This is a genomic window from Micromonospora polyrhachis, from assembly GCF_014203835.1.
GTDB classification, from domain to species: Bacteria; Actinomycetota; Actinomycetes; order Mycobacteriales; family Micromonosporaceae; genus Micromonospora_H; species Micromonospora_H polyrhachis.
Map to the genome: position 1 here is coordinate 2,247,483 of NZ_JACHJW010000001.1, position 114,131 is coordinate 2,361,613.

Sequence of the window (114,131 nt, forward strand, 5' to 3'; positions counted from 1 at the left end):
CACGACGCGCCGGGCGCTGCCGAGCATCTCCAGGGTGACCGCGTCGAGCTTGTAGCCCAACTCGGGTGCGATCAGCTCACCGCCGGTGAGGATCGCCATGTCCTGGAGCATCGCCTTGCGCCGGTCACCGAAGCCGGGGGCCTTCACCGCGCAGACCTTGATGGTCTTGCGGATCGAGTTGACCGTCAACGTGGACAGCGCCTGACCCTCGACGTCCTCCGCCACGATGAGCAGCGGCTTGCTGGTCTTGAGCACCTTCTCCAGCAGCGGCAGCAGTTCCTCGATGGAGGAGATCTTCTGCGTGGTGATCAGGATGTACGGCTCGTCGAGCACCGCCTCCTGGGCCTCGCTGTCGGTCACGAAGTGCGGCGAGATGAAGCCCTTGTCGAACTGGAGGCCCTCGGTGACCTCCAGCTCGGTGGCCAGGGTGGAGCCTTCCTCGACGGTGATCACACCGTCGCGGCCGACCCGCTCCATCGCCTCGGCGATCAGGTCGCCGATGGTGGCATCCTGCGCCGATACCGTCGCCACCTGGGCGATCGACTCGCGCTTGCCCACCTTGGCGGCCTTGTCGAGCAGCGCCGCGGAGACCTTCGCGGCCGCCGCGTCGATGCCCCGCTTGAGGCTGGTCGGGTTGGCACCGGCCGTCACGTTGCGCAGGCCCTCGCGGACCATGGCCTGGGCGAGCACGGTGGCGGTGGTGGTCCCGTCGCCGGCGACGTCGTTGGTCTTCGTCGCCACCTCCTTGACCAACTGCGCGCCAAGGTTCTCGTACGGGTTGCTGAGCTCGATCTCCTTGGCGATGGTCACGCCGTCGTTGGTGATCGTGGGGGCGCCGAACTTCTTGTCCAGTACGACGTTGCGCCCGCGCGGGCCGAGGGTGACCTTGACCGTGTCGGCGAGCGTGTTGACACCGTGTTCGAGCAGGTGCCGGGCGTCGTCCGAGAAGCTCAGGATCTTCGCCATGAATATCCCTTCAAACAGTCGATGCCCCGGCCCGGCGAGCCGGTCCGGGGCATCGTCACTGATCAGTTGATTACTTCTCGATGACCGCGAGGACGTCGCGGGCGGAGAGCACCAGGTACTCCTCGCCGGCGTACTTGACCTCGGTGCCGCCGTACTTCGAGTAGATGACCGTGTCGCCGACCTTCACGTCAACCGGGATCCGGTTGCCGTTGTCGTCGACGCGGCCCGGGCCGACAGCGAGGACGGTGCCCTCCTGCGGCTTCTCCTTCGCGGTGTCGGGAATCACGATGCCCGACGCCGTGGTCGTCTCAGCCTCATTCGCCTGGACCAGGATCCGGTCCTCAAGCGGCTTGATCGCAACCTTGGTCGCGGTAGTCACGGGCATACCCTCCTGGGGTACTTGGTTTCTATGCGCCGGCCGTACGTGCCGGACGGCGTCATCTGCCTCATGCCACCGGGCGGGTCCGTCGTCGCGGGTGCCGGTCCGCCTGGCGTTTAAGCCTCGGACCGGAGCCCGAAGCTGGCACCCTCGGTTCGAGAGTGCTAACGGCAGGTTAGGCCGATGGCTGGCACTCCGTCAAGGAGAGTGCCAACTCTCCCGCCGGCGAGTCGCGCCGATTCACCCGTCGGCAGCACCGACCCAAACCCCCCGCTACCTGCCCCGATCGTCCCCGACGGGTGCGCCGCCGGTCCGCCCCGTGCTGCCAGCCACAATCGCAGGCGTGGACCTCGACCAACTAGCCGCACTGCGTACCCCCGATGGTGCGCGTGCCCTGACCGCGGCGGCCGAACTGGCCGGCGGCGACCCGCTCACCGCCGCCAGCGCCCTGCGCGCGGCCGGCGTCCCCGCCGACCTCGCCGCCGGCGCGCTCACCCAGGCCGAGTTACGCCGCCGGGCGGCCGCCAAGTTCGGCCCGATGGCCGCCGGGATGTTCTTCACCCGAGCCGGCCTGGAGCAGGCCACCCGGGCCGTGGTCGCCGACCGGCGGGCGGCGCGGCTGCGGGCCGCCGGCGTGACGAGCCTCGCCGACCTCGGCTGCGGGCTGGGTGCGGACGCGCTCGCCGCCGCCCGGGCCGGCATCCGCGTGTACGGTGTGGAAGCCGACCCGGTCACCGCCGCGATGGCTGCCGCGAACGCCGAGGCGGCCGGGGTGGCCGACCGATTCACCGTGGAGTGTGGCGACGCCACCGCCTTCGAGGTGGGTCGGGTCGACGCGGTCTTCTGCGATCCGGCCCGGCGGCGGGCCGGCACCGGACGCCGGATATTCGACCCGAACGCGTACTCCCCACCGTGGGACTTCATCACCGGACTCATCGCGCGGGTCCCCCGTACGGTGCTCAAGGTCGCCCCCGGCATCGAGCATGCCCTGATCCCGCCGGGCGCCGAGGCCGAGTGGGTCAGCGTCGACGGTGACCTGGTGGAGGCTGCCCTCTGGTGCGGCCCGCTCGCCGGATCCCCCCGCCGTGCCACCCTGCTGAGCGGTAAGGGCGGTCCCCTGCCCAGCGAGCCGGGCAGCGCGGCGGGCAGCGAGCCGGGCAGCGAACCGAGCCAGCTCACCGGCACCGGCACCGTCGACGCGCCGGTCGGGCCGGTCCGCCGCTACCTGTACGACCCGGACCCGGCGGTGGTCCGCGCCCACCTGGTCGCGGAGTTCGCCGAGACCGTGCATGGTGGGTTGGGCGACCCGAGCATCGCCTATGTCTACGCCGACGAGCCGGTGCCGACCCCGTACGCGCGCTGCCTGGAGATCACCGACGTGCTGCCGTTCTCCCTCAAGCGACTCCGGGCGCTGCTCCGCGAACGCGGTGTCGGCCGGGTGGAGATTCTCAAACGCGGCTCGGCGCTGGAGCCGGAACAGCTACGTCGGGATCTTCGGTTGTCCGGGGCCGCCCCCGCCACCGTCGTGCTGACCCGGGTGGCCGGAGCGCCGACGGTGCTGCTGGGCCACCCCGTCACACCCGCATTTCGGTAGGTCGTCGGCGGGCGCGGGGATAGGGTCCGATCATGGCAGGGCAGGGAACGCCGGCGACGGCGTTGCTGACGAAACAGAAGGTCCCGCACAGCACCCACCCGTACGACGTACCACCTGACGCACCGCACTACGGCGCGGAGGTGGCGGCGGCGCTCGGCGTACCGCCGGAGCGGGTGTTCAAGTCGCTGGTGACCGAGGTGGACGGGGCGCTGACGGTGGCGGTCGTTCCGGTGACCGGTGAGTTGGACCTGAAGGCGCTGGCCGCCTCGGTGGGGGGCAAACGTGCGGTGCTGGCCGACCGTACGGTGGCGGAGCGGGCCACCGGCTATGTCCGGGGCGGGATCAGTCCGCTGGGTCAACGTAAACGGCTGCCGACCGTGGTCGACTCGTCCGCCGAGGGCTTTCCGGCCGTCTACGTCTCGGCCGGTCGGCGCGGGTTGCAACTCCAACTCGCGCCAGCGGACCTGATCCGGCTGACCAACGCGATCACCGCCCCCATCGCCATCCGCTGACCGTGCGGACGGACAGCCACGGGGCGGACGGGCAGCCACGGGGCGGACGGTCAGCGGCACCTCCCGGGTACGGCATCGGGACGCGACGACCAGTGGACGCTTCATCCGCCCAGCCCCTTCACTGCTCTGGCACCACACCGACGAGTCCCTCGATCCGTTCGATGCGCTGGATGAGGGGCTGGAGTTCCTGACGTACGACGGCACCGATGGCCTTGGCGGGGTCCGCCCCGGCCGCCCCGGTGCCCGGTTGCTGTGTCTGGGTGCGCAGGTGGACGTAGCCGGCGAGCCACGCTGCCACGGCGCGACGGGTCAGTCGGGGCTCCACGCCCCGAGCGCGCAGCATCTGGCCGGCGGTCCCGTCGGGCTCGGTGAGCAGGCCGAGCAGCAGGTGCTCGCAGCCGACGTAGTTGTGCCCGAGGGCGGTGGCCTCGGTGACGGTCAACTCCAACGCGTTGGCTGCCGGCCCGCTGAACCGGCTCGCGGGCGGCTTCCCGGAGGCTGCCGAACTGGTTGCCGCAGGCCGGTCCCCGCTGACCGCTACGGACTGCTCCCCGGCGATCTCCGGCGTCGCCGCTACCGCGAGTTGGTCGAGGTCACGCTCCAGTTGCTCCGGTTCGAGTTCCACCGCACGCAGGACGTGCAGGGCGACGTTGCCACCCTCGGCCAGGATGCCCCCGAGCAGGTGCTCGGTCCCGACGGTCGGCACTCCCTCCGCCTGGGCTCGTTCCCGGGCCAGCCGGAGTACGGCTTGGGCCCGAGCCGTGAAGTGTGGCAGCCGCGCGGCCAGGTCATCCAGATCCAGGTGGCCCAGGGTGGTCTCCCGGATCGCGGTTACTCGGCGCACCGCCTGCTCCAGGGCCCGCTGGCAGATCGCCGAGACCGGCACGCCGGATTCCCTGACCGCTTCCGCCAACTCATCGGGTAGATACACGTTGATCTTTGGCATGGCCGACATCCTCCCTACCACCGAGAACATAAAGGTAACCCCTATGTAACCCCACTGGGGTTACTTTGACAATACATCCGAGAGAACCGATCAGTTGGCAGCTGGAGCATCGATGACCAGCGCGCATCCACCGTGTTGCGAAATTGTTATCGCCAACAACAAACTCAGCCGCTGATATGCCTTGTGCCGCAGCCGCGACCCCTAATACGTTGCCGGACACAACAAACGTACGAAGACCGGTCTCAATCCGTTGTCGTGCCGGCATCCGGAGCCGGACGGCCACCGCAGTCTCTCCCCCGTACCGAGACCCGCACTTCACCCCCGAAAGGACCCGTGCAGATGCGCAAAGGGATCCTCACCATCGCTGCCGCCGGGCTACTGGTAACCGGCAGCCTCGCCGCCTGCGGCGAGACGTCCGACAACGCCGGCAGCGCCAGGACGCCGAAGATCGGCGTGATCCTGCCGGACAGCGCCACCTCGGCCCGGTGGGAGACCGCCGACCGCAAGTACCTCAAGGAGGCATTCGAAGCCGCCGGCGTCCAATACGACATCCAGAACGCCCAGGGCGACAAGGCCCAGTTCCAGACCATCGCCGACCAGATGATGACCAGCGGGGTCACCGTACTGATGATCGTCAACCTGGACTCCGGCACCGGCAAGGCCGTACTGGACAAGGCCAGGTCCCAGGGCGTGGCCACCATCGACTACGACCGGCTCACCCTCGGCGGCTCGGCGAGCTACTACGTCAGCTTCGACAACGTCGCGGTCGGCAAGCTCCAGGGCGAGGGCCTGGTCAAGTGCCTCGCCGACAAGGGCGTCAAGGACCCGGTGGTGGCGGAACTCAACGGCTCGCCCACCGACAACAACGCCACCCTGTTCAAGACCGGTTACGACTCGGTCCTCAACCTGAAGTACGAGGCCAAGGAGTTCGTCAAGGGTCCGGACGTCTCCGTACCGGAGTGGGACAACACCCAGGCCGGCACCATCTTCGAGCAGATGCTGACCCAGCAGCGCGGAAAGATCGACGGAGTGTTGGCCGCCAACGACGGCCTGGGCAACGCGGTCATCTCGGTGCTGAAGAAGAACAAGCTCAACGGTCGGGTCCCGGTCACCGGTCAGGACGCCGACGTACAGGGCCTACAGAACATCCTCGCCGGTGACCAGTGCATGACCGTCTACAAGGCGATCAAGCAGGAGGCCGATGCCGCTGCCGACCTGGCGATCGCACTGGCCAAGGGCGAGAAGAAGGACACCGGGCAGTCGGTGAAGGACCCGGAGGGCGGTCGTGACGTCCCCGCCGTCCTGCTCGCCCCGAAGCCGATCTACCTGGAGAACGTCAAGGACGTGGTCGCCGACGGCTTCGTCACCAAGGCCGCCCTGTGCGCCAACGAGTTCGCCGCGCTCTGCACCAAGGCCGGCGTGAGCTAAGCCGAGCCGAGCTGAGCCGAGCTGAGCCGAGCCGCGCTAAGCCGAGCCGAGCCGAGCCGAGCCGAGCCGCGCTAAGCCGAGCCGAGCCGAGCTGGGCCACCGCCGCGCTCCCGACGTTAGGAAGGGCCCCTTCCTATACCGAAAACGATAGGAAGGGGCCCTTCCTAACCCGCAGCCCGCGACTAAGGAGACCCCGTGTCCGCGCCCCCTGTGTCCGCGACCCCCCTGTTGGAACTGCGCGGGATCGACAAGAGTTTCGGTCCGGTCCAGGTCCTACGTGACGTCGCCTTCACCGTCCAGCCAGGCGAGGTGACCGCGCTCGTCGGTGACAATGGTGCCGGCAAGTCGACCCTCGTCAAGTGCATCAGCGGCATCTATCCCACCGACAGCGGCGAGTTCTGGTTCGAGGGCCGAGCGGTCAACGTCAACAGCCCCCGGGACGCCGCCGCGCTCGGCATCGAGGTGGTCTACCAGGACCTCGCCCTCTGCGACAACCTCGACATCGTCCAGAACATGTTCCTCGGCCGGGAGAAGCGCACCGGACTGGTGCTCGACGAGGCGACCATGGAACAACTGGCCGCCGAAACCCTCGCTGGCCTGTCGGTACGCACCGTCAAGTCGCTACGGCAACACGTCTCCAGCCTCTCCGGCGGTCAGCGGCAGACCGTGGCGATCGCCAAGGCGGTGCTGTGGAACAGCAAACTGGTCATCCTCGACGAACCCACCGCCGCGCTGGGCGTCGCGCAGACCGCCCAGGTGCTCGAACTGGTCCGCCGGTTGGCCGACAACGGCTTGGCCGTCGTGCTCATCTCACACAACATGAACGACGTCTTCGCCGTCTCCGACCGGATCGCCGCCCTCTATCTCGGCCAGATGGTCGCCCAGGTGAAGACCACCGACATCACCCACGCCCAGGTGGTCGAGCTGATCACCGCCGGACGTACCGGCGGGCTCGACCTGACCGCCGCCGACACCGACCCTGACCCTGACCCCGACTCCACCGCCGGCACCGACGCCGCCGACATCCCCGGAACTGTCGGCACCCCCGGCGTCGAAACCGCTGACACAGACACCGCCGACTCCGACGCCGACCCCACAGGAGCCACCCGATGACCACCATGACCCCGGTACGCGGGGAGTCGGCCGTGGACACGGCACCGACCGTCGGCTCACACCTACGGGACTACCTCGGTCGGGTACGCGGCGGCGACATCGGCGTGCTGCCGGCCGTACTCGGGCTGGTCGTGCTCTGCGCGGTCTTCGCGATCCTGCGACCGTCCTTCCTGTCCGCGTTCAACTTCGCCAACCTGCTCACCCAGGGGGCGGCGGTGACGCTGATCGCGATGGGACTGGTCTTCGTCCTGCTGCTCGGCGAGATCGACCTCTCCGCCGGGTACGCCAGTGGGGTCTGCGCGGCGGTGCTGGCCAACCTGGTCACCCTCCAGGGCTACCCCTGGTACGTCGCCGTCGCGGCGGCCCTCGGCACCGGTGTGCTGATCGGGTGCGTGCTCGGCTTCCTGGTCGCGAAGGTCGGCATTCCGTCGTTCGTGGTGACCCTCGCCGGTTTTCTCGCCTTCCAGGGCATCGTGCTGATGCTGGTCAAGGAGGGCACCAACGTCTCGGTACGGGACAGCGTGCTGGTGGCGATCGCCAATCGCAACCTGCCGCCCTGGCTCGGCTGGCTGTTGGCTGCCGTCGCGGTCGCCAGCTACGCCGTAGTGCAGTTGCTACGTCACCGCAACCGGATGGCCCGGGGCCTGACCACCGCCCCGGTGACGGTGCTACTGATCCGGGTCGGCGCCCTGGCGGTGCTCCTCGGTGCCGCCGTCTACATCCTCAACCTGGAACGCAGCATCAACACCCTGATCGTCTCGCTCAAGGGGGTGCCGATCGTCGTACCCATCATCGCCGTACTACTGATCGGCTGGACGTTCGTGCTGCAACGCACCGCGTACGGGCGGCACGTCTACGCGGTCGGCGGTAATCGGGAGGCGGCCCGGCGGGCCGGCATCAACGTCGACCGGATCCGCATCTCGGTCTTCGTCATCTGCTCGTTCATGGCAGCGATCGGCGGCATCGTGGCTGCCAGTCGGGCCAACTCGGTCGACGCCAAGACCGGGGGCAGTAATGTGCTGCTCTACGCGGTCGGTGCCGCGGTCATCGGTGGTGCCAGCCTCTTCGGCGGCAAGGGCCGGGTGATCGACGCTGTGCTGGGCGGCGCGGTGGTCGCGGTCATCGACAACGGGATGGGCCTGATGGGCTACAGCGCGGGAGTCAAGTACGTGGTGACCGGGCTGGTCCTGCTGCTGGCCGCCGGGGTCGACGCCCTGTCCCGACGACGGGCGGCGGCAACCGGAAACCGTTGACCGTCCACCGACACGGGGAAGTGGAGTGACCGTACCGATGCGCGCAGGGCCGAGCCAGGAGGAGATCCGCCGGCAGAATCTCGGTGCGCTGCTGCGCTACGTACACATCCACGGGGCGACCTCCCGGGCGGAGCTGACCACCGAACTGGGACTCAACCGCAGCACCATCGGCGCGCTGACCGCCGATCTCACCGCCGCCGGGCTGGTCAGTGAGGGTGCGCCCCGGGAGACCGGTCGGGCCGGCCGGCCGTCGCTGGTCGTCCGACCCCGGTCCGACCTCGTGTACGCCTACGCGTACAGCGTCGAGGTGGATCGGCTCAGGGCCGCCCGAGTCGGGTTGGGCGGGGCGATCCTCGACCGGCGGGAGGCTCTGCGCCCGCCCGGGATATTGGCGGAGGAGACCGTGCCGCAGCTCGCCGCCTTCGTCAAGGAAATGCACCAGTCGGTCCCGGCCGGATCGGTCTACGTGGGCGGCGGCGTCGCGGTCTGCGGCATCCTGCGCGGGGAGGACGGCCCGGTGCACGTACGACCGCAGACCGGCTGGGTCGACGAACCGCTCGGTACCGCGCTCGCCGCTGCCCTGGCCACCGAACTCGAATCCGACCGGCCCGTCCTGATCGGCAACGCCGCCGACGTCTCGGCGCTGGCCGAGCACGCCCGGGGGGCCGGGGCCGGCTGCGACAACCTGATCTACCTGCACCGGGACGTCGGGGTCGATGCCGGGATCATCGTCGGAGGGCGACGGCTGACCGGACATGGCGGCTACGGCGGCGAGGTCGGTCACATGGTGGTCCGGCCCGGCGGGCGGCTCTGCGGCTGCGGCTCGCGTGGCTGTTGGGAGACCGAGATCGGCGAGCACGCCATGCTGGCCCCGGCCGCCGGAGTGGCTCGGCAGCCAGCCACCACCGACGGCCGGGGGGCGGCGCTCGCCGTCGTCGACGCGGCGTCGCGGGGGGACGCCAGCGCCCAGGCCGCCGTACGACAGGTCGGCGACTGGCTCGGCTTCGGTGTGGCGAACCTGGTCAACATCTTCAACCCGGAGGTGGTCATCTTCGGCGGCACCCTGCGGGACGTCTACCTCGCCGCCGCCGCCCGGGTACGCAGTCGACTCAACTCGATGGCGCTGCCCGCCGCAAGGGAGCAGGTACGACTGCGTACGCCACAGCTGGGCGAGGACGCCGCCCTGATCGGGGCCGCCGAGCTAGCCTTCGCTCACCTGCTCACCGACCCGCTCGACGCCACGAACTGAGTCCCGGAGTCGGTCCATGGTCCGCCAGACCGGGCTGACCAGCGGAAGCAGGGTCACCACCAGGTAGGCGAGGCCGAACAGCAGGCTCGCGGCCGGCAGCCGGAGCCCCTGCACGGCCAGCCCGGCGAGCAGGCTGCCCAGCGGGATGCCCGCCCAGGAGACGGCGTGCGTCAGTCCGAGCACCCGGGCCTGAAGATGCTCGGGAATCCGCTCGTACGAGAGTGCACCGAGGATCGGATTGACCGCCGCGATCGACAGCCCGGCGATGAACGCGACCAGGTAGATGACCCACAACTGCTCGACGAGGGCGAGTACGACGAAGCGGGGTGCCCCGGCGATCAGGAAGCCCACCGTGAAGACCGCGAACCTCGGTACCTTCGGCGCGATGGTGGTGAAAACGATGTTGCCCAGCACCGCCCCGACGGCGAAGGATGCGGAGAAGAAGCCGAGCGCGGTCGGGGATCCGATGATCTCCTTCGCCCAGATCGGCGCGAGCACGCTGTTGTAGGCCGCGTCGGCGAGGTTGGTGACGAAAAGCATCACGACCAGGCCGCGGATGAGCCGATCCTGGCGTAGGAAGCGAAACCCGGTGCGCAACGCCATTAGGTACGGTTCCCGGTCGGTTGTCTTCCGCTCCTCGTCCGACGGTCCGGGCAACACCACTGGTACGAGCAACGCCACGACCACCGCGCCCACGACGAAGGTCGCCGCGTCGATCAGGAGCACCGTCGGTGCGTCCAGCGCGGCGATGAGCAGGCCGGCCAGTGGCGCGCCAAGGAGCGTGGAGAGCCGGCTCAACCCGTCGTGCAGGCTTGTTGCCCGGGTCAGTGACATGCCGGAGGCGGCGACGGTCTTCGGAAAGACCACCCGTTTGGCCGTGTCGCCGAGCCCGCGCAGCCACCCGACCCCGGCGACGACCGCCAGCAGGACACTGAAGGCCAGCAGGTCGGCCCGGTACAGCAGGGGTATCGCGGCCAGCGCCAGACCGCTGCCGAGGTCGGTGACGACGCTCATCCGACGGGCACCGATCCGGTCGATCAGCGGCCCGCCGAGGGCGCAGGCCACGACGTACGGCAGCATCTCGGCGAACGCCACCAGGCCGGTCTTCGTGGCACTGCCGGTGGTCGCCAGGGTGAACCAGGGCAGCGCGACCAGGCTCATCCGGCTGCCCACCAGCGAGATCGTCTCGGCGATCAGCAGACCGACCAGACCACGGCTATTCCGCCTCGCCGCGGCCGCTGTCGTCGTATCGCCTGTCGTCCCGGCCGCTGTCGTCGTATCGCTCGTCGTGGTGTCCACGGTCACACCTTCACTCGGTATCGGTCGACGGGAACGGCAGGAGTTGCGCCTGTAGGACGACCTGTTCGGCGCCAACGGGTGCCGCAGTCTCCGGCAGGTCTCGGCGATAGCGCTGGACCAGCGCGAAGATCTCGTCGTGCAGTGCCGCCGCCTCGGCGGCGGTCAGCCGCAGTCGCCAGTCGCTGAGGGTGGACGCCTGCCGCCACTCCTCGGGCAGGGTGGGCCGCTCCCCCAGCCACCGGTCGACCCGCTCGGCATACAGCGACGCGACCGCGCGTAGGTAGGTCTCCATTTCTGCCGCTGCCTGTTCACCGATGGTGCCGTCGAGCAACGTCCCGCCATGTGCCGCCTTCCACCACCGCTCGCGGCCGGCACCGCGATCGGGGTCCTCGACCACGAAGCCGTACTGGGCGAGTTGGCGCAGGTGGTAACTGGTGGCGCCGGTGGATTGGCTGAGTCGCTGGGCCAGCAGGGTGGCGGTGGCGGGACCGTGCTCTCGCAGCAGGTTGAGCATGCGGACCCGCAGTGGGTGCGCGAGGCCGCGCAGGCTGGTCGCGCTCGGACGTACCTCTTCCCTAGACATGTTTGCAAAGCTAGCCTTGCAAAGCTTTCTTTGCAAGACCCTCGCACAAAACCGCCCACCCACCTCGAAGAGCAGCTAGTCAACGCGTCGGCGTCGTCACCCGGCAACCGCAACCGCAACCGTATCCGTATCCGTATCCGTATCCGGCGAGTCGACCCGGTCGCGGGCCATGGGGCTGTCGCTGCCGCGACAGTCACCCGGGGCAGTGGCAGCTACGCCCGGTCACCGTGCCAGGAGCGCCACAGCGCGGCGTACGAGCCATTCGCCGCGACCAGCTCGTCATGCGAGCCCAACTCGGCGATCCGGCCCTCCTCCACCACCGCCACCCGGTCCGCGTCGTGGGCGGAGAAGAGCCGGTGGGCAATGGCGATCACGGTACGACCGTGCAGCGCGCCGGCCAGCGACCGTTCCAGGTGCCGGGCGGCACGCGGGTCGATCAACGAGGTCGCCTCGTCCAGCACCAGGGTGTGCGGATCGGCCAGCACCAGCCGGGCCAGGGCCAACTGCTGCGCCTGAGCTGAGGAGAGTGCATACCCACCCGAGCCGACCATGGTGTCCAACCCGTCGGGCAGGCGCTGCGCCCAGTCCAGTACGTCCACTACGGCCAGCGCGGCCCGTACCTCCTCGTCGGAGGCGCCCGGCCGGGCCATCGACACGTTCTCCCGCAGCGTGCCGATGAAGACGTGGTGCTCCTGGGTCACCAGCGCCACCTGCGACCGCAGTTCGTCCAGGGACAACTCGGCCAGTGGGCTGCCGCCTACGGTCACCGTCCCGACCCGGGGTGCGTGGATACCGGCGAGCAGCCGCCCGAGCGTGGACTTGCCGGCCCCGGAAGGCCCCACCATGGCCAGTCGTTCGCCGGGTGCCACGGTCAACGTGATGCCGTGCAGCACGTCCCGACCGTCCCGGTAGGCAAACCGCACCTCCTGCACGGCCAGCCGCTCGTCACTGAGCCGCTCGTCACAAGGCTGCTGGTCACTGAGCCGCTCGTCACTGAGCCGCTGCCCGCTGGGCCGCTGATCGGGTGCCGTCGGAGCGAGCACGGGCTGGTTGTCGGTCGGCTGGGCGACGCCGAGCAGCCGGGCCATGGACGCACCGCCCACCTGCAACTCGTCCAAGGTGGAGAGCAGTCGATCGATCGGGTGAATGAGCTGCTGGACGTAGAGCGTGGCGGCGGTGACCTGCCCCAGGGTCACCCAACCCTCGATATAGAACCAACCGCCGATGACCAGGGTCGCCACGACCGGCACCACATAACCGACCTCCACCACCGGGAACCACACCGTACGCAGGAAGAGGGTGTAGCGCTCGGCCGCGTACGACCGGGCGATGTCGGTGTCGGTACGGGCCCGGCGGCGTTCCTGAAGCCGCAGGGCCTCGGTGGTGCGTACCCCCTCGACCGTCTCGCTGATGCCGTCGGTGATGTCGGAGTAGGCGGCGTTCTCCCGCAGGTAACCGGCGGGGGCCCGGCGCAAATACCACCGGGTGCCGACCCACAGGATCGGCACCGCCAGCAGGCAGGGCACCCCGAGCACCGGACCGACCAGCAGCAAGGCACCGGCGATGAAGAACGCGGTGACGATGGCAATGAGGGTCTCGGGTACGGCCCGCCGCACCGTCTGCGACAGGGCCGAGACGTCCCGCGAGGTACGCGTCAGCAGGTCACCGGTGCCCGCCCGCTCCACGGTGGCGAGCGGAATGGCGAGGATCCGGTCGACGAACTCCTCGCGTAGCTGGGCCAGCACCCGCTCGCCCAGTCGGGCCGACGCGAAGTAGGCGAACCGGACCAGCACCGCCTGCCCGACCACGAACCCGGCGATGACCAACGCGATCCGGTCCACGGTCATCGTGGTGGTGCCCTGCGAGATTGCCTCGACCAGGTCACCGAGCAACCGGGGCGCGGCCAGACCGGCGATGGCCGCCAGCGCGTGCAGGCCGAGGGCGACGGCCAACGCGCGCGGATGCCGGCGGATCAGCGTACGGGCGTACCGCCGGACCTGCTTGGCGTCCGCCACCGGCAAACTGTTCACGCCGTCACCTCCCTACGGTCGGCACCGGCGCGTGAAACTGAACCACCCATTCGCTCGACAAGCTCACTCACACCGCCACCTCCTACGGTCGGCACCGGCGCGTGAAACTGAACCACCCATTCGCTCGACAAGCTCACTCACCCCGCCACCCCCCTACCGTCGGCACCGGCGCGTGAAACCGAACCACCCATTCGCTCGACAAGCTCACTCACACCGTCACCTCGTCCGTACGGTTGACGGTCGCGGCGTACCTCGGCTCGTCGGCGAGTAGTTCCTGGTGGGTGCCCTCGGCGATGACCTTGCCGTCCTCCAGGAAGACCACGTGATCGGCCCGGCCGAGCAGCAGCGGGCTGGTGGTGCAGACCAGGGTGGTACGGCCGTGCCGGGCCCCACTCAACCGGTCGGCGATACGGGCCTCGGTGTGCGCGTCCACCGCGCTGGTCGGCTCGACCAGCACCAGGATCTCCGGGTCGGCGACCAGCGCCCGGGCCAGCCGCAGCCGCTGCTGCTGCCCGCCGGAGAACTCCCGGCCCCGCTCGGCGACCAGCGCGGCCAGCCCGTCGGGCAGCGCCTCGACGATGTCGGTGGCGCTCGCGGCAACCAACGCCGCCTCGATCGTCGCGTCGTCGGCCGAGTCGCGCGGGTCCAACTCCGCCCGGAGCGGGCCCGCGAAGAGGCGGGCGTCGTTGTCGGCCACCAGGATCCGTTCCCGGACCGTGTCCAGTGCCAGGTCCCGCAGCGGTACGCCGCGCAGTGTCACGTCGGCGTCGACATACCGGCCGAGTCGGTCCGCGACGGCGACGGCGTCCTCGGGTGCGGTCGCGGCGAGCGCCGTCAACCGGCCCGGCCGGACCACCAGGCCGGATTCGACGTCGACCAGGTCACCGGGCTGCTCGGGCAGGCGGGCCGGCTCGGCCGGATCGGTGAACTCCGGGGTCATCCCGAGTAGTCGGATGATCCGGCGGGCGGCGACGTACCCCCGGGTGTACTTGTTGAGCGCCTCGGTGAGCGTCCGGAGCGGGGTGACCAGGAAGGCCGCATACCCGTAGAAGGCGACGAGCTGACCGGCGGTGATCTCGCCCCGCAGCGCGAACCGGGCACCGAGCCAGGTCACCAGCACCACGAAGCAGCCGGGCAGCAGAATCTGCGCGGCCTCCAGTAGCGACTCGACCCGGGCGACCCGGACCCCTTCGGCGCGCAGCCGTTGCGACTCGGTGCGGTACCGCGCCGAGAAGACCGGCTCACCCCCCACTCCGCGCAGTACCCGCAGTCCGGCGACGATGTCCCCGGCCCGGGTGGTGAGGGTCCCCTGCTGGTCCCGGTAGGCCTGCTGCCGGCGGTGCAACGGCCGGATCAGGACGCTGACGATCAGTACGAGCACCGGCACCCCGAGGACCACGACCAGTCCCAGCGGCACCGAGGTGGTGAGCAGGATCACCGCGACGGTGGCGATGGCGACGAGCGCGCCGGTGCCCCGGGCGGTGATGTCCAGCGCGCTACCGATCTGGTCCATGTCGGCGGTGCCGATGCTGACCATCTCCCCGGCGGAGAGGCGTTTGGGCAGGGCCGCGCCGAGCCGGTTGGCCTGCCGGACGGTGATCTGGACCGTCCGGTACGCCCCGGAGAGCCAGACGTGGACCGCCATCCGGTGCCGGACGGTGCCGGCGGTGGCCTGGAGTACGCCGAGACCGAGCAGGACCAGACCCCAGAAGAGAAGCGCGTCCAGATCCTTCGCGGCCACCCCGACGTCGATCGCCTTACCGATGGCGGCCGGCATCAGCGCCTGACTGACCATCCAGACGACGCCGAGCAGCACCCCGACGATCAGTGGCCACTTGTTCCGGGCGGCCATCCACAGCAGAAAATGGGTCGCCGACCGACAGTCAGGCGTACCGGGTTCGGGCTCGGGTAAGGACCGCATAACGGCACCGACGTTAGGAGATGGCCGGGGCTGCCCGCCATCGAATTACCGCTGGTCGGCGTAGTGTCGCTGCCACCCGCGAAGGTCAGCGATCGACCGACGTGAAGTCCCAGGAGTGCGGCGGCCGGGCGACCAGCCGGGACGGTGGCTCGGGCAGGCTCACCGGATTGCTCCGCCACTTTGAGACGACCACCAGCCGATGGTCGGTGGAGGAGAAGACCTCACTCGACACATGTAGCGGATTGTGCTCGATTTCCGGCAGCGCCGTGTCACACACCCAGGAGAGCAGGTCGCTGAAGCGAGCCGGCTCGGCGCGTACCTCCCACATCCGCACGATCACGTCGCCGGACATTACACGCTCACCACGGTCAGCGGCATGGCGGAGTCCGCCGGCAGGTCCAGCCGGCTGGGAGCCACACCCGAGGCGACCAGGTGCGACCCGAGCGCCGCCACCATCGCACCGTTGTCGGTGCACAGCTTCGGCCGGGGCACCCGGACCGTGATGCCGTACTTGGCGGCCCGTTCCTCGGCCATCGCGCGCAGCCGGGAGTTGGCCGCCACCCCGCCGCCGATGACCATGGTCTCGATCCCCCGGTCCCGGCACGCGTCGATCGCCTTGCGGGTCAGCACGTCGCAGACCGCCTCCTGGAAGGAGGCGGCGACGTCGGCCACCGGCACCGGCTCGCCGGCCCGCTGCTTCGCCTCGACCCATCGGGCGACCGCCGTCTTGAGGCCGGAGAAGGAGAAATCGAAGCGGTGGGCGACGAGGTCCTTCGGGGCGGTCAGGCCCCGCGGGAAGGCGATCGCCCCGGCGTCGCCGGCCCGCGCCTCGCGGTCGATCGGCGGCCCCCCGGGGAACGGCAGGCCGAGCAGTCGAGCCACCTTGTCGAACGCCTCGCCGGCCGCGTCGTCGATGGTGGCACCCAGCGGGATGACCCCGGTGGCCAGGTCGTCCACCTGCAACAGGGACGAGTGACCGCCGGAGACCAGCAGGGCGATCGCCGGCTCGGGCAGCGGCCCGTGCTCCAGGGTGTCCACAGCCACGTGGGCGGCGAGGTGGTTGACCCCGTACACCGGTTTCTCGGCGGCCAGCGCGTAACCCTTGGCGGCGGCCACCCCGACCAGCAGCGCCCCGGCCAGTCCCGGGCCGGCGGTCACCGCGATCGCGTCGATGTCGGCCAGGGTCACCCCGGCGTCGTCCAGCGCCCGCCGCATGGTCGGCACGATGGCCTCCAGGTGGGCTCGGCTGGCCACCTCCGGCACCACGCCGCCGAAGCGGGCGTGTTCGGCGACGCTGGACGCCACCGCGTCGGCGAGCAGGGTGTGCCCACGTACGATCCCGACTCCGGTCTCGTCGCAGGAGGTCTCGATCCCGAGGATCAGCGGTTCGTCAGCCACTCTTCATCATCACCAGCGCGTCGGTGTTGCTCGGTTGGTAGTAGCCGCGACGGATCCCGACCGGCTCGAAGTCGTACGTCGCGTAGAGCTTCTGGGCCGGGGCGTTGTCCACCGCGACCTCCAGCAGGGTCCGGCGTATCCCCAGCCGGGCGGCCTCGGCCAGCAGCGCCTCCAGCAGCGCCCGCCCGATCCCACCGCGTTGCGCGTCCCGGCGTACCGCGATGTTCTGCACCCAGGCCTCGTCCGGCGGCTGTGTCGCGAGCCCGGCGTAGCCGAGCAGTTCCCCCGCGTCGTCCAGCGCCACCAGGTAGTGGTGGCCGTTGGCCAACTCGTTCCAGAACATTCCCGCCGACCATTTCTCGGAGCCGAACAGGTCGGCCTCGATGGTCAGCACGGGGTCGATGTGCCACCAGCGGAACCGGCTCAGCTTCATGCCGCCAGCCCGCTCGGTGCGGGGCGTCCGATCACGGCAGGACCGGCTTGCGAATGCTGGCCGCCACCGCGTCCGGGCGACGCAGGTAGAGCGGGGTCAGCGATTCGCCGGGGTCACCGGCTCGGATCCGCTCCGCCGCCAGCTCGGCCAGGGCGTACGCCGGGGGGTAGAGCAGTTCGGCGCGCAACGGCAGACCGAGTATGTCGGCGTAGCGGTGTGCCCCTTCGCCGACGGCGACCGTTATCCCCAGTCCGGCCGCCTGCCCGGCCACCACGGCGGGTGCGGCCACGTCCGGCTCGGTGATCCGCTTGCCGGCGTCGCCGTAGACCGCCCAGTAGATCTCCCGGCGCCGGGCGTCGCTGGCCACCAGTATCCGCTGCCCGGTGGCCGCCGCCGCGTGGCCGAGCGCGTCGAGGGAGCAGACCCCGTAGGTGGGGATCGCCAGGGTCTGCCCCATCGTGACGGCCGTGACCAGGCCGACACGCAAACCGGTGAACGGCCCCGGGCCGACCCCGGCCACGACGGCACCGAGGTCCGTGGAACGCGCACCGGCCTCGGCCAGCACCGATTCCACCTGCGGGGCGAGTAGTTCCCCGTGGGCCCGCGCGTCGACCACACACCGTTCGGCACGCAGCACAAGGCGGTCGGGCTGGATCTCCACCAGTGCCGCCGTCACCGCCGGGGTCGACGAGTCCACCACGAGTACGAGCACGCTATGACCCTAGCGCTTCCCCTACCCGGGCCAGCGAAAGGTCAGGGCCGGGTGGCTGCGACCGGGTCCTAGCCGGTCGGTCACGACCTGCCCGACGGAGACCAGGTGACAACCCGGTCGATCGAAACGAACCGGCCGGCACAGCCGACGTGGCGGTGCGGCCGGAAGCTCCGCCGGACGCGAACGTCCGGCATGTCGACTAGCTGGGCTGGGGTGGCCGGAGACTTGCTCGTACCCGGTTCCGGCGTCCCGGTCGACTTGCTCGTACCCGGTTCCGGCGTCCCGGTCGGGGTGCCGGTCAGCCGGCCGACTTCTCCCAGTCGATGCCGGACAGGCCAGCCTCGGCGAGTGCCTGGTTGGTGGCGCTGAACGGCCGGCTGCCGAGGAAACCGCGCGGGTTCATCGGACTCGGGTGACCTGCCTCCAACACCACGTGCGCCGGGTTGGTGACCAGGTCCCGCTTCTTGCGGGCGTAGCCGCCCCAGAGCAGGAAGACGATCCTGTTCGGCAGGGCGTCCAGCGCCCGGATGGTCGCGTCGGTGAACTCCTCCCAGCCCTTGTTGGCGTGCGAGCCGGGCTTGGCCTCGCGGACCGTCAATACCGCGTTGAGCAGCAGCACCCCCTGCGCCGCCCAGCCGTTCAGGTTGCCGTTGCGCGGTTTCGGCACGCCGACGTCCTCGCCCATCTCCTTGAAGACGTTGCGCAGCGACGGCGGGACCGACACCCCATCCCGGACGCTGAAGCTCAGCCCATGCGCCTGACCGGCCTTGTGGTAGGGGTCCTGACCGAGAATCAGCACCCGGCAGTCCTGCGGCGCGCAGAGCCGGTAGGCGGAGAACAGGTCCTCCACCGGCGGATAGACCGTCTGGGAGGCGTACTCCCCCGCGACGAATTCACCGAGCGCGGCGGTCCGGGCCGGGTCGAGGTGCGGGGTCAGGACCGCCTGCCACTCCGTCGGCAGCAGCGCCAGCAGGTCGAGGGTCGGGGCGTCGTGGGGCATGGGAAACCTTTCCACCGGTGAGGGACGATGCGCCCGGAGCAACGGGTACGGGCGCACTGTAGGCAACGGGTACGACAGCAGATCGGATCGGGCTCGCTCCGATCCCGGGCGCTCCGATCTCGGCTCCGCGGGTTCGAGCCGATCGGTCCGGGGCGGCTGGGATCCGACCGATCAGTGCAGAGCGGCGATCCGCTCGGCCCAGTCGCCGCCCACCGGCACCAGCTCCACCTCGCGGGTGTCGTCGTCGTGGCGGTCGATCCGGACGTGCAGGTGGGCGTCGCCGAGCTGTTCCACCATTCCCGCACCCCACTCGACCACGGTGACCGACTCGTCCATCGAGGTGTCCAGGTCGAGATCGTCGATCTCGGCCCGGGGGTCGGCCGCATCCCCAAGCCGGTACGCATCGGCGTGCACCAGCGCCACCTGCCCGCCTCGGGCCGGGTCCGGTCGGTGCACCCGGGCGATGACGAAGGTGGGTGAGGTGATGTCGCCGAGTACGCCGAGTCCGGTACCGATGCCCTGGGTGAGCGCGGTCTTGCCGGCACCGAGTGGTCCGGTGAGCACCAGCAGGTCACCGGCGCGCAGCAACCGGCCGAGGCGGTCACCGAACGCCCGCGTCTGCGCCACCGTGGGCAACTTGACCACCACGCTCATCGGGCGAGCCTCTCCAGGAAGTTCTCCAGCGCCGCGTTGACCTCGTCGGCGTGTTCGAGCATCACCACATGCCCACTGTCGGGCACCTTGACGTACTCGGCCTCGGGCAGGTGACGCATGATCTCCTCGGAGTGGGTGACCGGCGTGATCATGTCCTTGTCCCCGACGATGACCAGGGTGGGGGTGCCGCGCAGCGCGGCAAGCGCCGGATAGCGAGCATGTGTGTAGAGCGTACGCAGGTAGCGGACCACCGTGTCCGCCGAGGTACGGGAGTTCATGTCCTCCACATAGGACACCAGGGCGGGGCTGGGTCGATCCGTGCCGAATCCGTACCGCCGGGTCAGCAGCCAGGCCACGTTCGAGGAGGCCTTTCGAACCCGGTCGATCGCTCCCCCGGTCAGCCGGGTCGTGTTCGTCATCACCGGCAGGAACGGCAGGCCGACCCGGCCGAAGATCGCCGGCAGCCCGAGTTTCGTCTCCTCGTTCCGGCCGCCCGAGGTCGCCATCAGCACCGTGCCGACCACCCGGTCGTCGAACATCTCCGGATAGCGCTCGGCGAACGCCATGATCGTCATACCGCCCATCGAGTGCCCCACCAGCACCAGCGGGCCGCTCGGTGTGGTCCGGTCGATGACCGTACGCAGCGCCTCCCCGAGTCGGGACAGGTCGTACTCACCGGACTTCAGCCGTTCGGACCGGCCGTGACCCGGCTGGTCGTAGAGGACCAGCCGGTGTTCGCCCCGCTCGGCGAGCACCTTGCGCTGGAAATGGAAGGTGCCCATGTCGAGACAGAAACCGTGGACGAAGACGACGGTCGGCCGAACCCTGCCCACACGGGACGGTTGGCCCCTGCCCTCGACGGTCGGCTCGACCAGTTCGACGTGGATGTCGGTGCCGTCCGCCATCTCGATCGGGAACGCGTCGTCACAGGGCTGCGGGCCGAAGACCTCATCGGCGTACCGGTCGCCGGGCTCGGCCTTGGAGCGTCGGACCAGCGCGCGCTCGACAGCGACCCCGGCCGCCGCACCGGCCGCCGCGAGCCCGAGTACCGCACCGAAGATCCCGGCCACCTTCGCCGGGCCCAACCTGGCACCTGGCCGCTTCGGCTTCGGCCCCTCGCTGCCCACTGTCACCGAGATTCCCCTTCGTAGACCCGAGGCACCCGTACCCCGCCGAATCGCGTGACAATCTCGTAGTTGATGGTGCCGACCGCCTCAGCCCAGTCGTCTGCGGTCGGTTCGCCGTTCGCCCCGCTGCCGAAGAGCGTGGCCACATCCCCGGGAGCCACCGGATCGTCACCGCAGTCCAGCACGATCTGGTCCATGCAGACCCGGCCGGCGATCGTCCGAACCTGGCCGGCGAGTTGCACCGGGCCACAGTTGGAGGCATGCCGGGGCACCCCGTCGGCGTAGCCGAGTGGCACCACCGCCAGATTGGTATCGCGCTCGGTGGTGTAGGTGTGCCCGTAGGACACTCCGGTTCCGGCCGGCACCCGCTTGGTCAGTGTCACCCGGGCTCGGGCGGTCATCGCCGGCCGCAATCCGTGGGTCTCTCCCGCCACAGGTGACAGGCCGTAGATGGCGAGGCCCGGCCGGACCAGGTCGAAGTGGGTGTCCGGCCGGGTCAGGGTGGCCGCCGAGTTGGCCAGGTGCCGGTAGCGGGGCCGGACGCCGTACGTCTCGGCGAAGGCGAGCCCCTCGTGGAAGAGCGCCAACTGCCGGTCGATGGTCGGATGGCCGGGTGAGTCGGCGTACACGAAGTGGCTCCACACGCCGACCACCTCGGCAACGCCGTCGGCCTGCGCCTTCGCGGCGGCCTCGACCAGCGCGGGCCAGTCGTCCGGGGTGGCCCCGCCCCGGGCGAGCCCAGTATCGATCTTGAGATGCACCCGGGCGACCCGACCGGCTCGCTGCCCGGCGGAAACGATCTCGGCCAACTGGTCGACGCTGGCCGCACTGAGGTCTATGTCGGCCGCCACCCCCTCGTACAGCGGGAGGCCGGGGGCGAGTAACCAGGCCAGGACCGGCGCGGTGATGCCGGCCTGCCGCAGGGCCAACGCCTCGTCGAGGGTGCAGACACCGAGCCAGTTCGCCCCCGCCTCCAGGGCGGCGCGAGCGGCGGGCACCATGCCGTGGCCATAGCCGTCGGCCTTCACCACCGCCATCAGCTCGGCACTGGTCCCGGCCCGGAGTTGGGCCACATTCTCCCGGATCGCTTCAAGATCGACGCGTACCTCGGCCTGCCACATAAAGCCAGCCTACTGACCAGATGATTGCCTCGGCCGGAGCAATCCGCTCGGCGAGCCGGCCTCGCCCGTACCTGCCGGGCCGGCCTCGCCCGTACCTGCCGGGCCGTCCTCGCCCGTACCTGCCGAGCCACCGCTGGTCACCGAGGGCGGACGCACCGGTCGGTGCGTGTCGTGTCCATCGGGCTGGTCGACTGCGGACTGGGGTGGTGGCTCGGTCGGGAACTGGATCAGGCTCATCAGGCGGGGGCGGCGGCCGGACGCCGGCTGGTTGCCCGTCCGGGCCGCCAGAACGGCCTGCAGCTCACCGATCAACTCGGCGGTCTCGTCGTCGCTGAGCCAGAGGATGCCCTGCCGATAGCCCACCAGATCCGCGAACGGGTTGGCGCCGGGCCGGTCGAGGTAGGCGTTGAACTCGGTGTGCAGGGCAGCCATGGCTGCGGTGAATCCATGACGGTGGTCATCCAGCGACATCGACGCACCCGCCTCAGCGCCGATCACCGCCTGATCCCGGCGCAGCCGGTAGCGGCGCTCCACCGCGCCGCGTACCCGCTGCTCGTCAACGACCTCCAGCACCCCGCTTTCGGCGAGCAACCCGACATGCCGGTACACGGTGGTCTTGGGAACGTCGGGCAGGCTCGCGCACAGGTCTGCCGTCGTTCGTTCACGTCCACCCGAGAAGGCGTACACGATCCGTAGCCGCACCGGGTGCAGGAGCAGGTCGAGCAGGTCCATCAGCTTACGATCCCACATCTGATACCTTTCCCAAAATTGGAAACGCAGGAAAGAGGTGGGACATGACCGCGGCCTTCTCTGCGGCGACAACTCGGCTGAGCAGCACGGCGGTGCTGCCGTTGCAAACGCTGGACCCGAACGAGCCGCTGGACGACCTGGACTGGCTGGACGAGACGATCGGCGACGCGCGGGTGGTGGCGATCGGCGAAAGCGCGCACTACAACGCCGAGTCCTACCAACTCCGCCACCACCTGCTGCGCTACCTCGTCGAGCGGCACGGGTTCACCGCGTACGCGATGGAGTCGGGATTCGTCGAGGGATGGCGGGTCGACGACTGGGTCCGGGGCAGCGCGGACCCGCTCGGTCAGGTCCTGGCCGACGGCCTGACGTCGCTGATGGGACCGTGGACGCAGATGCGCGCCCACCTGGAGTGGATGCGACAGCACAACGGCGCCGCCGGCCGACCGCTCGGCTTCTACGGCATCGACCTGTCCGGCTCGAACGCTTCCCTGCTGCCCGGCCTGGACGCCGTCCTCGCCTACCTCGCGCAAGCCGATCCGGAGTTCCAGCCGGACCCCGATATCCGGGAGACGGCCTCGACCTTCGCGGCCGCGTCCGTGTTCTCCGCCCCGGCGGCCTTCGCCGCGTACCTCGAACTTGCCCCCGAGAGCAGGGACGCGCTGACCGCCGGCCTCGACGCACTCACCGCACGGCTGACCGAACGTCGCCTCGACTACCTCCGACGGACGACTGCCGACGCGTACGAGCGCGCGCTGCGTTCGTCGCGCCTCACGGTCACTCTCGACATGGCCGTCCGCGCAATGGCCGACGGCGACCAGGATGCGGTGCTGTCCAGCCGGGACGCCGCGATTGCAGACACCGTCGAATGGATCATGGGCCGGGAGGACCGGGTCCTACTGGCCGCCCACAACGGCCACCTCCAACGCTGGCCCCTGACCCTGCCCGGCATGCCCCCGGCAACGCCGATGGGCCTACACCTCGCCGACCGGCTCGGCCAGGACTATGTCGTCATCGGTACGACCACGGGGACCGGTCATACCCTCAACTCGGGAGCCGACTTCTACACCGGCACCCTCTTCACAGACCTGGCAGCACCCCAGCCCGGCAGCCTCGACGCGGTCATGGCCGCGAGCCACGACGCCCCCTTCGCAACAGACCTCCGGCAACTGTCACCGGCCGACGCCAATGCCGTTCGAGACGCCACCCAGCAGCGTTTCGGCGCCTTCTACTCCCCCGTAAGCCCGCTCGACGCCTACGACGCCATCATCCACCTGCCGCACGTCACACCGGGCGAACCCGACCCGACCGCCGTCGCCTGCTCCCCGGACGAAGTCCAGCAGGCCTTCGCCAGCCAGTAGACGCGACCATCAACCATCCCCGAACGACCAGTTCGGTCCGAGGGCCAGTTCGGTCCGAGGGTCAGTTCGGTATCACCGTCGGTAGGGCGGCGGCCACGTCGGAGGCGGTCACCGGGCCGTGTCGGGCCGCCTCCCGACCGGCCAGCCCGTGCAGGTACGCGGCGACCACCGCGGCCCGCTCCGCCGACAGCCCGGCGGCGAGCAGTGAACCCAACAGCCCGGCCAGCACATCCCCGGTGCCACCGGTGGCCAGCGCCGGGGTGCCGGTCGGGTTGGCGAACGCCCGCCCGTCCGGGGTGGCGATCACCGTACGTTCGCCCTTGAGCAGCACCACCGCCTTCATCCAGGCGGCCAGCCGGAGCGCGGCGGCGACCCGGTCGGCACCTGGCGGTTCGCCAGCGAGCCGGGCGAACTCCCGGTCGTGCGGCGTGATCACGATTGGTGCGTCCCGGTCTCGCAGCCGCTTTGCCGACGAGCCGTCCACCAGCAGGGTCAACGCGTCGGCGTCGAGTACCACCGGGAGGGGCGCGGCCAGCACGGCGCGCAGTTCGGTCCGGGCCTCGTCACCGGTGCCCAGCCCGGAGCCACAGACCCAGGCCTGGACCCGGCCGGCGTCGGCTACCCGGTCGGTGGCGATCACCGACGGATGGTGGTGCAGTACCTCGGTCCGCGCACCGCCGGCATAGCGCACCAGGCCGGTCGGCCCGGCCAGCGCCCCACCCACCGACAGCACCCCGGCCCCCGGGTAGGTGGCCGAACCGGTCGCGATCCCCACCACGCCTCGGCTGTACTTCTCGGAACTGGCCGTCAACCGGGGCCACCAGTCGGCCACATCGGCCCACTCGGTCATCTCCAGCGCAGGGCTGGCCCGCAACCACGGGGTCAGGCCGATGTCGACCAGTTCCACCGCCCCGGCCAACTCGGCGGCGGCGCCCACCGCCAGCGCCGGTTTCAGGCAGCCGAAGGTCACGGTCACGTCGGCGGTCACGGCGGCCGGCAAGCCGTTGGACGATGCTGAAGGCACGTCACCGGTGTCCACCGCCACCCCGCTGGGTACGTCCACCGCGACCACCAACGCACGCTCGCCATCCCGGGTACGCAGCCCGGCGAGCCCGGCCACGATACGAGCCGCCGGCTCGCGCAGCCCGCCGGTGCCACCGATCCCGACGATGCCGTCCAACACCAGATCGGCACGATCCGGCAGGGTGTCGACGATCCGGCCCCCGGCCACCCGCAGCGCCGCGAGTCCACCCGGATGTATCCGGTCGCGGGTCAGCGGCAGGGCGGTGACAGCGGCTCCCCGATCGGCCAGTAGCGCACCGGCATAGAGGGCATCACCGCCGTTGTCCCCGGATCCGACCAGCAACAGCACCCGTGCGCCGTAGACCCCGCCCCGCTCGGCGAGCAGCAACGCACACCGACGGGCCAGTCCGGCGGCGGCCCGCCGCATCAACGTGTCCGGCGGTAGCGTGGCCAGCAACGCCGCCTCCGCCGCCCGTACGTCCGCAACCCGCCACACCGGCCTCATGACGTCACCTCACTAAGTGGGGTCAGCTCTCCGCCACCACCATCGCCGAGGCGATGCCACCGTCGTGCGACAGCGACAGGTGCCACCGATTGACGCCATGTGCGGTTGCGGCAGCAGCGACCGTACCGGAAACGGTCAGCCAGGGCCGCCCGTCTGGATCAGCGACCACCTCGCAGTCGTGCCAGTGCAGGCCGCTCGGCGCACCGAGTGCCTTGGCCACCGCCTCCTTGGCCGCGAAGCGGGCGGCCAGCGACTCCGGCGAACGCGGGTGACCGGAGCCGGTGGTCCGCTCCGCCTCGGTGAACAACCGGTCGGCGAGCAGCGGAGTGCGTTCCAACGCCCGGGTGAACCGGTCGACCAGCACCACGTCGATGCCGACTGCCACGATCATCGCTTCACCCTAGCCCGCACCGCGTCGGCTCACGCGAGCACCGGTGACACGTCAGGACGGGCCCCATCCCATCGCATCCGGGATGGGAAGGGGCACGTCCGACGGCACCTCACTCGACGGTGACCGACTTCGCCAGGTTGCGTGGCTGGTCCACGTCGTGGCCTCGGGCAGCGGCGATCTCGCAGGCGAACACCTGCAACGGGATGGTGGTCATCAGCGGCGCCAGCAGGGTCGGGGTACGCGGCACGTAGATCACGTGATCGGCGTACGGCAGCACCGCCGTGTCACCCTCCTCGGCGATCACGATGGTCCGGGCGCCCCGGGCCCGTACCTCCTGGATGTTCGACACGATCTTGTCGTGCAGCATGCCCCGGCCGGCGGGTGAGGGCACCACGCAGACCACCGGGGTGCCCTGGTCGATCAGGGCGATCGGGCCGTGCTTGAGTTCGCCGGCCGCGAACCCCTCGGCGTGCATGTAGGCCAGTTCCTTGAGCTTGAGCGCGCCCTCCAGGGCCACCGGATAGCCGACGTGCCGGCCGATGAAGAGTACGGTCGGCGCGGCCTTGAGTTCCCGGGCCAGTTGGCGGACCGGTTCGATCCCGGCCAGCAGTTCACGGATCTTGTCGGGTGTCTTGAGTAGCTGCTCGACGATCGCTCCGGCCTCGTCGGCGTACAGGTTGCCGCGCACCTGGGCCAGGTGCAGGCCGATCAGATAGCAGGCCACCAGCTGGGTCAGGAACGCCTTGGTGGAGGCGACGGCAATTTCGGGGCCGCCGTGGGTGTAGAGGACCGCGTCGGACTCCCGGGGGATGGTGGATCCGTTGGTGTTGCAGATGGCCAGCACTCGGGCCTTCTGTGCCTTGGCGTGGCGCAGCGCCATCAGGGTGTCCATGGTCTCGCCGGACTGGGAGATCGCCACGACCAGGGTGGACCGGTCGAGCACCGGGTCGCGGTAGCGGAACTCGCTGGCCAGTTCGACCTCGCACGGGATGCGGGTCCAGTGCTCGATGGCGTACTTGGCGACCAGTCCGGAGTGGTACGCGGTGCCGCAGGCGACGATGAAGACCTTGTCGACGTCGCGCAGGTCCTGGTCGCTGAGGCGTACCTCGTCGAGCATGATCTCGCCGCTGTCGGTGAGCCGGCCGAGCAGCGTGTCGGCGATCGCCTGTGGTTGCTCGGCGATCTCCTTGAGCATGAAGTACTCGTGGCCACCCTTCTCGGCGGCCGAGGCGTCCCAGTCGATGTGGAAGTCCTTGCCGGTGGCGGGCTGGCCGGCGAAGTCGGAGATCTCGATGGTGTCGCCGGTGATCAGGACGACCTGGTCCTGCCCCAGCTCGACCGCCTCCCGGGTGTGCTCGATGAACGCCGAGACGTCGCTGGCCAGGTAGTTCTCACCGGTGCCCCGGCCCACCACCAGCGGGGAGTTGCGCCGGGCTCCGACCACCGTGCCGGGCAGGCTGGCGTCGACGGCGAGCAGGGTGAAGGCACCTTCCAGGCGCTGGCAGACCGCCCGCATTGCCGCCGCGAGCAGCTGCGGCCCCTCCGGCTCCCCGGACGTACGGAGTTTCGTCAGCGCGGCGGAGAGCAGGTGTGCGGCGCACTCGGTGTCGGTGTCACTGGTGAACTGCACCCCGTCGGCTTCGAGTTCGGCGCGCAACTTGGCGAAGTTCTCGATGATCCCGTTGTGGATGACGGCAACCCGGCCGTCCCGGGCTACGTGTGGGTGGGCGTTGCGGTCGGTGGGGCCGCCGTGAGTGGCCCAGCGGGTGTGTCCGATCCCGGTGACACCGTCCCCGATGCCCAGCACGGTGCCGCTGTCGGTCGTCTCGCTGCTCGACCGCTCGGAGAGGGCCTTCTCCAGGTTGGCCAGTTTGCCGGCCCGTTTCTCGGTCAGCAGCTCGTCACCGCAGACGACGGCCACCCCCGCCGAGTCGTAGCCCCGATATTCCAGCCGCCGGAGTCCGTCCAGCACGATGCCCAACGCTGGCCGACTGCCGGCGTAGCCCACGATTCCACACATAGCCGGAGCCTAACCTAGTTTCGCTCACCATGCGTGCTCGAAAGCCAGGGAATCAAGCAGCAGGTTTGCTTGATACGGGGCTTCCGGGAACCAACCGGACCTAGCCCGCAGCCAGGCGGCACCCGGTCGATAGGGCATCCCGCGTGCATCACCGCCGACTGCGGTACGGGTCACCGCAGTCGGCATCCACCAGGTTGGGACCAGGCTCCACCCGGCTCAGCGGTACAGAGGTTGGGCTTGCGCGTTGCCTAGGTCGACTTCCCCGGCGTCGATGTCGTGCAGCGCGGCGCGTAGCGCGGCCTCTCCCGCATGATTGAACGAACGTTCGACCCTAGGCTGACGACGTGACGACGACATCGAGCGGCACCAAACGACACCGATCCGCAGATCCCCTGGTCCACCGCATGCGCCCGTTCGGCACGACGATCTTCGCCGAGATGTCGGCACTGGCGGCCCGAACCGGCGCGGTCAACCTCGGCCAGGGCTTTCCGGACACCGACGGGCCTGCCGAGATGCTGGCCGCAGCGGCACAGGCCGTCCACTCCGGACACAACCAGTACCCGCCCGGTCCGGGCATACTTCCCCTGCGCCAGGCGGTCGCCGACCACGAGCGCCGGTTCTGGGGACTGGAGTACGACCCCGACGGCGAGGTACTGATCACCGCTGGCGCGACCGAAGCGATCAGCGCCGCAATCCTGGCCCTGTGCGAAGCGGACGACGAGGTGATCTGCTTCGAGCCGTACTACGACTCGTACGCGGCGTCGATCGCGTTGGCCGGCGCGGTCCGCCGCCCGGTCACGCTACGGCCAGCCGACGACGGCCGGTACGCCTTCGACCCGGACGCCCTGCGTGCCGCGTTCGGCCCACGGACCCGGCTGGTGCTGCTTAACTCACCGCACAATCCGACGGGGAAGGTCTTCACCCGCGACGAGTTGACCCTGATCGCCGAACTCTGCCAGGAACACGACGTGTACGCGGTGACCGACGAGGTCTACGAGCATCTTGTCTTCACCGATGCCGCCACGACACACATTCCACTGGCCACGTTGCCCGGAATGGGGGACCGGACGCTGCGGATCTCCTCGGCGGGCAAGACGTTCTCCTGCACCGGCTGGAAGATTGGCTGGGCCAGCGGGCCGGCGGCCCTGGTCTCCGCGACGACCCGGGTCAAGCAGTTCCTTACCTTCGTCAACGGGGCACCACTACAGCCGGCGGTGGCCGTGGCGCTGGCCTTGCCCGACGGCTACTACGAGGGGTTCCGCGCGGGGATGCAGGCCCGCCGTGACCAACTCTCCGCCGGCCTGGCCACAGCCGGATTCGACGTGCTGACTCCAGAGGGGACCTACTTCATCACCGCTGACATCACCCGGCTCGGTGGACGCGACGGAGTGGAGTTCTGCCGTTCCCTGCCCGAACGGTGTGGCGTCGTGGCCGTACCCACCCAGGTCTTCTACGACGACGTGATCGCTGGACAACGCCTGATCCGCTTCGCCTTCTGCAAGCGCCCGGAGGTGCTCGACGACGCGGTCGACCGGCTGTCGACGATGCGACAGGTCGGCTGAGCCGCCCGCTCGCCGAGAAGTCAACCATCGGACGCCGACAATATAGACAAAGCTCTACACTGGCGATCGAACCGACTCGTACGGCGAATCAACCACGGGGGTGGCTACGCATGACGGCCAGTGGGACGAGCACGGCCAGCGCGGTCCAGGGGTTCCAACTCAGCGGTTTCATTCGACTGGCTCGACTGAGGTTTCTGCTCTACAACGTGCTTCCGGTAGGGCTCGGCGTCGCGGTGACCGTACACCTGGGGCATCCGCTGGATGTCAAGTGGTACGTCGTCGCTCAAGTCTTCGCCTGGGTCGTCCACCTGATGACGCACTACTGCAACGAGTACTTCGATCTGGAGGCCGACCGGGCGAACATCTACCACACGCCGTGGACCGGCGGCAGCCGCGCACTGGTGGACGGCTTGGTCGCACCGGTGGTCTCGCTGGGTACGGCCTTCCTCCTCTGGGTCGGCGGCATGCTGCTGGTGGCGGCGATGCCGACCACCTCGGCCCGGATACTGGGGGCCGTCACCCTGGCGCTGGCCTGGTTCTACACGGCACCGCCGCTGCGCTTCAACTACCGGGGACTAGGCGAACTCACGGTGGCGGCCATCCTCAACGGCCTGTGGCCGGTGGTCGCCGCGCTGCTTCAGGCTGACACGTTGCCGCTGATGCTACTGGCGATCCTGGCACCGACGGCGGTGCTCCAGGTCGCCCGAATGATGATTATGAACCTGGGTGACCGGGTGTCCGACGAGTCCGTCGGGAAACGCACCATTCCGGTGATCATCGGCTACTCCCGGGCAATCACGATGATCATCGCCGCCCAGGTGGTCGCCTACCTGCTGCTCACCCTCTTCGCCGTGGCCGGCTGGGTGCCGTGGCTGGTGTGGGCACCGATGACCGCCACCGCCGCCCTGTCGGTCTGGCTGGTCCGTCAACTCCGCCAAGGCGCGATGCGGGACGTCATTCCGGAACGGATGACCCCGGTGGTCTTCTGGGCCTCCAACCACGTCTCCCTGATCGTGTGCGCCGCCCTGGCCGGGGTCCTCGCCGACATCGTCGTACGGGGCAGCGGCGGGTCGGCCCCCCTCATCCTCGGCGCGGTCCTCGGCGGGTACGCCCTGCTGTTCGGGCATCGTCTCTGGTTGGCCAGTCGACGACAGCCGACACCTGCCAACCAACGAAAAGCCGACACAGCCCGGTCAGCGACGAGCCGGCAGGGAGTCACCCGCCGCTAAGGCGTGTTTCAAGAGTGGGTGGGTTTGATCAAGGTCACGGCGTGGCGGTGATCGATAACTGAAGAGGTCTCCGGTATCTGGTTCTGCGACCAAGCAAGAACTTCATACCGGAGACCTCGTGCCAAGCCTAGTGGTGACGAGGCGGCATGACCTGACCGACAGGCAGTGGGCTGTTCTGGCCCCTCTGCTGCCTGCCGCGCCGACGACAGGTCGTCCGCCGAAATGGGAGAAACGACAGCTCATCGACGGGATCCGGTGGCGGATCCGGATCGGTGCCCCAGCGCGGGATGTCCCGGCCGAGTACGCGCCCTGGCCCACCGTCCACGGCCTGTTCCGCCGTTGGCAGCGTGACGGGACCTGGGACAGGATCCTGTCCGCGTTGCAGGCGGCCGGCGACGCGACCGGCTGGATCGCTTGGACGGAGAGCGCCGACTCGATGACCAGTCGCGCCCACCAGCACGCCGCAGGCGCCCGCAAGGACAGGCATCTGCCGAAGGAGCCGCCCGGCGGTGTGCACGACAAGCCGGCAGAAACCGGTTTCTTCGCGACCGTCCACTGCCGGGGTCAGCCGGCCACCGGTCGACCGTGCGAACGCAGCCGCGAATCCGGGTGACTTCCCCGATGCGGCGGGTGGCGGGGCGGGAGCATGCTGGGGCCATGGGGCGACTTCTCGCTGGGACCGTCGCCGTGGTGTTCGCGCTGTTCGTCGCCGTGGGGTTCTCGCTGGGACCGTCGCCGTGGTGTTCACGCTGTTCGTCGCCGGTGTCATCGCCTGTGGCTCTTTCAGGGCACTGATCGGCGCCACGTTCTACATCCTGGTCGGGGCCGCGGTGGTCGGTGCGGCGCCTCCCTCTGCTACAAGCCTCTACTACAAGCGTCTACTACAAGCCTCTACTACAAGGCCAAGCGGAGCCTGGGCACCACTCGCAACCAGCGCCGTCTCGTCGAGGCCGCCGCGGCCACCCGGCGTCAGCGCAACCGCTGACGCCCGTCGGCACCGACCCGCCTCCGGCGCGGCAGGTCGCGTCACCGGGTCATTCACCCGTCCGGCCCAGGACCATGTCTCCGGCCGCCGGGTCCGGGCCGCCGTGCTCCGCACCCGCGTCCGAAATCCCACGCCCGACCGGAGCCCCACCGGCGGTCGGAGCACCATCCGCGACCGCCGCTCCACCCTCGGCCGAGGCAGCCGGCTCCCGGCGCAGTGACGTGCGCAGGGCCAATGCCGTAAGCAAGGTGGCGACGAGCCCGCCCGCTCCCGCCACCACGAGCGTGGCCGGGGCCGAGGTGGCGTCGAGCAGGAGGCCGCCGAGCATGTACGAGAGGGCGGCGGCGAGACCGACCGCGCCGTAGAGGTTGCCGAAGACGCGGCCCTGCATGCCGTCGGGCACCGTCCGCTGCAGCATGGTGTTGCTGCCGACGTCGATCGCGGCGATCCCGAGCCCGCGCACGGCCTGCATGGCGAATGCCGCGCCGATCGCCCAGGTCAGGCCAGCCGCCGCGCCGGTGAGCAGGTTGCCCAGCGAACTGATGCCGAAGCCGGCGATCAGCAGCGCCGCCGTCGGTACGTGGCGTCCGAGCCGGGTCAGCAGCGCATAGCCGGCGGCGAGGCCGAACCCGATCGCGCCGAGCAGGACCGCGGCCACGGAGTCGGGCACGTCGAAGACGCCTGTCGCGAGCACCGTCAGGGCCACGTCGTCGACGCCGGTGAAGAACACCACCGCGCAGAACCCCACGGCGACGACGCGGACGATGGGGGTCGTGACGATGTACCCGATGCCGGCGCGCGTGCCCTTCCACAGCGAGTCGGTCTCCAACTCGCTCGGCGGCAGTTTCGGCAGGACGGTGAGCAGCAGCGCCGACACGAGGAACGAGGCGGCGTCGACCAGCAGCACCCCGGTCGTGCCGAAGAACGGGAACAGCGCGGCGGCGAGTAGCGGCGCGCCCAGGTCCGCCGTGTTGGTGCCGAAGCCGAGGGTGGCGTTGGCCTCCTCGAGTTCGTCCCGCCGGACCAGCGCCGGCACCGCCGCCCGGGAGGCGGGCTGGAAGATCTGCCCGGCGACGGCCCGGGTCGCCACCAGGACCAGCAGCAGCGGCAGCGCGGGGAGGGACAGCGCGATCATCGCGACCACCGCGCCCTGCACGAGCTCACAGACGATCATCAGCCGTCGCCGGTCGAACCGGTCGGCGAGCGCCCCCGCGATCGGCGCGAGCAGTGACGGTGTGAAGTCGCCGGCGAGCAGCAGCGCCGCGACCGCGAGGCCCTGACCGGTCGAGTCGGCGACGTGCAGCAGCAACGCGATCATGCTGATCGAGTCACCGGCGAAGGACACGCACCGTGCGAGAAACAACACACGGAAGTCCCGGTTGCGGCGGAGCAGGCGCATGCGGACGCAGCGTAGGCGTCCGTCGCGCCGGGCTCATCGGATTTCCCATGGGATGTACGCGACGGGTGATCGACAAGGTGACCGCTGCCATGCGATTCACCGCCGACGATGTCGGGCAACTACGCTGCACCACCGGACGACCCCGTTCTCGGACATGCGCGACCGGTGACCAGCCGGTAGTCCGACCATGGTCTCCGCCTCGCGGCATCCCTCGGTGCCAGCGGCAACCGGGGTGAATCCGCACCAACGGTAGGGGCGCTGTTCCGTCCCGAGCCCGTCAGCCAACTCGGTAGGCGGCATCCGGAGCACGGCGAACATAACGCTCGGTACGGCCCTCGAAAGGCCAACCGCGACTGGATCGACGGCCGCCCCGGAGTACCGCGCGGGGGGCCTGCGCACCGCCTCCGCCCTGCTCGACAGCACCGACCCGGAGCGGCTCATGAGCCGGGCGATGCTGGTGAACACGATCAACCGGTACAACGACAAGACGCTCGGCGGGCTCAAGAAGCTCAAGGCCGACGCCGACGCGGCGAAGAAGTCGATCGACGCCGAGGTGGCCACCCAGACGGCCCGGGCCGACATCATGGGCAAGAAGGAGGACGCCGAGACGGCGCTCGCCAAGGCCGGCGGCAAGGCCACCGGCTACATGAGCGCGAATTCGCCCCTGGCCAAGCCCGCACCGCGCAACGCGGACGGCAGCGGGCCCAAGGAGAGCTGCACCATCGACGACCCGACCACCACGGGCTGCGTCACGCCGCGCATGATCCACTCGATGAAGGAGGCGCACGCCGCCGGCTTCAAGCGGTATTACTCCTGCTACCGGCCCCGGTGGGTCCCATGAGCACCCGAAGGGCCGTACGTGCGACTTCGCCGCCCGGGCCAACGGGTTCGGCGGTGACGCCACGGGTCAGGACAAGGTCTACGGCGGCAACCTCGCGGCGTTCTTCGTGCGCAACGCCAACACGCTCGGCGTGCTGTATGTCATCTGGCATCGCCAGGTGTGGACGTCGGCGGCGGGTTGGTACTACTACAGCGGCGCCGGCGACGACCCGTCCAGCGACAACACAAACCACGTGCATGATTCCGTGTACTAGGCCCCAACTCCGGCACCCACGACCGGTTTCCGCTGGAACCTGCCACGCGAGCGGGTTTTGGGAACGGTTGTTGCTACTGGCGCAGTGACAGACGTTCCCAACCCGGCAGTGGGGAGACGCGCTACCCGGCCCGGCGCGCTATGCCGAGGCGGGGCTGGCTCGACGTACCTCGTCGGCAATCCGCTCCGCCACCGTCTCGGCGAACTCCAGTGTGGCTGCCTCGACCATCACCCGGACCAGCGGCTCGGTGCCCGACGGGCGCAGCAGCACCCGTCCGGTCTCGCCCAGTTCCGCCTCGGCCTCGGCTGTCGCGGCGAGCACTGCCGGAGCACCGGCACCGATGGTCCGGTCACCGACCGGAACGTTGATCAGCACCTGTGGCAGCTTCGCGACCACGGCGGCGAGATCCGCCAGCGATCGGCCCGTCGCCGCCATCCGCGACATCAGTTGCAGGCCGGTCAGCACCCCGTCGCCGGTGGTGGCGTACTCCGACAGCACGATATGCCCGCTCTGCTCGCCGCCGAGCGCCAGCCCGGACGCCCGCAGCTCCTCCAGTACGTACCGGTCGCCGACCTTGGTCTCGATCAGCCGGATGCCCGCCTCGGCCATCGCGAGCCGAAGGCCCAGGTTGCTCATCACGGTGGCCACCAGCGTGTCCCGGGTCAGGGTGCCGGCCTCCCGCATGCCCAGGGCGAGAATGGCCAGGATCTGGTCGCCGTCGACCTCGTTCCCGTCGGCCGTGACCGCCACGCACCGGTCGGCGTCGCCATCATGGGCGATGCCGAGGTGCGCCCCGTGCTCGACCACGGCGGCCCGTAGGACGTCCAGGTGGTTCGACCCGCAGTCGTCGTTGATGTTGAGCCCGTCCGGCTCGGCGTGGATGGCGATGACCTCGGCACCGGCCTCCTGGTACGCGACGGGGGCCACCTCCGAGGCGGCACCGTGGGCGCAGTCGACGACTACCTTCAGCCCGTCGAGCCGGTGCGGCACCGTGCTCACGAGGTGCTGTACGTAGTGGTCGGCTCCGTCGAGCAGGTCGTGCACCCGTCCGACACCGGCACCCGTGGGCCGATGCCAGGTGGCGGCGGCGTTGGCCTCGATCGCCGCTTCGATCTGTAGCTCCACGTCGTCGGGAAGCTTGTGTCCCCCGGCGGCGAAGAGCTTGATCCCGTTGTCCGGCATCGGGTTGTGCGAGGCGGAGAGCATCACCCCGAGATCGGCCTTGACCTCACCCACCAGGTAGGCGACCGCCGGGGTGGGCAGCACACCGACCCGCAACACGTTCGCCCCGGCGCTGGCCAGCCCAGCAACCACGGCGGATTCGAGCATCTCTCCACTGGCCCGGGTGTCCCGGCCTACCACGGCCAACGGCGGGTGGCTGCGATCGGACTCGGCGAGGGTGTGCGCCGCCGCTACCGCGACGGCCATAGCCAGTTCGGGGGTCAGGTCGGCATTCGCCCGTCCCCGTACGCCATCAGTACCGAACAACCGACCCATGCGCGTGATACCTCCGGAAAGGCCGCCGACGAGGAAAGCAAACGGCCGGGGCCGCCACCGCTTGAGGGGGAGGCGGACCCGGCCGTCTGTCAGACGTACAAGGTGAAGCTGTTGCAGACGTGCAAGGTAAAACTGTCGCAGACGTACAGGGTGAAGCTGTCGATCAACGCTTCGAGTACTGCGGGGCCTTACGGGCCTTCTTGAGACCGTACTTCTTGCTTTCCTTGACCCGAGCGTCCCGGGTGAGGAAGCCGGCCTTCTTCAGCGCCGGACGGTCGTCGAGGTCGTTGGCGCAGAGCGCGCGAGCGATGGCGAGCCGCAGCGCACCGGCCTGGCCGGTGATGCCGCCGCCGCGCAGGTTGGCGATGACGTCGAAGGCCTCGGCCTTCTCCGCGGTCACCAGCGGGTCCTTGATCAGCTGCTGGTGGACCTTGCTGGGGAAGTACGCCTCCAGCTCACGGCCATTGCAGGTGATCTTGCCGGAACCAGGGACGATCCGCACCCGGACGATGGCCTCCTTGCGGCGGCCGACGGTCTGGATCGGGCGGTCGCCGCGCGGGGCACGCGAGATGGGCGCGTCCGCAGCCTGGGGGTACTCGTCAACGGTGAGCGCAGTGGTCTCGGTCATGCTGCTTCCTTCGTCCGCGCTCACTGCGCGATCTGCTTGATCTCGAACGGCACCGGCTGCTGCGCGCTATGCGGGTGCTCGGCACCGGCGTAGACCTTCAGCTTCTTGATCAGCTGACGTCCGAGCTTGTTGTGGGGGAGCATGCCCTTGACGGCCAGCTCGATGGCCCGCTCCGGGCGCTTGGTCAGCAGCTCGTCGTAGCCGATCTGCTTCAGACCACCCGGGTATCCGGAGTGGCGGTAGGCGATCTTGGTGTGCCGCTTGTTGCCGGTCAGCGCAACCTTGCCCGCGTTCACGATGACAACGAAGTCACCAGTGTCGACGTGCGGCGCGAAAGTCGGCTTGTGCTTACCACGAAGCAACGTGGCGGCGTGGGTGGCCAGGCGGCCCAGCACGACATCAGAGGCGTCGATGACGTGCCACTGACGCTCGATCTCACCCGGCTTCGGGCTGTACGTACGCACAGGTCTACCTTGTCTCGTCGGCGGTCTGGGGTCGGGCGCCGATCATAAGGGGCGCACGAACGACCAAGCGTACCTGGTGGGGCACGCCGTCGGCTGTAGCACAACAGCAGGCAACGATACTCGCTCGCCGGTCGTGGGGTCAAAACGGGGCCGGTCAGGTGACCGGCTCATTATGATCAGGCCGCACTGATGATAGCGCGCCGACCTGATCTTCCTCCGGACGTACCCGGTCGACTTCCTCGAAGCGGGTTCGGCGGGCTTCCGCAGGCCCGGCCTGACCGCTTCCTTCGAACCGGATCTGGCGGGTTTCCGCCGGCCCGACCCGGTCGAGGCGGCGCGCGCGGCGCCCGAGCAGCCGCCAAACGAGTTCCAGCAGCAACCCGGCGACCGCCGCGATCCCCAGCCCGACCCCGGGTGCCCCGCCACCCACCAGCTCCAGTTGGAAGAACTCCTGGAGGTACGGCACGGCCAGCACCGTGGCGAAGGCCGCGCCTAGGCCGAGCAGAAGCAGGACCCGCCACCAGGTGTACGGCCGGGCGATGACCGCCACCGCCCAGAGCCCGACCAGGAAGAGGGTGAGCGTGGCGACCGAGGTCTCGGCGGCCAGGTTCCCGCCGTAGACCTGCCGAGCGTGCAGGTACGAGGTGATCGTCGCCACCGCCGCCACCGCCCCGGCCGGCACGGCGAAGCGCACCACCCGCCCGACGAAGCCGCTCCGGGCACGCTCGGCACCGGGCGCGAGCGCCAGGAAGAACGCCGGAATACCGATGGTCAACGACGAGACCAGCGTGAGGTGCCGGGGCAGGAACGGGTACGGCACCTGGCTGACCACCACCAAGATCGCCAGCAGCACGGAGTAGACGGTCTTGGTGAGGAACAGGTTGGCGACCCGCTCGATGTTGCCTATCACCCGCCGGCCCTCAGCCACCACGGCGGGCAGCGCGGCGAAGCTGTCGTCCAGTAGGACGATCTGCGCGACCGCCCGACTGGCCGGGCTCCCCGACCCCATCGCCACCCCGATGTCCGCGTCCTTGAGCGCGAGTACGTCGTTGACCCCGTCCCCGGTCATCGCCACGGTGTGCCCCCGGGCCTGGAGCGCCGTCACCAGTTCCCGTTTCTGCTGGGGTCCCACCCGCCCGAAGACGGTGTTCGCCTCGGCCACGTCGGCGAGCGCCGCCGGATCCGTGGGCAGGTGGCGGGCGTCCACCGGATGGTCCGCGCCGGGGAGCCCGAGGCTCCGGGCGACCGCGCCCACCGAGCGGGCGTTGTCGCCGGAGATCACCTTCACCGTGACGCCCTGCTCGGCGAAGTATCGCAACGTGTCCGGCGCCTCGGCCCGCAGCCGCTGGGCGAGCACCACCAGGGCCATCGGCACCCCGGACACCTCGTCCCGCTGCTGGACCAACAGCAGCACCCGAAGTCCTCGTACGCCGTACTCGTCGACCTCGGCGAGCACCGGATGACCGGCCGGCAGCAGAACGTCGGGGGCACCCAGACGCCAGGTGGTGCTGGCTCCGGTCGGATCCGTGAGGGTGGCTCCGCTCCACTTCCGGGCCGAGGAGAAGGGCATCCGCTCCCGGACCGTCCACCCCGCGGGTGCGGGGTGCGCCTCGATGATGGCCTTGAGGCTTGAATTGGGGCGTTCGTCGGCCGCGCCGAGCATGCCCAGCACCTCGGCCACCGGTGCCTCCGGGTCGAGGCACCGGACCTCGGCGACCCGCATCGCGGCATCGGTCAGCGTGCCGGTCTTGTCCAGGCAGACCACGTCGACCCGGGCCAACCCCTCGATCGCCGGCAGTTCCTGCACCAGGCAGCGGCGCTGGCCGAGTCGGATCACCCCCACCGCGAAGGCCATCGAGGTGAGCAGGACCAGGCCCTCGGGCACCATCGGCACCAGACCGGCGACCATCCGGCGGATCGCCTCCGGCAGGTCGTCCCGGTTGACCAGCCACTGGCTGGTGATCAGGGCGATTCCGGCGGGGACGATCAGCCAGGTGACGAACCGCAGGATGGTGTCCAGGCCGCTGCGCAGCTGCGAGTTGACCAGGGTGAACCGGCTGGCCTCCTCGGCCAGCCGGGCGGCGTATGCCGCGCGACCGACCCGGGTGGCGGTGAACGCGCCGGTGCCGGCCACCACGAAGCTGCCGGAGAGCACCTGATCGCCCGGTTCCTTGAGCACCGGATCGGCCTCTCCGGTGAGCAGGGACTCGTCCACCTCCAACTGCGCCGCCTCGGTGACGACCCCGTCGACCACGACCTGGTCACCCGGCCCGAGTTCGATGAGGTCGTCGAGGACGACGTCCGTTGCGGCCACCTCGGCCGACCGGCCGTCCCGACGCACCATCGGGCGGGCCGCGCCGACGATCGCCAGCCGGTCCAGCGTGCGTTTGGCCCGTAGTTCCTGCACCACGCCGATCAGGGTGTTGGCGATGATCACGCCGCCGAAGAGCGCGTCCTGGATCGGTGCGACCGCGAGGATGAGCACGAAGAGCACGCCCATGATGGCGTTGATCCGAGTGAACAGATTGGCCCGGATGATCTCCGTGACGCTCCGTCCGGAACGGACCGGGACGTCGTTGACCCGACCGGCTGCGACCCGTTCGGCCACCTCCGCCGTACTGAGCCCGGCTTCTACAGTGAGCATGGCTACGAGGCTACGAAGGCTCCGAGGATTTTTCGGCTTCCGAAGGTCGTAGCTCACCCCTGACTTTCCTCAGGGACTGGGCCGCACCCAGTTAGGGGCTGACCCCGGGTCACCGCCGCCACGCAGCAGCCCTGGTCAGAGGTTCTGGATGATTCGCAGTGCCCGGGAGACACGGAACATGGTGTCCGAGTCGGCCACGCCGACGCACTCGGTGAACCACTTTTTCATCGGAGAGGAGAGCCGATCGGGCATCACCACGAAGTCACCCATGGGCACGGCCAGCGGCGAGTCCCGGAGCAACTCCTCCTCGACCACCTCCACCACGATCACGATCGGTACGTCGGTGCTGTTGTAGACGTCGGAACTGACCACCAGCCCGAGCCGCTCCCGGGCTCCCTCGATGCGCCAGATCTCGCCTCTACGCAGCACGCGCACCCCCGCCGAACATGGCGTCGTCGACCATCTCCCCTTCGCGCTCGTCGGCGAGGGCGGTGGCTTCCAAGTCGAAGCCGGCCCGGCGAACCGCAGCGGCGTGCGCGGTGAAGACCTCGCGAAGCGCCTTCTCCCGTGCGGCCTGGTTGATCCAGGCGGAGAGCGACATCCCGTCCCGCTTGGCGAAGCGTCTGGCTTCCTCGATCGTTTCCTCGGAGAACGACAGCGTCACCTTGGCAGTCATATCGACCAGCCTACCCCGGGTATGACCGGCGGTCATCCTGTCGGGCGGGCCGGACAGCGGGTCTTAGCCGGTTCGAAACAACGGGGACGTACGCCGGAAACCCGGCACCGAGACGCTTCCGACATGGCAGACCGTACGGGTACCGCCACCGGGAGCGAACGGCACCCATCCCGAACTGACCCGCTTTCCCGCGACCCGCTCCCCAGTGGCCCGGAGCGCCGTGACCCGGAGCGCCATGACCCGGAGCGCCATGAGCCACTCCCCAGTGACCCGGAGCGCCGATGACCGGGGAACTGGCCGGCTTCACGGTGGCGGTGACCGTCGATCGCCGGCGGGACGAACTCGCCGCCCTGCTCGAACGTCAGGGGGCCCGGGTGGTGGTCGCTCCAACGCTCCGGCTCGTGCCGCTGGTCGCCGACGGACCGGGCAACCGCTGGGCTACTCCGGCCGACCTGGCTCCCCTACGCCGGCTGGTGTTCCTGGTAGCCAACCGGATGGTGGACGCGATCGCGTTCACCAGCGCCCCCGCCGTGGACAGTCTGCTGCACTCCGCTGGGCCGGACATCGAGGCGGTACTGGCGGCCCTGCGTACGGACGTACTCGCTGCCTGCGTCGCTCCGGTCACCGCCGCGCCGCTACGTCGACACCGGGTTCCGGTGCTGGTGCCCGGTCAGACCCGACTCGGTGCCCTGGTCCGGGCCATCACCGCAGAACTACCGCGCCGCGCGATCGACCTCCGGGTCGCGGGGCACCGGCTGACCCTGCGCGGCCATGTCGCCCTCCTCGACGACACACCACATTCGCTGGCCCCCGCGCCGATGGCGGTGTTGCGGGCCCTTGCCGGTACGCCCGGCCGGGTGCTGACCCGCGCCGCGCTGCTGCACCGCCTGCCCAGGGGAGCCGACGGGCACACGGTCGAGATGGCGGTTGCCCGGATCCGGGCGACGCTGCGGGTGCCGGGCCTGGTGCAGACGGTGCTCCGGCGCGGCTACCGACTCTCGGTCGACTGAAAGCACCGCGCCGACCGGTCGACGACGAGGTCGACCGGCCGGCGCGGGCCTGACAGAGCCCGGATGCTCAGCCCACCGGGGTCGGGAAGCCCCGGCCGTGCTGGGCCTGCAACGTGGCCATCGCGTGCTGCACCACGTTCACCAGCACCTGCTTGACCGACTCCCGGTGCCGGGCGTCGGTCAGGACGAGCGGGACGTGCGGCGCGATGGCCAGCGCCTCCCGCACCTCCTCCGGCTCGTACTGCGGCGCGCCGTCGAAGCGGTTCAACGCCACCACGTACGGCAGTTGCCGGTTCTCGAAGTAGTCCAGCGGCGCGAAGGCGTCGGTGATCCGCCGGGTGTCGACCAGGACGGCCGCCCCCACCGCACCCCGGATGATCTCGTCCCACATGAACCAGAACCGGGTCTGACCGGGGGTGCCGAACAGATAGAGGATCAGATCCTGGGCCATGGTGATCCGGCCGAAGTCCATCGCCACCGTGGTGGTCTGCTTCCCCGGCACCTTCGACGGATCGTCGATACCCACACCGGCGGCCGTCATGACCGCCTCGGTGGTCAGCGGAGTGATCTCCGAGACCGCACCGACCAACGTTGTCTTGCCTACACCGAATCCACCCGCAACGACGATCTTCGCGGAGGTGATCCCTCCGCCGCGGCGCGACCCGGCAGGGTCATAGCCTGCGAAGTCCACTTAGCACCCTCTCAAGCAGTTCCATCCGCTCCTCGTACGCCTCAGCGGGAGCGGCACTGTGCAGCGTCAGCAGGCTGTCGGCCACCATGTCGGCGACCAGCACCCGGGCGACTCCCAGGGGGAGCCGGGTGTACGCGGCGATCTCCGCCAGTGACTGCGCCCGGCCCTCACAGACCGTGGCGATGCGGTGCTTGTCGTGCCCGGCGAACCGGGACTCCATCACCGCTGCCGGACTCGCCGTCAGAACTGCCTCGATGGCAATGTCCTGGCGCGGTTCGGTACGGCCACGGGTGACCGCGTACGGTCGGACCAATGCACCCCGTGGATCCTCGCGGCGTCTGTCCATCTACGGGCCCCTCCTTCCGGTCGAGTCACGGCTTCACCAGCGTCAATCCCGGTCGTACAGGTAATACGACTAAACAACGGCATCGCGGGGCAGCGGTACGAGTGCAGCACCCACCCGCTCGACCAGCAACGCCATCTCGTAACCCACCTGGCCGACGTCGCAACTACGTGCGGCCAGTACCGCCATGGAGGAACCGTCGCTGATGGACATCAGAAAGAGGTAACCACTGTCCATCTCGATGACGGTCTGCAGTACACCGCCGGCGTTGAACATACGGGATGCGCCATCGGTCAGGCTCACCACGCCCGAGGTGATCGCCGCGAGCTGGTCGGCCCGGTCCGTGGGCAAGTCCCGCGAGGAGGCGAGGAGCAGCCCGTCAGCCGAGACCGCCACCACGTGGGCGATCCCCGCCACGCTGTCGGCGAAGTTGGTGAGCAGCCAACTCATGTCCTGCATCGCCGCTGGCCTGTTCATTCGCTCGTCTCCTTGGTTGAGGTGCCGTTCGGGTCTCCGTTGACCGACCGGCCGCGCTGTACGCCACGGTGGTAGGCCGACAGCAGACCACGTACTTCATCCGGCGTCCGCCGGGCCCGCTCCCGGGGCTTTGCAGCGACGCCACCGGGCACCAACTGTGCCTGGGGCACCCGCTTGGGCAGACCGGATCGGGTGGTGCCGGCGGCGGCCGGCTCGGCGGCCTGGGTGGCCCGGGCCCACCCCTCGTCCGCAGCCGTACGCCACGCGTTACCGCCCTGGCCCGGCGCTGGCGCGGCCGGCGTGGTCGGGATCGCCCCGGTGCGCGTATCCGGACCGGCCGAGGGGCCCGGCGCGGAGGTGGCTGCTGCGGGTGGGGTGTACGGCGGCGGTGCGCTCTCTCCCGGTGTCCGGGCCGGCAGGGGACGACGGACCGGAGCCGCCGGCGCGGTGGTGGCTGTCTTCGGCGGAGGGATGTCGTCGATCGGCGGCATCGTGAAGATCTCGGTCGCGTCCTGCCCGTGCGACCGGAACCAGGCCGTCTCCATCTCCCGGAAGATGGGCGAGTCACCGGACTCTGCCGGGCCCGGGGTGGCACCGCTGGCCGGCGGGGTCGGGACCCTCGGCGGAGCCGGAGGCGCCGCTGCGGGTGCCATGGCCGGGGTGGCAGCCGGTCCCGCTACCGGGCCGGCCGGTAGCCCGGCCGAGGGTGTCGCCGACGGCATCGGGCGGTCGGTGCCGCCCCGTTGCGGGAGTGGCCGCAGGGTCGGGTACGCCATGGTCGGCGTGCCGAAGCCGGTATCGGCCGACGACGGCTGGGCGGCCGGCGGCGGTGTCTGGACGACCGGGGCCGACGGCGGCATCGGGGTCACCACCGGTTGGCTGGCGGTCTGACCGGCCGTGTTGACCTGGAACGCGCTGTTTGACTGGTCACTCGTGGTCTGCCACTGCGACGACGAGTCCCGCCAGTTGTCCGAGAGCGTCGCCGAAGCGGCGCGGCCGGCACCCATTGGCTCCGACCAGTTCGCGGCGGCCGGGGCGCCCGCGCTCGGTGCTCCGGCGGCCGGACCGGGCTCCACGGCCAGAGGCTGCCGGGGCCGGCTGATCAGCTCACGTGCCTGCGGCTTGGGTAGGACGACCGCGCCCGCGGGCAGGGTGACCTGGGCGACCGTACCGCCTTCGATGTTGCGGCGCAGTTCCACCCGAATGTTGTGCCGGGAGGCCAGCCGGCTGACCACGGCCAGACCCATGAGCCGGAAGGCGGCCACGTCGACGGTGGGCGGAGCCGCCAACCGCCGGTTGAGGGCCTCCAATTGATCGTCCCGGAGCCCAAGTCCCCGGTCTTCGACCTGGATCAGCACATAGTCCCGGATCCGGCGGGCGTCGGCCACCACGGCCGTGTTCGGGGCCGAGAACCGGGTGGCGTTGTCGAGCAGCTCGGCGACCAGTCGTACGACGTCGTTGACGGCGTGCGCGGCGACCGAGATGTCGGTGTCGACCGTGCCGAACTCGATGCGGTTGTAGAGCTCCACCTCGGACTGCGAGGCCCGCAACACGTCCACCAGGAGGGCGTCGTCACGACGCGGCACCGTCGAGTCGGCACCCGCCAGCACCAGCAGGTTCTCGTCGTTACGACGCATTCGGGTGGCAAGGTGGTCCAACTCGAAGAGCTGGGCCAGCCGCTTCGGGTCCTCCTCGCCGCGCTCGATCATGTCGAGCTCACCGATCATCCGGTCGACCAGTGCCTGGCTTCGGCGGGCCAGGTTGAGGAACATCGCCGAGACGCTGGTCCGCAGGGCGGCCTGTTCGGCCGCGACCCGGACGGCTTCCTTGTGTACGACGTTGAAGGCCGCCGCCACTTGGCCGATCTCGTCCTTGTTGGAGAGCCGGATCGGGTCCCGGACCTGACGCACGATCTCCTCGACACCGCCGTCGCCGACGTTGCCGACATCACGCAGCCGGGCGACCGCCTCGGGCAGGTCGTGGTTGGCCACGGAGAGCGCGCCTTCCCGCAGCCGGCGCAGTGAGTCGTTGAGCGAGCGGGCCAGCACCACGGCGAGCGCGATGGCGATCGCGAGGATGAGCAGTACCAGGACGGTCTCGGTGATCGCCTGCTGGATGACGGCCGATCGGACCTCGTCGGTCTGGGCGAGCAGCTGGTTCTCCAGCTGGATCTCGGCCCAGCGCATGAGGTCGTTGACCGCGCCGATCGAGTTCGCCGCGTCGGCGGCGGTGACCAGGAGGTTCTGCCCGACGGAGCGGGTCACATCCGAGGACACCCGGTCGGCGAGAACGATGGCGTCACCGGTGACCGTGCTGTTCACCAGCGCCTGCTGCTGCGGGGACGCGGCGAGCGAGAAGGACAGCAGCGCCTCCTGCTGGCTGGTCAGCGTCGCCACGAACGAGGAGAACTGTTCGTCGTCGAGTTTGCCGCCGGTGAGGGCGGCGAAGGTGACCGCCTCCTCCTCGGCGGTGGCGGACTTGGCGCGAGCGAACGCGGCCACCGCGCGCCGACTCTCGACGAGGCTGTCGGTGCCGGGTAGCTGGCTCAGTGACTCGCTGTACGCGACGAGGTCGGTCAGGATCACGCCGTAACGCAGGACCGCCTCGGCGACCGGCATCTGCTTGCGGTCCAGGACCTCCTGACGGGCACCGGTGAGGGCGGTCAGGTGCGCGTCGATCAGCTTCAGCTGTTCGTCGACCGCGCCCGGCAGGTCGCCGATGCTGCTTCGCTTCGCGGTGTAGGCGTTGATCCGCTCGTCGGTGCTCCGGATCCGCAGGTTGTACGCGTCCGGTTTGCCGGACCTCGTGGCGAGGAAGCTGGCCGCGGCCATACGTTCCTTGTGTACGTCCTGGGTCAACGCGGAGACGTCCGCGGAAAGTTCGGTCAGCGCCCGGGCCTGGTTGGCGTCGAGCGCCCCCTGCCCCACGCTGACCAATCGGATCGCGGCGAGCGCGAGGACTGTGGCGAGCGGCACAACGAGGATCAGCGCAAGTTTGGACCGAATCTTGGCATCCCGCAGCCGGGGAAACCAACGGCGACGCGCGCCATGCTCCGGTGAAGCGTTTTCGGGCAGGGTCGTAGGTCCGGTGCTCACGACATCGCCTCCGTCGTCCTTTCCACGCATGACCTACCGACCGGTGCCTGCTGCAGCGGACAGGGCCGCACGCGGCACGGCCGCGATTTCACCAGAACGAGGCCGGTTTGGGAAGTCACAGGAGACCTGAAAACGGTCACACAGCACGCAACCACTGTTCTACTCAACGAGTACCTTCATTCTCACAAGTCTCTGATCAGGCGGGATAGCCCAGAGTGGCGGTTTGCAGCTGGAAAGTTAAGATTTGCAAACATCTCGTCCTGCCAATATGTGGGAACGCCGTCCCGAAACGCGTCCGGGTCCCCGCTTGACCCGAGCGCCCGCCATTGGCAAGGTTTTGCAGGTTTGAAGGCTTCGCGCACACCGTACGGCACACCACCCCCGTTCCTCCAATGAGGACGGATCCGTCGGCGGTGACCGGGTAGACCAGCCCGCGCCGCGCACATGGAGGACTGAGTTGAGGCCCATCCGCTCCGCGACACTCACGGTGTTCGCGTCAGCCCTATTGGCTACCACTATGACCGGCTGTTCGTTGGGCCGGGAGCAGCAGGACACCAGTGAGATCGTCATCGCAGCCGACCTGGAACTGTCCGGTGCCTCGGCACCGGCGGGCAAGGCCTATCAGCGCGCACTGGAACTCAAGGTTGAGCAGCTCAATGATTCCGGTGCGCTCGGCGCCCGGAAAATTCGGCTGTTCGTCAAGGACAATCGATCCGATCCAGCCGAGTCACTCCGCAACATCGGTGACTTCACCAACGATCCGACGGTGAGCGCGATCGTCATGGGCGGCTGCAATGAATGCGCCGTCGGTGCGGCCGGCACCGTCAACGACAAGAAGGTTCCGACGATCGCGCTGGCTCCGGTGAGCAAGATCGCCAGTCCGGTGGCCGAGCGCCGATACATGTTCAAGCTCGCACCGAACGCCATCGACAGCGCCACCGCGTTGGCCACCGAACTCAAGCGCAAGGGTGTGAAGCGGGTCTCGCTGCTACACACCGACGACGACTACGGGAAAGAGGGAGCCACCCTTCTAGAGGGCGAACTGGACAAGGTGGATATCCGGCTGAGCCGGGCCCAGAGCATCAAGCCCACCGACACCGAACTCAACCAGCCGGTCCGCAGCCTGGCCAGCGCCAGGGCCGACGCGATGGTCATCTGGACCCCGGCCGAGCAGGCCCTCCTCGCCGCCACCGCGGTCGCGGCCACCTCGTTCGACGGCGAGCTCTACTTCGACGCCTCGGCGGCGGGCGACCTGTTCCTGGGCGGTGGTGCGGCGGCGACCGCGGCCAGCGACGCCACGTTGGTCTTCACCCAGACGATGGTCATCGACGACGTGATCGCCACCACCCCGGCGAAGGCCGCCCGCAAGCAGTGGTTCCGGTCCTACACGGCCCGGTTCGGCAGCTACTACGGCACCTCCTCGTTCGCCGCCGACGCGGTACAGCTCGTCGCGGACGCGGTGGTGAAGGCCAAGGGTACGGCCGGTTCCCTCAACCGGGACGGGATCCGGGACGTCCTGGAGACCTCCCAGTTGGAGGGGCTGTCCGGGCCGATCCGGATGACGCCGGACAACCACTCCGGGCTGATGCCCCAGGCGCTGACCACGCTGGTGGCACGGGGTGGTCGCTGGCGGTTGGCAGGCTGACCCCGTTCGACGCAACGGCTACGAGTCGGCCCACCCGGGCCGGCTCGTAGCCGTTTCTCGCCGCACTCTCGGATGTCGTCGAGCCCTAGCCGTTTCCTTGCCGCACTCTCGGATGTCGTCGAGCCCTAGCCGGTTCTCGTCCGACCGGGGGCGGTGACGTTCTCCGGTCAGCGAGCGGAGGTGGTCGCCCGCACCCAGGGCAACGCGAGCCGTTCCAGGAGCGTCAGCACGGCGTAGAGCAGGATGCTGAAGAGCGCGATCAGCAGGATGGCCGCCCAGGCGGTCGGGCTGTCACCGATGCCGAGGGACTGGACGATCTCGTAGCCGAGGCCGCCCTCCCCCGCCTGGAACTCGCCCATCACCGCGCCGATGGCCGCCAGTGGCATGGCCACCTTCAGCCCGACGAAGATCTGCGGTAGAGCGGCCGGCAACCGCACCTTGCGGAACGCCTGCCACCAGGAGGCATCCAGGGATCGCGCCAGCTCGGCCAGCTCCGCCGGGGTCGTGGTCAGCCCGGTGGCGGTGGCCAGGACGATCGGAAAGAAGCAGAGCAGGAAGACCATGGTCAGGATGGGCGGCTGCCCCCACCCGAGGGTGACCACCAGCAGCGGTGCAAGGGCGATCTTGGGTACCGAGTTGACCGCCACCAGCAGTGGCGAGAACATTCGGGCCGCGAAGCGGGAGCCGGCCAACAACAGCCCGATCAGCACCCCGGCCACGGTGGAGAGGCCGAAGCCGATCAGTGTCTCGGTCGCGGTCAGGGTGGTCTGCTCGATCAGGCGGTCAGAGGACGCGGTGAAGGCGGACAGGACGTCCTGGGGCGGCGGCAGGGCCATCGGGTGGACGAGTTCCACCTCGGTGACCAGCCACCAGACAGCGATCGTGACCACCAGTCCGAGCAGGGGTGGCACCAGGGTACGTACGGCGTCGGTGGTCCGGGCCGGACGGGCGCCCCGCGGGGTCGACGCGTCCGACGTCCGGCGCGGCGCTGACCGGATCTCGGTCATCTGTTCCTCCTCGTTCGACCCGAGGGGTCCGGGTCAGGCCGGCCCGGAAGGTCCGGGCCGGGACAGCGCGGGGGCGCGTCCGCCGGATTGGTCCGGCGGGCACACCCCCAACTGCGATTGAGCGAGCGGCCGCTCAGGCCTTCGGTGTCAGGTTGAAGTCGACGATCTGCTCCGGGGTGAGCCCGGCCGGGATCGAGCCGGCGCCCTGCAACAGCGCGATGCACCGCGCCACCCGCTGGCTGTCCAGCGTGCCGGCCTTGGCACCCGAACCGGCGGACCGCACGAACGCCTCCATCAGCTGCAACTCGGCGGCGGCGGACTGGGGGTTGGCGGTGGGCTCGTTCTTCTTGAGCATGTCGCCCGCCTCGGCCGGGTTGGCCAGGCTGTAGTCGAGCCCCTTGAGCAGCGCCTCGCTGAAGCGCTTGACCATGTCGGGCTTCTCCTTGGCCAGCTTGCTCGACGTGATCAGCACGTTGCCGTAGAGGTCGGTCATCACGTCGCTGTACGGCAACATGACGGCCTTCTTCTTGGTGACCGCCTCCACGGTGGGCTTACCCACGACGAACTGCCCGATGCCGTCGACGGCACCCGAGCCGAGCATGCCCATCAGCGCCGACGCCTCACCGTTGGGCCACTGGACCTTGCTGGCGTCCACCCCGGCCAGCCGGGCGTACGTCGGGAAGAGCAGCCGGACGACGGAGCCGGCGGTGTCGGCGACCTTCTTGCCTTCGAGGTCCTTGGGGGTGGCGATGCCCTTGCCCTCGGTCGAGAAGATGGCCGCCATGGTGCGCTGCTGGATGGCCGCCACCGCGACGAAGTCCTTGGCCTCACCCTTGCCGACCTGCAACAACGCACCGGTCAGGTCGACCGGGGTGAAGTCGGCCTTGCCGCTGACCACGAGCCCGATGTTGCCACCGGTGCCCTGGCCGGACTTGATGTCGACATCGAAGCCAGCCTCTTTGAAGAATCCCTTCTCCTTGGCAACCCATGCATAGGCGTCACGGCCGAAGTTGCCAAAAGAAGTGAGATACGTCACTTTTTCTAGTTTGCCATCGCCTTTGGAGTCCTCGGACTTGTCCGAGCTGCAACCGCCCACGAGCGCCAGTGCCGTGGCGAGCGCCACCGTCGTGACTGTCCGGGTCAGCCTTTTCATGAACACCGTTTCCTTTCCGCCCGGAGGCGCGAGCCTTCCGGAGGGGTTCAGCTAGCGGGTACGGCATCGGGCCAAGAGGTTTGTACGCGCTGCCGTGTCGGGTGAAGATTCTTCGCCGGACAGCGTACGAGAATCACACCTTTGTGGCACCAGAGTCATCAGGTTGCGGAACGGAAACAAAACATCACACCGACCCGGGGCTGCTTTGCGCGGCCAATGCGGTTAGCCTTGCCAGCCTGATGATCCGTCGTCACTGGACTGGAGCCTGCCGGATGATCCGACTTTCGGGAGTTTCCCGTACCTTTTCTGGCCGGAGCGGCACGGTGGAGGCGCTGCGCGGGATCGACTTGGACGTGGCCGACGGTGAGTTCGTGGCGATCCTCGGTCGGTCCGGCTGCGGCAAGTCCACTCTGCTCCGTATCATCGCCGGTCTCCTACCCGCCACCGACGGACTGGTCTCCGTTGCCGGCGAGCCCGTGACCAGGGCACGGCAGGACATCGCGATGCTGTTCCAGCGGCCTGCGCTGCTGCCCTGGCGGTCGGTACTCGACAACGTGCTGCTTCCGGTGGAACTCTTCGGCTGGCGCCGGGCCAAGCACCGGGCCCGCGCCCTTGAGCTGCTGGAAATGGCCGGTCTGGGTGGCTTCGAGAAGCGACTGCCCCACGAACTCTCCGGTGGGATGCAGCAGCGGGTATCCCTGTGCCGCTCGCTGGTCGGCAACCCTCGGGTGCTGCTGATGGACGAGCCGTTCTCCGCCCTGGACGCCCTGACCCGGCAGGAGCTGTCGGTCGAGTTGCAACGCGTCCACATGGAGAACCGCTCCACCATCGTCTTCGTCACCCACTCCATCGACGAGGCGGTGCTGCTCGCCGACCGGGTGGTCGTCCTCAGCCCACGACCGGGCCGGCTCCGGAAGGTGGTCGACATCGACATCCCCCGGCCGCGCACGTTGGGCCGCAACGACCACCTCGAAGAGGTCGCCCGGTGCAGCGCCGACCTGCACGAACTGCTGATGGAACGAGAGCGGCCCGACGCCGCGCCCGAGAGCGGTCGGGCCAGTCTGGTCGAGCCGCCGAGGGCCCAGGCCGAAGACCTGGCAACGGCGGGTAAGGGGCAGTAATGATCACGCGGGTGTGCGTCTTCACCGAACCGCACCGGGGCGCGACCTACGACGACCAGCTCCGGTTCGCCCGGCTGGCCGAGGACGGTGGATTCGAGGGCTTCTTCCGCGCCGACCACTACCAGGCGATGGCCGACGACCACGGGGACCCCGGGCCGACCGACGCCTGGCTCACCCTGGCCGCGCTGGCCCGGGAGACCCATCGAATCCGGCTCGGCACGCTGGTGACCTCGGCGACCTTCCGGCTGCCCGGCCCGTTGGCGGTGATGGTCGCCCAGGTCGACCAGATGAGCGGCGGCCGGGTCGAGCTGGGCATCGGAGCCGGCTGGTACGAGCGCGAGCATCTCTCGTACGGCATCCCGTACCCCAGCATCGGGCAGCGTTTCGACCGGCTGGAGGAGCAGCTCGAAGTCATCGCCGGGCTGTGGTCCACACCGGTCGGTGAACGGTTCAGCCACTACGGGGACCACTACCGGCTGGTCGACTCTCCGGCGCTGCCCAAGCCGATGCAGGCACCTGGTCCGCCCATCATCGTCGGCGGCCGGGGCGTGAAGCGTACCCCGGAGCTGGCCGCCCGCTTCGCCGACGAGTTCAACGCACCCTTCAAGACCATCGCGGCGACCACGGAGATGTACGAACGGGTCACCGAGGCCTGTGACCGGTTCGGACGGACCGACAGCGGCCGGGCACCGCTGGTCCGCTCGGCCGGCATCGTCGTGGCGATCGGTCGCACCGACGCGGAGGCCCGACGGCGGGCCGTCCCGCTACACGTACCGAGTGCGCTGCCACCGGAGGACCCGGTGGTCGGCTCGCCCGCCCAGCTCGTCGAGCGGATCGGCGAGTTCGCCGCAATCGGTGCCACCCGGGTGCACCTACGGATGGTCGACATGGCCGACCTGGACCACCTGGAACTGATCGCCAGCGAGGTGCTACCACAGCTGGGAGCGGTACCATCAGCCGTCTCGACAGGCGCGTGACGAGGACTCGGACCGCTTCTGATAACACCCCGCCAACCTGACTCTCAGTCACCTTGACTAGTGGCTATTAATCGGCGAAAGCCTTCTTTGCTCTGCTTCCCCAACGGAAACACTTCAACCCTGACCAGCTTTCTTCCCTAAGCTATCGATACGACACGGTGAATCCACCGAAACGACACTCGATAACGTTCCGTGAAATGTTTCCTATAGGGAAGCAAAGCAAAGAGCTCAGGCCAACGGTAGGTAGACGTTGCCGCCGGAGGCCACGAACTCCGCCGACTTGGTCTGCATACCCCGCTCGGCATACTCCGCGAGTTCCTGACTGATCCGCATCGAACAGAACTTCGGCCCACACATCGAGCAGAAGTGGGCCGTCTTCGCCGGGGCTGCCGGCAGCGTCGCATCGTGGTACGACCGGGCGGTCTCCGGATCGAGCGAGAGGTTGAACTGGTCCTCCCACCGGAACTCGAACCGCGCCCGGCTCAGCGCGTCGTCCCAGGCCTGCGCGCCCGGGTGTCCCTTGGCCAGATCGGCGGCATGGGCAGCGATCTTGTACGCGATCACGCCGGCCTTCACGTCGTCCCGGTCCGGCAACCCGAGGTGCTCCTTGGGAGTGACGTAGCAGAGCATCGCCGTACCGAACATGCCGATCATCGCCGCGCCGATCGCCGAGGTGATGTGGTCGTACGCCGGGGCGATGTCCGTGGTCAGCGGACCGAGCGTGTAGAACGGGGCCTGGTGGCACAGCTCCTGCTGCAGGTCGACGTTCTCCTTGATCTTGTGCATCGGCACATGGCCGGGCCCCTCGATCATCACCTGCACGTCGTGCTCCCAGGCCACCCGGGTCAGCTCCCCCAACGTACGCAGCTCGGCGAACTGCGCCGCGTCGTTGGCGTCGGCGATGGAGCCCGGACGTAGCCCGTCGCCGAGGGAGAACGTCACGTCGTACCGGGCGAGAATCTCGCACAACTCGGCGAAGTGGGTGTAGAGGAAGTTCTCCTCGTGATGCGCCAGGCACCAGGCAGCCATGATCGAGCCGCCCCGGGAGACGATCCCGGTGACCCGGTCCACCGCCAGCGGCACGTACGGCAGCAGCACCCCGGCGTGCACCGTCATGTAGTCCACACCCTGCTCGGCCTGCTCTACGACGGTGTCCCGGAACACCTCCCAGGAGAGCCGCACCGGATCCCCGTCGACCTTCTCCAGGGCCTGGTAGATCGGCACCGTCCCGATCGGCACCGGCGAGTTGCGGACGATCGCCTCCCGAGTCTCGTGGATCCGCCGCCCCGTGGACAGGTCCATCACCGTGTCGGCACCCCACCGGGTCGCCCAGGTCAGCTTCTCCACCTCCTCGGCCACCGAAGAGGTCACCGCCGAGGTGCCGATGTTGGCGTTGACCTTCACCAGAAACCGGCTGCCGATGATCATTGGCTCGGACTCGGGATGGTTCACGTTCGCCGGCAGCACCGCCCGGCCCGCGGCGATCTCCGCCCGTACCAGTTCGACTGGCAGGTTCTCCCGCAACGCGACGAACTCCATCTCCGGCGTGACCAGACCGGCGCGCGCATAGGCGAGCTGGGTCGGCCGGCGACCGTCCACCCCGGCCAAGGGCGTACCGCCGCCCCGTACCGGCGCGGTGTCGGCCCGCTCCGCGATCCACGGCCCGCGCATCGGCGGTAGGCCGACCGCCGGGTCGGCACCCGGCCCGGCAGTGTCGTAGAGCCGTACCGGCGGCTCGTCCCCGGTCAGCATCACCTCGGCGAACGGCACCCGGATATCCGGCCGCGAGCCCTGGACGTACACCTTGCGACGTGCTTCCATGCGCTACCTCCTGCTGCTGTTCGGCATCGGCGTCAGCCGTTGTCGGCCGTCGTTCGTTGTCGGCCGTCGTTCGTTGTCGGCCGTCGTTCGTTGTCGGCCGTCAGTCGTTGTCGGCCGTCGTTCGGTTCCATCCGAGGTGGTCCAGGGGGCCCCGGCCCCCGCCCAGCCGCCAGTGCCGAGCACCGGCGAGCGCCGCCGCCACATAGACCTTGGCGAACCGCACCGCGTCGGGGACCGGGTCACCCAGACCGAGCCGTACGGCGATCGCCGTGGAGAACGAGCAGCCGGTGCCGTGGGTGTGCGGGGTGTCGACCCGAGGTCCGGACAGCATCTGGCTCTCCGTCCCGGTCCACAGCACGTCGACCGCCTCCGTCCCGGCGGTCCGGTCGCCGCCGGTCACCACCACGTACCGGGGGCCACCCGAGGCGATCTCCCGCGCCGCATCCGCCATCTCGGTCGGGGTCGTCACCGGTCGGCCCACGATCGCGGCGGCCTCCGCGCTGTTGGGCGTGGTCACCAGCGCGTACGGCAGCAGGCGCTCCGCCGCACCGACCACACCGAGCCGGTGCCCGCTGGTCGACACCAGCACCGGGTCGACCACCAGGTTGGGCAGCAAGCCGGCCCGGGCCCGGGCCGCCACCACGGACGCGATCTCCGGAGTGCCGAGCATGCCGGTCTTGACCGCCCGCAGCGAGAAGTCCGCCAGGACCGCATCGAGCTGTGCGGTCACCACGTCGGGCAGGACCGGGTAGGCGCCGAAGACCCCGAGTGTGTTCTGCGCGGTGGTGGCGGTGACCACCGACGTGCCGTACGCCCCGAGCGCGGCACAGACCTTCAGGTCGGCCTGGATCCCGGCACCCGCCCCGGAATCCGATCCGGCGATGGTGAGCACCACCGGGGGCGTCACCGGTCCACACCCGACCGGGTAGCACCGACGACCGGCTCCGCGACCGCGTCGAGCAGGGCGCGGACCACACCGGTCGGATCGTCGGCCCGCATCACCGCGCCCATCACCGCCACCCCAGCCGCACCCGCCGCCCGGCACGCCACCACCTGATCCGGTGAGGCCACCCCACCGAGCGCGAAGACCGGCACCCGGGTGTGCCGAACCAGTCGGGCCAGCCCGGCCGGAAACAGCGGCGGGCCGTACCCGGGTTTGGATCGGCTCGGAAAGACCGGCGACAGCGTCACGTAGTCCTCGATGGTGAGGCGATCCAGTTCGGCCAGGTCGTGGCAGGACCGGCCGACCAGCCGGGGCTTCGCACCGGCTCCCGGGCTCACCGTTGACAGCTCCATTGCCGGCGGCTCCACCCGGCCGGTGGCCGGCAGGTGTACGGCGCCTCCGCCCAGGGGATCCGGACCGGCGACGATCAGCTGGCCAGCCACCGGGTCGAGGATCGTCCGCAGTTGGTCGGCAAGTCGCGCCCGCTCGACGTGCGGTAGCTCTCGCTCTCGCAGCACCACCCACCGGGCACCACCTGCCACCGCCGCGCGGACCACCTCCGTCAGCGGTCGGCTCGCCTGCCTGCGGTCGGTGAACAGCAGCACCTCCGCTGGCGCGGCGTCGCCCTCGATCCTCGACGCACCATGCCGTCGGTTCACAGCTCCGGCCGCCCCTCGTCCGAAGTGGACGCCAAGGCGTGGAATCGTCGGGGAATCCGGCCCGCCCCGGCCGCCAACCGACCCGCCTCGACCGCAAGCCGCATCGCCGCCGCCATCCGGGCCGGGTCGGCGGCCCGGGTGACCGCACTGGCCAGCAGCACCCCGTCACAGCCCAACTCCATCGCCAACGCGGCGTCGGAGGCGGTCCCGATCCCCGCGTCGAGGATCACCGGCACCTCGATGCTCTGCCGGATCAGCCGGATGTGGTGCGGGTTGGTGATTCCCAGCCCGGAGCCGATCGGGGCCCCGGCCGGCATCACGGCGGCGCAGCCCAGGTCCGCCAGCCGGCGCGCGAGCACCGGATCGTCCGAGGTGTACGGCAGAACCGTGAAACCCTCGTCCACCAGCTGCTCGGCGGCACGCAGCAACTCCGTTCCGTCGGGCAGCAGCGTGCGCTCGTCCCCGATCACCTCCAGCTTCACCCAGGAGGTGTCGAACGCCTCCCTGGCCAGCCGGGCGACCTTGACCGCCTCGGTCGCGGTGTAACAGCCGGCCGTGTTGGGCAGCACCCGTACCCCGCACCGGTCCAGCAGTTCCCACAGCCCCCCGCGCATGGTGGCAGCGGTGTCGACCCGGCGCAGCGCCACGGTCACCAGTTCGGTGCCGGCGGCGCTGATCGCCGCCGCCAGCGCGGAGAGGCTGGCCGCCCCGCCGGTACCGAGGATGAGCCGGGAGCCGAACGTCTCCCCGCCAAGCCGAAAACCGTCGCTCTCCCCGGTCAGCGTCGCCCTCGGCACGTCCACCCCGCCCACCGGCACCCTCGTCATGTCCACCCCGGCCGCCGTCGCCCTCGGCACGTCCACTCCGATCAGCCGCCCTGGGCCGCGGTCAGCACCTCGACCCGGTCACCAGCACGCAGCACCGTGTCCGTCCAGCCGGCCCGGGGCACCACCTCCCCGTTCACCGCGACCGCCACCCCCCGGGGCAGTGCCGTGACCGCCACCCCCGGGGGCAGTGCGACTACCGTCGCCATCACCTCGGCCACGGTCGCGTCGACGGAAACCATCCGCCGCTCCCCGTTCACGATCAGTTCCATCACGTCCCCATCCCTGGTCAGCCCAGCACCCGCTCAGCGCTCAGGCGACGGTCATGAACCGCTCCGGCAGGAACGACCCCAGCACCGGGGCCGGTACGCCGGTCGCCAACAGTTCGGCGATGAGTACGGCGGTCACCGGAGCGAGTAGGATGCCGTGCCGGTAGTGCCCGGTCGCCACCACCACGGTCGGCCGGCCCGGCAGCGGCCCGAGGATCGGGGCGTTGTCCGGCGTACCGGGGCGCCACCCGACGCGCGCCTCCACCAGCTCGTACTCGACAAGCTCCGGCACCAGGTCGGCCGCCGCCCGGAGCAGGTCCAGCACCGCCCCGGCCGTGACCGTCGGGTCGGTTCGTTCCTCGACCGTCGCACCGACCACCACCTCGCCGTCAGCACGCGGCACGAGGTATACCGACCGGCTGTCGGCGTACCCCCGGATGACATGCCGGAAGCCCGGTGGGCCGCCGCCGGGCGCACGCAGTCGGAGGATCTGCCCCTTCACCGGCCGGACCGGCAGGCCGGTCAGCGACGCGGTGCCGCAGCCGGCCGCCACCACCACGACCGGTTCGGGAATCGCGGACAGGTCGGTGACGGTGGTCGGGACGAACGACACCCCGGCCTTGGCGGCGGCGACCCGGAGTGCGGCGACCAGGCGGCGCGGATCGACCTGATGGTCGTCGGGCGCGTGCGCCCCGCCGCGTACGCCGGGGGCGAGCAGCGGCTCGCGGTCGCGCAACTGCGCCGGGCGCAACGGTGTGATCGGCAAGCCGAGGCCCTGCTGGTACGACCAGAGCCGCCGCGCCTCGGCCAGGTCGTCCGGCGTGAGCCCGACGACCAGGGTGCCCTCGGTGCGGTAGCCGATATCCAGTTCGGACAGTTCGACGAGTTCGGCGGCGAATCCGGGCCATCGGGCGGCCGACTCGGTCATCAGCCGGGTCGACTCCTCCTCACCGAAGTACGCCTCGGCGACCGGGGCGAGCATGCCGGCGGCCACCCCCGACGAGCCCGACCCGGGCTCCGGGTCGTACACCGTCACCCGCATCCCGCGCGTCGCGCACCGCCATGCGGTGGCCAACCCGATCGGCCCACCCCCCACCACCGCCACGTCGGCACGGAAGAGGCCCTCGTTGTCGGTTGCTGTGGTAGAAGGGGCCGGTCCTAACACGAGAGTGCCCCGAGCAGCGTGGCGACGACACGTGCCGGATCAGCGGCGGAAGAGATCGCCCCCACCACCGCGATCCCGTACGCGCCAGCGGCCAACAGAGCGGGTACCCGATCGACGGTCACACCCCCGATCGCGACGACCGGTACGTCCACCGCGTCGACCACCGCCCGGATGCCAATCGGGCCGATCGGCGGTGGCAGACCGTTTTTCGTCGTGGTGGCGTGACACGGACCGACACCCAGATAGCTGGCTCCGGCTGTCACCGCCCTGGCAGCCGTTCCCGGGTCCCGGGCGGTGGCACCGAGTACGGCGGACGGCCCGAGCACCCGCCGGGCAGCGGCCACCGGCAGGTCGTCGGCACCGACGTGTCCGCCCGCCGCGCCGACCGCCAGCGCGACGTGCAACCGGTCGTTGACCAGCCAGGTCGCCCCGACCTCGGTGCACAGTTCGGCGGTCCGGACCGCCAGGTCGTACGCCTCCCGGTCGCTGGCGGTGTCCTCGACCCGGACCTGCACCACGAGGTCCGGACCGGCCACGGAGAGCGCGGCTCGGACGACGGTGAGCGGATCACGCCCGGGTCGGGTGTCGGTGACGAGATGCAGTCGTCCCAGGGACAGCACGGCAACACTCCTCCCTGCGCCGGCATTACCCGGATCAGGTTCGACGGTCGGGGGCTGTCAGCCCCCCTCTCAGCCCGGTCCACCGGGCTCCCGTGGGTTACTTCCTCGCCGAGGCTACGACGTCGGGGACATCAAGTAAAGAGAGGTGACGGGGCGCACTCGCGCCAGAAGGCAACCAGGCACGTCGATCGACAACGATGCGACGTGCCTGGTCGTCCAGCTGTCACCTACCGGAGAAGGGCGTTCAGATCGGCCAGGTCCTCGGCGGACGGCAGCCAGGTGCCGGCGGCGGCGTTGGCGCGTACCTGGTCGGGAGTGGTGGCTCCGGCGATCACCGAGGTGACCGCCGGCTGGGCGGCCAGCCCGCCGATCGCGACCTGGAGCATGGTGAGCCCGCGCTCGACGGTGTACTTCTCGATCGCCTCGATGGTGTCCCACGGCGCGGCGGCCAGACGCTCGGCGTAGCGTCCACCACCGGCCAGCCGGCTCCCCGTCGGCGGCTGCTCGTTGCGCTTGTACTTGCCGGTGAGCAGCCCGTTGGCCAGCGGGAAGAACGGCAGCAGCCCCAGGCCGAAGTGCTCGCAGGCCGGTACGACCTCCTGCTCCGCGTCCCGCTGGAGCAGGTTGTAGAGGTTCTGTGCGCTGACGAACGGGGTCAGGCCCTTGGCCCGGGCGACCCAGGCGGCGTCCGCGATCTGCCACCCGGTGAAGTTGGAGTTGCCGAGGTAGCGCACCTTGCCGGCCCGGACGAGATCGTCCAGCGCGGCCAGGGTCTCCTCGATCGGGGTGCCCGGGTCCGGCTCGTGCATCTGGTAGAGGTCGATGTAGTCGGTGCCCAGCCGACGCAGCGACGCCTCCACGGCCCGCGCGACGTAGCGCCGGGCACCCCGGGCACCGTGGTCCGGCCCGTTCATCCCGGACATGTCCATACCGAACTTCGTCGCCACCACCACGTCGTCCCGCCGGCCCCGCAGGGCCGCACCGAGCTGCTCCTCCGAGCCGCCGTGCGGTTCGCCGTAGATGTCGGCGGTGTCGAAGAAGTTGATCCCCGCGTCCAGGGCGGCGTCGACCACCGCCCGGGTGCCGTCGACGTCGAGCTTGCGGCCGAAGTTGTTGCAGCCGATCCCCACCACGGACACCACGAGTCCGGAGTTACCGAGCCGGCGATAGGTCATCTCAGTCACGCGATCAACCCTATGCCCGGGACCATCCCCGCGACCCGGCGACGGCTCGGTTGGCCAGCGCGATCGCGGTGATCAGTGCCGCTGTCCCCTGTTCAGCAAGGGGGCTTCCCTACACCCCCCACACCGGCTCGGGGGTTTCCACCACCTCGCCGTCCCCCTGGAAGAGTACGAAGCGGTCGAACGACCGGGTGAACCAGCGGTCGTGGGTGACGGCGATGACCGTGCCCTCGAAGGCCCGCAGCCCCTCCTCAAGGGATTCCGCCGACGCCAGGTCCAGGTTGTCGGTGGGCTCGTCGAGCAACAGCAGGGTCGCCCCGGAAAGCTCCAACAACAGTACGAGGAAGCGCGCCTGCTGCCCACCGGAGAGCGACCCGAACCGCTGGTCACCCTGTCCGGCCAGCTCGTACCGGCTCAGCGCGGCCATGGCGGCGTGCCGGTCCATGCCGGCCCGGTGCTCGTCCCCGCGCCAGAGCACGTCGACCAGCGTACGGTCCATCAACTCCGGCCGGTCGTGGGTCTGCGAGAAGTGCCCGGGGCGGACCCGGGCCCCCAGCCGGGCCACCCCGTCGTGCCGCACCGGCGTCAGGTCCAGACCCCCGGCGAGCGGCACGACAGCCGGATCCGGATCGGTGCCGCCCCGAGCCAGCAGCCGCAGGAAGTGCGACTTGCCCGTCCCGTTCGCCCCGAGCACCGCCACCCGGTCGCCGTACCAGAGTTCCAGGTCGAACGGGAAGGTCAGACCGTCCAGCTCCAGCTGTTCGCACATCACCGCGCGCTTGCCGGTACGTCCGCCGCTCAGCCGCATCCGGATGTCCTGGTCCTTCGGTGGCAGCGGCGGCGGCCCCGCCTCCTCGAACTTGCGCAGCCGGGTCTGTGCGGCCTGATACCGCGAAGCCATCCCATCGTTGTAGGCGGCCTTCTGCTTGTACATCAGCATCAGCTCACGCAGCTTCTGGTGTTCCTCGTCCCACCGTTTGCGCTGCTCCTCAAGGCGGCCGTGCCGGGCCACCCGCGCCTCGTGCCAGGTGGCGAAACTGCCCGGATGCACCCAGGCGCTACCGCCCTCCACCGCCACCACGCGGTCGGAGGTCTGGGCCAGTAGTTCCCGATCGTGCGAGACGTAGAGCACCGACTTCGAGGACTCGCGCAGCCGGCCCTCCAGCCACCGCTTACCGGGTACGTCGAGGAAGTTGTCCGGCTCGTCGAGCAGCAGCACCTCGTCCGTGCCGCGCAGCAGCAACTCCAGCGCGAACCGCTTCTGCTGCCCGCCGGAGAGGGTACGTACCGGCCGGCGCCGGGTCTGTTCCCAGGGCAGGCCGAGCACGATCGTCGACACCGTGTCGAAGAGCACCTCGGCGTCGTACCCGCCGGCCTCGCCCCAGGCGGCCAGCGCGTCCGCGTACGTCATCTGCGCCTTGCCGGCGGCGGTGCTGTACTTGCCGCGTACCTCGGCGGCGTGCATCGTCGCCTCGGCGGCGACCAGCCGCTCCCCGGCGGCTCGTAACGCCGGGGCGGCGAGGGAGAGCGCCAGCTCCGCCAGTTCGGTCTCGTCGCCGATCATGCCGATGAACTGCCGCATCACCCCCAGGCCACCGCTGCGGGCGATGGCACCGACCTTGGTCGGCAGGTCACCGGCGACCATCCGGAGCAGGGTGGTCTTACCGGCACCGTTCGGCCCGACCAGGGCGACCTTGGCCCCCTCGCCCACTCGGAACGACACGTCGGCGAAGAGTTCCCGGCCGTCCGGCAGCGTGTACCCGAGCCCGGCGACGTCTATGTAACCCACGTCGGCATCCTGCCCGACCCCGACGGGTCGCGGCATCCGAGTTTCCGGCCCACTGCCATGGCAGCGCTCAGTGGGTGACCCGGAACACCCGGTAGCCCTTCTGGCTGGCGTGCCGCTCCACTCTCCAGCCCTGCTCGATCAGCCACTGTTGGAGTGAGTCGCCACCGAGGTGGCGGGCCACCACGAGCCAGGCGACCCCGTCCGGAGCCAGCCTCGGTAGCCAGCGCAGCAGCATCGTGTGCAACTCCGCCTTGCCGACCCGGATCGGCGGGTTGGACCAGAGCTGCGCGAACATGACATCGCCCGGGACGTCGTCCGGCGCGGACACCCGGACCCGGTCGGCCACGTCGACCCGGGTCGCGTTCTCGGCGGCGAGTTCCCGGGCCCGTTCGTTGACGTCGACCGCCCAGACGGTCGCCGCCGGTGCCGAGGTCGCGAGCACGCAGGTGATCGGCCCGTAGCCGCAGCCCAGGTCGAGCAGCGGGCCGGCGGTCTCCGGTCCGGGCAGATCGGCCTTACGCAGCAGTACGGCGGTGCCGGGGTCGAGCCGATCGGCGGAGAAGACCCCGCCGGCGGTGGTCAACTGGTAGTCCCGACCGGCGACGGAGAACTCGATGTCGCGGCGGTGCGGGGAGGTACCGGGCTGGACGCTGAAGTAGTGTTCGCCGCTCACGTCAGGCATTGTCGCCTACCGGCATAGTGTCCCCGAGCCGACGGTCGGATCCCCAGGGCCGCCGGGCCGGTCGGTCGCCCCCCGGTCGGATCCCCAGGGCCACCGGGCCACCGGGCCACCGGGCCGGTCGGGCCGGTCGGTCGGGCCGGTCGGTCGGGCCGGTCACTGCCGGGCTCCGACCCGCAACCGGCGGGTCTGCTCCGCCCGGCGGGCGTACTCGGCCGGTTCGTCGGGGTAGCCGACCGCCACCAGGGTCAGCCCGTGCGGCGGGGCCACGGTCACCTCACTGGACCGGTCCCGCCGGCTGAGCAGGCTCGCCGGCCACTGCACCGCTCGGCGTCCGTCGCCGGCCACCAGCATCGCGCCGACCAGGCTGCGCACCATCGACTGGCAGAACGCGTCGGCCTGCACCGTGGCCACCAGGATGCCGTCCGGGTCACGTCGCCAGTCCAGTCGGGTGATCTCCCGCAGGGTGGTGGCGTGTTCCTTGCGCCGACAGTACGCCGCGAAGTCGTGCTCGCCGACCAGACCGGCGGCGGCATCGTTGAGCGCCGCCAGGTCCAGCGACCGGGGCCAGGCCAGGATCTCGTGTCGACGTAGCGGCTCCGCCCCGTGCGGAGCATCGGTGACCCGGTACTCGTAGCGGCGGAAGGTGGCCGAGAAGCGCGCGTCGAACTCGGCTGGCACCTCGGTCACGGCCCGAACCCGTACGTCCCCGGGGAGCAGGCCGGCAAGTCGGCGCAGCAGGGTCCCCTGTAGCGCCTGCCATGCGATGGTGAGCAGATCGACGTGACAGACCTGGCCGGTGGCATGCACCCCGGCATCCGTACGACCGGCCACGGTCAGCCCGGTCACCGCAGGTGGGCCCGCCATCGGCTCCGCCACCGTCACGTCAGCGACGGTTCCCGCCTCGGTCAGGTCCACTGGTGCCCGGCGGGTCGGTCCCGCGCCGCCGAAGATGCGGTCCAGCGCCTCGGTCAGCACCCCGGCGACGGTACGCCGCCCCGGCTGGGCCGCCCAACCGGAGAAGGCGGTGCCGTCATAGGCGACGTCCAGCCGTACCCGGGTGTGTGTCTCCACTCGATCCCCCCAGATAGCGTCCGGGCCTGACACCCCGGGAAGGGTGTCAGGCCCGGATCTGCCCGTTGTCGCTCAGGACTTGGTCTCGCCTGCCTCGTCGCTGTCCTCGCGGGCAGCCGGCGTGTCGCCCGACACCGACTCCGGCGCGTCGGCGTCCTGGTCGGCGTCGGCCGACTGCGGCGCGGTGCTCTCGTCCGACGGAGCGAGCGCCTCGACCTTGTCCTGCTGCGCCGTCTTGCGGGCAGCGGTCTTCTTGTTGGCGGCCGGAGCTGCGACGACCAACTCCTCGACCAGCTCGATGATCGCCATCGGGGCAGCGTCACCCTTACGCGGACCGATCTTCACGATCCGGGTGTAGCCACCCGCACGGTTGGCGTACCGGGGCGCGATCTGGTCGAACAGGGCGTAGACCACGTCCTTGTCCCGTACGACGGACAGCACCCGCCGCCGAGCGGCCAGGTCACCACGCTTGGCCTTGGTGATGAGCTGCTCCGCGAGGGGCCGCAGCCGCTTGGCCTTGGTCTCGGTGGTCCGGATCTTGCCGTGCTGGAACAGCGAGGTGGCCAGGTTGGCCAGCATCAGCCGCTCGTGCGCGGGGCTGCCGCCGAGGCGGGGGCCCTTGGTGGGCGTGGGCATGCTTGGTGCTCCTCAGTAGTGGCAGCGGATCTAGAGCTGCTCGGTCTCGCGGTAGTCGTCGGTGTCGTAGTCAGCCTCGCCGAAGGCGTCCACGACCTGTGCCGGGTCGAAGTTCGGAGCCGAGTCCTTCAGCCCCAGACCCATCCCAGCCAGCTTCATCTTGACCTCGTCGATCGACTTCTGACCGAAATTCCGGATGTCGAGGAGGTCGGCCTCGGTACGCCCGATGAGCTCACCAACGGTGTTGATGCCCTCGCGCTTGAGGCAGTTGTAGGAGCGGACGGTGAGGTCCAGCTCCTCGATCGGCAGGGCCAGATCGGCAGCCAGCTGGGCGTCCTGCGGGGACGGGCCGATGTCGATGCCCTCAGCGGTCTCGTCCAGTTCCCGGGCTAGGCCGAAGAGCTCGACGAGGGTGGAGCCGGCCGAGGCCAGCGCGGTACGCGGCCCGATCGACGGCTTGGTCTCGACGTCGATGATCAGCCGGTCGAAGTCGGTACGCTGCTCGACCCGGGTCGCCTCGACGCGGTAGGTCACCTTCAGCACCGGCGAGTAGATCGAGTCGATCGGGATCCGGCCGATCTCGGCACCGGCCTGCTTGTTCTGCGCGGCGGTGACGTAGCCGCGACCCCGCTCGACGGTCAGCTCCATGTCGAGCCGGCCCTTGCCGTTGAGCGTGGCGAGCTTCAGGTCGGGGTTGTGCACCGAGACACCGGCCGGCGGCTGGATGTCACCGGCGGTCACGTCACCGGGGCCCTGCTTGCGCAGGTACATGCTGACCGGCTCGTCGTGGTCGGAGCTGACGCACAGCTCCTTGACGTTCATGACGAGTTCGACCACGTCTTCCTTGACGCCGGGGATGGTGGTGAACTCGTGCAGGACACCGTCGATCTTGATCGACGTCACGGCCGCGCCCGGGATGGACGACAGCAGCGTACGCCGCAGCGAGTTGCCCAGGGTGTAGCCGAAGCCCGGCTCGAGTGGCTCGATGGTGAACCGGGAACGGGTCTCGCTGATCGACTCCTCGGAGAGGGTCGGCCGCTGGGTGATGAGCATTTCTTCTCTTCTCTTCCGGGGACGCCCGCTATATGACGCCCGCCTGATGTGGTGCTGGGCCGGTCAGCCCATCGGGGCCCCGCTCGGGGTCGCCAGCGGCGACCCCGAGCGAGTTCCGATCACTTCGAGTAGAGCTCGACGATCAGCTGCTCCTGGACCTGCGTGTCGATGACCTGCCGGGCCGGGAGCGAGTGCACCAGGATCTTCATCTGGCTGGGGATCGCCTCCAGCCACGCCGGCACCGTCTTCGAACCGGCCTCGGCCTGCGCCACGATGAACGGCGTCAGCTCCTTGGACTTGGCCCGGACCTCGACGATGTCGTGCTCCTTGACCCGGTACGACGGAATGTCGACCTTCTTGCCGTTGACCATGAAGTGGCCGTGCTTGACAACCTGGCGGGCCATGTCCCGGGACTTGGCGTAGCCAGCCCGGTAGACCACGTTGTCCAGCCGCGACTCGAGGATCTGCAGGAGAGCCTCACCGGTCTTACCCGGCTTGGCCACGGCCTCCTCGTAGTAACCGCGGAACTGCTTCTCCAGCACGCCGTAGACGCGGCGGGCCTTCTGCTTCTCACGAAGCTGGAGCAGGTACTCGGTCTCCTTGGTGCGGCCCCGGCCGTGCTGCCCGGGCGGGAACGGCCGGGACTCGAACGGGCACTTCGGGCCATCGCACTTGCTGCCCTTGAGGAACAGCTTCATCTTCTCCCGCCGGCAACGGCGGCAGTCAGCACCGGTGTAACGAGCCATCTCTCTCTACCTCTCAGACCCGGCGACGCTTCGGCGGACGGCACCCGTTGTGCGGCTGCGGGGTGACGTCGGCGATCTGGCCGACCTCAAGCCCAGCGGCCTGCAGCGAACGGATGGCGGTCTCCCGGCCGGAGCCGGGGCCCTTGACGAACACGTCTACCTTGCGCATGCCGTGATCCATCGCCCGACGCGCGGCGGCCTCGGCGGCCATCTGCGCGGCGAACGGCGTCGACTTGCGGGAGCCCTTGAACCCCACCTGACCAGCGGAGGCCCAGGAGATGACGGCACCGGTCGGGTCCGTGATGGACACGATGGTGTTGTTGAAGGTGCTCTTGATATGCGCCTGCCCGTGGGCGACGTTCTTGCGTTCCTTGCGCCGGACCTTCTTTACGGCGGCCCCGGCACGAGCCTTCGGTGGCATAAGTCTGTGCGCTCCTAGTTGACTTCCCGGTACCGGTTACGGCCCAGCCGCACTCGGCGGGCCTGGACCGGTGTTGCCGGTCACCTTTCCCAGTATCAGGTGGGAGTCCGGCCGACCTCGACGGACGCCGACCTGGATTCCGGTTAAGGGTTACTTCTTGCCGGGCTTCTTCTTGCCGGCGACGGTCCGCTTCGGGCCCTTGCGGGTCCGGGCGTTGGTCCGGGTCCGCTGGCCACGCACGGGCAGACCCCGGCGGTGCCGGATGCCCTCGTAGCAGCCGATCTCGACCTTGCGGCGGATGTCAGCGGCGACCTCGCGGCGCAGGTCGCCCTCTACCTTGTAGTTCGCCTCGATGTGATCGCGGAGCTGAACGAGCTCCTCGTCAGTGAGGTCCTTGGCGCGCTTGTCCGGGGAGATACCGGTCGCGGCGAGCGTTTCAACCGCCCGGGTCCGACCGACCCCGAAGATGTAGGTGAGCGCGATCTCCATCCGCTTGTCGCGGGGGAGGTCGACGCCAGCTAGACGTGCCATGTGCGGGCGTACTCCTCATGGTGTGTCGCGGAGGTCTGGACCCGACCCACCCCGATCCGACCGTCGCGGCTCGGTGTCGTTGACGCCGGGACCGGTGTGGTCGTTGCCCGATCGGGCCCCGGCCTCCGACCGGGGGTCAGCCACGAGTACGCGTACGCAATGCGCTTCGCTGCTCGTGGCTGGGACGAGCTTGTGTTGTTGTACGGACCTGCGCAGCCGGGGCCAATCAGCCCTGGCGCTGCTTGTGGCGCGGATCGGTGCAGATCACCATGATCCGGCCGTGCCGGCGAATCACCCGGCACTTGTTGCAGATCCTCTTGACGCTCGGCTTGACCTTCACGGTTGCCTTACTTCCCATCTACGCCCGGCAGCGTCAGCAGACGCGGCATCGGACCTCGAAGACGGACACGGGACGTCCCGGCCGCTGTCAGTAACTGATGAACGATTGACTGGACGCAACACCGCTTCCCGGGTGCGACCGGGAGGGTGCTCGTCCAAGCAGGTTCACTTGTAGCGGTAGACGATGCGCCCGCGGGTCAGGTCGTACGGCGAGAGTTCGACGACGACCCGGTCCTCGGGCAGGATGCGGATGTAGTGCTGCCGCATCTTGCCGCTGATGTGAGCCAGCACCTTGTGGCCGTTGGCGAGCTCAACCCGGAACATGGCGTTCGGGAGTGGCTCGATCACTCGGCCTTCGATCTCGATGGCTCCGTCTTTTTTCGGCATGTCCTCCGCTGTCCTGACGTCGGTTTATCCGGACGGCTCACAACGCCTTACTGGGTGGTTTCAACCCGTCCCAGGGGTTCAGCCTGGAAACAAGATCACTCACCCGAGCCAGCCGCGGCTCCGGCACCCGCCGAAGCGCGGGCGGGCATGCCAGAGTGGACGCTGTGCGCCGATCAGCCAGTGTACGCGCGGGCACGCATCGACGCCAAACCGAGGTGGGTCCCGGCGAGCCGATCGGACGAACGGGACTATATCAATCGTCCTGGCAACCGGCCGACCGGTCGGAATCGCCCAGCATTCGCTTGTCGATCTTCTCCTGTGCCTTCCGGGCCCGCTTCGCCGCCCACTGCTGCGGTGCCCCGTTGATCAAGCCCCCCACCGTGGAAACGACCAGCACCGCCCCCCACGGCCCAGCCACCCAGACAGGCCAGTAGTAGAGCGTTTCACCAGTGCTCAGGCTGCTGGCACCCCAGACTGCGGTGGTGATGGTCATCGCGCCGAAGTAGGTGCCCCAGGTCTCGACCAGCCAGCGCCGTGTCGCCCCCGGAAAGCGGACCTGCTCCTCGGGCACCACCACCGGTCGCTCCCCTGCGGGCAGCAGCTGTGCCCGCTGGGTGGGGACGGTCTCCGGCAGATCGACCAGCAGGGCGTTCAACTCGCCGTACGTCTTCGCGGCGTAGGCCCGCTGGAGGCGCTCGTCGTACTCGCTCAGATCCAGCCGACCCTCGTCCAACGCGTTTCGCAGTCGATCCGCTGCCGCTGTCCGGTCGGAGTCCGCCGCCCGCATCTCGTCCCGCCGGTCCATGGCTAGAAGCATGCCATCGCACGGATACGAGCGACATCCCCCGGTACCGGTCGACGCCGACCCCGTCAGGCGGGCTCGGATGCGGACGGCTGCCGGTCGGTCACCAGGTCGCCGAGGCGAGTTCGGCCGCCGTCAGGTGCGGTCAGCACCCATACCCCGTCGTCGAGCAGGGCCATCGTGTGCTCCACGTGCACCGCCATCGAACCGTCCCGGGTGACAACCGTCCAGCCGTCGGCCAGTTCGGCCGTCCGGGGCGAGCCCATGGTGATCATCGGCTCGATGGCCAGGGCCAGACCGGACACCAGGCGCGGCCCGCGTCCCGGCCGACCGTGGTTGAGCACGTGCGGATCCTGGTGCATCTCGGTGCCGATGCCGTGCCCGCCGTATCCGTCGACGATGCCGTACCGGCCGCCCTTACGGACCGCGCACTCGACCGCGTACGAGATGTCGGTCAACCGGCCCTTCCCGCTGGCCGCCCCCCGCGCCGCAGCGGCGATCCCGGCCCACATCGCGTCCTCGGCCACCTCGGACATCCGGAGCAACTCCGGCCGGACCTCGCCGACTCCGACCGTGATCGCCGCGTCGCCGTGCCAGCCGTCCAGCACCGCACCGCAGTCGATGGAGATCAGGTCCCCGGAGCGCAGCACCTGCTTCGGCGACGGGATCGCGTGCACCACCTGCTCGTTGACCGAGGAGCAGATGGATGCGGGAAAGCCGTGGTAGCCCTTGAAGGAGGGAACGGCACCGGCCTCGCGGATCACCGACTCGGCGATCTCGTCCAGGTCGGCGGTGGTGACCCCGGGCGCGACCGCCGCACGCATCCGGCCCAACGCGGCAGCCACCACCAGCCCGGCGGCCCGCATCTTCTCGATCTGCTCCGGGGTCTTCAGTTGGATGTCCAACTGGTGACGGCGCATGCCGTTTCTACCTTTCGCTGACAGGTGCGGGGCTCGCTGCTCCCGCCCCGGCGTGTCCGCGCCACGCCGGAACACGGAGTACCCATGTTCCGGGCCACGCCACGCACTGTTGCGGCCGGCAACCACCCCGCCGGCCGCTCCGGGCCCTGGCCGCAGGGAAGATCTCCCGGGGCCGACGCCGGCGTGCCTATCCGCCGTACGAACGCAGAGCGTCGATGGCCCGAACCGTGACGTCCTCCACCGGGCCGGTGGCGTCGATCCCGACCAGCTTGCCCTGCGCGCCGTAGAAGTCGACCAGCGGAGCCGTCTTGTCCGCGTATTCGCGCAGCCGCTCGGCGATCGTCTCGGCCTTGTCGTCGTCACGCTGGAACAGCTCGGAACCACACCGGTCGCAGATGCCCTCCCGCGAGGGTGCGTCGAACTCGACGTGCCAGATCTTCCCGCAGCCCCGGCAGGTACGCCGACCGGAGAGCCGTCGGATCACCTCGTCGTCGTCCACGACCAACTCGAGCACCAGGTCGAGGGCGGTGCCGAGGTCAGCCAACAGCTTGTCGAGAGCGGCGGCCTGCGGCGTGGTACGGGGAAACCCGTCGAGCAGGAACCCGCCGCTGGCGTCCGGCTCGGCGAGCCGGCTCCGCACCATGTTGATGGTCACCTCGTCGGGCACCAGCTTGCCGGCGTCCATGTAGCGCTTGGCCTCGACACCAAGCGGGGTGCCCTGGGACACGTTGGCCCGGAAGATGTCGCCGGTGGAGATCTTGGGCACGGCCAGGTGCGCGGCGATGAACTCGGCCTGAGTACCCTTTCCGGCCCCCGGAGGGCCAACCAGAACGAGTCGCATCTACCGCAGGAACCCTTCGTAGTTCCGCTGCATGAGTTGGCTCTCGATCTGCTTCACGGTTTCCAGACCCACACCGACCATGATCAGTACCGCAACTCCACCGAACGGGAAGTTGACGTACTGCTCGCTGTTCAGCCAGATGAAGAAGAAGTTGGGCAGGATCGAGATGAGACCCAGGTAGAGGGAGCCGGGCAGCGTGATCCGGCTGAGGATGAAGTCGAGGTACTCGGCGGTCGGCTTACCGGGCCGGATGCCCGGCACGAACCCGCCGTACTTCTTCATGTTGTCCGCGACCTCGGTCGGGTTGAACGTGATCGAGACGTAGAAGTAGGTGAAGAAGATGATCAGCAGGAAGTAGACGCTGATGTAGATCGGGCTGCGTGGGTTGGCCAGGTTGTTCTGGATCCACATCTGCCAGTCGTTCAGGTTGTTCGGATCGAAGAACTGCAACCCGAGCTGCGGCAGGTAGAGCAGCGAGGAGGCGAAGATGACCGGGATGACACCTGCCTGGTTGACCTTCAGCGGGATGTAGGTGGAGGTCCCGCCGTACGACCGCCGGCCGATCATCCGCTTCGCGTACTGCACCGGGATCCGGCGCTGCGCCTGCTCGATGAAGACCACCGCAGTGAGGATCACCAGCACCAGGACCAGCACGAGGGCGAACATGTCCCAGCCGTTGGTCTTGCGGATCGTCCAGCCCTCGCTGGGCAGTCGGGCCGCGATCGAGGTGAAGATCAGGACCGACATGCCGTTGCCGACGCCCCGGTCGGTGATCAGCTCACCGAGCCACATCACCATGCCGGTGCCGGCGGTCATCGTGATGACCAGCGTGACCAGTGTGATCCAGAGCGGCAGGCCGGTGTTCTCGGGGACGATCGGGAACTGGTCGCACATCCCGTTGAAGAGCTGCCCGGAGCGGGCCAGTGCGACGAACGCCGAGGCCTGCAGCACACCCAGTCCGAGCGTCAGGTAGCGGGTGTACTGGGTGATCTTCGCCTGCCCGGCCTGTCCCTCCTTGCGGAGCTGCTCCAACCGCGGGATCACCACGGTGAGCAGCTGCAGGATGATCGAGGCGGTGATGTAGGGCATGATGCCCAGCGCGAAGACCGAGAGCTGGAGCAACGCACCACCGGAGAAGAGGTTCAGCAGCGTGAAGACGCCGTTGCCCTCCCCCGTCTCCATCGTCTTGATGCAGCTCTGGACGTTGCTGTAGGAGACGCCAGGGCTCGGCAGTGTCGCGCCGAGCCGATAAATCGCGACGATGGCTACTGTAAACAGCAGCTTCTTGCGCAGGTCAGGCGTACGAAACGCACTGAGAAAGGCGGAGAGCAACTTCATCCTCCTGCGCGAGGCGGCCGCCAGTAGTCGTGGCGGGACGTGGTGGTTGCCGGGCGAGCGCCCGATATCCATAGCTGGGATCGGACTCTAACAGCCAAGAGCGTATTCGGGCAGGTGCGCCCGGGAACATTTACCGGATCCGATGCTGCCGGGGCAATACCGGACCAGCAGACCGTGGCGCCCGCCAGTTGCGGACAACTGAGCGAGCGCCACGGTCGACGTGCTTGCCTACAGCTCGGTGGCCGAGCCACCGGCGGCAGTGATCTTCTCCTTGGCGGAGGCGCTGAACGCGTGCGCCGAAACCTGGAGAGCCACTCCACCGAGGTCACCGGTACCGAGGACCTTGACCGGGTGTCCCTTACGGACCGCACCAGCCTCCACCAACTCCAGCGGGCCGACCTGGCCGCCGTTGGGGAACAGCTCAGCGAGCCGGTCCAGGTTGACGACCTGGAAGACGACCTTGAACTTGTTCTTGAAGCCCTTGAGCTTCGGCAGCCGCATGTGGATGGGCATCTGCCCACCCTCAAACGCCGCCGAGATGTTCTTCCGGGCCTTGGAACCCTTCGTACCCCGACCGGCGGTCTTGCCCTTGGAGCCCTCACCGCGACCCACGCGGGTCTTCGCGGTCTTGGCTCCGGGAGCGGGACGCAGGTGGTGGACCTTGATCGTCATTACTCGACCTCCTCGACCTTCACGAGGTGGTTCACGGTGAAGATCATGCCCCGAATCTCGGGACGGTCCTCCTTGACCACCACGTCATTGATCCGCTTGAGGCCGAGCGACCGCAGGGATTCCCGCTGGTTGTGCTTGGCCCCGATCTCGGACCGGACCTGGGTGACCTTGAGACGTGCCATCAGGACGCCACCCCCGCCCGAGCCGCGAGCATGGCGGCCGGCGCGACGTCCTCGACCGGCAGGCCGCGACGGGCCGCGACCGCCTCCGGCGATTCGAGGCTCTTCAGAGCCGCGACCGTGGCGTGCACGATGTTGATCGGGTTCGACGAACCGAGGCTCTTGGAGAGCACGTCGTGGATACCCGCGCACTCCAGCACGGCACGAACCGGACCACCGGCGATGACACCGGTACCGGCGCTGGCCGGCTTGAGCAGGACGACGCCAGCGGCGTCCTCACCCTGCACCGGGTGCGGGATCGACGAGGCGATCCGCGGCACCTTGAAGAAGTGCTTCTTGGCCTCCTCGACACCCTTGGCGATCGCCGCGGGCACCTCCTTGGCCTTTCCGTAGCCCACACCGACGGTGCCGTCGCCGTCCCCCACGATCACCAGGGCGGTGAAGCTGAAGCGACGACCACCCTTCACGACCTTGGCGACACGGTTGATCGCGACGACCCGCTCAAGGTGCGGGGTCTTCTCGACGGGCGCGTTTCCGCGGCCGCCCTCACGGCGGTTGTCGCGGCGACCACCCTCGTTGCCACCGGACCCGCCGCCACGGCGCTGTTGACCTGGCATCAGCAGCCTTCCTTCCCTCTCGTGACGGGGTTAGCTAGTTGCGATCCTCGTATGACGCGCATCAGACGCCGTCAGAACTCGAGTCCGGCTTCGCGGGCAGCGTCGGCCAGCGCGGCGAGCCGCCCGCCGTACCGGTTGCCACCGCGGTCGAAGACGACCTTGGAAATCCCCGCAGCCTTGGCCCGCTCCGCGACGAGTGCGCCGACCTTGCTGGCCAGTGCGCTCTTGTCGCCCTCGGTGCCCCGGATGGACGCATCCAGGCTCGATGCCGACACGAGGGTGCGGCCCTGGGTGTCGTCCACCACCTGGGCGGTGATGTTCCGCAGCGAACGGGTGACGACCAGGCGAGGCCGCTCGGCCGTACCGCTGATGCTCCGGCGGACGCGGAAGTGCCGACGCGCACGCCCGACGGCGCGCTGGGCGGCGACGCCGCGGCGGCGCTTGAGCAGCGTGGCGCTCACTTGATCACTCCTTTGCTCGCGACTGCGGGGCTCGCAAGCTCGCTCCTCGCACTCACTTCTTACCGGCCTTTCCAGCCTTGCGGCGGATGACCTCGCCCTGGTACTTGATGCCCTTGCCCTTGTAGGGCTCCGGCGGACGGATCTTCCGGATGTTGGCGGCGATCTCACCGACCTGCTGCTTGTCGATGCCGGCCACGTGGAACAGCGTCGGCTTCTCCACAGTGAAGGTGATGCCGTCCGGCGCCGCGACCAGCACCGGGTGCGAGAACCCGAGCGCGAACTCCAGGTCCTTGCCCTTGGCGGTGACGCGGTAACCGGTACCGGCGATCTCCAGGGACTTCTTGTAGCCCTCGGTCACGCCGACGATCATGTTGGCGACCAGGGTACGGCTCAGGCCGTGCAGTTCCTTGGCCTTGCGCTCATCGTTCGGCCGGTTGACGTGCAGCTGGCCGTCCTCGCCCTGCTCCGCCGTGATCGGCTCGGCCAGGGTGACGGCGAGCTCGCCCTTCGGGCCCTTGACCTTGACGGTCCGGCCGTCGATCGTGACGTCGACGCCGGCCGGTACCGGGATCGACTTACGTCCAATACGCGACATTTCTACCTGTCTCCCGTTACCAGACGAAGGCGAGGACTTCCCCGCCAACGCTCCGCTTGCGGGCCTGCCGGTCGGTGAGCAGTCCCTGGGACGTCGAAATGATCGCCACGCCCAGCCCACCGAGCACCCGCGGGAGCCCGTCCGACTTGGCGTACACCCGCAGACCGGGCTTGGACACCCGCTTGATGCCCGCCAGGCTCCGCTCACGGTTCTGGCCGTACTTCAGCTCGACCACCAGGCGCTTGCCGACAGCGCCCTCCTCGGGCTCCTCGACCGACCAGGTGGCGATGTAACCCTCGGCCTTGAGAACCTCGGCAATGTTCGCCTTGATCTTCGAGTAGGGCATCGTCACCCGGTCGTGGTACGCCTGGTTGGCGTTCCGCAGACGCGTCAGCATGTCTGCGATCGGGTCGGTCATAGTCATTGGTTCTCGTCAGCCTTTCTCACCGGGGTTCCCTGGGCGGTCAGACCCGGGCCTACGGCGTTGCGATCCTCGCCCAGGCCGTCGGCCTGGACGCAGCTGGGCTCTACCGGGTTGTGTTCCACGCCTCGCCCATAGCCAGGGCGTAGCGTCACCAGGAAGCCTTGGACACGCCGGGCAGCTCACCGCGGTGGGCCATCTCCCGGAGGCACACCCGGCAGAGACCGAACTTGCGGTAGACCGCCTTCGGACGTCCGCACCGCTGGCAGCGGGTGTACGCCTGGACCGAGAACTTCGGCTTCTTGGCGGCCTTGAGAATCAGCGCCTTCTTCGCCATCTCGTACTCACTGCTCCTTGAACGGGAAGCCCAGGAGCTTGAGCAGCGCCCGGCCCTCGTCATCGGTCGTCGCGGTGGTAACCACCGTGATGTCCATGCCCCGCTGCCGATCGATCCGGTCCTGGTCGATCTCGTGGAACACGGACTGCTCGGTCAGGCCGAACGTGTAGTTACCGTGCCCGTCGAGCTTGCGCCCGTCCAGGCCGCGGAAGTCGCGGATACGCGGCAGCGCGATGGAGAGCAGCCGGTCCAGGAACTCCCACATCCGGTCGCCGCGCAGGGTCACCTTCGCGCCGATCGGCATGCCCTCTCGCAGCTTGAACTGCGCGATGGACTTGGTCGCCCGCCGCACCTGCGGCTTCTGGCCGGTGATCGTGGCGAGGTCGCGGACCGCACCGTCGATCAGCTTCGCGTCCCGAGCTGCCTCGCCGACACCCATGTTGACGACGATCTTGACCAGGCCCGGCACCTGCATCGGGTTGCCGTACTCGAACTGCTCACGCAGCTTGGCCACGATCTCGTTGCGGTACCGCTCCTTGAGGCGCGGCATGGTCTTCATTTCGGTAGCCGTGGTCATCAGAGGTCCTTACCGGTGCTACGCGCGATGCGGACCTTCTGGCCACTCTCGTCGATCCGGTACCCGACCCGGGTCGGGTTGCCGTCGGAGTCCAGGACCTGCACGTTCGAAACGTGGATCGGGGCCTCCTGGGTGACGATGCCACCGGTCTTGGCGCCACGCTGGGTGGTGGTGATGCGGGTGTGCTTCTTGACCCGGTTCACGCCCTCGACCAGGATCTTGTCCTGCCGCGGGTAGGCCGCGATGACCTTGCCCTTGGCACCCTTGTCCTTGCCGGCAATGACGACGACCGTGTCGCCCTTCTTGACCTTCACGGTCACAACACCTCCGGCGCAAGCGAGATGATTTTCATGAACCGCTTGTCCCGCAGCTCCCGACCCACCGGGCCGAAGATACGGGTACCCCGCGGGTCTCCACCGTCCTTGATGATGACGGCGGCGTTCTCGTCGAAGCGGATGTACGAGCCGTCCGGCCGCCGCTTCTCCTTGGCGGTACGAACGACGACCGCCTTGACGACGTCACCCTTCTTGACACCGGCGCCGGGGATCGCGTCCTTGACGGTGGCCACGATGACGTCGCCGATACTCGCGTAGCGCCGACCGGAGCCGCCGAGAACCCGAATGCACAGGATCTCCCGGGCACCCGTGTTGTCGGCGACGCGCAGTCGCGACTCCTGCTGAATCACGTCTATCTCCTATGTCTGCCAGTTCTCAGTCGGCCCGGCCGACCGAGCTTGGCGGAACCCTGAGCCTGCTGGATCGGTCTGCTACGCAGCCCGTACGGCTCTTACTTGGCCTTCTCGAGGATTTCCACGATCCGCCACCGCTTGGTGGCGGAGAGCGGACGGGTTTCCATCAGCAGCACCCGGTCGCCGATGCCACACGCGTTCTGCTCGTCGTGCGCCTTCAGCTTGCTGGTACGCCGCATGACCTTGCCGTACAGCGGGTGCTTGACCCGGTCCTCGACCTCGACAACGACGGTCTTCTCCATCTTGTCGCTGACCACGAGGCCCTCGCGCACCTTGCGCTGGGCCCGCTGAGCCGCGCTGGTCCCCTCCGGGGCAGTCTTCTCACTCATGCCTTCACCTCAGTTGGCGCGGCCGAGAGTCCGAGCTCGCGCTCACGCATGATCGTGTAGATCCGGGCGATCTCCCGACGGATGACCTGAAGCCGACGGTTGTTGTCGAGCTGGCCGGTCGCGGCCTGCACGCGGAGGTTGAACAGCTCCGCCTTGGCCTCCCGTAGCTTCGTGACCAGCTCCTCTTCGGAGAGCTCACGCAGCTCGGCGGCCTTAACGCCCGCTGCCATCAGGATTCACCCACTTCGCGCGTCACAATGCGGCACTTCATCGGGAGCTTGTGGATCGCGCGACGCATCGCCTCTCGCGCAATCTGCTCGTTGGGGAAGGACATCTCGAAGAGCACCCGCCCCGGCTTCACGTTGGCGACCCACCATTCCGGTGAGCCCTTACCGGAACCCATCCGGGTTTCCGCCGGCTTCTTGGTCAGGGCCTGGTCCGGGAAGACCGTGATCCAGACCTTGCCACCACGCTTGATATGGCGGGTCATCGCGATACGGGCCGACTCGATCTGCCGGTTCGTCACGTACGCCGGCTCGAGCGCCTGGATTCCGAACTCGCCGAAAACCACCCGGTTGCCGCCCTTCGACGCGCCATGGCGGTCGGGGTGGTGCGGCTTGCGGAAGCCCTTCGGGGGCTTGCGCGGCATCAGCATCTGTCAGCCCTCCTGCGCTGAGCTGTCCGATCCGGCCGAAGCGGCCGGAGTGGCCGGCGCGGCGGTGGCCGGCGCGGCACTTTCGTTCGTGGCCTCCACAGCACCCGCGGAGGCCTCGGCCGCCGCAGCCCGTCCAGCGTCCGTACCACCCGGGGTGGTGCCGGACGAACCGGACCGACCACGACGCGGCCGCTCCGGACGGTCACCGCGGTCGCGGCGCGGACGCGACGGACCCGCCTCGGCCGGGGTCTCCCGACCAGGTACGGCGTCGCCCTTGTAGATCCAGACCTTCACGCCGATACGGCCGAAGGTGGTCCGTGCCTCGAAGAAGCCGTACTCGATGTTGGCCCGCAGCGTGTGCAGCGGAACCCGACCCTCGCGGTAGAACTCGGTGCGGCTCATTTCCGCACCGCCGAGGCGGCCGGAGACCTGCACCCGGATGCCCTTGACGATCGGGTTCTTCATCGCCGACTGCATGGCCTTACGCATCGCCCGCCGGAAGCTGACCCGGCTGGAGAGCTGCTCGGCCACACCCTGGGCGACCAGCTGTGCGTCCGACTCCGGGCTCTTCACCTCGAGGATGTTGAGCTGAACCTGCTTGCCGGTCAGCTTCTCCAACTCGCCGCGGATCCGGTCGGCCTCCGCACCCTTACGGCCGATGACGATGCCCGGCCGGGCGGTGTGGATGTCGACCCGGACCCGGTCCCGGGTCCGCTCGATGTCGACCTTGGAAATGCCGGCACGCTCCAGGCCCTTGGACATCATCCGCCGGATCTTCACGTCCTCGGCGATGTAGTCCTTGTAGAGCTTGTCCGCGTACCAGCGGGACTTCCAGTCGGTCGAGATGCCGAGCCGGAACCCGTGCGGGTGAACCTTCTGCCCCATTACTCGGCACCCTCCGTCGTGCTCTGCGTGTCGGCGGCCGTGGTCTCCGGCGCGGCCTTCTTGGCCGGCGCGGCCTTCTTGGCCGGCGCGCCCTTCTTCCCCGACGTGGCCGGCGCTACCGCCTCGACCACGATCGTGATGTGACAGGTGCGCTTGCGGATCCGGTACGCCCGGCCCTGTGCCCGAGGCTGGAACCGCTTCATCGTCGGGCCCTCATCGACGAACGCCTCGCTGACGAGCAGCGCGTCAGGGTCCAACCGCTCGTTGTTCTCCGCGTTGGCGATCGCGCTCGCGAGGACCTTGTAGACCTGCTCGCTCGCAGCCTGCGGCGCGAACTGCAGCACCGTGAGCGCCTCCTTCGCGGGCAGACCGCGGACGAGGTTGACCACCCGGCGCGCCTTCGTCGGCGAGATGCGCACGTGCCGCGCAACCGCCCGCGCGCCCGGAAGCACCGGAGCGTCGCCCCTAACTGGCATCGCTGTAACCCCTTGATCCTTAATCCGTGGCTTTACGACCATTGTTCGGCCAGGTCCGGCTGACGTACGGTCCGCCGGATGGTGGACCGAACAAGAGTCGGCATCAGCGCCGGCGGCTCTTCCGGTCGTCCTTCTCGTGACCCTTGAACGTACGGGTCAACGCAAACTCGCCGAGCTTGTGCCCGACCATCGCCTCGGTGACGAACACCGGAACGTGCTTGCGTCCGTCGTGCACCGCGATCGTGTGGCCGAGCATCTCGGGGATGATCGTCGAGCGCCGCGACCAGGTCTTGATGACGTTCTTCGAGCCCTTGTCGTTCTGCGTCTCCACCTTCTTGAGCAGGTGGTCGTCGATGAACGGGCCCTTCTTCAGGCTGCGAGGCATGTCCTAATCTCCCTTAGCCGCGCTTGCGGGTGGCGTAGCGGCGGCGGACGATCATCCGGTCGCTCGGCTGGCCCTTACGACGGGTGCGGCCCTCCGGCTTACCCTGCGGGTTGACCGGGTGGCGACCACCGGAGGTCTTACCCTCACCACCACCGTGCGGGTGGTCGACCGGGTTCATGGCGACACCACGAACGGTCGGGCGCTTGCCCTTCCACCGCATCCGGCCAGCCTTGCCCCAGTTGATGTTCGACTGGTCGGCGTTACCGATCTCGCCGATGGTGGCGCGGCACCGCACGTCGACCCGCCGGATCTCACCCGAGGGCATCCGGAGGGTGGCGTACGCGCCCTCCCGGCCCAGCAGCTGGATGCCGACACCGGCGGAACGGGCCAGCTTGGCACCGCCACCCGGCCGCAGTTCGACGGCGTGGATGGTGCTACCAACCGGAATGTTGCGCAGCGGCAGGTTGTTGCCCGGCTTGATGTCCGCGCCCGGCCCCGACTCGACCCGGTCGCCCTGCTTCAGGTCCTTCGGCGCGATGATGTAACGCTTCTCGCCGTCGGCGTAGTGCAGCAGCGCGATCCGCGCGGTGCGGTTCGGGTCGTACTCGATGTGGGCGACCTTCGCCGGCACGCCGTCCTTGTCGACCCGCTTGAAGTCGATCAGACGGTACTGCCGCTTGTGCCCGCCGCCGTGGTGCCGCGTGGTGATCCGGCCCTGGGCGTTACGCCCGCCCTTCTTCGGCAGCGGAGCCAGCAGCGACTTCTCGGGAGTCGACCGGGTGATCTCGGCGAAGTCGGCGACGCTGGAGCCACGCCGGCCCGGCGTCGTCGGCTTGTACTTACGGATAGCCATTGTCTATACCCCTCAGCTGACCGGGCCGCCGAAGGCCTCGATACGGTCACCGTCAGCCAGCTTCACCATCGCCCGCTTGGTGGCCTTGCGCTGGCCGTACCCGGTGCGGGTGCGCTTGCGCTTGCCCTCGCGGTTGAGGGTGTTCACCGTCAGGACGCGGACGTCGAAGATCTGCTGGATCGCGATCTTGATCTCGGTCTTGTTCGCGTCCGGGTGCACCAGGAAGGTGTACCAGTTACGGTTCAGCTCGCTGTAGCTCTTCTCCGAGACGACCGGCGCCACGATGATGTCGCGCGGGTCGGCAATCGTCGTCACTTGCCACCCTCCTCAGTGGTCTCGGCCGGCACACCCAGGAACTCGTCCAGCGCGTCCTTGGTGAAGACCACGTCATCGGCCACCAGCACGTCGTACGTGTTGAGCTGGCCGGCTTCGATCAGGTGCACCTTCGACTCGTTCCGCAGCGACAGCCAGTTCAGCTCGTCGGTGCTGCTCAGCACGACCAGGACCCGCTTGGCCTCGGTCACCTTGCCGAGCGTGGCCAGCGCCGCCTTGGTCGACGGCTTGTCGCCCGCGACGAAGGACTCGACCACGTGGACCTGGCCCGCGCGGGCCCGGTCCGAGAGGGCGCCACGCAGCGCGGCGGCCTTCATCTTCTTCGGGGTCCGCTGGCTGTAGTCACGCGGCACCGGGCCGTGGACGACGCCACCACCGGCGAACTGCGGGGCACGGATCGAGCCCTGCCGGGCCCGGCCGGTGCCCTTCTGCTTGTACGGCTTCTTGCCGCCACCGGCGACCTCACCGCGGGTCTTGGCCTTGTGCGTGCCCTGGCGCGCGGCGGCCAACTGGGCCACCACGACCTGGTGCATCAGCGCGACGTTGGCCTGCACGTCGAAGATGTCGTCCGGCAGCTCGACCGAGCCGCTCTTGGCGCCCTCGAGGTTGCGCACGTCAACCGTGCTCACTTCGCCGCCCCCTTCTTCACCTGGGTCTTCGCCGCGGTGCGGACCAGGACCAGCGCGCCCTTGGGGCCGGGGATGGCACCCCGGACGAGCAGCAGGTTGTTCTCGGTGTCGATCGCCTGGATCTTGAGGTTCTGCACGGTGAAGCGAACGCCACCCATGCGACCCGCCATCCGGACGCCCTTGAAGACGCGACCCGGGGTCGCGCAGGCGCCGATCGAGCCGGGCGAGCGGTGCTTACGCTCGACACCGTGGCTGGCGCGCAGACCGTGGAAGCCGTGCCGCTTCATCACACCGGCGTAGCCCTTGCCCTTGGTCTTACCGGTCACGTCGATCGAGACGCCCTCGGCGAAAGCGTCGACGGTGACCTCCTGGCCGAGGTCGTACTCGCTCGCGTCGCTGGTGCGCAGCTCGACCAGGTGCCGACGGGGGGCCGCTCCGGACTTTGCGAAGTGGCCGGATTCCGGCTTGTTGACCTTCCGCGGGTCGATCGCGCCGTACGCCAGCTGGACCGCGGCGTAACCGTCCTTGTCGGCGGTACGAACCTGGGTCACGACGCACGGGCCGGCCTGCACCACGGTCACCGGAACAACGCGGTTGTTGTCCCAGACCTGGGTCATGCCGAGCTTGGCGCCCAGGATGCCCTTAACTTGCCTGTCCATTAGTCCGGTCCCTACAGCTTGATCTCGATGTCGACGCCAGCCGGAAGGTCGAGGCGCATAAGCGAGTCGACCGTCTTGGGGGTCGGGTCGATGATGTCGATCAGACGCTTGTGCGTGCGCATCTCGAAGTGCTCGCGCGAGTCCTTGTACTTGTGCGGCGAACGGATCACGCAGAAACGGTTGATCTCCGTGGGCAGCGGTACGGGGCCCGCGACCTGCGCCCCAGTGCGGGTCACCGTCTCGACGATCTTCCGCGCCGAGGAATCGACGACCTCGTGGTCATAGGCCTTGAGCCGGATGCGGATCTTCTGTCCCGCCATGGTGGCTTCTGTTCCTTCTCTCTCCGCCCCGCCCGACCGTCCGCAATTGGAGCCCGCTCAGTGGCGAGCGGGAGTTGCCAGACCGGGCCCGGCGCTGCCGATTCGTGTTGTGTCCGACCCCCGCGGTCGGGCGTGTCGCGCCCTTGGGCCAGACTCCGCCAACTGGTATTCCAGGGCGGTGCGACCTCGCGGTTGGATCGGGGTGCCGGGTCGTGTTTCCAGGACCTGACACGCCCCACAAGGGTGACTGACTGCTGGGCAGCCAGCCACCCTTGTCGGTACGCAACCTGACCAGTATGCCGTACTACCGCACGGCAGCGCTAATCGGGGTTACCTTAGTCACTTAATGATCTTGGTGACGCGACCCGCGCCGACCGTACGGCCACCCTCACGGATCGCGAAGCGGAGGTTGTCCTCCATCGCGATCGGCTGGATCAGCTTAACGGTCATCGAGGTGTTGTCGCCCGGCATGACCATCTCGGTGCCCTCAGGCAGCGTGACGACACCGGTGACGTCCGTGGTCCGGAAGTAGAACTGCGGACGGTAGTTCTGGAAGAACGGGGTGTGCCGGCCACCCTCCTCCTTGGAGAGGATGTAGACGGTCGCCTCGAACTCGGTGTGCGGGGTGGTCGTACCCGGCTTGATGACGACCATGCCGCGCTCGACCTCTTCGCGCTTGGTGCCACGCAGCAGGAGGCCGACGTTCTCGCCTGCACGGGCGTCGTCCAGGGTCTTCCGGAACATCTCGATCGCGGTGACCTTGGTCTTGAAGCCCTTCTCCTTGATGCCGACGATCTCAACATCCTCGTTCGGCAGGAGAACGCCACGCTCAACCCGACCGGTGACGACCGTACCACGACCAGTGATCGTGAAGACGTCCTCAACCGGCATCAGGAACGGCTTGTCAACCTCGCGCTCCGGCTGCGGGATCGCGGTGTCAACCGCGGTCATCAGCTCCATGAGCCGCTCGGTCCACTCCGGGTCGCCCTCGAGCGCCTTCAGCGCCGAGACGCGCACGACCGGCAGGTCGTCGCCCGGGAACTCCTGCGAGGACAGCAGCTCACGGACCTCGAGCTCGACCAGCTCGAGCAGCTCCTCGTCATCGACCATGTCGCTCTTGTTGAGCGCCACGACGATGTAGGGAACGCCGACCTGGCGGGCCAGCAGAACGTGCTCGCGGGTCTGCGGCATCGGGCCGTCAGTCGCCGCCACCACCAGGATCGCGCCGTCCATCTGCGCGGCACCGGTGATCATGTTCTTGATGTAGTCGGCGTGCCCCGGGCAGTCGACGTGCGCGTAGTGCCGCGCATCGGTCTGGTACTCGACGTGCGCGATCGAGATCGTGATACCGCGGGCCTTCTCCTCCGGCGCCTTGTCGATCTCGTCGAACGGCGTGTACGGGTTCAGGTCCGGGTACTTGTCATGCAGGACCTTGGTGATGGCCGCCGTCAGCGTCGTCTTACCGTGGTCGATGTGACCAATGGTGCCGATGTTGACGTGCGGCTTAGTCCGCTCGAACTTCGCCTTCGCCACTGGTGTCCTCCTGTGGACTTCTTGGTTCGTACGCCCGGCACGCCGTTCGGCGTTTGGGACTCTGTCGACAGCCTTACCGGCCTAAGTTGCAGACCGGAAAGTTCTTGGGTCTTGCGGTGGTAGAACCTTCAGGCCCGGTCTCTCGTGCAGCCCGGCCCCCCGAAAGGCACCGGCCGATGTTACTCGCCCGTCGCCTTCGCGATGATCTCCTTCGCCACGTTCTGCGGTACCTCGGCGTAGGAGTCGAACTGCATGCTGTAGCTAGCCCGGCCCTGGGTCTTGGACCGCAGGTCCCCGACGTAGCCGAACATCTCCGACAGCGGCACCAGGGCACGGACGATTCGCGCACCGTGGCGCTCCTCCATGGCCTGGATGATGCCGCGGCGGGAGTTCAGGTCACCGATCACGTCACCCATGTTCTCCTCGGGCGTCGTGACCTCGACCGACATCATCGGTTCGAGCAGTGCCGGGTCGGCCTTGCGGGCCGCCTCCTTCAGCACCATCGAACCAGCGATCTTGAACGCCATCTCGGACGAGTCGACCTCGTGGTACTGGCCGTCCAACAGCGTCAGCTTCACACCGACCAGCGGGAAGCCGGCCATGATGCCGTACTGCATCGCGTCCTGGGCGCCGGCGTCGACCGAGGGAATGAACTCCTTCGGGATACGACCACCGGTAACCGCGTTGGCGAACTCGTAGGTCGCCGAGTCGTTGTCCAGCGGCAGCGGCTCCAGGCTGACGATGACCCGGGCGTACTGACCCGACCCACCGGTCTGCTTCTTGTGGGTGTACTCGACCTTCTCCACCTTGCGGCGGATCGTTTCGCGGTACGCCACCTGCGGCTTACCGATGTTGGCCTCGACGTTGAACTCACGCCGCATCCGGTCGACCAGGATGTCCAGGTGCAGTTCACCCATGCCGGAGATGACCGTCTGACCGGTCTCCTCGTCGTTCTTGACGCGGAAGGTCGGGTCCTCCTCCGCCAGGCGCTGGATCGCGGTTCCCAGCTTCTCCTGGTCGGCCTTGGTCTTCGGCTCGATCGCGACCTCGATGACCGGCTCCGGGAAGGTCATCGACTCCAGGATGACCGGGTTCGCCGGGTCGCAGAGGGTGTCACCGGTGGTGGTCTGCTTGAGACCCTGCACGGCGATGATGTCACCAGCCTGGGCGCTGGCGCGCTCCTCACGCTTGTTGGCGTGCATCTGGTAGATCTTGCCGATGCGCTCCTTGCGGTCCTTGGTGGAGTTGATCACCTGGGACCCGGAGTCAAGCTTGCCGGAGTAGACCCGCACGTAGGTCAGCTTGCCAAGGTGCTTGTCCGTCTGGATCTTGAAGGCCAGACCGGAGAAGGGCTCGGCGACCGAGGGCTTGCGCTGCAGCGGGGTCTCACCGTCAGTCGCGGTGCCCTCGATGGCCGGGATGTCCAGCGGCGACGGCAGGAAGGCGACGACCGCGTCAAGCATGGGCTGGATGCCCTTGTTCTTGAACGCGGTACCCGTGAGGACCGGGTTGGCCTTGCCGGCGATCGTCGCCCGCCGGATCGCGGTCTTGATCTCCTCGACGGTGAGCGACTCGCCCTCGAGGTACTTCTCCATGATCGCGTCGTCGACGTCGGCCAGGGTCTCGAGCAGCTTCTCCCGCCACTCGGCGGCAAGGTCCGTCAGCTCGGCCGGGATCTCCTCGACCGCGTAGTCCTCGCCCTTCTGGGTCTCGCCACGCCAGGTCAGCGCCCGCATCTCGATCAGGTCGACGACGCCGATGAAGTCGGACTCGGCCCCGATCGGCACCTGCAGGACGAGCGGCGTGGCGTTCAGCCGGTCGATCATCATCTGGACGCAGCGGAAGAAGTCCGCGCCGGTCCGGTCAAGCTTGTTGACGAAGCACATCCGCGGGACGTTGTACTTGTCAGCCTGCCGCCAGACGTTCTCGGTCTGCGGCTCCACACCGGCGACACCGTCGTACACCGCGACCGCACCGTCAAGCACGCGCAGCGACCGCTCGACCTCGACCGTGAAGTCGACGTGGCCGGGCGTGTCGATGATCTGAATCGTGTGGCCCTTCCACTCGCACTTCGTGGCGGCGGAGGTAATGGTGATACCGCGTTCCTGCTCCTGCTCCATCCAGTCCATGACGGCACCGCCCTCGTGGACCTCACCGATCTTGTACGTGATGCCGGTGTAGAACAGGATCCGCTCGGTAGTGGTGGTCTTGCCGGCATCGATGTGCGCCATGATGCCGATGTTGCGTACCTTGGCGAGCGCGTCTGCGGCGGCCACTTCAATCCCTCTTCATCGTCGTCTCGAGCCTGCGGTCTTCTCCGCCCCGCCACCCGGCGAGGCCGGGCAGCGGGTCGAGGAATGGCTGGTTTACCAGCGGTAGTGCGCGAAGGCCTTGTTGGACTCGGCCATCTTGTGGGTGTCCTCGCGCCGCTTCACGGCGGCACCGAGACCGTTGCTCGCGTCGAGCAGCTCGTTCATCAGGCGTTCGACCATGGTCTTCTCACGGCGGGCCTTCGAGTAGGTGACCAGCCAGCGCAGTCCGAGGGTGGTCGCCCGACTGGGGCGCACCTCGACCGGCACCTGGTAGGTCGCGCCACCGACCCGACGGCTACGCACCTCGAGGGTCGGCTTCACGTTGTCCATCGCCCGCTTCAGGGTGACGACGGGGTCGGTGCCCGACTTCTCACGGCAGCCCTCCAGGGCACCGTAGACGATGCGCTCAGCGAGCTGACGCTTGCCGCGCAGCAGGATCTTGTTCACCAGCTGGGTGACCAGCGGGGAGTTGTATACCGGGTCAGCGACCAGCGGCCGACGCGGAGCAGGGCCCTTACGCGGCATCTCAGCTCTTCTCCTTCTTCGCGCCGTAGCGGCTACGCGCCTGCTTACGGTTGCGGACGCCCTGGGTGTCCAGCGAGCCGCGCACGATCTTGTAGCGCACACCCGGGAGGTCCTTCACCCGGCCACCGCGAACCAGCACGATCGAGTGCTCCTGCAGGTTGTGGCCGACGCCCGGGATGTAGGCGGTCACCTCGACCTGGCTGCTGAGCTTGACACGGGCGACCTTACGCAGCGCCGAGTTCGGCTTCTTGGGGGTGGTGGTGTAGACACGCGTGCATACGCCCCGCCGCTGCGGGCTGCCCTTCAAGGCTGGTGTCTTCGTCTTGCTCGTCTTGGCCTGACGGCCCTTGCGGACAAGCTGCTGAATGGTGGGCACCGGGTTTCTCCGCTCCCTTCGGCCGCCCCTCAGCGGCCGCGCCGTGTCGTCATAGCCGCCCGGCTGGACAGCTCTCCTACATTCCGGCCAGGTGTCCCTTACGGGCTCCCGGCACCCGCGGTCGGGCGTGTCGCCCCTCCGCGTGCCGGTACGGCGCTCGCGCGCGCGTACCGGACTTTTCCGGCCTCTCGACCACTAATCACGATCGAAAGCCTGATTATGACTTTGTGTGGTACTGCTCCGTGACCGGATCCCCGGCCCGAGCGCACGCACGAGCTGCCCAGGCATGCCCGGGCGCAAGGGGAAAGAGTACCCACCATGGGAGCACAGGTCAAAACGGGGGTCGTGGTAGCCGCTGGCCACCCGTCGGCCCGCTCTGCCGTCCTACCCGCAGTGAGCGACTCCGGTAAACCAGTCTACCGGGACTCCCTTAGCGCGGACTCAGCGCCCCTGGCGGCAGTCAAGCCGCCTGAAGAAGCAGCGCGAGCAGGAACGCGAGCACCGTCACGCCGAGTCCCGTACCGCCACAACTCAGGCCGGCGATCGCCAGTCCCCGGCCCCGGAACCGGATCGCTGACGGTGATGCCACGCGCCGGATCTGTCTCAGGCCGAGCAGGCCGAGCACGATCGCCGCGCCTCCAGAGAGCACCCCGAGCAGCGCGAAGGCACCGGCCGCCCAGGCTCCCCAGCCCTCGGCCGCACCGGCCAGACCGAAACACACCACCAGAAACGAGACGAGTACGGAGGCGATCCCGGCCACCAACGCGCCGATCGCCAGCCCGGAGACCATCGGCGGCACTTCGAGGTGCACCGTGCCGAACGGCGTACCCGGGACCGTCTCCACCCGACGCGGAGCATGCCACGCTTCACGCGGTGGCGGCGGCACCCAGCTCGGACCCGGTCGGCCGGCCCCTACCTCCGATCCCCCGCCACCGGGCACCGGCCCCAGGCCGCCCGCTGGCGGGTCACCTGCCACTGACGGTAGGTAACCCCCGGCCGGATGTGACCCCGGCAGCGAGGGATGCTGCCCCGGGCCCACCGACGGCAGGGCCACATTCTCCGCCGCCGGCCCTGCCGGGTTCGGTCCGCCGGGCTCCGGCACGGTCGACCTCTCGGGTGCCATCTCGGTTGTCGGCACCCGTGCCGGGTCGGTCGGCAGCCCGTAGGTCGGAACGTGGTAGTCGGGTTGCGAGTGCTCGGGGGCCTCCGGTGGCCGGCTGTCCCGGTCGTCCGCCGGCGATGGCTGCGCCTCTTCCGTCACGAACGTCCCCCTCTGACCGCCACCGCGATGAGTACCCGGGTCAGGCTACCGCCGCCGACTAGTCGACAGACGGCCCGAAGTCCTGCCCACCGGGGTTTTCCGCCAGGTTCACCACGCCGAAGACCGCCGCGACCACCACTGTGGTGGTGGCCAATGTGACAGCGGCCCAGGCCAGCCGCTCACCACGGCGGAGCCAGACCGCCCCGGTGAGGTAACCACCCGAGGCGTACGCATCCCGCCGGGCCTGTCGGGCGAGCAGCAGCGCGAGGGTAGCCGGCACGATCCCACCCACCAGTAGCCCGGTCAGGACGGCCACCACCCCCAGGGCGAACACCGTACGGGACTTGCTCGACCGGACCGGGTCCGGGTCGAGCGGATGACGTAAGGGCTGGCCGGGAACGGTCACCGGCATCATCTCCACCCGGTCAGCCTACAAAGACGCCAGGCGCCCCACACCTCGTCGGTGTGGGGCGCCTGGCGTCGTTTGCCTAGCGGTACGACCCGAAGTCGAAGTCGTCCAGCGGCACTGCCTGGCCGCTGGCCGGCCCGAACCCGTAGTCGGTCTCCGGGTATCCGGTCATCGAGTAGACCTTGGCCTTAGCCTCCTCGGTCGGCTCCACCCGGACGTTGCGGTACTTGCTGATGCCCGTACCGGCCGGGATGAGCTTACCGATGATGACGTTCTCCTTCAGGCCGATCAGCGAGTCGCTGCGGGCGTGGATCGCCGCGTCCGTCAGCACTCGGGTGGTCTCCTGGAAGGAGGCCGCCGACAGCCACGAGTCCGTGGCCAGCGACGCCTTGGTGATACCCATCAGCTGCGGACGACCGGCGGCAGGCTCGCCACCCTCCGAGACGAGTCGACGGTTCTCCGACTCGAACAGCGCCCGGTCGACCAGCACACCCGGCAGGAACTCGGTCGAGCCGGAGTCGATCACCGTAACCCGCTTGAGCATCTGGCGGATGATGATCTCGATGTGCTTGTCGTGGATGAGCACACCCTGCGATCGGTAGACCTCCTGGACCTCCTGGGTCAGGTGGACCTGGACCGCCCGGGGGCCGAGGATCCGCAGCAGCTCGTGCGGGTCGATGGTCCCCTCGGTGAGCTTCTCGCCGACCTCGACGTGACCACCGTCGTGGGCACGAAGCCGTACCCGCTTGGAGATCTTGTCGTAGACGATCTCGTCGCTGCCGTCGTCCGGCACCACGATGATCTTCCGCGACCGCTCGCCGTCCTCGATCCGGACCCGGCCCGGAGTATCGGCGATCGGCGCCTTACCCTTGGGCACCCGCGCCTCGAAGATCTCCGTGACACGCGGCAGACCCTGCGTGATGTCCTCACCGGCGACACCACCGGTGTGGAACGTACGCATCGTCAGCTGGGTACCGGGCTCACCGATCGACTGGGCCGCGATGATGCCGACCGCCTCGCCGACGTCCACGGTCTTGCCGGTCGGCAGCGAACGGCCGTAGCAGGCCGCGCAGACGCCCAGCTTGGACTCGCAGGTGAGCACGCTGCGGACCCGGACCGTCTCGACCCCGGCCGCGACGAGCTTGTCGACCAGTACGGAGTTGAGGTCCGCACCCCGCTCGACCACAAGGTTGCCGTCGGCACCCTTGATGTCGTCGGCCAGAGTACGGGCGTGCACCCCGGTCTCGGCGTGCTCGTGCACCACCAGCTTGCCGTCAAGGTACTCGCCGACCTGCATCGGGATCGCACGGTCGGTGCCGCAGTCCTCTTCCCGGATGATCACGTCCTGCGAGACGTCGACCAGACGACGGGTCAGGTAACCCGAGTCGGCGGTACGCAGCGCGGTGTCGGCCAGACCCTTACGGGCACCGTGCGTGGAGATGAAGTACTCCAGTACGGACAGACCCTCCCGGTAGCTGGCCTTGATCGGCCGCGGGATGATCTCACCCTTGGGGTTGGCCACCAGACCACGGATCGCCGCGATCTGCCGGAGCTGGAGGAGGTTACCTCGGGCACCCGAGTTAATCATCTTCCACAGCGGGTTCTCCTGCGGAAGCGCGGTCTCCATCTCCTTGGCGATCTCGTTGGTCGCCTTGGTCCAGATCTCGATGAGTTCGCCGCGACGCTCCTCGGCGGTCATCAGACCCCGCTGGTACTGCTTGTCGATCCGGTCGGCTTCCTTCTCGTACCGGTCCAGGATCTCCGGCTTACGCGGAGGCGCGATGACGTCCTCCATGCCGATCGTCACGCCGGACCAGGTCGCCCAGTGGAAACCGGCCTCCTTGAGCCCGTCGAGGGTGGCGGCCAGCGCCACCTTCGGGAAGCGCTCGGCGAGGTCGTTGACGATCGCCGAGAGCTGACCCTTACGGATCTCGTAGTTAACGAACCGGTAGCCCTCCGGCAGGGTCTCGTTGAACAACACGCGACCGAGCGTGGTCTCCACGATCAGCGGCTCACCCGTGGTCCACCCCTCCGGGGCGGTCCACGGCTGGCTACCGGCACCGTTGTCCACGCCGATGACGTTGCGGAGCCGGATCTTCACCGGCGTCTGCAGGTGCAGCTCGCCAGCGTCGAAGGCCATCCGCGCCTCGGCGTCCGAGCTGAACGTCCGGCCCTCGCCGATGCCGCCCGGGGTGAGGTGCGTCAGGTGGTAGAGACCGATGACCATGTCCTGGGTGGGCATGGTGACCGGCTTGCCGTCAGCCGGCTTCAGGATGTTGTTCGACGACAGCATCAGGATCCGCGCCTCGGCCTGGGCCTCGGCGGAAAGCGGCACGTGCACCGCCATCTGGTCACCGTCGAAGTCGGCGTTGAACGCGGTACAGACCAGCGGGTGGATCTGGATCGCCTTACCCTCGACCAGCTGCGGCTCGAAGGCCTGGATGCCCAGCCGGTGCAGGGTCGGTGCCCGGTTGAGCAGCACCGGGTGCTCCCCGATGACCTCTTCCAGCACGTCCCACACGACCGGCCGCTGCCGTTCGACCATCCGCTTGGCAGACTTGATGTTCTGGGCGTGGTTGAGGTCGACCAGCCGCTTCATCACGAACGGCTTGAACAGCTCCAGCGCCATCTGCTTGGGCAGGCCGCACTGGTGCAGCTTCAGCTTCGGGCCGACCACGATGACCGAACGGCCGGAGTAGTCGACACGCTTACCGAGCAGGTTCTGCCGGAACCGGCCCTGCTTGCCCTTGAGCATGTCGGAGAGCGACTTCAGCGGCCGGTTACCGGGGCCGGTGACCGGACGGCCACGGCGGCCGTTGTCGAACAACGCGTCGACGGCCTCCTGCAGCATCCGCTTCTCGTTGTTGACGATGATCTCCGGGGCGCCCAGGTCGATCAGGCGCTTGAGCCGGTTGTTGCGGTTGATGACCCGGCGGTAGAGGTCGTTCAGGTCCGAGGTCGCGAAGCGGCCACCGTCGAGCTGCACCATCGGACGCAGGTCCGGCGGGATGACCGGTACGCAGTCCAGCACCATGCCGAGCGGAGAGTTGCGGGTGTTCAGGAACGCCGCCACGACCTTCAGCCGCTTGAGCGCCCGGATCTTCCGCTGTCCCTTGCCGGAGCGGATGATCTCGCGGAGGTTGTTCGCCTCGGCGTCCAGGTCCATGTTCTGGACCAGTGCCTTGATCGCCTCGGCGCCCATCCCACCGGTGAAGTACTCACCGAACCGGTCGCGCAGCTCACGGTAGAGCAGCTCGTCGGTGACCAGCTGCTTCGGCTCCAGCTTGCGGAAGGTGTCGAGCACCTCGTCCAGCCGGTCGATCTCGCGCTGCGCCCGGTCGCGGATCTGGCGCATCTCGCGCTCGCCGCCTTCTTTGACCTTGCGCCGCACGTCGGCCTTGGCACCCTCGGCCTCCAGCTCGGCCAGATCGGCCTCAAGCTTGGCGGCCCGCTTCTCGATCTCGGAGTCGCGGCTGTTCTCGGCCTGGCGCTTCTCGGCCAGGATCTCGTTCTCCAGCGTCGACAGGTCGCGGTGACGCGCCTCGGCGTCCACGCTGGTGACCACGTACGACGCGAAGTAGATGATCTTTTCGAGATCCTTCGGTGCCAGGTCGAGCAGGTAGCCCAGCCGGCTCGGCACGCCCTTGAAGTACCAGATGTGCGTGACCGACGCGGCCAGCTCGATGTGGCCCATCCGCTCACGACGCACCTTGGAACGAGTCACCTCGACACCGCAGCGCTCGCAGATGATGCCCTTGAAGCGGACCCGCTTGTACTTACCGCAGTAGCACTCCCAGTCCCGCTGCGGACCGAAGATCTTCTCGCAGAAGAGCCCGTCCTTTTCCGGCTTCAGGGTGCGGTAGTTGATCGTCTCGGGCTTCTTGACCTCACCGTGCGACCACTGCCGGATATCGTCCGCGGTGGCCAGCCCGATGCGGAGCTCGTCGAAGAAATTGACGTCGAGCACTTGGTCCTATCCCTCTTCGTTGCTCGGTTGGGTTCTAGGTCCGACGGGTGTCCGGGGTGGTGACCCACCCCGGACACGCCCGCTAAATTTCGTCGACGCTGCTCACGCCTTCGTTCGGGCGCCGGGACAGGTCGATGCCGAGTTCCTCCGCGGCCCGGAAAACCTCGTCGTCGGTCTCGCGCATCTCCAGGGCTACGCCGTCGCTGGAGAGCACCTCGACGTTGAGGCACAGCGACTGCAGCTCCTTGAGCAGCACCTTGAACGACTCCGGGATGCCCGGCTCGGGGATGTTCTCGCCCTTGACGATCGCCTCGTAGACCTTGACTCGGCCCAGGACGTCGTCGGACTTGATCGTCAGCAGCTCCTGCAGGGCGTACGCGGCGCCGTACGCCTGCATCGCCCAGCACTCCATCTCGCCGAACCGCTGGCCACCGAACTGCGCCTTACCACCCAGCGGCTGCTGCGTGATCATCGAGTACGGGCCGGTCGACCGCGCGTGGATCTTGTCGTCGACCAGGTGGTTCAGCTTGAGGATGTAGATGTAGCCGACCGCGATCGGGTCGGGCAGCGGCTCGCCGGAACGTCCGTCGAAGAGCTGCGCCTTGCCGCTCGCGCCGATCAACTGCTTGCCGTCCCGGTTGGGCAGGGTCGACGAGAGCAGCCCGGAGATCTCCGCCTCCTTGGCACCGTCGAAGACCGGCGTCGCCACGTTGGTGTCCGGCACCGACTCGTCGGCGTCGATCGCGCGCAGGGCCCGCTTCCACTCGGTGTCGTCGCCCTCGACCTTCCAACCGGTCTTGGCCACCCAACCGAGGTGGGTCTCCAGCACCTGACCGATGTTCATCCGGCTCGGCACACCGAGCGGGTTGAGCACGATGTCGACCGGCGTGCCATCCTCCAGGAACGGCATGTCCTCGACCGGCAGGATCTTGGAGATGACACCCTTGTTGCCGTGGCGGCCGGCGAGCTTGTCACCGTCCTGGATCTTCCGCTTCTGCGCGACGTAGACCCGGACCAGCTCGTTGACGCCCGGCGGCAGCTCGTCGCCGTCCTCCCGGGAGAACGTCCGGACTCCGATGACCGTGCCACTCTCACCGTGCGGCACCTTCAGCGAGGTGTCCCGGACCTCCCGCGCCTTCTCACCGAAGATCGCGCGGAGCAGCCGCTCCTCCGGGGTCAGCTCGGTCTCACCCTTGGGCGTGACCTTGCCGACCAGGATGTCGCCCGGTACGACCTCGGCACCGATCCGGATGATCCCCCGCTCGTCGAGGTCGGCGAGCATCTCCTCGCTGACGTTCGGGATGTCGCGGGTGATCTCTTCCGGGCCGAGCTTGGTGTCGCGAGCGTCGACCTCATGCTCCTCGATGTGGATCGAGGTGAGGGCGTCCTGCTGCACGAGGCGCTGCGACAGGATGATCGCGTCCTCGTAGTTGTGGCCCTCCCACGGCATGAACGCCACGAGAAGGTTGCGCCCGAGCGCCATCTCGCCCTCGTCGGTGCACGGACCGTCGGCGATGACCTGACCGGCCTCGACGCGGTCGCCCTCGAAGACGACCGGCTTCTGGTTGACGCAGGAGCCGGCGTTGGAGCGGCGGAACTTGTGCAGCAGGTAGGTACGCCGGTGGCCGTCGTCCTGGTGCACCGTCACGTAGTCGGCGCACAGATCCTCGACCACACCGCCGACCTCGGCGACGACCACGTCGCCCGCGTCGACCGCGGCCCGGTATTCCATGCCGGTACCGACCAGCGGCGACTCCGCCTTGACCAGCGGCACCGCCTGACGCTGCATGTTCGCGCCCATCAGAGCCCGGTTGGCGTCGTCGTGCTCAAGGAACGGAATCATGGCGGTCGCGACCGACACCATCTGGCGCGGCGAGACGTCCATGTAGTCGACCGCCGTGGGGGCCACGAAGTCGACCTCACCGCCCTTCCGGCGAACCAGGACCCGGTCCTCGGCGAAGTGACCATCGCTCTTCAGCGGGGCGTTGGCCTGCGCCTTGACGAACCGGTCCTCCTCGTCGGCGGTCAGGTAGTCGATCTGGTCGGTGACCCGGCCGTCGACGACCTTCCGGTACGGCGTCTCGATGAAGCCGAACGGGTTGACCCGCGCGAAGGTGGAGAGCGCGCCGATCAGACCGATGTTCGGGCCTTCCGGCGTCTCGATCGGGCACATCCGGCCGTAGTGGGACGGGTGCACGTCACGGACCTCGAAGCCGGCCCGCTCCCGGGACAGACCGCCCGGGCCGAGCGCGCTCAACCGGCGCCGGTGGGTCAGACCCGCCAACGGGTTGGTCTGGTCCATGAACTGGGACAGCTGGGACGTACCGAAGAACTCCTTGATCGCCGCCACCACGGGGCGGATGTTGATCAGGGTCTGCGGCGTGATCGCCTCGACGTCCTGGGTGGTCATCCGCTCGCGGACGACCCGCTCCATCCGGGACAGACCGACCCGGACCTGGTTCTGAATCAGCTCGCCCACGGTACGCAACCGACGGTTACCGAAGTGGTCGATGTCGTCCGCCTCGTAGCCCTCCTCACCGGCGTGTAGCCGGCAGAGGTATTCCACGGTGGCGACGATGTCGTCCTCGGTCAGCGTGCCGGTGGTGATCGGGACGCCGACTTCGAGTTTCTTGTTGAACTTGTAACGACCGACCTTGGCGACGTCGTACCGCTTCGGGTTGAAGAAGAGGTTGTCGAGCAGGGTCTGGGCGTTCTCCCGCGTCGGCGGCTCACCCGGCCGCAGCTTGCGGTAGATGTCGAGCAGCGCCTCGTCCACCCCGGCGATGTGGTCCTTCTCCAGGGTGGTCATCATCAGCTCGGACCAGCCGAAGCGCTCGCGGATCTGCTCAGCGGTCCAACCGATGGCCTTGAGCAGTACGGTGACTGCCTGACGCCGCTTACGGTCGATACGGACACCGACGGTGTCGCGCTTGTCGATGTCGAACTCCAGCCAGGCACCCCGGCTCGGGATCACCTTGACGCTGGAGAGGTCGCGGTCGGAGGTCTTGTCCGGCTGCTTGTCGAAGTAGACGCCCGGAGACCGGACGAGCTGGCTTACCACTACGCGCTCGGTGCCGTTGATGATGAAGGTGCCCTTGGGCGTCATCATCGGGAAGTCGCCCATGAACACCGTCTGGCTCTTGATCTCACCAGTGGTGTTGTTGGTGAACTCCGCCGTCACGAACAGCGGGGCGCAGTAGGTCAGGTCCTTCTCCTTACACTCCTCGATCGAGGCCTTGACCTCGTCGAAGCGCGGTGCGGAGAAGGACAGGGACATAGTGCCGGAGAAGTCCTCAATGGGACTGATCTCGTCGAGGATCTCCGCGAGACCCGAGCGAGCGTGCGGGTCGTCAGCCGACCGGCCCTGCCAAGCCTCATTGCCGACCAGCCAGTCAAACGACTCGTTCTGGATGGCCAAGAGGTTGGGGACCTCGAGGTGTTCGGTGATCCTGCCGAACGAGATTCGGCGGGGAGCGAAAGCGCTCGACGTACGACTGGTCTTCGCAGGGCGGGAAGCTGCCAAGATGCGTCCTTCCGAGGACCGGTGCTGCAAAACGGCTGTTACGCGTGCACTCCAATGGCCCCACTCCAAATGCCAAGAAACGGACATTCCGAGCAGGGGCAAGTCGGAAGGCAGCGCAAACTAGCAGTGTAGCCGAGTGGCTAACCGCTGTCCAGCCCACCACCGCAGGACGCTGCGGAACGTGCCTCCAGGCACCCCGAAAGGGTGCTCCTGGGGCCGCTCGGAACGCGGCGTTTCCCACTGGGCCGCCTCGGCTGCGGCGGCGATGTCGCTGCCGTTGTGCATACCCAGGCGTTGGCCGTTGCAAGCGCGGAAGGTCTTGCTGGTCCAGCGTGCCTGTCGGTGAGGGCTCACGTCAAGGGCTGGCATTCGAGCGGAGACGTTGCTCCGCCTACGGTTTCCGCCGCCAACGGCCCACCGCAGGCCGCTGGGAAAGTACCAACGCCCTGATCATCGAGGGTGTCGGGAAGGCTCCACACAGCAACGCGGGCGGGGATCCGGCGCCGGATCCCCGCCCGCGTAGACGCGGTGTGCGTCAGGTCACTTGAGGGTGACCTTGGCGCCCTCGGCCTCGAGCTTGGCCTTGGCCTTGTCGGCGGTCTCCTTGTTGACCTTCTCCAGGACGGCCTTCGGCGCGCCCTCGACAACGTCCTTGGCCTCCTTCAGGCCCAGGCCGGTCAGCTCGCGCACGACCTTGATGACCTGGATCTTCTTGCCACCATCGGCCTCGAGGACGACGTCGAACTCGTCCTTCTCCGGCTCGGCCTCGGCAGCAGCGCCGCCGCCACCCGGAGCGGCCATCATCATCGCGGCCGGGGCCGCGGCGGTGACCTCGAAGGTCGTCTCGAACTGCTTCACGAACTCCGACAGCTCGATCAGCGTCATCTCCTTGAACGCGTCGAGCAGCTCGTCGGTGCTGAGCTTCGCCATATCTGGCGTCCTTTCCTGAATCTTCTGAAAAAGAATGATCCGGTGGCGCTGAGCCGGCCGTCAGGCCTGCTCCGCGCCCTCCTTCTCGCGCTTGTCCTGCAGGGCAGCCGCCAGGCGGGCGGTCTTGGACAGCGGCGCCTGGAACAGGGCCGCAGCCTTGCCCAGGTTGGCCTTCATCGCGCCAGCCAGCTTGGCCAGCAGCACCTCACGGGACTCGAGGTCGGCAAGCTTGGTGACCTCTGCCGCGGTGATGGCCTTGCCCTCGAAGACGCCACCCTTGATGACGAGCTTCGGGTTGGCCTTCGCAAACTCGCGCAGGCCCTTCGCCGCCTCGACGACATCGCCGGAGACGAAGGTCAGCGCGGTAGGACCGGTGAACAGCTCATCGAGGCCGTCGATACCAGCGTCCGCCGCGGCGCGCTTGGCCAGCGTGTTCTTGGTGACCGCGTAGGTCGTCTCCCGACCCAGCGAACGCCGCAGCTGGGTGAGCTGTGCGACCGTCAGGCCGCGGTACTCGGTCAGCACGGTGGCTTCCGAGCTACGAAATTGCTCGGTCAGCTCGGCAACGGCAGTGGCCTTGTCGGCCCGAACCGGCTTGTCCGCCATGTCCCTCCTCTCTCAATACTCCGGGCTGGTTACCGTCGGAGTCGGTAGTGAAGGAACCGGCACAACGAGAAACGCCCCGGCGCAGGGCGCACGGGGCGAACATGATCATAAATAAATGACCGGGTACGCTGACCGTTCCCCCTGCGCGGGCCGCCCGTCGAAACGGGACCTTCGCCCGTGCCGAAGCACGGTGACCAGCGGTCTTTGGTGGTTACGATGCTCGCCCAGCCAAAAAGGCCGGACGCAAGGAAGAGACTACGCGACGCCGAGCGCAACCACCAAATCGGTAGCGATCGGCCTCACCACCTCGCCACATTGCCCTCGGTGTGCGAGAAGTCCGAACCCGTCGCGCCCGGCGGCAGGGAAAACGATTCGGGGCACCCCCACGCAGCAAGGGAAACGATTCGGGGCACCCCGCCGCTTCGGCGAGGTGCCCCGGAAACCGGATCAGGTGGCTACTCAGGCCTCGGCCTGGCCCTCCCGCAGGTTCTTCACCAGGTTGGGGTCGACCGGCACACCCGGGCCCATCGTCGTGGTGAGGGTGACCTTCTTGAGGTACTTGCCCTTGGCCGCCGACGGCTTGACCCGCAGCACCTCTTCCAGCACTGCAGCGTAGTTGTCGACCAACTGGGTCTCCGAGAAGGAAGCCTTGCCGATGATCAGGTGCAGGTTGGAGTGCTTGTCCACCCGGAAGGTGATCTTTCCGCCCTTGATGTCGGAGACCGCCTTGGTGACGTCCATGGTCACCGTGCCGGTCTTCGGGTTCGGCATGAGACCGCGCGGGCCCAGGATCCGCGCGATCCGGCCAATCTTGGCCATCTGGTCGGGCGTGGCGATCGCCGCGTCAAAGTCGAGCCAGCCCTCCTGAATGCGGGCGACCAGCTCGTCGGTGCCGACGGCGTCCGCACCGGCAGCGGTGGCCTCCTCGGCCTTCGCGCCGGCCGCGAAGACGATCACGCGGGCGGTCTTACCGGTGCCGTGCGGCAGGTTGACCGTGCCACGGACCATCTGGTCCGCCTTACGTGGGTCGACGCCGAGGCGCATTGCGACCTCGACCGTGGCGTCGAACTTGGCGGTGGTGGTCTCCTTGGCGAGCTTGACCGCCTCGGCGGGGGTGTAGAGCTTGGACCGGTCGATGACCTCGACGGCCTTGCGGTAGTTCTTGCCGCGCTGCATATCTGGCTACTCCTGTGGTTTCTGGCGGGCCGCCTGGCGGCGTACCCTCCCACGATTTTGATCTTGGTCGTGCTCGGGGACGTTATTCCTTGACCGTGATGCCCATCGACCGGGCGGTGCCGGCGATGATCTTCTCGGCCTGCTCCACGTCGTTGGCGTTGAGGTCAGCCATCTTCTTCTCGGCGATCTCGCGCAACTGGGCGCGGGTCACCGAGCCGACCTTCTCGGCCTGCGGCACGCCGGAGCCCTTCTGCACGCCAGCAGCCTTGATCAGCAGCCGAGCGGCCGGCGGGGTCTTCAGCACGAAGGTGAAGGTCCGGTCCTCGTACACGCTGATCTCAGCGGGGACGATGTCACCACGCTGCGACTCGGTCTGCGCGTTGTACGACTTGCAGAACTCCATGATGTTCACGCCGTGCTGACCGAGCGCGGGACCGACCGGCGGGGCCGGAGTGGCCTGACCGGCCGGCAACTGAAGCGTGAACGTCTTGACGAGCTTCTTCTTCTTGGGAGGCATGTCTCTTCCTGGGCTTGAACTGGTGAATGAGCACCTGACTCGCTCGCAGGGCACGCACGGTCAGCGCGACCCACCGGGCGACGTTCTAGGCTAGCGCAGGCCAGCCCCGGCGAATGCGCCGAGGTCTCCGCCAAGCGCTCCGGTGATCAGATCCGGCCAGTGCTCCGGTGGTCAGATCCGGGCAACCTGGTTGAAGTTCAGCTCAACCGGCGTCTCCCGACCAAAGATCGACACCAGCACCTTCAGCTTCTGCTGGTCGGCGTTGATCTCGCTGATCGTGGCGGGCAGCGAGGCGAAGGCACCATCGGTGACCGTGACCGAGTCGCCGACCTCGAAGTCGAGAACCTTGATCTCCGGCTTCGCCTTCTTCTGTTCAGCGGTCTCCACCGCCGGGGCCAGCCACTTGAGAACCTCGTCCAGCGACAGCGGCGCCGGGCGGTCCGCCCGGTCGGTGGCACCGACGAACCCGGTGACGCCCGGCGTGTTACGCACGCAGGAGTAGGACTCCGGCGTCAGCTCCATCCGGACCAGGATGTAGCCCGGGAAGACCTTCGCCTGCACCTGGGAGCGCTTGCCGTTCTTGACCTCGACCTCTTCCCGGGTCGGCACCTCGACCTGGTAGATGAACTCTTCCATGTCGAGGCTGGTGATCCGAGTCTCAAGGTTGGTCTTCACCTTGTTCTCGTAACCGGCGTACGAGTGCACCACGAACCAGTCACCCGGCGCGTAGCGCAGCTTCTGGCGCAGCTCGGCGACCGGGTCGAAGGTCTCGTCCGGCTCAGCGGTTGCGGCATCCGGTTCGCTGGCGGCCTCGACCGACTCGTCACTCGCCGCCGTCGCCACCGCGGACTGCTCGTCCGCGTGTTCGGCGGTCTCGTCGTACTCAGGCACGCTCGCTCACTTCCGTCACTATCAGCTGGGTCAGCTCGTCAGCCGAAGACCCACAGCACACCCTTCGCGAATGCGAAGTCCAGTCCAGCCACGATCGCCAGCATCACGGCGACGAAGGTGACCACCACAGCGGTGTAGGTCAGCAATTCCTTGCGGGTCGGCCAAATGACCTTACGCAGCTCGCCCACTACCTCGCGGACGAACCGCCCCATCCGACCGAAGATTCCGACTCGGTCGGTCTCCGACTTGGCCTTGGACCGACTGTCGGCCGAATCGGCCTTGGTACGGGAACGGGTGGCGGTACCGCCGCGCGAAACCGGCTCCTTGGCGTCCTCTTCGATGGCGTCGTCGTCGATGGCGTCGTCGTCGATGGCGTCATCGATCGCCTCGTCGTCAAGGCGGTCGTCCGCGGCGTCCTCGCCGCGCCGGTTGCTCTCGGCCACTTCGCCCTCCGTCGCCGGTGGTTGATGCACGCATCGGTGGACGCGCGCGCTGCGCTGGTCTCACCATCCCGGAACGGGCCGGCCGAACTCCGACCCTCGGGACCGGTCAGGCCTAAGGCGCAGGGGTGACAGGACTTGAACCTGCAGCCTGCGGTTTTGGAGACCGCTGCTCTGCCAATTGAGCTACACCCCTGTGCGGAGAGCCGACCACTGCATCACGCGACGCGTGAGCAGGGGTCAGTTGCCCCACGGCGGACCAGTGTACGGGTAGAGGCACTACTTTCCCAACCGGTACGGCCACCGCGCGTCCGTAACGACCTTCGACGTGCTTCCGGCCTCACCCGTCACAGCGGTCACCGGGCCCGAGCCGGCCCGTTCCTCACACCGGTTGCCGGATCGTCGCCCGCGCCTGCGCCAGCACCTTCTCGCCACCGCAGGTCGCGGTGAGGTCGAGCTGGACCAGGCCCTCCCCGGTCGTTGAGCGGACCGTCGCCCGCACCTCGATCTCGGCACCCTGGTCGTCGTCCGGCACGACCACCGGACGGGTGAACCGGACGCCGTACTCGACGACCGCGTCCGGGGCACCGGCCCACTCGGTAACCGCCCTGCCCACCAGCGCCATGGTGAACATGCCGTGTGCGATCACGCCAGGCAGGCCGACGCGCGTGGCGGTCCGGTCGCTCCAGTGGATCGGGTTGAAGTCGCCCGAGGCGCCCGCGTAGCGGACCAGGTCGGCCCGGGTGACCCGGAACGTCTTGACCGGCAGTTCCATGGTCACTCCTCCCCGCGTACGACGAGCTTGGACCAAGCGGTGACCACCGGCTCGCCGGCGACCGTCGCGACCTCGGTCCGGGTGGTCAGGAAGCCGTGGCCACCGCGTGAGGTGATGTCCTCCACCGTGTTGACACAGACCAGTTCGTCGCCGGCCACGACCGGGCGGGTGTAGGCGAACCGCTGATCACCGTGTACCACCCGGCTGTAGTCCAGGCCGAGCGCTGGATCATCGATGATCTGCTGGCTGGCGGCCATGGTCAGCACGACGGGAAACGTGGGCGGGGCCACCACGTCGCGGTGCCCTAACGCCTGGGCGGCCGTCGGATCGTGGTGGGCGGGATCGGTAGCACCGATCGCGGTGGCGAACTCGCGGATCTTTTCCCGCCCCACCTGATAGGGGGCGGTCGGCGGATAGCTCCGGCCGATGAAGGACGGGTCCAAGGGCATGTCGCGAACCTACACGCAACGCAAGATCGCCGATTCGGTGGTGGACGTGGTGTCCGTACCGAATCGGCGATCTTTGCAGTTCGGGAGCCTGCCCCGGCTGTGCTGCCGGCTGAGATCAGCGGGTCTCGCGGTGCAGGGTGTGCTTGCCATCCCGGGGGCAGAACTTCTTCAGCTCAATGCGGTCCGGGTCGTTCCGGCGGTTCTTACGCGTGATGTAGTTGCGCTCCTTGCACTCCACACACGCCAAAGTGATCTTTGGACGGACATCGGTCGCCTTGGCCACGGCGGAGGGCCTTCCTCGCTAACGGATCAGCTACAACGCATCAGCGTAGACGCTAGTCACACGGACACGCAAAGTGGGCGTCTTGCGACGCCCGTCACTCCAGCCCCGGGATCTGCCCGGCGGTCGAGAGTAGCGGTGGCCGGACTTGAACCGGCGACACAACGATTATGAGCCGTTTGCTCTGCCATCTGAGCTACACCGCCGCAGGTGGGGTCCAGCTGAACCCGCAGAGCCCCCTTACGGAATCGAACCGTAGACCTTCTCCTTACCATGGAGACGCTCTGCCGACTGAGCTAAGGGGGCTTGCGCGATCTCCCGGAGGCCGCGCAGAGGTAAGAGTACACGGCACCCCGCCAGAGGTGAAATCAGATCCCGCACAGGTCTTCGACCAGGGACTCCGGCTCCCGATCAGGGCACCGCCCGCAACCGGCGTACGTCGCCGTTCAGCAGCGACTCCGGCTCCAGTTGCGCGCCGAGCCATGCCTCCAACCGCTCGTACGACAGCGGACGGCTGAACAGGAAGCCCTGCCCGATCTGACATCCGATGTCCTGGAGCAGCTCGAGCGTCAACTCGCTCTCCACCCCCTCGGCCACCACGGTCAGCCCGAACTGCTGGGCCAACGTAACCACCGCGTTGACGATCGCCAGGTCCCCCGGATCGGTCGCCATCCCCTGCACGAAGGAACGGTCGACCTTGATCTCGTGCACCGGCAATCGGCGCAGGTGGGACAGGGACGAGTGGCCGGTGCCGAAGTCGTCCACGGAGAGCCGTACCCCGATGTCCCGCAACCGGCGCAGGGTGGGCATCGGCCGGTTGGTGCCGTCGAGCACCCCGGTCTCGGTGATCTCGAAGGTGAGCCGGTCGGGCGGGACGTCGTACTCCTCCAGCAGCTCCCGTACCCGATTTGGGAAATGCTGGTCGGTGAGGGTCCGGGCGGAAAGGTTGACCGCCACGGCCAGCGGCTGGTCGGCGACCATCCAGTCCCGGCTGCGGCGTAGCCCCTCGCGGAGCACCGCCTCGGTCAGCCGGCCGAGCTGGCCGGTGTGCTCGGCGACCGCGACGAAGTCCTCCGGGGCAACCGCGCCGTGCGCCGGGTGCTCCCAGCGGGCCAGACACTCCACCCCGACCAGCCGCCGGTCGCCGAGGGTGACCTTGGGTTGGAAGTAGACCTCCAGCTCGCCTCGGTCCAGAGCCCGGGTCAGGTCACCGGCCAGGCCGAGCCGGCGCATCGACCGCGATTCCAGGGCCGGGTTGAACAGTTGGATGCTGCCCGGGGTCGACTTGGCCGCGGTGGCGGCCAGGTCGACCCGCTGGAGCAGGATCGCCGGGTCACTACCGTGGTCCGGGTGTACGGCGACCCCCACCGCCGTGTCGACGTCGAGGGTCAGGGCGTCGAAGACCATCTGGTCGCGGATCTGTTCCCGTAGCTCGCCGGCGAGCGTCATCGCGACCTCGACACTCTCCACCCGCAGGGTCACCACGAACTCGTCACTCCCCACCCGGCCCACGAGGGAGCCGGATGGGGCGCTGGCGCGTAGCCGGTTCGCCACCTCGACGAGCACCTTGTCGCCGGCCGCGTGCCCCAGCGACTCGTTGACCTGGCGGAGCGCGTCGACGTCGAAGAGCAGGACGGCCACCATCTCGCCCGGTGCGCGTACCCGAACCGCCTCCTCCAGGGCGGCGCTGATCCGTCGGCGGTTGGGGAGGTTCGTCAACCCGTCGTGATAGGCGTCGTAGCGCAGTCGGTCGACAAGCCGGGAGTTCTCCAGCGCGACCGCCGCGTGTGCGGCGATCGTCTCGACGATCGGCACGTCACCCGGCTTGAAGTGGCCGATGTCACCGAGCCGGTTGACCACCTCCAGAGAACCGATCACCGCCTGGCCGGACCGCAACGGGGCGACGATGACGTCCTTCACGTCACTTTGTCGTAACGCACTCCGTAGCTCCTCGTCACCATCGAGGAACCGGCCGACGGCGACCGTCCGCCGTTCCTCCCGAGCCTTCTCCCGGGCTCTCGCTGGCGTCCGAGCGAAGTCGAGCAACCCCGGATCGTCGACCCGGGCGGTGAGCAGCACCTCCGGGTGGCGGCCCTGGGCCGGCAGCCAGAGGGTGGCGTACTCGGCCTGCATCAGGGCCCGGATCCGACCGAGCATCGAATCGGCCAGTGTGCCGTTCTGGCCGCTCTCGGTCATCGCCCGGGTCAGCTCGTACATGTCGGCGAGCGTGTTGTGCTGCCGGAAGAATCGGGCGTACGACCGGTAGATGAGCATCAGGGCGCCAGCGAGGGTCAGCAGTAGCAATGCTGACCACCCGGTTGATTCCAGGCAGATCAGGATCACCAGCCCCACCGACGCGTTCGCGGCAGCGATGAGCAGGCCGGACCCGGCGCTACGGATCACCTCGCCACCCGCCTGCGGCCCCTGCATGATCGTGATGACGCCGGCGACGGCCACCAGGGTTACCAGGGTGTTGGTGCCGACGACGAGCAGAAGCGTGGCCCAGGTGCCGGGTCCCACATCCTCGATTGCTGGCATCGCTACCAGGACGAGGCAGGCCAGCGATGTCGCCGCGGCCGTCTTGGCGACGTTGAACCACAGCTTGGCGGCGGGCAACCGGCGGCGCACCTGGGTGATCAATGAGCCGACCGTGCAGATGAGCACGACGGTCAACGGCGGCAGGTAGAACATCGCGAGGATCAACGGAATCTCGTTGATCGTGATGGTGAAGCCCTGCCGCCGGATGATGATGTGCAGAACGGGAAACTCTACAAGGACGAAGAGCCCAAGAAAAAGGACGGCCACCCATGGGCCGAATGGCTCAGCGTCGCCCCCGACCAGGGCAAGAACCACCGACCAGACAACCGCCAGCATGGCCAGCGGGCCAGTAATCAACCAAGAAACTTCAGAAGGTCGTCGTGGTGGCTGACGCTTGGCCATGCCGCTCCCATGGGTTGGCCGCCCATCCCGTCAGAGGCGCGGAATCCTAGGTCCAGTCGAATCCGTCGGTGGTCAGGTTTCCGCCGGAGTCCGCACCACTGGCTACTGCGAGTTGCTGGCCAGCACCCTGACCATCAGCACCGCTGAAACCGTAGCTGACGGCGAAGAGGCCGCCCACGAGCGCTACGAGCGCCATGGCAGAGCCGAAGCGTCGACTTAGCCTCCATGCAGGCATCTGCTGCTCCCGTCCAGTTGGCGAAGAGGTGGTAGAGGTTCCATGATGGTGCCACAGTCGACGGAGGCAGCAAAGCGACAGCAGGCACTGGAGGCCCCTCGCCGGCCAAGTTCAATCGCTGGAATTGCGTCGACTTCCGATGCTGTAAGCAACTATGGACGCTGACGGATACCCATCTGGCTACCCAGACCGCACAATCCGACGATTATAGCAAATCATGCTTACCACCTCGAATCCTACTGTCCACAGTTTACCGTCGAATCCCCCATTGCTTACCTAATCCCTTAATCGGTGCATATCCCTATATTCACCGCGTTCGCGAGCGCCTCTCGCCTCGTCCACGAGCGACGATATCTACGCAATGCCCCGCATGTCTGGCCGCCAGCAGAGCTTAGGCGGTGGGGCCGACATTCCAACCAAGATCAGCGTCTCGCCCCGTACGGCTCCCGGCCCAGCGTCATCTGGCACGCCCGACCCTCAATCGACCGGGAGCCAGAAGTTTTCCAGATGGCAAGTATTTCCATCACCGCTGGACGATTGCCCGCCCGTCACAGGTCCGCTGTCTCGGATAAGTGCCCGCCCGTCACAGGTCCGCCGTCTCGGATGATCTCCAGCCCTGGTCGCCTCGGCAGGCACCGACGATCGAACGGCGCAGAGTCGTTGGGCCAACCCGAGGCCGTGCTGGCTGCCAGCTCAGGCGGACTCGCCGGGCACCAGATACCGATAACCGTTGTCGGTCTCCTCCGCGAGCCAGCCGTTGACGCTACTGAGCCCCCGGTCGTTGATCTGCGCGTCGTGTATCGCGAACGCCCGGCTCGGGTTGACCGCCTTGACGAAGTCGATCGCCTCCGCCATCTTCAGCCACGACGCTTGAACTGGTACCAGGAGCGTCTCGACCGGCTGCTCGGGTACGTACAGCGCATCGCCCGGATGGTAGGTCGTCCCATCGACGATATAGCCGAGGTTCGCACAGTCCGGTTGGCCACCATAAATCGGCGCATGCCGACCGCCGACCGCTGCTACACGAAAGCCAGCAGCAGCGAACTCCTCCCCCGCTGGCACCCCGATGACCTCCAACTGCGGAAGGTCTGCCTCGACGGGAGCGTAGACGGGCACGCCGAGACCGAGCAGGCGGAGAACGTCGATGTGGTCAGCGTGCTCGTGAGTCACCAGCACCGCATCCGCGCCGATCAGGGCGGCTGGCTCGCTCCAGATCCCGGGATCGATGACAAGCACCCGGCCATCCTGCTCAAATCGTACGCATGCGTGGGTGTACTTGATGATCCGCATGGCGTCACAACGTACGCCGACCACACCGCTTCGTACGCTGCCGGGCTTGCACCTCTGGTTTTGTCGGGCGGCGCTCGTACGACGGCGGTTCCGGCGAGCGGAGGCTGGCCCTGCCTGCCTGCCGGATCGGATCGGATCGGATCGGCAACGAAACGAACCGGCCTCCGGGGTACCTGGATCGACCTGCCCACCATCTCTACACAGCGAGTCGCAGACAACCGGACCCGGCCGGATTCACCGGTGTCGTGCTGACCTGCCATTTCCCACTGTCTCAACAAGCCTGCTCAGTCAGCCACCCACCATCTGCCACTGCCCACAACTCCCACCCGAAGTCCCGGCACTCCCTGGCTCCAGGTGCCTGAAGGAGGCAGGCTCCACCCCGTGGAGAACACGCCCGAACTTGAGAGCCTCATCTCAGCTGCCACTGGCCGGCTGCATGCGGGTGACACCCCGGCTCTCGCCTACGTACGCGTCGCCACGACCGGAGGCGACCTGCGCTTGACCGCGGTGGCGGTCTGCGTGGCAGGCGGCACCAGCCTCAGCGAGGCCCATCAGCGATTGTTGGAGTACAGCGAGCTTTTCGAAGAGGTCTCGCTCGGTGAAGAGAACATCATCGGGGAGGTCCTGGAGGTCGCGGGCTACTTCGATCACCGGGTCGAGTGGGACGAAGCTGGTACTGAGATCACGGAAGCGCTTCAGGAAGCGCTCAGGGCCGCTGGCCCGGCCCCGAGCGGTTTGGCTCACAACGTCTATAGACGGCTGACCGCAGGGGGACTGCGGCAAGCTTTCCTCTCAGTCGAAGCTCTGTGGAGTAGCGGCACGCCAGAGAACCCGCAGGTCTTCTGGGCTCACATGGCGAACGCCGCTCGTCTCCTGGGCGACAGCGTCGAACCAGGATTCGCCGAGGCCGCCCAGCGCTGTCACGACCGGTCGCACAACTGAGATCATCCGAGCGAACCTTCGATCGCGGCCCGCTGAGCGGCCACCATCTGCCCCGCCCCAACCTTCACGCGGTCTACCCAGCAGCCGAGTCAGGGATGCTCACTCTCGTCGCGTCCTCATGCATGGTCTTGGACACGCCCCCCAAGATCCGCTGGACTTCCCATCTATCCCCTGTGCCTGATGCATGCCTGCTGATCGCCGAAATTCCCACTATCGCCCACAGCGAGCCGTAGACGACCGGACTCGGCTGGATTCAGGGGGACGAAACAAGATCAGCCCCTGACCGGCTTCACGCTGGTCAGGGGCTGTTTGTGCACCTGGTGGCGGGTAGAGGATTCGAACCTCTGTAGCTTTCGCGACGGATTTACAGTCCGCTCCCATTGGCCGCTCGGGCAACCCGCCTGGGCTTGCCACCGCATCTGCGGCAGCGGAAGCAAGAATAGCGGTTGCACCGGGCACCTGCGCAAGCGGGTACGGTCGGCAGGATGTGCCGCCGCCCGGCGGTCCGGAAAATCTTCATATCGCCACACAGCAGGAGCATGATCATGGCAGCCAACCCGTCGTTCGACATCGTCAGCAAGGTCGACCGGCAGGAGGTCGACAACGCCCTCCGTCAGACGGAGAAGGAGCTCTCCACGCGCTTCGACTTCCGGGGCACTGGGGCTCAGATCTCCTGGTCGGGCGAGGAAGCGATCAGTCTCCAGGCCGAGACGGAGGACCGAGCCAAGGCCGCTCTGGAGGTCTTCAAGGAGAAGGTGGTCAAGCGGAACATCTCGCTGAAGTCGCTGGAGTCCGGCGACCCGCGCCCCTCGGGCAAGGGTTACAAGATCGACTGCAAGGTAATCCAGGGCATCGACTCGGAGAAGGCCAAGGCAATCAGCAAGAAGATCCGTGATGAGGGGCCGAAGGGCGTACAGGCCCAGATCCAGGGCGACCAGCTTCGCGTCACGGGCAAGAAGAAGGACGACCTCCAGGCGGTCATCGCCCTGCTCAAGGGTGCTGACTTCGGGGTCGCCCTACAGTTCACCAACTACCGCTAACAGCGCTTCCGCCCGCCGCGGGAAGCGTGACTGCACGCCGAGCGGCAGCCACCCTTCCCGCGGCGGGCAGTAACACATGAGCGCTACGCCGCCTCGGTGGCGAGCACCTGCTCCATCCGTACGGCTGCTCTCTTCTCCGCGCGGGAGATCGAACCGGTCGGCAACGCCGCCACCACAGCGGCCACGGCGACGGACGCGCCGGCGAAGAGGAACGCCCACGATACGCCGCCGGCATGATCCACGATCAGGCCTGCCACCGATCCTCCGGCCGCGCTCGCCCCTACCGCCATGGTGACGACCCAGGTGTACGCCTCGTTCAGCATGCTGACCGGCGCGATCCGCCCGACCATCATGTTCTCCAGGGTCAGCGCCGGAGCGATGGCCGCGCCACCGAGGACGAGGGCGAAGCCCAGCGCGATCGGATGCGGCATCGCGGCGAAGACCGCGAAGCTGACGGCTACCGAGCCGAGGAACCAGGCGAACTGGCGGGCCATGTTCGCCGCCGGTTTACGGGTACCGAACCAGAGGCCCCCGACTGCGCTGCCCGTACCCCAGATGGCGAGCAGGATGCCGGCGAGGCTTTCCGCGTCGCCACCTCCGTTGTACGCCTTGGCGTACGCCGGAACGGTCACCCCGGCCGCCCCGAATGCGACGCCGAGGCCGGCAACGCAGAGCAGCAGGGCCTTGAAGCCCTCCACCCGGAGCGGGCCGAGCCCCCGGGCCTGGTCGTGGGTCGGGTGTGGCCGCCAGCCTCGCATCGTCTGGCCAAGGGCGACGGCTATCGTGCCGACCAGGGTCACCACGGCGGCCCCGAGTAGGGCGGCTGCCGCATCGGCAACCAGGACGAAGACTGCCACCAGCAGCGGGCCGAGTACGAAGACCACTTCGAAGAGCGAGGTCTCGGCGGCCAGCGCCGCGTTGCGCAGGGCGTACCGTCCGGTCTTGGGGTCGGTGAGGTCGTTCCAGGCGCCTCGGATCGCGGCGGTCAGCGGCGGGTACGTCGCACCGGCGATCCCCGAGGCGACGTAGATGATCGAGATGTTGTCCGCTCCTGCGCGGCTGGCGAGCAGTAGTCCGACCAGCGCGAACGGATGTGCCACCGCCGTGACCAGGAGTACGGGAGTGGGCCCGACCCGGTCGGCGATCCGTCCGGCGATAGGGCTCAGTACGGCACCCGCCAGCGCGTATATGCCTCCGGCTACGGCGGCGAGCGAGTATCGTCCGGTGACTTTCTCGACGACCAGCAGCAGGGCCAGCGGGGTCATGCCGATGCCGAGCCGGGCGATAATGCCGGTGATCAGCAGCATGGGCGCACCGGGGATGCGCCAAACTCCCAGGTACTGACGAAGCGCGGCCACGAAGGCGCCCCCTTGGGACGGTAATGGGTGGAAGACCTGCCGACCCTAACGTCGGACGGCTGGCGCGCGAACAGGTTTCGCACCCGTGGTGCGGCGTCTCACAGCAGTGACAGCGGCAGGTCGAGCCGCATCGTCGCATGGTCTCGTCCTATCTCAGACCATGGCGTCGCACGATCTCGCCCCACCTCAGAGCGTGGCGTCGAACAATTTCGTCGCCTCAGGGCATGGCGGGCAGTTCTGCGGACTGTGTCCCGCCGCGGTGTCGTAGTAGCACGGCCCCCGACCGGTACAGGACCGCCAGAATGGGCACCGCGATAACCGCGCCGATGATTCCCGCCAGCAGCGTCCCGGCGGTGACCGCCAGCAGCACCGGGGCCGGGTGCAGGCGTAATGCCCGGCCGACGATGAGCGGTTCCAGCAGGTTCCCTTCGAGTTGTTGGACGGCGATGACTGCAATGAGTACGAGCAGCGCCTCGGTGGGGCCGTTGGCGACCAGGGCCACCAGCACGGCCGCAGCACCCGCGACCGTGGCACCCACGATGGGAATGAAGCCGCCGACGAAGGTCAGCAGGGCGAGCGGACCGACCAACGGCACCCCGATCAGCAGCAGGGCGATGCCGACTCCGATGCCGTCCACCGCCGCAACGACCATCTGCCCGACGATGTAGCGGCTCAGCGTCGCCCAACCGACCTGTCCCGCCTCGGCGACGGAATTCCGTCGCCGGTCGGGGAAGATCCGCAGGAACCACTGCCACATCCTGTCCCCGTCCTTGAGTAGGAAGAAGAGCAGGACGATGGCGAGCAGGACGCCGCCGAGCGCGGCGATGGTGCTTTGGGCGGCTGCGGCCGGATCGACGTCGGCGCTCGTCACGTACTGCCGGACCGCCTGTGCGAGGGAGTCGATCTGTTTGCCGCTCACTGGTAGCGGCCCGTCAATGATCACCTGTCGGATTTCCCGTAGGCCGCTCGCCAGCGTGGAGCCCAGATCGGTGAACTGGGTAGCGACCTGGCTGGCCACTAGCACCACCACGCCGGCGATGATCCCCAGGAAGGCGAGCACGGTGATCAGGGCGGCCAGGCTTCTGGGCAGACGCAGCCTGCGGAGCAGCCGGCACACCGGGTTGAGCAGCGCGGCGAGGAGTAGAGCACCGGCCACCGCCACCGACAGCGCGGTCACTGCCGTGAGCAGTCGGCCGAGCAGGTACATGGCCGCAACCACGGCCACCAGGCAGAGGCTGTAGAGGGCGACGACCCGCAGTAACCATGGCACCGCGTGCCATGCGCTTCGACACCGCTCGGCGGCCTCCGACACCACGCCCCCTCTTCCTCGCCCCGATGCGCTCACATCGGCCGAACCGGGCGGTCGACGTGAACCCGCCTGTCAGTCGACGTGAACCCGGCTGTCACTTGAACCAGTCCTGTCCAGAACTGCCCCCTCCCGCTCACCCCCGGCTTAGCTCAGTCGACGAACCACCCTCCCACTTCAGCCCGTCGCATTACGGCGCATTAGTCGCATTCTAGAACTTTTGCGATAACGGTCCGGATGCGGAAAGGGTGCCGGTCCGCCGTCAGGCGGATCCGGCACCCTTTCGTCGTACGACAAGTCAGCGCGAGCAGTATGGCTCAGCACGCGAGCAGTACGACGCCAGCACGCGAGCAGTACGACAGTCAGCGGAGGAACTGCACCGGGCCGGCGTTCATGGCCATCTGCTCCAGCCGCCGGACCCGCTCCTCCATGGGTGGGTGGGTGGAGAAGAGCGACGCGATACCGTTCCCCTTCAGCGGATTGTCGATCATCAGGTGGGCGGTACTGGCGAGCTGCCCCTCCGGCGGCAGCGGCATCCGCTGCGTACCGGCGTGGATCTTGCGCAACGCGCTGGCCAGGGCCATCGGATCGCGAGTGAGATCGGCGCCGGAGGCGTCCGCCTGGTACTCACGGTTACGGCTGATCGCGAGCTGGATGATCGTCGCGGCCGCCGGGCCGAGAATCAGCATCATCAGCAGCGCCGCCGGGTTGGGCGAGTCCTCGTCGTTGCCGCCCAGCGGCAGGAACCACGCCAGGTTGGCCAGCATGGTGATGATCCCAGCGAGTCCCGCAGCCACGCTGGAAATCAGGATGTCCCGGTTGTAGACGTGCGACAGCTCATGGCCGATCACGCCGCGCAGTTCGCGATAGTCCAGGATCTGGGTGATCCCCTGGGTGACGCAGACCGCGGCGTTCTTCGGGTTACGTCCGGTAGCGAACGCGTTGGGCTGCGCGGTCGGACTCACGTAGAGGCGCGGCATTGGCTGCTGCGCCTCGGCGGCGAGTTCCCGCACCATCTGGTAGAGCGCGGGAAATTCCGCCTCGCTGACCGGTTGCGCCCGCATCGAGCGCAGGGCCAACTTGTCGGACCAGAAGTAGGTGGCCGCGTTCATTCCCAGCGACACGACCACGGCGATGACCAATCCGCCGCTGCCACCCAGCCAGTAGCCAACGCCAAGGATGAGCGCGGTGAGCAGGCCGAGCAGTGCGGCGGTCTTGAGACGATTATGGTGGCTGTGCACGAATCACTCCTTCGGTGCGCGAGTCCGTGGACCCGCCTACCGGTCCAACACCCCGGTACCCACCCATAGTCCAGACGTAACTGAGAGTTACCTGGGAAGGGAACCTTCCCTACATCCAGGCGGCGGCGTCGAGGACGAGTTGGGGAGCGAAGCCGACAACCACCGCAAGGAGGGTGGCGACCGCGAGGGCTGCCACAACCGCCCAGGCGGGACGAACGGCGGATGACTCGGGTAGGGATGAGGCAGCCACGGCTGACCCGGGCGAGGACGACGCAACGGATGACGACGACGGGGTGGCGGCTTCCGCCGGGGATGCGCAGAGAACGGCAGCCGCCGGGGATACGTAGAGGACCGCGGCGACGCGTACGTAGTAGGCGAGCCCGACCACGGCGTTGAGCGCGACCACCACGGCCAGCCACCCGGCCTGCCCGTCGAGCAGCGAGCGCACCACCGTCACCTTGGCGAAGAGACCGGCCAGCCCGGGTGGCAGCCCGGCCAGCCCGACCAGGGCCAGTACGAAGGCCGCCCCCAACCACGGGTGCCGCCGCGCCGCCCCCCGGTAGTCCTCGATCGTCCCACCGTCGGCACCAACCGGCCGCAGCGCGACCATCGCGCCGAAGGCGGCAAACTCCATCACCACGTAGAAGACGGTGTAGGCCACGGTCGCCGCGACCGCCGTGGAAAGCGCCTCGTCGGTCCGGCCACCAGCCAGCGCCAATGCGCCCAGCGGGGCGACGATGTAGCCGGCCTGCGCCACCGACGACCAGGCCAGCAGACGGACCATCCGGCGCTGACGCAGCGCCACCAGGTTACCGACGGTCATGGTGAGTACGGCCAGCGTCGCAAGCACCGGACCGGTGACCTGCGCCGGCAGGGCGACGGCGGTGACCGCGAGCAGGGCGATCACGCCACCGAGCTTGGAGGCGGTGGACAGGTATCCGGCCACCGGCACGGGTGCCCCGTCGTAGGTGGCCGGTGCCCAGGCGTGGAACGGCACCGCCGCCACCTTGAAGGCCAACCCGAGTACGACCAGCGCCACAGCGGCCGTGGCCAGTGGCACGTCCAGCAGGTCGGGCACCTCGGCGAAGACCGTACCGAGGCGGCGCAGGTGGACCGTGCCGGTGACCGCGTACAGCAGGGCCGCACCGAGCAGGGTCACCGCGGTCGCCACCACGCTGACGATGAAGAAGGTGGCGGCGGCCTCGGCACTGGCCACGCTGTTGCGACGCAGACCGACCAGCACGTACAGCGGCAGGGTCAGCGTCTCCAGGGCCACGATCAGGGTGATCAGGTCGCCGGCCCCGCCGAGCACGACGCCGCCGGTCATCGAGCAGGCCAGCAGGAAGCAGTACTCCCCCGCTGGCGTCGGACCGGTCCGCAGGATCGGCACCGACAGTGCCAGGACGCCGAGGGTGAGCAGCGCGAATACCGTGGCCACCAGCGCGCTGCGCCCGTTGGCCAGGTAGGAGCAGTCGGCGGCGACGCAGAAGGTTTGACGCGTACCGGCGCGACCGACGAGCACCGCCGCGATGGCGGTGGCGATCGTGCCCGTCGCGGCGGTGGCGATCGTCGCGCCCCGGCGGGCCACCAGCAGGTCGGCCAGGAGCACCAGTACGGCTGTGCCGGCGGCCAGGTACGCCGGCAGCAGCGCGACGTTGTCCACGGCCTGCGTCATCGGACTGGCCTGGATCATCGGACCACCGCCTCCACGAGGGCCTGGACCGGGTCACCGGCGATGCCGAGCACCAGGCCGGGCACCAGGCCGATAGCCAGCGCCAACAGCACCAGCGGCCCCCAGGCGGCCAACTCGGCCCCGGCGAGCCCGGGAGTGAGGCCGGTGACCGCTGGCGTGGGGCGCCCCTGGGTGACCCGGCGGAGCAGGCGCAACAGGTACGCGGCGGTGAGTGCCCCACCGACGGCGGCCAGTACGCCGAGGGTGGTCCACAGCGGCCCGCCCACCTTCAGCGCGGCGACCACGGCGAACGCCTCGCCCCAGAAGCCGGCGAGGCCGGGCAGGCCGAGTGAGGCGATCGCGGCGAAGGCGAGCAGCCCGGCCAGCCGGGGCGCGTTCTCCCGCAGCCCACCGAGGTCGGCGAGGACGCCGGTGTGTGCCCGGTCCTTGACCGCCCCGGCGAGGAAGAACAGCAGACCGGTGATGACGCCGTGCGCGATGTTGCCGATCAGTGCCGCTTCCAACCCGGTGGCGGTGAGGGTGGCGATGCCGAGCAGCACGAATCCCATGTGCCCGACGCTGGAGTAGGCGATGAGTCGTTTCAGCTCGACCTGGGCCAGGCAGACCAGGGAACCGACGATGATGGCGGCGACGGCGAGGATGCCGAGCACGTTGGCCGCCCAGCGGACCCCTTCCGGGGTGACCCCGACGGCGACCCGGATCAGGCCGTACGTCCCCATCTTGAGCAGCACCCCGGCGAGGATGACGCTGCCGACGGTGGGGGCCTGGGTGTGCGCGTCGGGCAGCCAAGTGTGCAGCGGCCAGAGTGGACTCTTCACCGCGAAGGCCAGCGCGAAGAGGGTGAACGCCACCAGTTGGGTGGTTCGGCTCAACTCGCTGCCGCCGGTGAGCGCGACGATGTCGGCGGTGCCGGCGGCGGTGACCACGACGAAGACGCCGACCAGGAGCAGCACCGAGCCGAAGAGCGTGTAGAGGGCGAACTTGCCGGCCGCGTGCCGTCGCCGCTCGCCGCCCCAGCCGGCGATGACCGCGTACATGGGCAGCAGGACGACCTCGAAGAAGAGGAAGAACAGGATCAGGTCGAGGGCGAGGAAGGTGCCGAGGATGCCGACCTCGATGACCAGCAGCAGCGCCACCAGGATGCGGCCCCGCCCCGGCTTGGGCACGTGCCACAGCGTGTACGCGCAGCAGAGCAGGGTCAGCAGCGCGGTGAGTACGACCAGCGGGTAGGAGATCCCGTCGACGCCGAGGTGGAACCGCAGATCCAGACCGGGTACCCAGGTCAGGTCGACCTCGTGCCAGGGCAGCACCGGTCGTGGCCCGGGGCGCACCGGCCCGTAACTGACCCAGCCCGGTCCGGCCCGGTCGAGATAGAGCGACAGGCTGACCAGGAACGCCAGCGCCGCGAACGCGGTCCCGACGATCCGGGCCGCTCGGTCACTACGCCGGGGTACGGCGGCGACCAGCACCGCCCCGAGGGCG

At 68.6% G+C, this 114,131-nt stretch carries 116 protein-coding genes, 4 tRNA genes, 2 pseudogenes and 2 riboswitches (2 of these 124 cut by a window edge); of the genes and pseudogenes, 18 read left to right on the forward strand and 104 right to left on the reverse strand.

Annotated elements, in window-relative coordinates:
• Positions 1–966, reverse strand: the 5' portion of a protein-coding gene (groL, locus tag FHR38_RS09310; RefSeq protein ID WP_184534297.1) for a chaperonin GroEL. It extends 681 nt beyond the left edge of the window; 966 of the gene's 1,647 nt are visible here — the first part of the coding sequence; it begins with the start codon at positions 964–966; its stop codon lies beyond the left edge, outside the window.
• Between the two features lie 70 nt (positions 967–1,036).
• Positions 1,037–1,345, reverse strand: coding sequence for a co-chaperone GroES (gene groES, locus FHR38_RS09315; protein WP_512698621.1), 309 nt, complete (start codon positions 1,343–1,345; stop codon positions 1,037–1,039).
• 343 nt (positions 1,346–1,688) lie between these two features.
• Between groES and FHR38_RS09320 the strand changes: the two genes are divergently transcribed.
• Both FHR38_RS09320 and ybaK read left to right on the forward strand, forming a co-directional pair.
• Entirely contained in the window at positions 1,689–2,939 is a 1,251-nt protein-coding gene (locus FHR38_RS09320) for a class I SAM-dependent methyltransferase (RefSeq protein ID WP_184534299.1), read from the forward strand.
• A gap of 32 nt (positions 2,940–2,971) precedes the next feature.
• Complete coding sequence (gene ybaK / locus FHR38_RS09325) at positions 2,972–3,451, forward strand: Cys-tRNA(Pro) deacylase (RefSeq protein WP_184534300.1); 480 nt, start codon at positions 2,972–2,974, stop codon at positions 3,449–3,451.
• A gap of 118 nt (positions 3,452–3,569) precedes the next feature.
• Here the strand turns inward: ybaK and FHR38_RS09330 are convergent, their stop codons facing one another.
• The gene (locus tag FHR38_RS09330) at positions 3,570–4,397 is read right to left on the reverse strand and encodes a Clp protease N-terminal domain-containing protein (RefSeq protein WP_184534301.1); all 828 of its coding nucleotides are present in this window, start codon (positions 4,395–4,397) and stop codon (positions 3,570–3,572) included.
• A gap of 339 nt (positions 4,398–4,736) precedes the next feature.
• On the opposite strand from FHR38_RS09330, the gene FHR38_RS09335 reads away from it, so the two are divergent.
• From FHR38_RS09335 to FHR38_RS09350, 4 genes are all read left to right on the forward strand, one after another.
• The gene (locus FHR38_RS09335) at positions 4,737–5,825 is read left to right on the forward strand and encodes a sugar ABC transporter substrate-binding protein (protein ID WP_184534302.1); all 1,089 of its coding nucleotides are present in this window, start codon (positions 4,737–4,739) and stop codon (positions 5,823–5,825) included.
• 210 nt (positions 5,826–6,035) lie between these two features.
• Positions 6,036–6,938: an ATP-binding cassette domain-containing protein gene (locus tag FHR38_RS09340; RefSeq protein ID WP_376771472.1), complete on the forward strand. Its 903-nt coding sequence runs from the start codon at positions 6,036–6,038 to the stop codon at positions 6,936–6,938.
• Positions 6,935–8,191 carry a sugar ABC transporter permease gene (locus FHR38_RS09345; RefSeq protein ID WP_184534303.1) on the forward strand — a complete coding sequence of 419 codons (1,257 nt, stop codon included), beginning with the start codon at positions 6,935–6,937 and terminating at the stop codon, positions 8,189–8,191. The genes FHR38_RS09340 and FHR38_RS09345 overlap by 4 nt, the downstream gene beginning before the upstream one ends.
• Before the next feature lie 37 nt (positions 8,192–8,228).
• Positions 8,229–9,440: an ROK family transcriptional regulator gene (locus tag FHR38_RS09350; protein WP_184534304.1), complete on the forward strand. Its 1,212-nt coding sequence runs from the start codon at positions 8,229–8,231 to the stop codon at positions 9,438–9,440.
• On the opposite strand, the gene FHR38_RS09355 is transcribed toward FHR38_RS09350, so the two are convergent.
• From FHR38_RS09355 to FHR38_RS09415, 13 genes are all read right to left on the reverse strand, one after another.
• Positions 9,393–10,739, reverse strand: a complete 1,347-nt coding sequence (locus tag FHR38_RS09355) for an MFS transporter (protein WP_184534305.1) — start codon at positions 10,737–10,739, stop codon at positions 9,393–9,395. The genes FHR38_RS09350 and FHR38_RS09355 overlap by 48 nt on opposite strands.
• 10 nt (positions 10,740–10,749) lie before the next feature.
• Positions 10,750–11,322, reverse strand: a complete 573-nt coding sequence (locus FHR38_RS09360) for an ArsR/SmtB family transcription factor (protein ID WP_184534306.1) — start codon at positions 11,320–11,322, stop codon at positions 10,750–10,752.
• Positions 11,323–11,534: 212 nt separating this feature from the next.
• The gene (locus FHR38_RS09365; protein WP_184534307.1) at positions 11,535–13,352 is read right to left on the reverse strand and encodes an ABC transporter ATP-binding protein; all 1,818 of its coding nucleotides are present in this window, start codon (positions 13,350–13,352) and stop codon (positions 11,535–11,537) included.
• Positions 13,353–13,560: 208 nt separating this feature from the next.
• Complete coding sequence (locus FHR38_RS09370; protein ID WP_184534308.1) at positions 13,561–15,273, reverse strand: ABC transporter ATP-binding protein; 1,713 nt, start codon at positions 15,271–15,273, stop codon at positions 13,561–13,563.
• An 85-nt stretch (positions 15,274–15,358) separates the two neighbouring features.
• A complete protein-coding gene (locus tag FHR38_RS09375; RefSeq protein WP_184539440.1) occupies positions 15,359–15,613 on the reverse strand; it encodes a hypothetical protein in 255 nt (84 codons plus the stop codon).
• An 11-nt stretch (positions 15,614–15,624) separates the two neighbouring features.
• Positions 15,625–16,671: a tRNA (adenosine(37)-N6)-threonylcarbamoyltransferase complex transferase subunit TsaD gene (gene tsaD, locus FHR38_RS09380; protein WP_184534309.1), complete on the reverse strand. Its 1,047-nt coding sequence runs from the start codon at positions 16,669–16,671 to the stop codon at positions 15,625–15,627.
• Positions 16,664–17,104, reverse strand: a complete 441-nt coding sequence (gene rimI / locus FHR38_RS09385) for a ribosomal protein S18-alanine N-acetyltransferase (RefSeq protein WP_184534310.1) — start codon at positions 17,102–17,104, stop codon at positions 16,664–16,666. Before rimI ends, tsaD begins: the two co-directional genes overlap by 8 nt.
• 31 nt (positions 17,105–17,135) lie before the next feature.
• Complete coding sequence (tsaB, locus tag FHR38_RS09390) at positions 17,136–17,816, reverse strand: tRNA (adenosine(37)-N6)-threonylcarbamoyltransferase complex dimerization subunit type 1 TsaB (protein ID WP_184534311.1); 681 nt, start codon at positions 17,814–17,816, stop codon at positions 17,136–17,138.
• Between the two features lie 298 nt (positions 17,817–18,114).
• Positions 18,115–18,816 carry a uracil-DNA glycosylase gene (locus tag FHR38_RS09395; protein WP_184534312.1) on the reverse strand — a complete coding sequence of 234 codons (702 nt, stop codon included), beginning with the start codon at positions 18,814–18,816 and terminating at the stop codon, positions 18,115–18,117.
• 171 nt (positions 18,817–18,987) lie between these two features.
• Positions 18,988–19,470 (reverse strand): tRNA (adenosine(37)-N6)-threonylcarbamoyltransferase complex ATPase subunit type 1 TsaE, encoded by a 483-nt coding sequence (tsaE, locus tag FHR38_RS09400; RefSeq protein WP_184534313.1) that lies wholly within the window; start codon positions 19,468–19,470, stop codon positions 18,988–18,990.
• Entirely contained in the window at positions 19,467–20,597 is a 1,131-nt protein-coding gene (locus tag FHR38_RS09405) for an alpha/beta fold hydrolase (RefSeq protein WP_376771473.1), read from the reverse strand. The genes tsaE and FHR38_RS09405 overlap by 4 nt, the downstream gene beginning before the upstream one ends.
• Positions 20,598–20,599: 2 nt before the next feature.
• A complete protein-coding gene (alr, locus tag FHR38_RS09410) occupies positions 20,600–21,718 on the reverse strand; it encodes an alanine racemase (protein WP_184534314.1) in 1,119 nt (372 codons plus the stop codon).
• Positions 21,719–21,727: 9 nt separating this feature from the next.
• Positions 21,728–22,468 carry a helix-turn-helix domain-containing protein gene (locus tag FHR38_RS09415; RefSeq protein ID WP_246446396.1) on the reverse strand — a complete coding sequence of 247 codons (741 nt, stop codon included), beginning with the start codon at positions 22,466–22,468 and terminating at the stop codon, positions 21,728–21,730.
• 44 nt (positions 22,469–22,512) lie between these two features.
• Here FHR38_RS09415 and FHR38_RS09420 point away from each other — a divergent pair, with 44 nt between their 5' ends.
• The gene (locus FHR38_RS09420) at positions 22,513–23,829 is read left to right on the forward strand and encodes an erythromycin esterase family protein (RefSeq protein ID WP_184534315.1); all 1,317 of its coding nucleotides are present in this window, start codon (positions 22,513–22,515) and stop codon (positions 23,827–23,829) included.
• A 61-nt stretch (positions 23,830–23,890) separates the two neighbouring features.
• On the opposite strand, the gene FHR38_RS09425 is transcribed toward FHR38_RS09420, so the two are convergent.
• The 3 genes from FHR38_RS09425 to glmS all read right to left on the reverse strand — a co-directional run bounded on the left by FHR38_RS09425 (position 23,891) and on the right by glmS (position 27,768).
• Positions 23,891–25,357: an NAD(P)H-hydrate dehydratase gene (locus tag FHR38_RS09425; RefSeq protein WP_184534316.1), complete on the reverse strand. Its 1,467-nt coding sequence runs from the start codon at positions 25,355–25,357 to the stop codon at positions 23,891–23,893.
• A gap of 22 nt (positions 25,358–25,379) precedes the next feature.
• Positions 25,380–25,748: a holo-ACP synthase gene (locus FHR38_RS09430; RefSeq protein WP_184534317.1), complete on the reverse strand. Its 369-nt coding sequence runs from the start codon at positions 25,746–25,748 to the stop codon at positions 25,380–25,382.
• Between the two features lie 109 nt (positions 25,749–25,857).
• A complete protein-coding gene (gene glmS, locus FHR38_RS09435; RefSeq protein ID WP_184534318.1) occupies positions 25,858–27,768 on the reverse strand; it encodes a glutamine--fructose-6-phosphate transaminase (isomerizing) in 1,911 nt (636 codons plus the stop codon).
• A gap of 344 nt (positions 27,769–28,112) precedes the next feature.
• On the opposite strand from glmS, the gene FHR38_RS09440 reads away from it, so the two are divergent.
• The 3 genes and pseudogenes from FHR38_RS09440 to FHR38_RS09450 all read left to right on the forward strand — a co-directional run.
• On the forward strand, positions 28,113–29,330 hold the full coding sequence (locus FHR38_RS09440; RefSeq protein WP_312882000.1) for a pyridoxal phosphate-dependent aminotransferase: 1,218 nt from the start codon (positions 28,113–28,115) through the stop codon (positions 29,328–29,330).
• Positions 29,331–29,440: 110 nt separating this feature from the next.
• Positions 29,441–30,559: a prenyltransferase gene (locus FHR38_RS09445; RefSeq protein ID WP_184534319.1), complete on the forward strand. Its 1,119-nt coding sequence runs from the start codon at positions 29,441–29,443 to the stop codon at positions 30,557–30,559.
• A gap of 118 nt (positions 30,560–30,677) precedes the next feature.
• Positions 30,678–31,091 (forward strand): annotated as a pseudogene (locus FHR38_RS09450) (transposase); the annotation flags it as partial.
• 502 nt (positions 31,092–31,593) lie between these two features.
• On the opposite strand, the gene FHR38_RS09455 reads toward FHR38_RS09450, so the two are convergent.
• Positions 31,594–32,943 carry an MFS transporter gene (locus FHR38_RS09455; RefSeq protein ID WP_184534320.1) on the reverse strand — a complete coding sequence of 450 codons (1,350 nt, stop codon included), beginning with the start codon at positions 32,941–32,943 and terminating at the stop codon, positions 31,594–31,596.
• Between the two features lie 185 nt (positions 32,944–33,128).
• Positions 33,129–33,254, forward strand: a riboswitch (cyclic di-AMP (ydaO/yuaA leader).
• Positions 33,255–33,382: 128 nt separating this feature from the next.
• Between FHR38_RS09455 and FHR38_RS09460 the strand changes: the two genes are divergently transcribed.
• Complete coding sequence (locus FHR38_RS09460; protein WP_184534321.1) at positions 33,383–33,784, forward strand: hypothetical protein; 402 nt, start codon at positions 33,383–33,385, stop codon at positions 33,782–33,784.
• The gene (locus FHR38_RS33750; RefSeq protein ID WP_512698627.1) at positions 33,750–34,037 is read left to right on the forward strand and encodes a VldE C-terminal domain-containing protein; all 288 of its coding nucleotides are present in this window, start codon (positions 33,750–33,752) and stop codon (positions 34,035–34,037) included. Before FHR38_RS09460 ends, FHR38_RS33750 begins: the two co-directional genes overlap by 35 nt.
• 138 nt (positions 34,038–34,175) lie before the next feature.
• On the opposite strand, the gene glmM is transcribed toward FHR38_RS33750, so the two are convergent.
• The 6 genes from glmM to FHR38_RS09495 form a co-directional block, all read right to left on the reverse strand.
• Positions 34,176–35,534, reverse strand: coding sequence for a phosphoglucosamine mutase (glmM, locus tag FHR38_RS09470; protein WP_184534323.1), 1,359 nt, complete (start codon positions 35,532–35,534; stop codon positions 34,176–34,178).
• 163 nt (positions 35,535–35,697) lie between these two features.
• Positions 35,698–36,162 (reverse strand): 30S ribosomal protein S9, encoded by a 465-nt coding sequence (gene rpsI / locus FHR38_RS09475; protein WP_184534324.1) that lies wholly within the window; start codon positions 36,160–36,162, stop codon positions 35,698–35,700.
• 20 nt (positions 36,163–36,182) lie between these two features.
• Positions 36,183–36,626 carry a 50S ribosomal protein L13 gene (rplM, locus tag FHR38_RS09480; RefSeq protein ID WP_184534325.1) on the reverse strand — a complete coding sequence of 148 codons (444 nt, stop codon included), beginning with the start codon at positions 36,624–36,626 and terminating at the stop codon, positions 36,183–36,185.
• A 154-nt stretch (positions 36,627–36,780) separates the two neighbouring features.
• Positions 36,781–39,270, reverse strand: a complete 2,490-nt coding sequence (locus FHR38_RS09485; RefSeq protein ID WP_184534326.1) for an HAD-IC family P-type ATPase — start codon at positions 39,268–39,270, stop codon at positions 36,781–36,783.
• Positions 39,271–39,405: 135 nt separating this feature from the next.
• Positions 39,406–39,699, reverse strand: a complete 294-nt coding sequence (locus tag FHR38_RS09490) for a type II toxin-antitoxin system PemK/MazF family toxin (RefSeq protein WP_184534327.1) — start codon at positions 39,697–39,699, stop codon at positions 39,406–39,408.
• On the reverse strand, positions 39,689–39,946 hold the full coding sequence (locus FHR38_RS09495) for a DUF6364 family protein (RefSeq protein ID WP_184534328.1): 258 nt from the start codon (positions 39,944–39,946) through the stop codon (positions 39,689–39,691). Before FHR38_RS09495 ends, FHR38_RS09490 begins: the two co-directional genes overlap by 11 nt.
• 410 nt (positions 39,947–40,356) lie before the next feature.
• On the opposite strand from FHR38_RS09495, the pseudogene FHR38_RS09500 reads away from it, so the two are divergent.
• Positions 40,357–40,956 (forward strand): annotated as a pseudogene (locus tag FHR38_RS09500) (winged helix-turn-helix domain-containing protein); the annotation flags it as partial.
• Between the two features lie 67 nt (positions 40,957–41,023).
• On the opposite strand, the gene FHR38_RS09505 reads toward FHR38_RS09500, so the two are convergent.
• The 4 genes from FHR38_RS09505 to FHR38_RS09520 all read right to left on the reverse strand — a co-directional run bounded on the left by FHR38_RS09505 (position 41,024) and on the right by FHR38_RS09520 (position 45,562).
• Positions 41,024–41,647, reverse strand: a complete 624-nt coding sequence (locus FHR38_RS09505) for a GTP-binding protein (RefSeq protein ID WP_184534330.1) — start codon at positions 41,645–41,647, stop codon at positions 41,024–41,026.
• Positions 41,628–41,993, reverse strand: a complete 366-nt coding sequence (locus tag FHR38_RS09510) for a DUF742 domain-containing protein (protein WP_184534331.1) — start codon at positions 41,991–41,993, stop codon at positions 41,628–41,630. Before FHR38_RS09510 ends, FHR38_RS09505 begins: the two co-directional genes overlap by 20 nt.
• A 69-nt stretch (positions 41,994–42,062) precedes the next feature.
• Positions 42,063–42,467, reverse strand: a complete 405-nt coding sequence (locus tag FHR38_RS09515) for a roadblock/LC7 domain-containing protein (protein WP_184534332.1) — start codon at positions 42,465–42,467, stop codon at positions 42,063–42,065.
• Positions 42,464–45,562, reverse strand: a complete 3,099-nt coding sequence (locus FHR38_RS09520; RefSeq protein WP_184534333.1) for a sensor histidine kinase — start codon at positions 45,560–45,562, stop codon at positions 42,464–42,466. Before FHR38_RS09520 ends, FHR38_RS09515 begins: the two co-directional genes overlap by 4 nt.
• Positions 45,563–46,019: 457 nt before the next feature.
• Here FHR38_RS09520 and FHR38_RS09525 point away from each other — a divergent pair, with 457 nt between their 5' ends.
• The gene (locus tag FHR38_RS09525; protein ID WP_184534334.1) at positions 46,020–47,207 is read left to right on the forward strand and encodes an ABC transporter substrate-binding protein; all 1,188 of its coding nucleotides are present in this window, start codon (positions 46,020–46,022) and stop codon (positions 47,205–47,207) included.
• 167 nt (positions 47,208–47,374) lie between these two features.
• Here FHR38_RS09525 and FHR38_RS09530 read toward each other — a convergent pair whose 3' ends face one another.
• Both FHR38_RS09530 and FHR38_RS09535 read right to left on the reverse strand, forming a co-directional pair.
• Complete coding sequence (locus FHR38_RS09530) at positions 47,375–48,214, reverse strand: ABC transporter permease (protein WP_184534335.1); 840 nt, start codon at positions 48,212–48,214, stop codon at positions 47,375–47,377.
• A gap of 133 nt (positions 48,215–48,347) precedes the next feature.
• Positions 48,348–49,367: an ABC transporter substrate-binding protein gene (locus FHR38_RS09535; RefSeq protein WP_184534336.1), complete on the reverse strand. Its 1,020-nt coding sequence runs from the start codon at positions 49,365–49,367 to the stop codon at positions 48,348–48,350.
• Positions 49,368–49,639: 272 nt separating this feature from the next.
• Between FHR38_RS09535 and FHR38_RS09540 the strand changes: the two genes are divergently transcribed.
• On the forward strand, positions 49,640–50,488 hold the full coding sequence (locus FHR38_RS09540; protein ID WP_184534337.1) for an ABC transporter ATP-binding protein: 849 nt from the start codon (positions 49,640–49,642) through the stop codon (positions 50,486–50,488).
• On the forward strand, positions 50,488–51,465 hold the full coding sequence (locus tag FHR38_RS09545; protein WP_184534338.1) for an LLM class F420-dependent oxidoreductase: 978 nt from the start codon (positions 50,488–50,490) through the stop codon (positions 51,463–51,465). The genes FHR38_RS09540 and FHR38_RS09545 overlap by 1 nt, the downstream gene beginning before the upstream one ends.
• Positions 51,466–51,693: 228 nt before the next feature.
• Here FHR38_RS09545 and thiC read toward each other — a convergent pair whose 3' ends face one another.
• From thiC to FHR38_RS09875, 66 genes are all read right to left on the reverse strand, one after another.
• On the reverse strand, positions 51,694–53,286 hold the full coding sequence (gene thiC, locus FHR38_RS09550; RefSeq protein WP_184534339.1) for a phosphomethylpyrimidine synthase ThiC: 1,593 nt from the start codon (positions 53,284–53,286) through the stop codon (positions 51,694–51,696).
• A 100-nt stretch (positions 53,287–53,386) separates the two neighbouring features.
• Positions 53,387–54,193 (reverse strand): bifunctional hydroxymethylpyrimidine kinase/phosphomethylpyrimidine kinase, encoded by an 807-nt coding sequence (thiD, locus tag FHR38_RS09555; RefSeq protein ID WP_184534340.1) that lies wholly within the window; start codon positions 54,191–54,193, stop codon positions 53,387–53,389.
• Entirely contained in the window at positions 54,190–54,888 is a 699-nt protein-coding gene (locus FHR38_RS09560; RefSeq protein ID WP_312882003.1) for a thiamine phosphate synthase, read from the reverse strand. Before FHR38_RS09560 ends, thiD begins: the two co-directional genes overlap by 4 nt.
• The gene (locus FHR38_RS09565; RefSeq protein ID WP_376771394.1) at positions 54,885–55,745 is read right to left on the reverse strand and encodes a thiazole synthase; all 861 of its coding nucleotides are present in this window, start codon (positions 55,743–55,745) and stop codon (positions 54,885–54,887) included. The genes FHR38_RS09560 and FHR38_RS09565 overlap by 4 nt, the downstream gene beginning before the upstream one ends.
• Before the next feature lie 11 nt (positions 55,746–55,756).
• Entirely contained in the window at positions 55,757–55,984 is a 228-nt protein-coding gene (gene thiS, locus FHR38_RS09570) for a sulfur carrier protein ThiS (RefSeq protein WP_184534341.1), read from the reverse strand.
• Between the two features lie 40 nt (positions 55,985–56,024).
• Positions 56,025–57,146 (reverse strand): glycine oxidase ThiO, encoded by a 1,122-nt coding sequence (gene thiO, locus FHR38_RS09575; RefSeq protein WP_312882004.1) that lies wholly within the window; start codon positions 57,144–57,146, stop codon positions 56,025–56,027.
• Positions 57,140–57,766, reverse strand: coding sequence for a thiamine phosphate synthase (gene thiE, locus FHR38_RS09580; protein ID WP_184534343.1), 627 nt, complete (start codon positions 57,764–57,766; stop codon positions 57,140–57,142). The genes thiO and thiE overlap by 7 nt, the downstream gene beginning before the upstream one ends.
• Positions 57,761–57,870, reverse strand: a riboswitch (TPP riboswitch). Its footprint overlaps the gene before it by 6 nt.
• Before the next feature lie 123 nt (positions 57,871–57,993).
• Positions 57,994–58,941 carry an aldo/keto reductase gene (locus FHR38_RS09585; protein ID WP_184539453.1) on the reverse strand — a complete coding sequence of 316 codons (948 nt, stop codon included), beginning with the start codon at positions 58,939–58,941 and terminating at the stop codon, positions 57,994–57,996.
• Between the two features lie 118 nt (positions 58,942–59,059).
• Positions 59,060–60,736: an ABC-F family ATP-binding cassette domain-containing protein gene (locus FHR38_RS09590; protein WP_184534344.1), complete on the reverse strand. Its 1,677-nt coding sequence runs from the start codon at positions 60,734–60,736 to the stop codon at positions 59,060–59,062.
• A 67-nt stretch (positions 60,737–60,803) separates the two neighbouring features.
• The gene (locus FHR38_RS09595; protein ID WP_184534345.1) at positions 60,804–61,409 is read right to left on the reverse strand and encodes a class I SAM-dependent methyltransferase; all 606 of its coding nucleotides are present in this window, start codon (positions 61,407–61,409) and stop codon (positions 60,804–60,806) included.
• Between the two features lie 162 nt (positions 61,410–61,571).
• Positions 61,572–62,489 (reverse strand): tRNA pseudouridine(38-40) synthase TruA, encoded by a 918-nt coding sequence (truA, locus tag FHR38_RS09600; protein WP_184534346.1) that lies wholly within the window; start codon positions 62,487–62,489, stop codon positions 61,572–61,574.
• 72 nt (positions 62,490–62,561) lie between these two features.
• Positions 62,562–63,125, reverse strand: coding sequence for a 50S ribosomal protein L17 (rplQ, locus tag FHR38_RS09605; protein WP_184534347.1), 564 nt, complete (start codon positions 63,123–63,125; stop codon positions 62,562–62,564).
• Positions 63,126–63,155: 30 nt separating this feature from the next.
• Positions 63,156–64,178 carry a DNA-directed RNA polymerase subunit alpha gene (locus tag FHR38_RS09610; protein ID WP_184534348.1) on the reverse strand — a complete coding sequence of 341 codons (1,023 nt, stop codon included), beginning with the start codon at positions 64,176–64,178 and terminating at the stop codon, positions 63,156–63,158.
• Positions 64,179–64,297: 119 nt separating this feature from the next.
• Positions 64,298–64,924, reverse strand: a complete 627-nt coding sequence (gene rpsD / locus FHR38_RS09615) for a 30S ribosomal protein S4 (protein WP_184534349.1) — start codon at positions 64,922–64,924, stop codon at positions 64,298–64,300.
• A 13-nt stretch (positions 64,925–64,937) separates the two neighbouring features.
• Positions 64,938–65,345, reverse strand: coding sequence for a 30S ribosomal protein S11 (gene rpsK, locus FHR38_RS09620; RefSeq protein ID WP_184534350.1), 408 nt, complete (start codon positions 65,343–65,345; stop codon positions 64,938–64,940).
• Between the two features lie 150 nt (positions 65,346–65,495).
• Entirely contained in the window at positions 65,496–65,876 is a 381-nt protein-coding gene (rpsM, locus tag FHR38_RS09625; RefSeq protein ID WP_184534351.1) for a 30S ribosomal protein S13, read from the reverse strand.
• Between the two features lie 226 nt (positions 65,877–66,102).
• Positions 66,103–66,216: a 50S ribosomal protein L36 gene (rpmJ, locus tag FHR38_RS09630; RefSeq protein ID WP_184539455.1), complete on the reverse strand. Its 114-nt coding sequence runs from the start codon at positions 66,214–66,216 to the stop codon at positions 66,103–66,105.
• Positions 66,217–66,380: 164 nt separating this feature from the next.
• Entirely contained in the window at positions 66,381–66,602 is a 222-nt protein-coding gene (gene infA, locus FHR38_RS09635; RefSeq protein WP_007073013.1) for a translation initiation factor IF-1, read from the reverse strand.
• Between the two features lie 253 nt (positions 66,603–66,855).
• A complete protein-coding gene (locus tag FHR38_RS09640; RefSeq protein WP_246446400.1) occupies positions 66,856–67,407 on the reverse strand; it encodes a DUF1707 SHOCT-like domain-containing protein in 552 nt (183 codons plus the stop codon).
• A 65-nt stretch (positions 67,408–67,472) separates the two neighbouring features.
• Positions 67,473–68,324 (reverse strand): type I methionyl aminopeptidase, encoded by an 852-nt coding sequence (map, locus tag FHR38_RS09645; RefSeq protein WP_184534352.1) that lies wholly within the window; start codon positions 68,322–68,324, stop codon positions 67,473–67,475.
• A gap of 187 nt (positions 68,325–68,511) precedes the next feature.
• Complete coding sequence (locus FHR38_RS09650) at positions 68,512–69,165, reverse strand: adenylate kinase (RefSeq protein ID WP_184534353.1); 654 nt, start codon at positions 69,163–69,165, stop codon at positions 68,512–68,514.
• The gene (secY, locus tag FHR38_RS09655; protein ID WP_184539459.1) at positions 69,166–70,497 is read right to left on the reverse strand and encodes a preprotein translocase subunit SecY; all 1,332 of its coding nucleotides are present in this window, start codon (positions 70,495–70,497) and stop codon (positions 69,166–69,168) included.
• A 234-nt stretch (positions 70,498–70,731) separates the two neighbouring features.
• A complete protein-coding gene (gene rplO, locus FHR38_RS09660) occupies positions 70,732–71,175 on the reverse strand; it encodes a 50S ribosomal protein L15 (RefSeq protein WP_184534354.1) in 444 nt (147 codons plus the stop codon).
• Entirely contained in the window at positions 71,175–71,357 is a 183-nt protein-coding gene (gene rpmD, locus FHR38_RS09665; RefSeq protein WP_184534355.1) for a 50S ribosomal protein L30, read from the reverse strand. Before rpmD ends, rplO begins: the two co-directional genes overlap by 1 nt.
• A complete protein-coding gene (gene rpsE, locus FHR38_RS09670) occupies positions 71,357–71,971 on the reverse strand; it encodes a 30S ribosomal protein S5 (RefSeq protein ID WP_184534356.1) in 615 nt (204 codons plus the stop codon). Before rpsE ends, rpmD begins: the two co-directional genes overlap by 1 nt.
• Before the next feature lie 71 nt (positions 71,972–72,042).
• Positions 72,043–72,432 (reverse strand): 50S ribosomal protein L18, encoded by a 390-nt coding sequence (rplR, locus tag FHR38_RS09675; protein WP_184534357.1) that lies wholly within the window; start codon positions 72,430–72,432, stop codon positions 72,043–72,045.
• 52 nt (positions 72,433–72,484) lie between these two features.
• Complete coding sequence (gene rplF, locus FHR38_RS09680) at positions 72,485–73,027, reverse strand: 50S ribosomal protein L6 (protein WP_184534358.1); 543 nt, start codon at positions 73,025–73,027, stop codon at positions 72,485–72,487.
• Positions 73,028–73,043: 16 nt separating this feature from the next.
• Complete coding sequence (gene rpsH, locus FHR38_RS09685; RefSeq protein ID WP_013288624.1) at positions 73,044–73,451, reverse strand: 30S ribosomal protein S8; 408 nt, start codon at positions 73,449–73,451, stop codon at positions 73,044–73,046.
• Positions 73,452–73,599: 148 nt separating this feature from the next.
• Entirely contained in the window at positions 73,600–73,848 is a 249-nt protein-coding gene (locus FHR38_RS09690; protein ID WP_446685670.1) for a type Z 30S ribosomal protein S14, read from the reverse strand.
• Complete coding sequence (gene rplE / locus FHR38_RS09695; protein ID WP_184534360.1) at positions 73,793–74,362, reverse strand: 50S ribosomal protein L5; 570 nt, start codon at positions 74,360–74,362, stop codon at positions 73,793–73,795. The genes FHR38_RS09690 and rplE overlap by 56 nt, the downstream gene beginning before the upstream one ends.
• Complete coding sequence (gene rplX, locus FHR38_RS09700; protein WP_184534361.1) at positions 74,362–74,682, reverse strand: 50S ribosomal protein L24; 321 nt, start codon at positions 74,680–74,682, stop codon at positions 74,362–74,364. Before rplX ends, rplE begins: the two co-directional genes overlap by 1 nt.
• Positions 74,679–75,047, reverse strand: a complete 369-nt coding sequence (rplN, locus tag FHR38_RS09705; protein WP_007073026.1) for a 50S ribosomal protein L14 — start codon at positions 75,045–75,047, stop codon at positions 74,679–74,681. Before rplN ends, rplX begins: the two co-directional genes overlap by 4 nt.
• 101 nt (positions 75,048–75,148) lie before the next feature.
• Complete coding sequence (rpsQ, locus tag FHR38_RS09710) at positions 75,149–75,439, reverse strand: 30S ribosomal protein S17 (RefSeq protein ID WP_184534362.1); 291 nt, start codon at positions 75,437–75,439, stop codon at positions 75,149–75,151.
• Entirely contained in the window at positions 75,436–75,669 is a 234-nt protein-coding gene (rpmC, locus tag FHR38_RS09715; RefSeq protein ID WP_184534363.1) for a 50S ribosomal protein L29, read from the reverse strand. The genes rpsQ and rpmC overlap by 4 nt, the downstream gene beginning before the upstream one ends.
• Positions 75,669–76,094, reverse strand: coding sequence for a 50S ribosomal protein L16 (gene rplP / locus FHR38_RS09720; RefSeq protein WP_088647000.1), 426 nt, complete (start codon positions 76,092–76,094; stop codon positions 75,669–75,671). The genes rpmC and rplP overlap by 1 nt, the downstream gene beginning before the upstream one ends.
• 3 nt (positions 76,095–76,097) lie before the next feature.
• Positions 76,098–76,979, reverse strand: a complete 882-nt coding sequence (gene rpsC / locus FHR38_RS09725; protein ID WP_184534364.1) for a 30S ribosomal protein S3 — start codon at positions 76,977–76,979, stop codon at positions 76,098–76,100.
• Complete coding sequence (gene rplV, locus FHR38_RS09730) at positions 76,979–77,455, reverse strand: 50S ribosomal protein L22 (protein WP_184534365.1); 477 nt, start codon at positions 77,453–77,455, stop codon at positions 76,979–76,981. Before rplV ends, rpsC begins: the two co-directional genes overlap by 1 nt.
• Positions 77,456–77,558: 103 nt before the next feature.
• Entirely contained in the window at positions 77,559–77,840 is a 282-nt protein-coding gene (gene rpsS / locus FHR38_RS09735; RefSeq protein WP_088647003.1) for a 30S ribosomal protein S19, read from the reverse strand.
• A gap of 13 nt (positions 77,841–77,853) precedes the next feature.
• The gene (gene rplB, locus FHR38_RS09740; protein ID WP_184534366.1) at positions 77,854–78,693 is read right to left on the reverse strand and encodes a 50S ribosomal protein L2; all 840 of its coding nucleotides are present in this window, start codon (positions 78,691–78,693) and stop codon (positions 77,854–77,856) included.
• Positions 78,694–78,705: 12 nt separating this feature from the next.
• On the reverse strand, positions 78,706–79,008 hold the full coding sequence (gene rplW / locus FHR38_RS09745) for a 50S ribosomal protein L23 (RefSeq protein WP_184534367.1): 303 nt from the start codon (positions 79,006–79,008) through the stop codon (positions 78,706–78,708).
• Positions 79,005–79,655, reverse strand: a complete 651-nt coding sequence (gene rplD / locus FHR38_RS09750; RefSeq protein WP_184534368.1) for a 50S ribosomal protein L4 — start codon at positions 79,653–79,655, stop codon at positions 79,005–79,007. Before rplD ends, rplW begins: the two co-directional genes overlap by 4 nt.
• Complete coding sequence (gene rplC / locus FHR38_RS09755) at positions 79,652–80,314, reverse strand: 50S ribosomal protein L3 (protein WP_184534369.1); 663 nt, start codon at positions 80,312–80,314, stop codon at positions 79,652–79,654. Before rplC ends, rplD begins: the two co-directional genes overlap by 4 nt.
• Positions 80,315–80,325: 11 nt before the next feature.
• Positions 80,326–80,634 carry a 30S ribosomal protein S10 gene (gene rpsJ, locus FHR38_RS09760; protein WP_007073037.1) on the reverse strand — a complete coding sequence of 103 codons (309 nt, stop codon included), beginning with the start codon at positions 80,632–80,634 and terminating at the stop codon, positions 80,326–80,328.
• A 339-nt stretch (positions 80,635–80,973) separates the two neighbouring features.
• Positions 80,974–82,167, reverse strand: a complete 1,194-nt coding sequence (gene tuf / locus FHR38_RS09765) for an elongation factor Tu (RefSeq protein ID WP_184534370.1) — start codon at positions 82,165–82,167, stop codon at positions 80,974–80,976.
• Positions 82,168–82,346: 179 nt separating this feature from the next.
• Positions 82,347–84,443 carry an elongation factor G gene (gene fusA, locus FHR38_RS09770; RefSeq protein ID WP_184534371.1) on the reverse strand — a complete coding sequence of 699 codons (2,097 nt, stop codon included), beginning with the start codon at positions 84,441–84,443 and terminating at the stop codon, positions 82,347–82,349.
• A 90-nt stretch (positions 84,444–84,533) separates the two neighbouring features.
• Positions 84,534–85,004 carry a 30S ribosomal protein S7 gene (gene rpsG / locus FHR38_RS09775; RefSeq protein ID WP_184534372.1) on the reverse strand — a complete coding sequence of 157 codons (471 nt, stop codon included), beginning with the start codon at positions 85,002–85,004 and terminating at the stop codon, positions 84,534–84,536.
• 1 nt (position 85,005) lies between these two features.
• Positions 85,006–85,380, reverse strand: a complete 375-nt coding sequence (gene rpsL, locus FHR38_RS09780; protein WP_111215584.1) for a 30S ribosomal protein S12 — start codon at positions 85,378–85,380, stop codon at positions 85,006–85,008.
• A 460-nt stretch (positions 85,381–85,840) separates the two neighbouring features.
• A complete protein-coding gene (locus FHR38_RS32110; protein ID WP_312882007.1) occupies positions 85,841–86,641 on the reverse strand; it encodes a DUF4190 domain-containing protein in 801 nt (266 codons plus the stop codon).
• Between the two features lie 58 nt (positions 86,642–86,699).
• The gene (locus FHR38_RS09790) at positions 86,700–87,056 is read right to left on the reverse strand and encodes a hypothetical protein (RefSeq protein ID WP_184539463.1); all 357 of its coding nucleotides are present in this window, start codon (positions 87,054–87,056) and stop codon (positions 86,700–86,702) included.
• A 73-nt stretch (positions 87,057–87,129) separates the two neighbouring features.
• Positions 87,130–91,017 (reverse strand): DNA-directed RNA polymerase subunit beta', encoded by a 3,888-nt coding sequence (locus tag FHR38_RS09795; protein WP_184534373.1) that lies wholly within the window; start codon positions 91,015–91,017, stop codon positions 87,130–87,132.
• Between the two features lie 82 nt (positions 91,018–91,099).
• On the reverse strand, positions 91,100–94,540 hold the full coding sequence (gene rpoB / locus FHR38_RS09800) for a DNA-directed RNA polymerase subunit beta (protein WP_184534374.1): 3,441 nt from the start codon (positions 94,538–94,540) through the stop codon (positions 91,100–91,102).
• A gap of 540 nt (positions 94,541–95,080) precedes the next feature.
• Positions 95,081–95,470 carry a 50S ribosomal protein L7/L12 gene (rplL, locus tag FHR38_RS09805; protein WP_184534375.1) on the reverse strand — a complete coding sequence of 130 codons (390 nt, stop codon included), beginning with the start codon at positions 95,468–95,470 and terminating at the stop codon, positions 95,081–95,083.
• A 60-nt stretch (positions 95,471–95,530) separates the two neighbouring features.
• A complete protein-coding gene (rplJ, locus tag FHR38_RS09810; RefSeq protein ID WP_184534376.1) occupies positions 95,531–96,076 on the reverse strand; it encodes a 50S ribosomal protein L10 in 546 nt (181 codons plus the stop codon).
• A gap of 459 nt (positions 96,077–96,535) precedes the next feature.
• Entirely contained in the window at positions 96,536–97,252 is a 717-nt protein-coding gene (gene rplA, locus FHR38_RS09815; protein ID WP_184534377.1) for a 50S ribosomal protein L1, read from the reverse strand.
• 82 nt (positions 97,253–97,334) lie between these two features.
• Positions 97,335–97,769, reverse strand: a complete 435-nt coding sequence (gene rplK / locus FHR38_RS09820; protein ID WP_184534378.1) for a 50S ribosomal protein L11 — start codon at positions 97,767–97,769, stop codon at positions 97,335–97,337.
• A gap of 171 nt (positions 97,770–97,940) precedes the next feature.
• Positions 97,941–98,660, reverse strand: a complete 720-nt coding sequence (gene nusG / locus FHR38_RS09825; protein ID WP_184534379.1) for a transcription termination/antitermination protein NusG — start codon at positions 98,658–98,660, stop codon at positions 97,941–97,943.
• A gap of 38 nt (positions 98,661–98,698) precedes the next feature.
• Entirely contained in the window at positions 98,699–99,103 is a 405-nt protein-coding gene (gene secE, locus FHR38_RS09830) for a preprotein translocase subunit SecE (RefSeq protein WP_184534380.1), read from the reverse strand.
• Positions 99,104–99,223: 120 nt separating this feature from the next.
• Positions 99,224–99,296: transfer RNA gene (locus FHR38_RS09835), tRNA-Trp, on the reverse strand.
• A gap of 186 nt (positions 99,297–99,482) precedes the next feature.
• Positions 99,483–99,875: a MaoC family dehydratase gene (locus FHR38_RS09840; RefSeq protein ID WP_184534381.1), complete on the reverse strand. Its 393-nt coding sequence runs from the start codon at positions 99,873–99,875 to the stop codon at positions 99,483–99,485.
• Positions 99,876–99,877: 2 nt separating this feature from the next.
• On the reverse strand, positions 99,878–100,324 hold the full coding sequence (locus FHR38_RS09845) for a MaoC family dehydratase N-terminal domain-containing protein (protein ID WP_184534382.1): 447 nt from the start codon (positions 100,322–100,324) through the stop codon (positions 99,878–99,880).
• A 115-nt stretch (positions 100,325–100,439) separates the two neighbouring features.
• Positions 100,440–100,607 carry a 50S ribosomal protein L33 gene (rpmG, locus tag FHR38_RS09850; RefSeq protein WP_046567246.1) on the reverse strand — a complete coding sequence of 56 codons (168 nt, stop codon included), beginning with the start codon at positions 100,605–100,607 and terminating at the stop codon, positions 100,440–100,442.
• A 130-nt stretch (positions 100,608–100,737) separates the two neighbouring features.
• Positions 100,738–100,810: transfer RNA gene (locus FHR38_RS09855), tRNA-Met, on the reverse strand.
• 27 nt (positions 100,811–100,837) lie between these two features.
• Positions 100,838–100,910, reverse strand: a tRNA-Thr gene (locus tag FHR38_RS09860).
• A gap of 105 nt (positions 100,911–101,015) precedes the next feature.
• Positions 101,016–103,544, reverse strand: a complete 2,529-nt coding sequence (locus FHR38_RS09865; protein WP_184534383.1) for a putative bifunctional diguanylate cyclase/phosphodiesterase — start codon at positions 103,542–103,544, stop codon at positions 101,016–101,018.
• 46 nt (positions 103,545–103,590) lie between these two features.
• Entirely contained in the window at positions 103,591–103,740 is a 150-nt protein-coding gene (locus FHR38_RS09870; protein WP_184534384.1) for a hypothetical protein, read from the reverse strand.
• Positions 103,741–104,472: 732 nt separating this feature from the next.
• Positions 104,473–105,069, reverse strand: a complete 597-nt coding sequence (locus FHR38_RS09875) for an MBL fold metallo-hydrolase (protein ID WP_184534385.1) — start codon at positions 105,067–105,069, stop codon at positions 104,473–104,475.
• A gap of 381 nt (positions 105,070–105,450) precedes the next feature.
• Between FHR38_RS09875 and FHR38_RS09880 the strand changes: the two genes are divergently transcribed.
• On the forward strand, positions 105,451–106,011 hold the full coding sequence (locus FHR38_RS09880; RefSeq protein ID WP_184534386.1) for a hypothetical protein: 561 nt from the start codon (positions 105,451–105,453) through the stop codon (positions 106,009–106,011).
• Between the two features lie 318 nt (positions 106,012–106,329).
• On the opposite strand, the gene FHR38_RS09885 is transcribed toward FHR38_RS09880, so the two are convergent.
• A tRNA-Tyr gene (locus tag FHR38_RS09885) sits at positions 106,330–106,413 on the reverse strand.
• A gap of 143 nt (positions 106,414–106,556) precedes the next feature.
• Here FHR38_RS09885 and FHR38_RS09890 point away from each other — a divergent pair.
• Positions 106,557–107,051 carry a YajQ family cyclic di-GMP-binding protein gene (locus FHR38_RS09890; protein WP_184534387.1) on the forward strand — a complete coding sequence of 165 codons (495 nt, stop codon included), beginning with the start codon at positions 106,557–106,559 and terminating at the stop codon, positions 107,049–107,051.
• A gap of 83 nt (positions 107,052–107,134) precedes the next feature.
• Here FHR38_RS09890 and FHR38_RS09895 read toward each other — a convergent pair whose 3' ends face one another.
• The 5 genes from FHR38_RS09895 to FHR38_RS09915 form a co-directional block, all read right to left on the reverse strand.
• Positions 107,135–108,409 (reverse strand): MFS transporter, encoded by a 1,275-nt coding sequence (locus FHR38_RS09895; protein ID WP_184534388.1) that lies wholly within the window; start codon positions 108,407–108,409, stop codon positions 107,135–107,137.
• Positions 108,410–108,626: 217 nt separating this feature from the next.
• Entirely contained in the window at positions 108,627–109,724 is a 1,098-nt protein-coding gene (locus FHR38_RS09900) for an AI-2E family transporter (protein WP_184534389.1), read from the reverse strand.
• 353 nt (positions 109,725–110,077) lie between these two features.
• The gene (gene htpX, locus FHR38_RS09905) at positions 110,078–110,956 is read right to left on the reverse strand and encodes a zinc metalloprotease HtpX (protein WP_184534390.1); all 879 of its coding nucleotides are present in this window, start codon (positions 110,954–110,956) and stop codon (positions 110,078–110,080) included.
• 109 nt (positions 110,957–111,065) lie between these two features.
• Positions 111,066–112,649, reverse strand: a complete 1,584-nt coding sequence (locus FHR38_RS09910; protein ID WP_246446403.1) for an NADH-quinone oxidoreductase subunit N — start codon at positions 112,647–112,649, stop codon at positions 111,066–111,068.
• Positions 112,646–114,131, reverse strand: the 3' portion of a protein-coding gene (locus FHR38_RS09915) for a complex I subunit 4 family protein (protein ID WP_376771395.1). 44 nt of this gene lie beyond the right edge of the window; 1,486 of the gene's 1,530 nt are visible here — the last part of the coding sequence; its start codon lies off the right edge, out of view; it ends in the stop codon at positions 112,646–112,648. The genes FHR38_RS09910 and FHR38_RS09915 overlap by 4 nt, the downstream gene beginning before the upstream one ends.

Coding starts and splice junctions, on each gene's coding strand:
- FHR38_RS09845 (WP_184534382.1), bottom strand. CDS start 100,324: ATGCCCTTGGACCCGTCCTTCATCGGCCGGAGCTATCCGCCGACCGCC.
- FHR38_RS09790 (WP_184539463.1), bottom strand. CDS start 87,056: ATGATGCCGGTGACCGTTCCCGGCCAGCCCTTACGTCATCCGCTCGAC.
- FHR38_RS09585 (WP_184539453.1), bottom strand. CDS start 58,941: ATGACCTATCGCCGGCTCGGTAACTCCGGACTCGTGGTGTCCGTGGTG.
- rplQ (WP_184534347.1), bottom strand. CDS start 63,125: ATGCCCACGCCCACCAAGGGCCCCCGCCTCGGCGGCAGCCCCGCGCAC.
- rplF (WP_184534358.1), bottom strand. CDS start 73,027: ATGTCGCGTATTGGACGTAAGTCGATCCCGGTACCGGCCGGCGTCGAC.
- rplP (WP_088647000.1), bottom strand. CDS start 76,094: ATGCTGATGCCGCGCAAGCCCCCGAAGGGCTTCCGCAAGCCGCACCAC.
- rpsG (WP_184534372.1), bottom strand. CDS start 85,004: ATGCCGCGTAAGGGCCCTGCTCCGCGTCGGCCGCTGGTCGCTGACCCG.
- FHR38_RS09510 (WP_184534331.1), bottom strand. CDS start 41,993: ATGGACAGACGCCGCGAGGATCCACGGGGTGCATTGGTCCGACCGTAC.
- FHR38_RS09515 (WP_184534332.1), bottom strand. CDS start 42,467: ATGAACAGGCCAGCGGCGATGCAGGACATGAGTTGGCTGCTCACCAAC.
- thiC (WP_184534339.1), bottom strand. CDS start 53,286: ATGGAAGCACGTCGCAAGGTGTACGTCCAGGGCTCGCGGCCGGATATC.
- infA (WP_007073013.1), bottom strand. CDS start 66,602: ATGCCGAAAAAAGACGGAGCCATCGAGATCGAAGGCCGAGTGATCGAG.
- FHR38_RS09865 (WP_184534383.1), bottom strand. CDS start 103,544: ATGGCCAAGCGTCAGCCACCACGACGACCTTCTGAAGTTTCTTGGTTG.
- rpsK (WP_184534350.1), bottom strand. CDS start 65,345: ATGCCACCGAAGGCTCGTGCCGGGGCCGCCGTAAAGAAGGTCCGGCGC.
- FHR38_RS09335 (WP_184534302.1), top strand. CDS start 4,737: ATGCGCAAAGGGATCCTCACCATCGCTGCCGCCGGGCTACTGGTAACC.
- rpsH (WP_013288624.1), bottom strand. CDS start 73,451: ATGACTATGACCGACCCGATCGCAGACATGCTGACGCGTCTGCGGAAC.
- FHR38_RS09545 (WP_184534338.1), top strand. CDS start 50,488: ATGATCACGCGGGTGTGCGTCTTCACCGAACCGCACCGGGGCGCGACC.
- alr (WP_184534314.1), bottom strand. CDS start 21,718: ATGTGGCAGGCCGAGGTACGCGTCGATCTTGAAGCGATCCGGGAGAAT.
- rpmD (WP_184534355.1), bottom strand. CDS start 71,357: ATGGCACGTCTCAAGGTCACCCAGGTCCGGTCCGAGATCGGGGCCAAG.
- FHR38_RS09455 (WP_184534320.1), bottom strand. CDS start 32,943: ATGCGCCTGCTCCGCCGCAACCGGGACTTCCGTGTGTTGTTTCTCGCA.
- FHR38_RS09540 (WP_184534337.1), top strand. CDS start 49,640: ATGATCCGACTTTCGGGAGTTTCCCGTACCTTTTCTGGCCGGAGCGGC.
- rplC (WP_184534369.1), bottom strand. CDS start 80,314: ATGGACAGGCAAGTTAAGGGCATCCTGGGCGCCAAGCTCGGCATGACC.
- FHR38_RS09420 (WP_184534315.1), top strand. CDS start 22,513: ATGACCGCGGCCTTCTCTGCGGCGACAACTCGGCTGAGCAGCACGGCG.
- thiS (WP_184534341.1), bottom strand. CDS start 55,984: ATGGAACTGATCGTGAACGGGGAGCGGCGGATGGTTTCCGTCGACGCG.
- FHR38_RS09840 (WP_184534381.1), bottom strand. CDS start 99,875: ATGGAACTGCCGGTCAAGACGTTCCGGGTCACCCGGGCCGACCTGGTC.
- rpsI (WP_184534324.1), bottom strand. CDS start 36,162: ATGACCGAGACCACTGCGCTCACCGTTGACGAGTACCCCCAGGCTGCG.
- FHR38_RS09535 (WP_184534336.1), bottom strand. CDS start 49,367: ATGAAAAGGCTGACCCGGACAGTCACGACGGTGGCGCTCGCCACGGCA.
- FHR38_RS09890 (WP_184534387.1), top strand. CDS start 106,557: ATGGCAGCCAACCCGTCGTTCGACATCGTCAGCAAGGTCGACCGGCAG.
- glmS (WP_184534318.1), bottom strand. CDS start 27,768: ATGTGTGGAATCGTGGGCTACGCCGGCAGTCGGCCAGCGTTGGGCATC.
- rpsJ (WP_007073037.1), bottom strand. CDS start 80,634: ATGGCGGGACAGAAGATCCGCATCCGGCTCAAGGCCTATGACCACGAG.
- rimI (WP_184534310.1), bottom strand. CDS start 17,104: ATGAAGCTGAGCCGGTTCCGCTGGTGGCACATCGACCCCGTGCTGACC.
- FHR38_RS09430 (WP_184534317.1), bottom strand. CDS start 25,748: ATGATCGTGGCAGTCGGCATCGACGTGGTGCTGGTCGACCGGTTCACC.
- FHR38_RS09870 (WP_184534384.1), bottom strand. CDS start 103,740: ATGGCGCTCGTAGCGCTCGTGGGCGGCCTCTTCGCCGTCAGCTACGGT.
- FHR38_RS09415 (WP_246446396.1), bottom strand. CDS start 22,468: ATGTGGGATCGTAAGCTGATGGACCTGCTCGACCTGCTCCTGCACCCG.
- rpsE (WP_184534356.1), bottom strand. CDS start 71,971: ATGCCAGGTCAACAGCGCCGTGGCGGCGGGTCCGGTGGCAACGAGGGT.
- FHR38_RS09330 (WP_184534301.1), bottom strand. CDS start 4,397: ATGCCAAAGATCAACGTGTATCTACCCGATGAGTTGGCGGAAGCGGTC.
- rpsQ (WP_184534362.1), bottom strand. CDS start 75,439: ATGAGTGAGAAGACTGCCCCGGAGGGGACCAGCGCGGCTCAGCGGGCC.
- FHR38_RS09350 (WP_184534304.1), top strand. CDS start 8,229: ATGCGCGCAGGGCCGAGCCAGGAGGAGATCCGCCGGCAGAATCTCGGT.
- map (WP_184534352.1), bottom strand. CDS start 68,324: ATGCGCCGTCACCAGTTGGACATCCAACTGAAGACCCCGGAGCAGATC.
- rpsD (WP_184534349.1), bottom strand. CDS start 64,924: ATGGCTCGTTACACCGGTGCTGACTGCCGCCGTTGCCGGCGGGAGAAG.
- rpsS (WP_088647003.1), bottom strand. CDS start 77,840: ATGCCTCGCAGCCTGAAGAAGGGCCCGTTCATCGACGACCACCTGCTC.
- rpsM (WP_184534351.1), bottom strand. CDS start 65,876: ATGGCACGTCTAGCTGGCGTCGACCTCCCCCGCGACAAGCGGATGGAG.
- FHR38_RS09530 (WP_184534335.1), bottom strand. CDS start 48,214: ATGACCGAGATCCGGTCAGCGCCGCGCCGGACGTCGGACGCGTCGACC.
- FHR38_RS09650 (WP_184534353.1), bottom strand. CDS start 69,165: ATGCGACTCGTTCTGGTTGGCCCTCCGGGGGCCGGAAAGGGTACTCAG.
- rplB (WP_184534366.1), bottom strand. CDS start 78,693: ATGGCTATCCGTAAGTACAAGCCGACGACGCCGGGCCGGCGTGGCTCC.
- FHR38_RS09485 (WP_184534326.1), bottom strand. CDS start 39,270: ATGCTCACTGTAGAAGCCGGGCTCAGTACGGCGGAGGTGGCCGAACGG.
- rplA (WP_184534377.1), bottom strand. CDS start 97,252: ATGCAGCGCGGCAAGAACTACCGCAAGGCCGTCGAGGTCATCGACCGG.
- FHR38_RS09445 (WP_184534319.1), top strand. CDS start 29,441: ATGACGGCCAGTGGGACGAGCACGGCCAGCGCGGTCCAGGGGTTCCAA.
- FHR38_RS09425 (WP_184534316.1), bottom strand. CDS start 25,357: ATGAGGCCGGTGTGGCGGGTTGCGGACGTACGGGCGGCGGAGGCGGCG.
- FHR38_RS09910 (WP_246446403.1), bottom strand. CDS start 112,649: ATGATCCAGGCCAGTCCGATGACGCAGGCCGTGGACAACGTCGCGCTG.
- FHR38_RS09360 (WP_184534306.1), bottom strand. CDS start 11,322: ATGTCTAGGGAAGAGGTACGTCCGAGCGCGACCAGCCTGCGCGGCCTC.
- rplO (WP_184534354.1), bottom strand. CDS start 71,175: ATGACGATCAAGGTCCACCACCTGCGTCCCGCTCCCGGAGCCAAGACC.
- FHR38_RS09640 (WP_246446400.1), bottom strand. CDS start 67,407: ATGGACCGGCGGGACGAGATGCGGGCGGCGGACTCCGACCGGACAGCG.
- FHR38_RS09370 (WP_184534308.1), bottom strand. CDS start 15,273: ATGCGGTCCTTACCCGAGCCCGAACCCGGTACGCCTGACTGTCGGTCG.
- FHR38_RS09690 (WP_446685670.1), bottom strand. CDS start 73,848: ATGACGAGGGCCGGGCGCTGCTCAAGCTCCTGGGCTTCCCGTTCAAGG.
- FHR38_RS09460 (WP_184534321.1), top strand. CDS start 33,383: ATGAGCCGGGCGATGCTGGTGAACACGATCAACCGGTACAACGACAAG.
- ybaK (WP_184534300.1), top strand. CDS start 2,972: ATGGCAGGGCAGGGAACGCCGGCGACGGCGTTGCTGACGAAACAGAAG.
- glmM (WP_184534323.1), bottom strand. CDS start 35,534: ATGGGTCGGTTGTTCGGTACTGATGGCGTACGGGGACGGGCGAATGCC.
- rplE (WP_184534360.1), bottom strand. CDS start 74,362: ATGACCACGGCTACCGAAATGAAGACCATGCCGCGCCTCAAGGAGCGG.
- FHR38_RS09395 (WP_184534312.1), bottom strand. CDS start 18,816: ATGCCCCACGACGCCCCGACCCTCGACCTGCTGGCGCTGCTGCCGACG.
- FHR38_RS09495 (WP_184534328.1), bottom strand. CDS start 39,946: ATGACTGCCAAGGTGACGCTGTCGTTCTCCGAGGAAACGATCGAGGAA.
- FHR38_RS09875 (WP_184534385.1), bottom strand. CDS start 105,069: ATGCGGATCATCAAGTACACCCACGCATGCGTACGATTTGAGCAGGAT.
- tsaE (WP_184534313.1), bottom strand. CDS start 19,470: ATGAGCGTGGTGGTCAAGTTGCCCACGGTGGCGCAGACGCGGGCGTTC.
- rpsC (WP_184534364.1), bottom strand. CDS start 76,979: ATGGGGCAGAAGGTTCACCCGCACGGGTTCCGGCTCGGCATCTCGACC.
- rplL (WP_184534375.1), bottom strand. CDS start 95,470: ATGGCGAAGCTCAGCACCGACGAGCTGCTCGACGCGTTCAAGGAGATG.
- rplJ (WP_184534376.1), bottom strand. CDS start 96,076: ATGGCGGACAAGCCGGTTCGGGCCGACAAGGCCACTGCCGTTGCCGAG.
- FHR38_RS09610 (WP_184534348.1), bottom strand. CDS start 64,178: ATGCTCATCACCCAGCGGCCGACCCTCTCCGAGGAGTCGATCAGCGAG.
- rplK (WP_184534378.1), bottom strand. CDS start 97,769: ATGCCTCCCAAGAAGAAGAAGCTCGTCAAGACGTTCACGCTTCAGTTG.
- FHR38_RS09345 (WP_184534303.1), top strand. CDS start 6,935: ATGACCACCATGACCCCGGTACGCGGGGAGTCGGCCGTGGACACGGCA.
- rpmC (WP_184534363.1), bottom strand. CDS start 75,669: ATGGCAGCGGGCGTTAAGGCCGCCGAGCTGCGTGAGCTCTCCGAAGAG.
- rplV (WP_184534365.1), bottom strand. CDS start 77,455: ATGCCAGTTAGGGGCGACGCTCCGGTGCTTCCGGGCGCGCGGGCGGTT.